92 protein-coding genes, 1 tRNA gene and 1 riboswitch (1 of these 94 running past the window's edge) are annotated in these 103,303 nt (G+C 35.1%); of the genes, 38 read left to right on the plus strand and 55 right to left on the minus strand.

Annotated elements, in window-relative coordinates; all coding sequences use genetic code 11:
- The 3 genes from H6W53_RS02140 to H6W53_RS02150 form a co-directional block, all read left to right on the plus strand.
- Nucleotides 1–87: the 3' portion of a TolC family protein gene (locus H6W53_RS02140; RefSeq protein WP_194304434.1), read on the plus strand. It extends 1,194 nt beyond the left edge of the window; only the last 87 of its 1,281 coding nucleotides appear in the window; its start codon lies beyond the left edge, outside the window; the stop codon is at nucleotides 85–87.
- A gap of 4 nt (nucleotides 88–91) precedes the next feature.
- Entirely contained in the window at nucleotides 92–1,138 is a 1,047-nt protein-coding gene (locus H6W53_RS02145) for an HlyD family secretion protein (protein WP_185204677.1), read from the plus strand.
- A 184-nt stretch (nucleotides 1,139–1,322) separates the two neighbouring features.
- Nucleotides 1,323–2,885: a hypothetical protein gene (locus tag H6W53_RS02150; protein ID WP_185204678.1), complete on the plus strand. Its 1,563-nt coding sequence runs from the start codon at nucleotides 1,323–1,325 to the stop codon at nucleotides 2,883–2,885.
- Nucleotides 2,886–3,134: 249 nt separating this feature from the next.
- Here the strand turns inward: H6W53_RS02150 and H6W53_RS02155 are convergent, their stop codons facing one another.
- Complete coding sequence (locus tag H6W53_RS02155) at nucleotides 3,135–3,713, minus strand: thioredoxin family protein (RefSeq protein ID WP_185204679.1); 579 nt, start codon at nucleotides 3,711–3,713, stop codon at nucleotides 3,135–3,137.
- A gap of 79 nt (nucleotides 3,714–3,792) precedes the next feature.
- On the opposite strand from H6W53_RS02155, the gene H6W53_RS02160 reads away from it, so the two are divergent.
- From H6W53_RS02160 to H6W53_RS02170, 3 genes are read left to right on the plus strand one after another with little or no spacing between them, the layout of a single operon-like run.
- On the plus strand, nucleotides 3,793–4,677 hold the full coding sequence (locus H6W53_RS02160; protein ID WP_108409177.1) for a lysophospholipid acyltransferase family protein: 885 nt from the start codon (nucleotides 3,793–3,795) through the stop codon (nucleotides 4,675–4,677).
- Nucleotides 4,678–4,683: 6 nt separating this feature from the next.
- On the plus strand, nucleotides 4,684–5,670 hold the full coding sequence (locus H6W53_RS02165; protein ID WP_185204680.1) for a glycosyltransferase family 2 protein: 987 nt from the start codon (nucleotides 4,684–4,686) through the stop codon (nucleotides 5,668–5,670).
- Nucleotides 5,671–5,700: 30 nt separating this feature from the next.
- Nucleotides 5,701–6,255: a 3'-5' exonuclease gene (locus H6W53_RS02170; RefSeq protein ID WP_185204681.1), complete on the plus strand. Its 555-nt coding sequence runs from the start codon at nucleotides 5,701–5,703 to the stop codon at nucleotides 6,253–6,255.
- A gap of 73 nt (nucleotides 6,256–6,328) precedes the next feature.
- Here the strand turns inward: H6W53_RS02170 and apaG are convergent, their stop codons facing one another.
- From apaG to glgB, 9 genes are all read right to left on the minus strand, one after another.
- Nucleotides 6,329–6,703 (minus strand): Co2+/Mg2+ efflux protein ApaG, encoded by a 375-nt coding sequence (gene apaG / locus H6W53_RS02175; protein ID WP_228457735.1) that lies wholly within the window; start codon nucleotides 6,701–6,703, stop codon nucleotides 6,329–6,331.
- 96 nt (nucleotides 6,704–6,799) lie between these two features.
- The gene (gene odhB, locus H6W53_RS02180) at nucleotides 6,800–8,068 is read right to left on the minus strand and encodes a 2-oxoglutarate dehydrogenase complex dihydrolipoyllysine-residue succinyltransferase (RefSeq protein WP_087710416.1); all 1,269 of its coding nucleotides are present in this window, start codon (nucleotides 8,066–8,068) and stop codon (nucleotides 6,800–6,802) included.
- 38 nt (nucleotides 8,069–8,106) lie between these two features.
- Nucleotides 8,107–10,920, minus strand: coding sequence for a 2-oxoglutarate dehydrogenase E1 component (locus H6W53_RS02185; protein WP_185204682.1), 2,814 nt, complete (start codon nucleotides 10,918–10,920; stop codon nucleotides 8,107–8,109).
- Nucleotides 10,921–11,044: 124 nt separating this feature from the next.
- On the minus strand, nucleotides 11,045–12,085 hold the full coding sequence (locus tag H6W53_RS02190; RefSeq protein ID WP_185204683.1) for an SRPBCC domain-containing protein: 1,041 nt from the start codon (nucleotides 12,083–12,085) through the stop codon (nucleotides 11,045–11,047).
- Nucleotides 12,086–12,253: 168 nt separating this feature from the next.
- On the minus strand, nucleotides 12,254–13,522 hold the full coding sequence (locus H6W53_RS02195; protein WP_087710421.1) for a glucose-1-phosphate adenylyltransferase: 1,269 nt from the start codon (nucleotides 13,520–13,522) through the stop codon (nucleotides 12,254–12,256).
- Nucleotides 13,523–13,686: 164 nt separating this feature from the next.
- Nucleotides 13,687–14,064: a hypothetical protein gene (locus H6W53_RS02200; protein ID WP_185204684.1), complete on the minus strand. Its 378-nt coding sequence runs from the start codon at nucleotides 14,062–14,064 to the stop codon at nucleotides 13,687–13,689.
- A 3-nt stretch (nucleotides 14,065–14,067) separates the two neighbouring features.
- The gene (locus H6W53_RS02205; RefSeq protein ID WP_185204685.1) at nucleotides 14,068–15,474 is read right to left on the minus strand and encodes a glycogen synthase; all 1,407 of its coding nucleotides are present in this window, start codon (nucleotides 15,472–15,474) and stop codon (nucleotides 14,068–14,070) included.
- Nucleotides 15,475–15,503: 29 nt separating this feature from the next.
- The gene (locus H6W53_RS02210) at nucleotides 15,504–16,058 is read right to left on the minus strand and encodes a hypothetical protein (protein WP_185204686.1); all 555 of its coding nucleotides are present in this window, start codon (nucleotides 16,056–16,058) and stop codon (nucleotides 15,504–15,506) included.
- Nucleotides 16,058–18,007, minus strand: coding sequence for a 1,4-alpha-glucan branching protein GlgB (gene glgB / locus H6W53_RS02215; RefSeq protein ID WP_185204687.1), 1,950 nt, complete (start codon nucleotides 18,005–18,007; stop codon nucleotides 16,058–16,060). The genes H6W53_RS02210 and glgB overlap by 1 nt, the downstream gene beginning before the upstream one ends.
- 215 nt (nucleotides 18,008–18,222) lie before the next feature.
- Here glgB and H6W53_RS02220 point away from each other — a divergent pair, with 215 nt between their 5' ends.
- From H6W53_RS02220 to H6W53_RS02260, 9 genes are all read left to right on the plus strand, one after another.
- Complete coding sequence (locus tag H6W53_RS02220; protein ID WP_185204688.1) at nucleotides 18,223–19,344, plus strand: alpha/beta hydrolase-fold protein; 1,122 nt, start codon at nucleotides 18,223–18,225, stop codon at nucleotides 19,342–19,344.
- Between the two features lie 4 nt (nucleotides 19,345–19,348).
- A complete protein-coding gene (locus tag H6W53_RS02225) occupies nucleotides 19,349–20,764 on the plus strand; it encodes a M17 family metallopeptidase (protein WP_185204689.1) in 1,416 nt (471 codons plus the stop codon).
- A gap of 140 nt (nucleotides 20,765–20,904) precedes the next feature.
- Nucleotides 20,905–22,116, plus strand: a complete 1,212-nt coding sequence (locus H6W53_RS02230) for an acetyl-CoA carboxylase biotin carboxylase subunit family protein (protein ID WP_185204690.1) — start codon at nucleotides 20,905–20,907, stop codon at nucleotides 22,114–22,116.
- A 160-nt stretch (nucleotides 22,117–22,276) separates the two neighbouring features.
- Nucleotides 22,277–22,990 (plus strand): alpha/beta hydrolase-fold protein, encoded by a 714-nt coding sequence (locus H6W53_RS02235; RefSeq protein ID WP_185204691.1) that lies wholly within the window; start codon nucleotides 22,277–22,279, stop codon nucleotides 22,988–22,990.
- Nucleotides 22,991–23,035: 45 nt separating this feature from the next.
- Nucleotides 23,036–23,989, plus strand: coding sequence for a RimK family alpha-L-glutamate ligase (locus H6W53_RS02240; protein WP_185204692.1), 954 nt, complete (start codon nucleotides 23,036–23,038; stop codon nucleotides 23,987–23,989).
- A gap of 27 nt (nucleotides 23,990–24,016) precedes the next feature.
- Entirely contained in the window at nucleotides 24,017–25,135 is a 1,119-nt protein-coding gene (locus H6W53_RS02245) for a carboxylate-amine ligase (protein WP_076390024.1), read from the plus strand.
- A gap of 34 nt (nucleotides 25,136–25,169) precedes the next feature.
- Nucleotides 25,170–26,006 carry a type 1 glutamine amidotransferase gene (locus tag H6W53_RS02250; RefSeq protein ID WP_185204693.1) on the plus strand — a complete coding sequence of 279 codons (837 nt, stop codon included), beginning with the start codon at nucleotides 25,170–25,172 and terminating at the stop codon, nucleotides 26,004–26,006.
- A gap of 83 nt (nucleotides 26,007–26,089) precedes the next feature.
- Nucleotides 26,090–27,274, plus strand: a complete 1,185-nt coding sequence (locus H6W53_RS02255) for a hypothetical protein (protein ID WP_185204694.1) — start codon at nucleotides 26,090–26,092, stop codon at nucleotides 27,272–27,274.
- A gap of 136 nt (nucleotides 27,275–27,410) precedes the next feature.
- Nucleotides 27,411–30,527: a leucine-rich repeat domain-containing protein gene (locus tag H6W53_RS02260; protein WP_185204695.1), complete on the plus strand. Its 3,117-nt coding sequence runs from the start codon at nucleotides 27,411–27,413 to the stop codon at nucleotides 30,525–30,527.
- 114 nt (nucleotides 30,528–30,641) lie between these two features.
- Here the strand turns inward: H6W53_RS02260 and cphA are convergent, their stop codons facing one another.
- From cphA to H6W53_RS02295, 7 genes are all read right to left on the minus strand, one after another.
- On the minus strand, nucleotides 30,642–33,269 hold the full coding sequence (gene cphA, locus H6W53_RS02265; protein ID WP_185204696.1) for a cyanophycin synthetase: 2,628 nt from the start codon (nucleotides 33,267–33,269) through the stop codon (nucleotides 30,642–30,644).
- A 165-nt stretch (nucleotides 33,270–33,434) separates the two neighbouring features.
- The gene (locus H6W53_RS02270) at nucleotides 33,435–33,938 is read right to left on the minus strand and encodes a hypothetical protein (RefSeq protein WP_185204697.1); all 504 of its coding nucleotides are present in this window, start codon (nucleotides 33,936–33,938) and stop codon (nucleotides 33,435–33,437) included.
- A complete protein-coding gene (locus H6W53_RS02275) occupies nucleotides 33,893–34,687 on the minus strand; it encodes a hypothetical protein (RefSeq protein WP_185204698.1) in 795 nt (264 codons plus the stop codon). The genes H6W53_RS02270 and H6W53_RS02275 overlap by 46 nt, the downstream gene beginning before the upstream one ends.
- Complete coding sequence (locus H6W53_RS02280) at nucleotides 34,684–36,147, minus strand: hypothetical protein (RefSeq protein ID WP_185204699.1); 1,464 nt, start codon at nucleotides 36,145–36,147, stop codon at nucleotides 34,684–34,686. The genes H6W53_RS02275 and H6W53_RS02280 overlap by 4 nt, the downstream gene beginning before the upstream one ends.
- Nucleotides 36,148–36,153: 6 nt before the next feature.
- Nucleotides 36,154–36,783, minus strand: a complete 630-nt coding sequence (locus H6W53_RS02285) for an alpha-ketoglutarate-dependent dioxygenase AlkB (protein ID WP_317169720.1) — start codon at nucleotides 36,781–36,783, stop codon at nucleotides 36,154–36,156.
- A gap of 105 nt (nucleotides 36,784–36,888) precedes the next feature.
- Nucleotides 36,889–37,569, minus strand: coding sequence for a hypothetical protein (locus H6W53_RS02290; protein WP_185204700.1), 681 nt, complete (start codon nucleotides 37,567–37,569; stop codon nucleotides 36,889–36,891).
- A gap of 627 nt (nucleotides 37,570–38,196) precedes the next feature.
- Nucleotides 38,197–39,036, minus strand: coding sequence for a GLPGLI family protein (locus tag H6W53_RS02295; protein ID WP_185204701.1), 840 nt, complete (start codon nucleotides 39,034–39,036; stop codon nucleotides 38,197–38,199).
- 390 nt (nucleotides 39,037–39,426) lie between these two features.
- On the opposite strand from H6W53_RS02295, the gene H6W53_RS02300 reads away from it, so the two are divergent.
- The 3 genes from H6W53_RS02300 to H6W53_RS02310 all read left to right on the plus strand — a co-directional run bounded on the left by H6W53_RS02300 (nucleotide 39,427) and on the right by H6W53_RS02310 (nucleotide 41,933).
- Nucleotides 39,427–40,314: a cyanophycinase gene (locus tag H6W53_RS02300; protein ID WP_076390530.1), complete on the plus strand. Its 888-nt coding sequence runs from the start codon at nucleotides 39,427–39,429 to the stop codon at nucleotides 40,312–40,314.
- A gap of 408 nt (nucleotides 40,315–40,722) precedes the next feature.
- Nucleotides 40,723–41,565, plus strand: a complete 843-nt coding sequence (locus H6W53_RS02305; RefSeq protein ID WP_185204702.1) for an isoaspartyl peptidase/L-asparaginase — start codon at nucleotides 40,723–40,725, stop codon at nucleotides 41,563–41,565.
- 98 nt (nucleotides 41,566–41,663) lie between these two features.
- Nucleotides 41,664–41,933: a YtxH domain-containing protein gene (locus H6W53_RS02310; protein WP_185204703.1), complete on the plus strand. Its 270-nt coding sequence runs from the start codon at nucleotides 41,664–41,666 to the stop codon at nucleotides 41,931–41,933.
- Nucleotides 41,934–41,989: 56 nt separating this feature from the next.
- On the opposite strand, the gene H6W53_RS02315 is transcribed toward H6W53_RS02310, so the two are convergent.
- The 7 genes from H6W53_RS02315 to H6W53_RS02345 form a co-directional block, all read right to left on the minus strand.
- A complete protein-coding gene (locus H6W53_RS02315; protein WP_185204704.1) occupies nucleotides 41,990–42,787 on the minus strand; it encodes a class I SAM-dependent methyltransferase in 798 nt (265 codons plus the stop codon).
- Nucleotides 42,788–43,042: 255 nt separating this feature from the next.
- A complete protein-coding gene (locus tag H6W53_RS02320) occupies nucleotides 43,043–43,774 on the minus strand; it encodes a hypothetical protein (RefSeq protein ID WP_185204705.1) in 732 nt (243 codons plus the stop codon).
- The gene (locus tag H6W53_RS02325) at nucleotides 43,771–44,601 is read right to left on the minus strand and encodes a PH domain-containing protein (RefSeq protein WP_185204706.1); all 831 of its coding nucleotides are present in this window, start codon (nucleotides 44,599–44,601) and stop codon (nucleotides 43,771–43,773) included. Before H6W53_RS02325 ends, H6W53_RS02320 begins: the two co-directional genes overlap by 4 nt.
- A 188-nt stretch (nucleotides 44,602–44,789) precedes the next feature.
- Complete coding sequence (locus H6W53_RS02330; protein ID WP_185204707.1) at nucleotides 44,790–45,731, minus strand: PH domain-containing protein; 942 nt, start codon at nucleotides 45,729–45,731, stop codon at nucleotides 44,790–44,792.
- Nucleotides 45,732–45,871: 140 nt separating this feature from the next.
- Nucleotides 45,872–47,221, minus strand: coding sequence for a histidine--tRNA ligase (gene hisS, locus H6W53_RS02335; RefSeq protein WP_185204708.1), 1,350 nt, complete (start codon nucleotides 47,219–47,221; stop codon nucleotides 45,872–45,874).
- A 165-nt stretch (nucleotides 47,222–47,386) separates the two neighbouring features.
- A complete protein-coding gene (locus tag H6W53_RS02340; RefSeq protein WP_185204709.1) occupies nucleotides 47,387–47,842 on the minus strand; it encodes an HRDC domain-containing protein in 456 nt (151 codons plus the stop codon).
- 17 nt (nucleotides 47,843–47,859) lie between these two features.
- Nucleotides 47,860–48,192, minus strand: coding sequence for a single-stranded DNA-binding protein (locus tag H6W53_RS02345; protein WP_116098901.1), 333 nt, complete (start codon nucleotides 48,190–48,192; stop codon nucleotides 47,860–47,862).
- A 160-nt stretch (nucleotides 48,193–48,352) separates the two neighbouring features.
- Here H6W53_RS02345 and H6W53_RS02350 point away from each other — a divergent pair, with 160 nt between their 5' ends.
- The 10 genes from H6W53_RS02350 to H6W53_RS02395 all read left to right on the plus strand — a co-directional run bounded on the left by H6W53_RS02350 (nucleotide 48,353) and on the right by H6W53_RS02395 (nucleotide 57,430).
- A complete protein-coding gene (locus tag H6W53_RS02350) occupies nucleotides 48,353–48,958 on the plus strand; it encodes an HPP family protein (protein ID WP_185204710.1) in 606 nt (201 codons plus the stop codon).
- Nucleotides 48,955–49,299: a hypothetical protein gene (locus tag H6W53_RS02355; protein ID WP_185204711.1), complete on the plus strand. Its 345-nt coding sequence runs from the start codon at nucleotides 48,955–48,957 to the stop codon at nucleotides 49,297–49,299. The genes H6W53_RS02350 and H6W53_RS02355 overlap by 4 nt, the downstream gene beginning before the upstream one ends.
- 21 nt (nucleotides 49,300–49,320) lie before the next feature.
- The gene (locus H6W53_RS02360) at nucleotides 49,321–50,223 is read left to right on the plus strand and encodes a TIGR01777 family oxidoreductase (RefSeq protein WP_185204712.1); all 903 of its coding nucleotides are present in this window, start codon (nucleotides 49,321–49,323) and stop codon (nucleotides 50,221–50,223) included.
- A gap of 239 nt (nucleotides 50,224–50,462) precedes the next feature.
- Complete coding sequence (locus H6W53_RS02365) at nucleotides 50,463–51,041, plus strand: hypothetical protein (RefSeq protein ID WP_185204713.1); 579 nt, start codon at nucleotides 50,463–50,465, stop codon at nucleotides 51,039–51,041.
- Nucleotides 51,042–51,046: 5 nt separating this feature from the next.
- A complete protein-coding gene (locus H6W53_RS02370; RefSeq protein WP_185204714.1) occupies nucleotides 51,047–51,613 on the plus strand; it encodes a hypothetical protein in 567 nt (188 codons plus the stop codon).
- Between the two features lie 13 nt (nucleotides 51,614–51,626).
- Entirely contained in the window at nucleotides 51,627–52,391 is a 765-nt protein-coding gene (locus H6W53_RS02375; protein ID WP_185204715.1) for a hypothetical protein, read from the plus strand.
- 16 nt (nucleotides 52,392–52,407) lie between these two features.
- Nucleotides 52,408–52,794: a VOC family protein gene (locus H6W53_RS02380; RefSeq protein WP_185204716.1), complete on the plus strand. Its 387-nt coding sequence runs from the start codon at nucleotides 52,408–52,410 to the stop codon at nucleotides 52,792–52,794.
- Nucleotides 52,795–52,905: 111 nt separating this feature from the next.
- Nucleotides 52,906–53,091: riboswitch (cobalamin riboswitch) on the plus strand.
- Between the two features lie 384 nt (nucleotides 53,092–53,475).
- A complete protein-coding gene (gene metE, locus H6W53_RS02385; RefSeq protein WP_185204717.1) occupies nucleotides 53,476–55,800 on the plus strand; it encodes a 5-methyltetrahydropteroyltriglutamate--homocysteine S-methyltransferase in 2,325 nt (774 codons plus the stop codon).
- A gap of 96 nt (nucleotides 55,801–55,896) precedes the next feature.
- Nucleotides 55,897–56,907 carry an HNH endonuclease gene (locus H6W53_RS02390; protein ID WP_185204718.1) on the plus strand — a complete coding sequence of 337 codons (1,011 nt, stop codon included), beginning with the start codon at nucleotides 55,897–55,899 and terminating at the stop codon, nucleotides 56,905–56,907.
- A 76-nt stretch (nucleotides 56,908–56,983) separates the two neighbouring features.
- The gene (locus H6W53_RS02395) at nucleotides 56,984–57,430 is read left to right on the plus strand and encodes a KTSC domain-containing protein (RefSeq protein ID WP_087710487.1); all 447 of its coding nucleotides are present in this window, start codon (nucleotides 56,984–56,986) and stop codon (nucleotides 57,428–57,430) included.
- Between the two features lie 494 nt (nucleotides 57,431–57,924).
- Here H6W53_RS02395 and H6W53_RS02400 read toward each other — a convergent pair whose 3' ends face one another.
- The 4 genes from H6W53_RS02400 to H6W53_RS02415 all read right to left on the minus strand — a co-directional run bounded on the left by H6W53_RS02400 (nucleotide 57,925) and on the right by H6W53_RS02415 (nucleotide 64,225).
- On the minus strand, nucleotides 57,925–61,110 hold the full coding sequence (locus tag H6W53_RS02400; protein WP_185204719.1) for an efflux RND transporter permease subunit: 3,186 nt from the start codon (nucleotides 61,108–61,110) through the stop codon (nucleotides 57,925–57,927).
- Nucleotides 61,111–61,117: 7 nt separating this feature from the next.
- On the minus strand, nucleotides 61,118–62,179 hold the full coding sequence (locus tag H6W53_RS02405; RefSeq protein WP_087710491.1) for an efflux RND transporter periplasmic adaptor subunit: 1,062 nt from the start codon (nucleotides 62,177–62,179) through the stop codon (nucleotides 61,118–61,120).
- Nucleotides 62,180–62,185: 6 nt separating this feature from the next.
- Nucleotides 62,186–63,538, minus strand: a complete 1,353-nt coding sequence (locus H6W53_RS02410; RefSeq protein ID WP_185204939.1) for a TolC family protein — start codon at nucleotides 63,536–63,538, stop codon at nucleotides 62,186–62,188.
- Between the two features lie 93 nt (nucleotides 63,539–63,631).
- Nucleotides 63,632–64,225 (minus strand): TetR/AcrR family transcriptional regulator, encoded by a 594-nt coding sequence (locus H6W53_RS02415; protein WP_185204720.1) that lies wholly within the window; start codon nucleotides 64,223–64,225, stop codon nucleotides 63,632–63,634.
- A gap of 189 nt (nucleotides 64,226–64,414) precedes the next feature.
- Between H6W53_RS02415 and H6W53_RS02420 the strand changes: the two genes are divergently transcribed.
- A complete protein-coding gene (locus tag H6W53_RS02420) occupies nucleotides 64,415–64,894 on the plus strand; it encodes a hypothetical protein (RefSeq protein ID WP_116547733.1) in 480 nt (159 codons plus the stop codon).
- 239 nt (nucleotides 64,895–65,133) lie between these two features.
- Here H6W53_RS02420 and H6W53_RS02425 read toward each other — a convergent pair whose 3' ends face one another.
- From H6W53_RS02425 to H6W53_RS02435, 3 genes are all read right to left on the minus strand, one after another.
- Nucleotides 65,134–67,704 (minus strand): hypothetical protein, encoded by a 2,571-nt coding sequence (locus tag H6W53_RS02425; protein WP_185204721.1) that lies wholly within the window; start codon nucleotides 67,702–67,704, stop codon nucleotides 65,134–65,136.
- Nucleotides 67,705–67,708: 4 nt separating this feature from the next.
- Entirely contained in the window at nucleotides 67,709–68,461 is a 753-nt protein-coding gene (locus H6W53_RS02430; protein WP_116548106.1) for a GLPGLI family protein, read from the minus strand.
- Nucleotides 68,462–68,524: 63 nt separating this feature from the next.
- Entirely contained in the window at nucleotides 68,525–68,839 is a 315-nt protein-coding gene (locus H6W53_RS02435) for a hypothetical protein (protein ID WP_185204722.1), read from the minus strand.
- Nucleotides 68,840–68,978: 139 nt separating this feature from the next.
- Between H6W53_RS02435 and H6W53_RS02440 the strand changes: the two genes are divergently transcribed.
- Entirely contained in the window at nucleotides 68,979–69,362 is a 384-nt protein-coding gene (locus tag H6W53_RS02440) for a helix-turn-helix domain-containing protein (RefSeq protein WP_228408235.1), read from the plus strand.
- A gap of 34 nt (nucleotides 69,363–69,396) precedes the next feature.
- On the opposite strand, the gene H6W53_RS02445 is transcribed toward H6W53_RS02440, so the two are convergent.
- The 7 genes from H6W53_RS02445 to recQ form a co-directional block, all read right to left on the minus strand.
- Nucleotides 69,397–70,221, minus strand: a complete 825-nt coding sequence (locus H6W53_RS02445; protein WP_108411391.1) for a S1 RNA-binding domain-containing protein — start codon at nucleotides 70,219–70,221, stop codon at nucleotides 69,397–69,399.
- 47 nt (nucleotides 70,222–70,268) lie between these two features.
- Nucleotides 70,269–70,754: a hypothetical protein gene (locus H6W53_RS02450; protein WP_185204723.1), complete on the minus strand. Its 486-nt coding sequence runs from the start codon at nucleotides 70,752–70,754 to the stop codon at nucleotides 70,269–70,271.
- 417 nt (nucleotides 70,755–71,171) lie between these two features.
- A complete protein-coding gene (locus H6W53_RS02455; protein ID WP_185204724.1) occupies nucleotides 71,172–72,038 on the minus strand; it encodes a DUF4476 domain-containing protein in 867 nt (288 codons plus the stop codon).
- 94 nt (nucleotides 72,039–72,132) lie between these two features.
- Nucleotides 72,133–73,536 carry a dihydrolipoyl dehydrogenase gene (gene lpdA / locus H6W53_RS02460; RefSeq protein WP_087710504.1) on the minus strand — a complete coding sequence of 468 codons (1,404 nt, stop codon included), beginning with the start codon at nucleotides 73,534–73,536 and terminating at the stop codon, nucleotides 72,133–72,135.
- A 222-nt stretch (nucleotides 73,537–73,758) separates the two neighbouring features.
- Complete coding sequence (locus H6W53_RS02465; protein WP_185204725.1) at nucleotides 73,759–74,109, minus strand: hypothetical protein; 351 nt, start codon at nucleotides 74,107–74,109, stop codon at nucleotides 73,759–73,761.
- A 64-nt stretch (nucleotides 74,110–74,173) separates the two neighbouring features.
- Nucleotides 74,174–75,253: a glycosyltransferase gene (locus tag H6W53_RS02470; protein WP_185204726.1), complete on the minus strand. Its 1,080-nt coding sequence runs from the start codon at nucleotides 75,251–75,253 to the stop codon at nucleotides 74,174–74,176.
- 591 nt (nucleotides 75,254–75,844) lie between these two features.
- The gene (gene recQ / locus H6W53_RS02475) at nucleotides 75,845–78,049 is read right to left on the minus strand and encodes a DNA helicase RecQ (protein ID WP_185204727.1); all 2,205 of its coding nucleotides are present in this window, start codon (nucleotides 78,047–78,049) and stop codon (nucleotides 75,845–75,847) included.
- Nucleotides 78,050–78,208: 159 nt separating this feature from the next.
- On the opposite strand from recQ, the gene H6W53_RS02480 reads away from it, so the two are divergent.
- From H6W53_RS02480 to H6W53_RS02495, 4 genes are all read left to right on the plus strand, one after another.
- Nucleotides 78,209–79,168 (plus strand): SIS domain-containing protein, encoded by a 960-nt coding sequence (locus H6W53_RS02480; RefSeq protein ID WP_185204728.1) that lies wholly within the window; start codon nucleotides 78,209–78,211, stop codon nucleotides 79,166–79,168.
- Between the two features lie 128 nt (nucleotides 79,169–79,296).
- Nucleotides 79,297–80,124: a twin-arginine translocase subunit TatC gene (gene tatC, locus H6W53_RS02485; RefSeq protein ID WP_185204729.1), complete on the plus strand. Its 828-nt coding sequence runs from the start codon at nucleotides 79,297–79,299 to the stop codon at nucleotides 80,122–80,124.
- Nucleotides 80,125–80,577: 453 nt separating this feature from the next.
- Entirely contained in the window at nucleotides 80,578–82,206 is a 1,629-nt protein-coding gene (locus H6W53_RS02490; protein ID WP_185204730.1) for a M1 family metallopeptidase, read from the plus strand.
- A 167-nt stretch (nucleotides 82,207–82,373) separates the two neighbouring features.
- Nucleotides 82,374–84,230: a PDZ domain-containing protein gene (locus H6W53_RS02495; RefSeq protein ID WP_185204731.1), complete on the plus strand. Its 1,857-nt coding sequence runs from the start codon at nucleotides 82,374–82,376 to the stop codon at nucleotides 84,228–84,230.
- Nucleotides 84,231–84,637: 407 nt separating this feature from the next.
- On the opposite strand, the gene H6W53_RS02500 is transcribed toward H6W53_RS02495, so the two are convergent.
- Genes H6W53_RS02500 through pepE form a run of 4 tightly spaced genes read right to left on the minus strand, consistent with a single transcriptional unit; the run spans nucleotide 84,638 to nucleotide 88,761 of the window.
- Complete coding sequence (locus H6W53_RS02500) at nucleotides 84,638–85,792, minus strand: sensor histidine kinase (protein WP_228457736.1); 1,155 nt, start codon at nucleotides 85,790–85,792, stop codon at nucleotides 84,638–84,640.
- 7 nt (nucleotides 85,793–85,799) lie between these two features.
- Nucleotides 85,800–87,170, minus strand: a complete 1,371-nt coding sequence (gene dacB / locus H6W53_RS02505) for a D-alanyl-D-alanine carboxypeptidase/D-alanyl-D-alanine-endopeptidase (protein ID WP_185204732.1) — start codon at nucleotides 87,168–87,170, stop codon at nucleotides 85,800–85,802.
- A gap of 47 nt (nucleotides 87,171–87,217) precedes the next feature.
- The gene (locus H6W53_RS02510) at nucleotides 87,218–88,069 is read right to left on the minus strand and encodes a hypothetical protein (protein WP_185204733.1); all 852 of its coding nucleotides are present in this window, start codon (nucleotides 88,067–88,069) and stop codon (nucleotides 87,218–87,220) included.
- On the minus strand, nucleotides 88,069–88,761 hold the full coding sequence (gene pepE / locus H6W53_RS02515) for a dipeptidase PepE (RefSeq protein WP_185204734.1): 693 nt from the start codon (nucleotides 88,759–88,761) through the stop codon (nucleotides 88,069–88,071). Before pepE ends, H6W53_RS02510 begins: the two co-directional genes overlap by 1 nt.
- Before the next feature lie 184 nt (nucleotides 88,762–88,945).
- Here pepE and H6W53_RS02520 point away from each other — a divergent pair, with 184 nt between their 5' ends.
- Nucleotides 88,946–89,509, plus strand: coding sequence for a hypothetical protein (locus H6W53_RS02520; RefSeq protein ID WP_076389929.1), 564 nt, complete (start codon nucleotides 88,946–88,948; stop codon nucleotides 89,507–89,509).
- Nucleotides 89,510–89,555: 46 nt separating this feature from the next.
- Here H6W53_RS02520 and H6W53_RS02525 read toward each other — a convergent pair whose 3' ends face one another.
- Nucleotides 89,556–90,038: a YdeI/OmpD-associated family protein gene (locus H6W53_RS02525; protein ID WP_185204735.1), complete on the minus strand. Its 483-nt coding sequence runs from the start codon at nucleotides 90,036–90,038 to the stop codon at nucleotides 89,556–89,558.
- Between the two features lie 34 nt (nucleotides 90,039–90,072).
- Entirely contained in the window at nucleotides 90,073–90,228 is a 156-nt protein-coding gene (locus H6W53_RS02530) for a hypothetical protein (protein WP_175608765.1), read from the minus strand.
- A gap of 42 nt (nucleotides 90,229–90,270) precedes the next feature.
- Between H6W53_RS02530 and fsa the strand changes: the two genes are divergently transcribed.
- Nucleotides 90,271–90,924: a fructose-6-phosphate aldolase gene (gene fsa, locus H6W53_RS02535; RefSeq protein WP_076389923.1), complete on the plus strand. Its 654-nt coding sequence runs from the start codon at nucleotides 90,271–90,273 to the stop codon at nucleotides 90,922–90,924.
- Nucleotides 90,925–90,984: 60 nt separating this feature from the next.
- On the opposite strand, the gene H6W53_RS02540 is transcribed toward fsa, so the two are convergent.
- The 9 genes from H6W53_RS02540 to H6W53_RS02580 all read right to left on the minus strand — a co-directional run bounded on the left by H6W53_RS02540 (nucleotide 90,985) and on the right by H6W53_RS02580 (nucleotide 100,732).
- Nucleotides 90,985–91,827: a GLPGLI family protein gene (locus tag H6W53_RS02540; protein WP_185204736.1), complete on the minus strand. Its 843-nt coding sequence runs from the start codon at nucleotides 91,825–91,827 to the stop codon at nucleotides 90,985–90,987.
- Between the two features lie 26 nt (nucleotides 91,828–91,853).
- Complete coding sequence (locus tag H6W53_RS02545) at nucleotides 91,854–92,414, minus strand: sugar O-acetyltransferase (RefSeq protein WP_185204737.1); 561 nt, start codon at nucleotides 92,412–92,414, stop codon at nucleotides 91,854–91,856.
- An 85-nt stretch (nucleotides 92,415–92,499) separates the two neighbouring features.
- A complete protein-coding gene (locus H6W53_RS02550; RefSeq protein ID WP_185204738.1) occupies nucleotides 92,500–93,402 on the minus strand; it encodes a GLPGLI family protein in 903 nt (300 codons plus the stop codon).
- A 70-nt stretch (nucleotides 93,403–93,472) separates the two neighbouring features.
- Complete coding sequence (locus H6W53_RS02555; protein WP_185204739.1) at nucleotides 93,473–95,338, minus strand: M56 family metallopeptidase; 1,866 nt, start codon at nucleotides 95,336–95,338, stop codon at nucleotides 93,473–93,475.
- A 2-nt stretch (nucleotides 95,339–95,340) separates the two neighbouring features.
- Entirely contained in the window at nucleotides 95,341–95,706 is a 366-nt protein-coding gene (locus H6W53_RS02560) for a BlaI/MecI/CopY family transcriptional regulator (RefSeq protein WP_076389915.1), read from the minus strand.
- A gap of 241 nt (nucleotides 95,707–95,947) precedes the next feature.
- Nucleotides 95,948–97,120, minus strand: coding sequence for an ABC transporter permease (locus tag H6W53_RS02565; protein ID WP_185204740.1), 1,173 nt, complete (start codon nucleotides 97,118–97,120; stop codon nucleotides 95,948–95,950).
- Nucleotides 97,117–98,283, minus strand: coding sequence for an ABC transporter permease (locus tag H6W53_RS02570; protein WP_185204741.1), 1,167 nt, complete (start codon nucleotides 98,281–98,283; stop codon nucleotides 97,117–97,119). Before H6W53_RS02570 ends, H6W53_RS02565 begins: the two co-directional genes overlap by 4 nt.
- 20 nt (nucleotides 98,284–98,303) lie before the next feature.
- Nucleotides 98,304–99,302 carry an HlyD family secretion protein gene (locus H6W53_RS02575; protein ID WP_185204742.1) on the minus strand — a complete coding sequence of 333 codons (999 nt, stop codon included), beginning with the start codon at nucleotides 99,300–99,302 and terminating at the stop codon, nucleotides 98,304–98,306.
- Nucleotides 99,303–99,307: 5 nt separating this feature from the next.
- Nucleotides 99,308–100,732 (minus strand): TolC family protein, encoded by a 1,425-nt coding sequence (locus H6W53_RS02580; RefSeq protein WP_185204743.1) that lies wholly within the window; start codon nucleotides 100,730–100,732, stop codon nucleotides 99,308–99,310.
- A gap of 232 nt (nucleotides 100,733–100,964) precedes the next feature.
- Between H6W53_RS02580 and H6W53_RS02585 the strand changes: the two genes are divergently transcribed.
- Together H6W53_RS02585 and H6W53_RS02590 are read left to right on the plus strand one after the other, a co-directional pair.
- Nucleotides 100,965–101,546 (plus strand): hypothetical protein, encoded by a 582-nt coding sequence (locus H6W53_RS02585; protein ID WP_185204744.1) that lies wholly within the window; start codon nucleotides 100,965–100,967, stop codon nucleotides 101,544–101,546.
- An 867-nt stretch (nucleotides 101,547–102,413) separates the two neighbouring features.
- Nucleotides 102,414–102,620, plus strand: a complete 207-nt coding sequence (locus H6W53_RS02590; protein WP_108409756.1) for a DUF2945 domain-containing protein — start codon at nucleotides 102,414–102,416, stop codon at nucleotides 102,618–102,620.
- Between the two features lie 74 nt (nucleotides 102,621–102,694).
- On the opposite strand, the gene H6W53_RS02595 is transcribed toward H6W53_RS02590, so the two are convergent.
- Nucleotides 102,695–103,105: a hypothetical protein gene (locus tag H6W53_RS02595; protein ID WP_185204745.1), complete on the minus strand. Its 411-nt coding sequence runs from the start codon at nucleotides 103,103–103,105 to the stop codon at nucleotides 102,695–102,697.
- Between the two features lie 123 nt (nucleotides 103,106–103,228).
- Nucleotides 103,229–103,301: transfer RNA gene (locus tag H6W53_RS02600), tRNA-Met, on the minus strand.
- Nucleotides 103,302–103,303: the final 2 nt, after the last annotated feature.

The raw sequence follows: 103,303 nt of genomic DNA on the forward strand, positions 1-103,303 counted from the left end.
CTGGAAGCGCAATCCAACCTTATTTCCGTAAAAATTAACCGACAACTTAAATATTATCAACTCCAGTACACGATTGGAAATTTATAAAACTATGGCGAAGAGACAATTAACACAAAAGGAAAAAAGAATCAATAAAATCATCAGCGTTTTGGCGTGGATTCTTATCATCAGCGGAATTGCAGGAATGCTGAGTTTCTACATTTTTTCGAGAAAAAATGTAACGACCAACGATGCACAGATCGAACAGTACATTACGCCGGTTTCCAGCAAAATTTCGGGGTTTATAAAGACAATAAAATTCAATGAAAACCAGTTTGTGCATAAAGGCGACATTTTACTTATCATCGACAACCGCGAATTTATCAATCAGGTAAAAATAGCGGAAGCCGGTCTCCATGCCAATTCAGATAACATCAATACCATCGAAAGCGGAGTGAATACGAAAGAAAGTGACACTAAAATTATTGATGCAAAAATTGCTTCTGCCAAAATCGACATCTGGAAAACCGAACAGGATTTTAAACGGTATAAAAATTTAGTGGATGAAGATGCAGCAACCGATCAGCAGTTTGAAAATGCAAAAGCTTTGTACGAACAGGCAAAAGCGAGTCTATTGGCTTTAGAACAGCAAAAAAACGCGGTAAAAGCAGGCGTTAGTGAGCAAAAAACGAAAATCGCTCCGGTAAAAAGTCAGGTACAGCAAAGTTCTGCCAATCTTAACAATGCTAAACTTTTTCTTTCTTATACCTATGTTACTGCTCCGTACGACGGTTGGGTAGGAAAGAAAACCATTCAGGAAGGACAGTTGATCAAAGAAGGTCAGGCTTTGGTTCAGATCGTAAGCAAAGAAAAATGGATCATTGCCAATTATAAAGAAACGCAGTTGGGACAAATCGACCAGCAAAAAGAAGTCATTATCACCGCAGATGCGTATCCTAATGTGAAATTTAAAGGAAAAATCGTTTCGGTTTCTCCTGCTTCAGGCTCCCAGTTTTCTTTGGTAAAGCCGGATAATGCAACAGGAAATTTTGTAAAAATAGAGCAGCGATTTCCAGTAAAAATCATTCTCCATAAAAATCAAAACAATGAAAAATTGCTTTCCGGAATGAACGTTCTGGTGAGTGCAAAAAAGATTTAGAGTTTGAGCGTTTCAGGGTTTGAGCGTTTGATAGTGAGAGGATTTGAGTTTTTTATTTTTCTTGGATTTTTAATTAACCAATCAATTATTTTTTAGCGAAAAGGCAGAATACAATTTTGCCATCTTATCTTTTTTTACAATTTTCTGTCTTTTCGCAATTTTTATTTTTTTTATTCAATTAATCATGCATCACAATTCAGTTTATCATCGATGGGTTCCGCAGTGGCTGAAACTTCCGCTTCTTATTCTAGCGCTTTTTCCGCATCTGATGCTGCTGTCGCTTTTGCATTCCAACAGTGCTTTTACCGCGTCTTTTATGGATGTAGATTCGGATGACATACAATATTTAATGATCCTGATGTACGGAACATTTGTGGTCACGCTTTTGGTGATACAGCGTTTTATGGCATATTTCAGCGTAAAATACTATACTTTGCTGATGTCTTCCGCTTCCGTTCTCATTCTCTACGGACTTTCAGTTACGCATGATTATCATATAATTCTTGTCATCCGTTTTCTGGAAGGAATTTTCGGAGTTTTGGAAGGCGCTATATTTCTCCCGCTTATTGTGGCTGAGTTAAAGACAAAACACGCCAAAGAAATTGCCTACCTTTTTATGTACACCATTATTCTTACAGGCGGAACATTAACCACTTCCCTGCTGAAATCAAGCATAGAAAACTACGACTTCCGCCACATGATTCTCATGATGGTCTATTTTCACGTTTTCGTTCTGGTAATGGCTTTTGCTATTTTCAATAAAAACAGATTTTTCCCGAAAAAACCTTTGTATCAGCTGGATATTGCAAGCTGGTTTTTGCTTTGGGGATGTCTTCAGGCAGGAGGTTACGCGCTGATCTATGGAAAAAGACTGATGTGGTTTGAATCTGATAGTATTGTATTCTGTTTTTTACTGTTCCTGATTTTTGGAGGATTATTTATGCTGAAACAGAGAAATCAGCCGCGCCCGTTTTTTCATTTTGAAGTTTTCAGCTCGAAAAATGTAATTGTAGGGGTTATTCTTTTCTTCATCTTTTATATTCTCAGAGCTTCCATCAATAATGTGTACAGCGTGATGGCTGTTGTCTGGAAATGGCAGTGGGATTATATTGTGGAAGTTCAGTACTGGAATGTTGCAGGAAGTCTTCTGGGCGTTTTCCTGTCTGCTTTGTGCATCACAAAAGGGGCATCTTCAAGGCTTGTATTTTTTACCGGATTTTTAATTTTAGCCATAGACAGCGCATGGTTTACCTATACTTTTTATCCGGATACAACGCTTCAGACGATTTGTCCGCCCTTGTTTCTTCAGGGAGTAGGACAAGGCTTGCTTTTTACTCCGCTTGTATTCTTCTTAATCGCAGGAATGCCGGAACAGTACGTTTCCAATGCGACCGCAGTAGGAACTGCCACAAGATTCTGGACCACAGCAATCGGCTATGCGTTGATGCAGAATCTGATGCTTTTTTTAACGCTAAAACATTCCGATTCTTTAAGCTCGGAATTTGTAAGCACAAACCCGATTTTCGCGTCGCAATGGAATCAGGTTTTTGGAAATAGCATTTCGAAACTTCCGGTTAATGACTCTTTGTCTGTCACTGCCGGAATTTTTAAGTCAAAAATAAATTCTCAGGCAATTCTGCTTTCCAATATGGAAATTTTTACAGGATTGTTCTGGCTGGCTTTAATTACCGCAGTGATTATTTTACTGTATCATCCGGTGAAAATTGTGGTAAGGAATATTATTTAAATAAGAAACCTGTTTAAACTAATTTCAGAATTAACCACAAAAGACACAAAAGGCAATGTTAAAGCAAATTTCAATACTATTCAAAGCGCTCAAAATAATAAAAATCAAAGATTTTTAAAAACTATTGTGAACTTTTTCATTTATAATGATCAGCTTTAAATAAAAGTTTAGTTCATCTTTTGTACCTTTTGCGGTTAAATAAAAAGTTTAAACAGACTCAAAGAAACCGGGAGAAATTCCCGGTTATGACTATGATTTTGGAGACCAGACGTTGAAAAACTCTTTTACTTTTTCAAGGCTGTATCCTTTTCCTTCCTCTAAAACGTCGCTTTGCTGAACGTGGATCATTTTACCATTCTGATCCAGAACGATGAAAACCGGATATCCGAATTTCGTTCCCGGATCGCCATATTTGGCAAATATCTTTTCGTTTTTATTTTCCGGAGAATAATTCAGGTGGTAATATAGATAATTGTCGTCCACTAATTTTTTCAGTTCCGGAGTAGTCTGTACATACTGGTTGAATCTTAAACACCAGATGCACCAGTTTCCTCCTGCCTGAATCATGATATTTTTCTTCTCATTTTTCGCTTTTGCAATAAGATTCTGTATATCTTTTTCTGCATCCGCTTTCGGATCATAAGGTTTTGGAAGCTTTGCCTTCTCTTCTGCCGCTTTTTTCTTGGCATCCAGTTCGGCATGATCTGTCTTTACCAATAACGATTTTTCTTCTGAACCACTTTTAACTTCCTGTCTTACGGTATTGGTATTCTGTGAGAAAGCAATGGAACTTAAACCCAGAAATGCGATTAATGATAATTTTTTCATACGTTAAAAATAAAAAAATAATACTATTTGTAAGCAAAAACAGAACCATAATTTTATTATGCGTAAATTTGCATGTTTTATGAATTTCCTTATCAAAATATTATATCTGATTTCCAAACTTCCGCTGAAAGTTTTGTATGTATTTTCAGACATTATTTTCTTTCTGAATCATTATATCGTCGGCTACAGAAAAAATGTAATTACCCAAAACCTGAAGAATTCTTTTCCAAAAAAAACGGATGAAGAAATTGCAGAGATCCGGAAGAAATTCTATCTCAACTTTTCCGATTATCTTGTAGAAACAGTAAAATCTTTCAGTATTTCCGAAACAGAATCTCGGGTAAGAATGCAGCACATCAATCAGGAAGTTTTTCATGAGGCAAAAGCGGAAGGAAAAAATGTGATTATGCTTGCGGGACATGTTTTCAACTGGGAATGGATCAATGCGCTTGCTAAAGTAATTCCGCAGGATCACTGTCATCCTGTTTACCGAAAAGTGAACAGTGATTTCTGGGAAAACCAGATGAAAAAAGTCCGTAATAAATTCGGGAATGAAGCACTGGAAGCGAATGAAGTGATCATGCACATTTTCAGATCTAAAAGCAAAGGCAGTTCTGCTTATATGTTTGTGGCAGACCAGACTCCCCACTTTTCCCACGTTAATTACGGTTTAGAATTTTTAAACCAGAGAACTCCGGTTTTCATTGGTTATGATAAATTGGCAACAAGAATGGATCTGGCGTTCATTTACTGTGAAATGAAGAAGGTAAAACGCGGTTATTATCAGGTTAATTATCACCGAATTTATCCGGACGGAGAAAAATTTGTGGAAAATGAAGTGGTGAAAAAATTCCATAGACTATTGGAAAACACTTTGAATAAAAGACCCGATAACTATCTTTGGTCGCACAGAAAATGGAAATATCAGGATTCTATAAAAACTTTTGATTCAGAAAAAATTTAATTTCTCATGTCGAAAAAATTAGCAGTCGTTATTTTAAACTGGAACGGGAAAAGCTGGCTGGAAAAATTTCTTCCCAATGTGGTTCAGTTTTCCCAAAATGCTGATATTTATGTAATTGATAATCTTTCCACCGATGATTCTGTCGATTTTCTTCAAAAGAATTTTCCTTCAGTACAGATTATTAAAAACAATAAAAATTACGGCTTTGCAGGAGGCTACAATGAAGGTTTAAAAGAAATTAAAAATGAATTGTACTGTCTTCTGAATTCCGATGTGGAGGTTACCGAAAACTGGATCGATCCTGTTTTGGAACTTTTTGAAAAAGATTCTTCCATTGCCGCGGTTCAGCCTAAGATTCTTTCCTACAACAATAAAAACTACTTCGAATTTGCGGGTGCAGGAGGCGGATTAATCGATAATTTAGGTTATCCGTATTGCAGAGGAAGAGTTTTTGATGATCTGGAAGAAGATAAAGGGCAGTATGATGATGAAACGGAAATTTTCTGGGCTTCCGGATGCTGTTTATTTATTCGAAGCAAAGATTTTTGGGAGCAGAAAGGTTTTGATGAACGGTTTTTTGCACATCAGGAAGAAATTGATCTTTGCTGGAGACTGATTAATTCGGGAAAGAAAGTTTTTTACACCGGAAAATCAAAAATATATCATGTTGGCGGAGGAACTTTAAACAAGCAGAGTGCACAGAAAACTTTTTTAAATATCCGAAATAACTTTTCGATGTTACTGAAGAATCTGCCTTTTCCAAAATTAATCTGGCTGATTTTTTTCAGATTGTGCCTTGACGGAGCTGCCTCATTTTATTTTGCCTATAAAAATGGAATTTCCCATTTTTGGGCAGTTTTAAGAGGACATTTCGGATTTTACGCACAGATTCCCGGAACTTTAAAACGCCGTCAGAAACATCAGAAAACAGATTATTACCAAGCCAAATGGCTTGTTTTCAAACATTTTTTAGGGGATAAAAAGAAAATTTAAACCCTTAACTTAAAACTATAAACTTTATTTATGGATTTCTGCGCAATAGATTTTGAAACGGCAACTCACGAGCGAAATTCCGCGTGTGAGCTTGGAATCTGTGTTGTGCAGGATTCAAAAATCATTGAGACCAAAACATGGCTCATCAAACCACCGAGTTTTCCTTATTTCAGTCCTTTTAATGTGGATGTTCACGGTATTCTTCCGGATGATGTAAAAGACGCTCCTACTTTCGATGAAATCTGGTATGAAGTGGAGGAAATGATGTACGGAACGTTAATGATTGCCCATAACGCAGGATTTGACACAGGTGTACTTCGCGGATGTCTGAATCATTATGGAATGTTTACTCCAAAACTCAACTACCTGTGCAGTATTCAATTAGCCAAAAAATCATGGAATTATCTTCCTAGATATGGATTAAAACATCTTGCTGAATACCACCAGATAAGTTTTAACCATCACAGAGCGGGTGACGATGCAGAGGTTTGTGCTAAAATATCTTTACTGGCTTTTGAAAAACTGTTTCTCACAAGCAATGAAGAGGTGAATGATCTGATGAAATTAAAAATAAAAAAACTTTAATCTTTTTGCTATTTTTTCGAATTAAAACAGCCAAATTCCAGAATACAGAATTTAATTTCCAGATTTTGGAATTTTAATTGCTTAAAACTTCTGATAAAAGATTGAATTTAGGAATATCAATTTCAAAGCTTTCCTGCGTTTCCATATTTTTTACAAGGTATTTTCCGCTCATATTTCCCACTCCGGAACGAAGCATCACATTGGAGAAATAAGCGAAATTTTCGCCTGTAGGAATCTCAGGAGTCAAGCCGATTACGCCATCCCCGATGATCTCTGTATATCCGAAGCCTACGTCGAAGATCAGCCATTTTCTTTTAAGAATTTTTATCGGAAAACTTCCTTCGTTTTCAATAACGATGTTGTATTTAAAAACGTGTCTGTTTTCGGACGGATAACTGTTTTTGCTATCATATTCAGGTATTACTGAAACTTTGATATTGGAGGTCATTTTAGAAAACATCATCTTAGTATTTATTACAAGAGATACAAAAATCTCGCCTTTTTGAGGCGAGATTTATATTTATACTATAATTTTTATCAATAATTATAATCCAAGACCCTTTCTTTCGTCTCCGTTCATTAAGATACCAACCGGATTGTCGATTGCTTCTTTTACTGCAACTAAGAATCCTACAGACTCTTTTCCGTCGATAATTCTGTGGTCATAAGACATCGCAACGTACATCATCGGACGAATTACCACCTGTCCGTCAACCGCAACCGGTCTTTGGATAATGTTGTGCATTCCTAAGATTGCAGATTGAGGAGGGTTAATGATAGGTGTAGACATCATAGATCCGAAAGTTCCACCGTTGGTAATGGTAAATGTTCCGCCTGTCATTTCGTCAACAGTGATCTTTCCGTCTCTTACTTTAGTAGCTAAATCTTTGATGTTGGCTTCAACGCTTGCAAAAGACATATTTTCAGCATTTCTCAATACAGGAACCATTAATCCTTTCGGACCTGAAACCGCAATTGAAATATCGCAGAAATCGTAGTTTACTTTGAAATCTCCGTCGATGGATGCGTTTACATCAGGATACATCTGTAAAGCTCTTGTTACCGCTTTTGTAAAGAAAGACATGAAACCAAGTCCTACTCCGTGTCTCTGAGCAAATTCTTCTTTATATAATTTTCTTAATCTGAAGATTTCAGACATGTCAACTTCATTGAAAGTCGTTAACATTGCCGTTTCATTCTTTACAGAAACTAATCTCTGAGCGATTTTTCTTCTAAGAACTGAAAGTTTAGTCGTAGTTGTAGATCTGGAACCTGTAGCAGTCACAGGGTTTCCTCCCAATGCAGGAACTGCAGCCAGTTCAGCGTCTGATTTAGTAATTCTTCCGTCTCTTCCGCTTCCTGAAACCTGTGAAGCATCCATTCCTTTTTCGTCAAGAATTTTTTTAGCCGCAGGAGAAGGAGCACCTGTTGCGTAAGTCTGCGTTGCAGCAGCTACCGGCTGAGCAGCAGGTTGTGGAGCCGGAGCTTCCTGTTTAGCAGGTTCAGCCGCTTTAGGAGCTTCTTCCTGTTTTGGAGCTTCAGCAGCAGGAGCAGCGCTTCCTGAAGGTTTTGCAGCATCCATATCGATTAAACAAACCACCTGTCCTACTTGTACAACGTCACCTTCTTCAGCTTTCAGAGTGATTACACCACTTTGTTCAGCAGGCAATTCAAGAGTAGCTTTATCTGAATCTACTTCAGCGATGGGTTGATCTTTTTCTACATAATCACCATCTTTTACAAGCCAAGTTGCGATTTCAACTTCTGTAATTGATTCGCCCGGTGAAGGAACTTTCATTTCTAAAACTGACATATCGTATTTTTTATTTTTTTATTGATTATTATTTTTTATTAAGCGGTTACAGGTCTTTTTACCGGAGCATCGTTTCTGTCGAATACTCTGTTGATTACTGCATTCTGGTTTTTCTCAAACATTTTGTGACTTCCCGGAGCCGGAGCACCACTTGGAACCGGAGCAATAACATTAATTCCTGTTTCTCTGAAGTTTCTTAGGATATAAGACCAAGCTCCCATATTTTCAGGTTCTTCCTGAGCCCAAACCAATTCTTTTCTGTTTGAATATTTTTCGAAGATTGCTTCTATAGCATCTGTCTGAAGCGGATATAACTGCTCGAATCTTACCAGTGCAATATTTTCAGCGTTTAATTCTTCTTTTTTAGCTAATAATTCGAAGTATAATTTACCTGAACAAAGTACTAATTTTTCTACTTTTTTAGGATCTGCAGAAGGATCGTCTAAAACCGGCTGGAAACCTCCGTTAGCGAAATCTTCAAGCGGAGAAACCACTTTCGGATGTCTTAACAATGATTTCGGACTCATTACAATTAATGGCTTTCTGAATGCCCATTTCAACTGCCTTCTTAACAGGTGGAAATAGTTAGCAGGAGAAGTAATGTTTGCAACCACCATGTTTTCATTCGCACAAAGGGTTAAAAATCTTTCCAGTCTTGCTGAAGAGTGTTCTGCTCCCTGTCCTTCTGAACCGTGAGGCAATAACATCACCAAACCGTCCTGAATTTTCCATTTTTCTTCTGCTGCAGCAAGATACTGGTCTACGATAATTTGCGCACCGTTCACGAAATCTCCGAACTGCGCTTCCCAAATCGTTAAAGTATTAGGAGAAGCCATGGCATAACCGTAATCAAAACCAAGAACTCCGTACTCGGAAAGGTGAGAGTTGAATACATCAAATCTGCTTTCAGAAACCTGTCTTAAAGGGATGTATTCTTCTTCCGTATCTTCCGTTTTTACCACTGCGTGTCTGTGAGAGAATGTTCCTCTTTCCACATCTTCTCCGGAGATTCTTACATTGTGACCTTCAACAAGAAGCGTTGCATAAGCCAGCCATTCTCCAAGAGCCCAGTCTAAAGAGTTTCCTTCAATTGCTTTTAATCTGTTTTCGAAAAGTCTTGTAATTTTATTTAAGAACTTTTTGTCTGCCGGAAGTGTAGACATTTTAACAGCCAGTTCTTTCAGCTTTTCAAGATCATATTTTGTATCAACAGGTTCCTGAACTGCTCCTCTTTTTCCAATCGGATAATTCGTCCAGTCATCTGCCATGAAAACATCCATTACGTTCTTTTCAATTTCTTTGGAGGCATCAAAGTCTTTATCTAAAAGTGCTTTGAATTCTGTTTCCATTTTAGCGATCACATCGTTGGATGTTACGTTATCTTTCAGTAATTTATCTTTATAAATTTCTCTCGGATTCGGGTGCTTTGAAATTGTTTTATACAAATTAGGCTGTGTAAATCTTGGTTCATCTCCTTCGTTATGACCATATTTTCTGTATCCTAACAAATCGATATACACATCTTTTCCAAACTTCGCTCTGAAATCAGCCGCAAAATGGATTGCATGAACCACTGCTTCTGCATCATCTGCATTTACGTGCATTACAGGAGATTCTGTAACTTTAGCAACGTCTGTACAGTATGTAGAAGATCTCGCATCCATATAGTTTGTTGTAAACGAAACCTGGTTGTTTACCACGATATGAACCGTACCTCCTGTTTTATAACCGTCTAGAGTCATCATCTGCGCAACTTCGTAAGCAATACCTTGCCCCGCAATCGCTCCGTCACCATGAATAATGATCGGTAAAACTTTAGAATAATCTTTGTATTTATCGTCCACTTTTGCACGGCAGATTCCTTCTACAAGGGCTGCAACCGTTTCAAGGTGAGACGGGTTTGGTGTTAGATTAATAGAAACTTCTTCTCCTGAAGCTGTTTTGATTTTTTTGGATGAACCTAAGTGATATTTTACGTCTCCTGAGAATACATCTTCTTCAAATTCTTTTCCTTCAAATTCTGAGAAAATCTGCTTGTAAGATTTACCGAAAATATTGGTTAAAACATTTAATCTTCCTCTGTGCGCCATTCCTAAAACCACTTCATCTACGCCCAACTGAGAAGATCTTGAGATCAACTGATCCAAAGCAGGAATTAAAGTTTCACCACCTTCCAATGAGAATCTTTTCTGCCCTACAAATTTGGTGTGAAGATAATTTTCAAACGCTACCGCCTGATTTAATTTTAATAAAATCTCCGTTTTTTCGTTGGCTGAAAGATTCGGGTGGTTTTCATTTACCTGAAGCCACTGCTTGATGAAATCTTTTTCTTCAACATTGTTGATGTGCATGTATTCTACACCGATAGAATCACAGTAAATGTTTTCTAAGTGGGTGATGAGATCCTGTAGTGTTGCAGGACCTTTCATTCCTGTTTCAACCGCACAGTTGAATTTTGTATTTAAATCTGACTTATCCAGACCGAAGTTTTCGATGTCCAAAGTCGGCGTATAATGTCTTCTTTCTCTTACAGGATTTGTTTTGGTAAACAAATGTCCTCTCGTCCTGTACGCCTCAATAAGGTTTACTACCTTGAATTCTTTTTTGATGTGTTCCGGAACTTCTCCGTTTGTTGCTGCCTGAGTTGCCTGCTGAACAACAGGTGCTGAAACTGCAGGAGCCTGAACATATTGAACGTTATCATCGTCTCCGTAGTTCTCCAAAGCAAAATCGAAACCCTGAAAGAAGGCTTTCCATGATGGTTCTAAAGAATCGGGATATTTTAAGTACTGTTGGTATAAATCCTCAATTAACTGAGAATGAGCTGCGTTTAGGAATGAAAATCTGTCCATTATTACAGTTTATCTGTTATTAAAATTTGTTTGTAGAATTAAGCTTCAAATTTAATAAAAAAAACCGATTCTGAACAGCCTTTAAAGTATTAAAAAAACTATAAAAGAAATAAATCTGCAGAATTTACTTAAATACTGATAATGAGAGCTTCATATTTACATCCTGATCTTCTAAAGGTCGTTCTATAAAAGTCTGACGAATATCATTAAAACGCATCTCGTCTTTCTTGGCTTTCTGGATTAATTGTTGTATAGCCTTTACTCTTCCGGCATAGTTTCCTTTGTAGTACATCACATAATTCTGGGTCGGACTAATCGTTCTGAAACTGAAGTTATTATCTGTAACCCCAAATTTTTTAGACAGAGGAATCCCCAGAAAATAGGATACTTCTTTGTCTTTGTAATTGTCTGCATCCGTAATGAGCATCGGGAAACCGAATTCATCTTCTTTTTTGCCCAGATCCATTGTGGTGTAATTGTAAATCTTGTTATAATTCATTACAATATTCTTGTAAAGCGCATCTTTTTTGTTGGAAGTACTTACGTTTATTCCCAGCAATAATTTTTCTTCTTCATTTTCAATCATCAGACTATCGTATTTTATTGAAGCCATCTGATTGTCTTTTTCCACTTTATTGCCTAAAACATTTTTAAGATTTGTCATACTTTTGTTGATGTTTTCGGCAAAGCGGTCTTCGGTCCAGAAATTTTCAACCCTTCTTAAAACAGAAAGTTTAGGCGTATGAACTACCCATGTAATTTTGGTTTTTTCAGCGGATAATGCTTTAAATTTAACGTCGACGACAGTCGGGCTTTCATTTTTTTCTTCAAAAAGCTGATACCTTAGAGATTTATTCGGGTTTTCGTAACGGATAAACATTTCGCCATCCGTATCGTTTTTAGGGTCTACATAGCTGATGGAACTTCCCTGTCCTTCATACGGCGTATAATAATCGATATCAATAGATTGGGAACTTGTAAAGAAATTGTTCCATCTTGTAAAATGCTGCAGGTTATTGAACTGCAAAAAGACTTTTTCCAAAGGATAATCGATCTCTTTTTCTATTTTGAAATCTTTGCTTTCGTCCACAAAATAATACATGGAGGCTGCATAAGCTCCAATTAACAAGACAATTACTACTGCTATGATCTTAAAAAAACGCATTGTACAAAAGTATAGAAAATAACAAGAGTGACCAATATGCTGATCACTCTGTTTTTAATTATTTTTTTAGCTGGAAGATACGAAGTAAGGAGGATGGAAGTTTATTATCTGACTGTTTTATTTTTTAAAATTTAATTGAATCAGACCTGCCCAACACTTCTTTGCTTTCTACCCTATGTGAGTTCCCGGTTTTATAACCGCTCCTTTTTTCACTACGATAATTCCGTCCTGTACAGAATGGGTTCCGTAATCTCCGTCCTGAATATGTTTTCCACCAATAATTCTCACATTATCCCCGATGTAGCAGTTTTTATCCAGAATGGCTTTTTCGATGTAGCAGTATTTCCCAATCCCCATATTTGGCTGTCCGTTTCTGTCGTTCTTCACAATTTCTGTGGTATCCTGATAAAAATCGGCTCCCATCACATAAGAATTTACAATGGTACTTCCTTTGTCTATTCTTGTTCTGTTTCCGATTACGGAATTTTCAATTTTATCTGCCATAATGATACATCCGTCTCCGAAAACAGCTTTGCTTACGTAAGAACCGTTTACTTTTGACGGCGGAAGCATTCTTGCGCGTGTAAAGACAGGCGAAGAGGAAAATAAATTGAACTTAGGGAAGTCCTGACAAAGATCGAGATTGGCTTCGTAGAAGGATTCAATGGTTCCGATATCTGTCCAGTAGCCTTCATACTGATAGCTTAATGTTGTGTATTTTCCGATGGAATTCGGAATGATATCCTTTCCGAAATCATCTCCTGCTCCTTCATCAAACATCTTTTTCAGGATGCTTTTCGTGAAGATATAAATTCCCATGGAAGCCAGATATTCTTTTCCGGCGTGTTTATTTTCTTCCGAAACTTCAGATTTTAATCCTTCTAAAAGATCATATCCCGGTTTTTCCACAAACGAAGTGATATTGCCTTCGTCATCGGAACTTAAAATTCCGAAACCTGTTGCGTCTTTTGCATTCACCGGAATGGTGGCAATGGTTACATCGCCGCCTTTTTCAATATGAAAATTCAGCATTTCCCTGAAATCCATCTGGTACAACTGGTCTCCGGAAAGAATCAGGATATAATCATAATCGTACTTTTCAAGGTGCTTCATCGACTGGCGAACTGCATCTGCGGTTCCCTGATACCAACTGTCGTTTTCAACGTTCTGTTCCGCAGCCAAAATATCTACAAAACCTTTGCTGAAAATATCAAAATGATAAGAATTTTTGATATGGGAATTTAATGAAGCTGAATTGAACTGCGTTAAAACCAGAATTTTATTTAATCCTGAATTTAAACAGTTGGAAATAGGAATATCCACCAATCTGTATTTTCCCGCGATGGGTACAGCCGGTTTGGATCTTGAATACGTAAGTGGGAACAATCTGGTTCCTCTACCTCCTCCTAAAACAATGGAAATTACATTGCGATTCATAGTTTATCTTGCGTTTTATTTTATTAGGTTTACTGTTCTGTTTTTTGTATCAACATTTACCGTGAAACATTCTTTATTTTCAGATTTTAATTTTTGATTATAAATTACAACTTTATATAAGTCATTCTTTAATTCTTTCACATCCTTATCCAGATCATGAATCTCTACAGGATATTTTTTGAGCTCGGCTCTGAATAATTTATTATTAAAACATCCATTACATCAACTTTTTTCATCATGAAGTCTTCGATATCCTTTTCATATTCTTTTTGCCAATTTTTACCATATCTTCTCGTTATTTCGGCATAAGTTTTCTTATTTAAAGCATCCGCCTTTTTCACAATATCGGAAGAAACCGTACAACCACCAACATCTGCATATTTTATCTTCCACTTTTCAGAAATCCCTTCTGTTGATTCTTCTCTCCTCATATCTTTTAATCCGTAATCATAAATCCAATAATAACCTCCAACACAAACTCCTTCTTCTTTCTTACAGGAGAAAATCAATAAAAATATAAATACAAAAGTCAGCTTTTTCACGATTTAATTCTTATATAAAGCTATGTATTTTTCGGCTGATTTTTCCCATGCAAAGTCAAAATTCATATTAGCACGGATTAAGTTTTCCATTTCACCTTTTTTATTGTAAACCAATAAAGCTCTGTTCATTGCATGGATAATATCGTCTACTCCCGGAAACGTAAAATTAATTCCCGCTCCACCTGTGGAAACATCTTCCACCGTGTCTCTTAACCCTCCTGTATACCGCACAATCGGAACGGTTCCGTATCTCATGGAGTACATCTGGTTAAGACCGCATGGTTCCACTCTCGACGGCATGAGCAAAAAGTCCGCCGAAGCGTATATTTTATGGGAAAGATGTTCCTTATATCCAAGATCCAGAGCGAAATTGCTGTAAACGTAATCGTACTCTTTCAGTTTATTTTCAATATAAGAATTTCCGGATCCCAAAATCATGATATTTAAAGCACCATAACTCTGCTTAATACTTTTCCAGACCACATCGGGAAGAAAATCGGCTCCTTTTTCGGTAGCAAACCTTCCGATGAATGCGAAAAGAGGAAGCTCCGGTTTCAGACCATATTCTTTACACAGTCTTTCTTTGTTCTTTTTCTTTTGGGCAATGGCATTTTTAACGTTAAAATTAAAATCCAGCATCGGATCGGTTTCCGGATTCCAGACTTCCGTATCAATTCCGTTAATGATTCCGTAGGCTTTCCCGAATTCATCACGAACAAGGCTTTCCAGACCTCTGAAACTTACAAAAAGTTCTTCAAGATACCCCTGCGAAACCGTTGTAAAAGCATTGGCACATTTAATCATACTTGCCAAAGGATTTATGACTCCGTTCCAGTCCAGCAATCCCCATTTATACTGATCGAATGACGGCATATAATTCGCCATTTCCCAGCTCATCATTCCCTGATATTCACCATTGTGAATGGTTCCGATGGTTTTTACGCCTTTTAAGAATGAAAATTCAGGACAATGCTCAATCATGAAAGGAACTAACCCTGTGTGATAATCGTGACAATGCAAAACATCCGGTCGAATTCCCATCGCACTCAGCCAATGAAGCGCTCCGTGCTGAAAAGCTAAAAACTGAAAACTTTCATCCGAATATCCGTAAGGATTATCTCGATCCAAAAGTCCCGGAATTCTTACCATAAAAAGCTCAAAGCCCAAAGCATTGGTTTTTTCCTTTAAAACCTGTACCTGAAGCATACTTGGACCCTGATGAATGAAGCCATCAAAAACTATGTCAAACTCATGATCATGCACGAAAGATTTGTTGTACCAAGGCATAACCACCTTCGCATCAATATCTTTAATTTTATTCTGATATTTTGGTAAAGCTCCCACCACATCTGCCAAACCGCCTACTTTTGCTACCGGATAACATTCCGTACTTAGATGATAAATGATCATTTTTTTCTCTCTCGTTTATTATTTATATCTTAATTAAAATCTTCGATATTCGGGGATTTATAAATCTCAAATACAAAAAAAGATCTGTTTTCTGTAAACTCTTCTTTGATTATAATGTTTACATAATCTGACCGAAAAGCCATAAAGCTGTATTTATCTATATTATTCGCATCAAATTGGGAAGAAGGATCAAAATCAAAACGCTTTCTCTTGAATTCCGTGAAACCCTCCTCTTCTGTATTGTCATCCATTATTTCCCATTCCGTTTCTTCAACTTGCTGTTTGCTGATAAACTTAAACTCAAAATCCTTTACTGTTCTAAGATAATCTATGATTTCCATAGTTTTATTTTTATCTCCAATGAAATCGATCTCACAAATCTTGTTTCTTAGAAATTCTATTTTATATTTTTCAATTTTAAAAGTAAAAAAATATAAATCTCCATTGAATTTTCCATCGCTTACAGGAGCATTAATTCTGGCTTTAGAAAACGACTCCAGAGTTTCACTGTCGAAATCTGTCCTTGTAATTATATCCTTGAGACTTTCATAGTCTTTTCCTAAAATTTCTAATAACTGAATCATTACTTTTTGTGTTGTTTGATTCTGTTATGCTTATTGTACTTTTTGTCTTTTCTTTTCAAAATAATTCCTGAAAGCGGAGGCAGACTTACGCTGATGGATTTCTGGTGATTCATGTATTCCTCATACTGTTCACTGAAAATTTCAGGCTTATAACCGCTTCCCGAATACCGTTCATCATCAGAATTGAAAACAATCTCCCAATGACTCGCTGCATTCACCCCAATTTTATAATCTAGAACTTCAGGCTTCAGATTGAGAATCACCATAAAAACATCATCTTTTTTCTTGCCTTTTCTCAAATAGACATACACGGAATTCTCCAGATCATCTGCTTCCACCCACTCAAAACCTTCCCTGCTGAACTGATTCTCAAAGAAAGCCGTTTCATATATGTAAAGATGATTAAGATCTTTCACCAATGTCTGCAAACCTTTATGAACAGGATATTCCAACAAATGCCAATCCAGACTCTGTTTGAAATTCCATTCGCTGGTCTGCCCGAATTCATCGCCCATAAAAAGCAGTTTTGCTCCCGGATGCGTAAACATATACACATACAGTGCGCGAAGATTGGCAAATTTCTGCCATTCATCGCCTTTCATTTTATAGATGAGACTCGCTTTTCCGTGTACTACTTCATCATGAGACAAAGGCATCATATAATTTTCATTATACATATACATGGAAGCGAAAGTTAATTTATGGTGATGAAACTTTCTGTTCTCGTGTTCTTCTTTAAAATAATCCAGCGTATCGTGCATCCATCCCATCATCCATTTCATTCCAAATCCTACTCCGCCGTCATGAACAGGCTTTGTAAGCATGGGGAAATCCGAACTTTCTTCTGCAATGGTGATAATATTGTCTCCAAACTCTTTATAAACAGCGGTATTAAAATCCTGCAAAAACGCTTTCGCTTCGAGATTTACATTTCCTCCGTAAATATTCGGTTCCCATTCTCCTTCATTTCGGGAATAGTCGAGGTGAAGCATCGAGGTTACTGCATCTACACGCAATCCGTCTGCATGATAGCGTTCCAGCCAAAACATCGCATTGGAAATCAGAAAAGATTTCACTTCATTTCTTCCGTAGTTGAAAATGTATGATTTCCAGTCGGGATGAAAGCCTTTTCTTGGATCTTCATGCTCGTAAAGATAAGAACCGTCAAATTTGTGCAAACCATTTGCATCACCCGGAAAATGCGAAGGAACCCAGTCTAAAATCACGCCGATTCCGTTTTGGTGAAGCTCATCAATCAAAGACATCAAATCCTGCGGAGAACCGAAACGTGAAGTCGCTGCGTAAAAACCTGTAATCTGATATCCCCAACTTGGATCGTAAGGATATTCCATCACCGGCATAAATTCTACGTGGGTAAAGCCCATTTCTTTAATGTAAGGAACGAGTTTTTTCCCGATATCGCGGTAATTCAGAAACTTTTTCGGATCATTTCCTTCTCTTACCCAGGATCCCAAATGGAGTTCATAAACCGACAAAGGAGCATTTAACGTATTTTTTTTCCAGCGGTTTTCCAGCCAGTCTTTATCTTTCCATTCATACCAAGTGGTAGAAACCAATGAGGCAGCCTGAATATTCTGTTCCCAGCTTAAAGCGTAAGGATCACTTTTTTCTAAAATTTCTCCGCGCGGCGTTTCTATAGCATATTTATACAAAGTTCCCCATGTTAAACCTGCAATGAAGCCTTCCCAGATTCCGGATTCGTCCCATCTCGGAAACAGAATATGATCTTTATGATTCCAGTTGTTGAAATTTCCGATTACCGAAACTTTCTTCGCGTTGGGAGCCCAGACAGAGAAATACACTCCTTTCATCCCATCTTTTTCAGCGGAATGTGCACCGAATTTATCGTACAGCTTGTAATGCTTACCTTCTTTAAAAAGGTAAACATCCTGATCCGTAAAAAGAGTATATGTTTTAACCGAATTCATCACGGTTTTGATTTAATTTTTATATTTTTCTTGAAACTACAAAAAATATCTGCAATAATCATTAATAAATTTTGAATAAATTATTATGTTAAACTCTTTGCAGTACTTGTTTCTATCAAATATACCGCTTTTTTATTCAGTGTTTATCGTTTTAAAATGATTTGTCATAAAAAGATTTTTTATAAATTTAGGCTTTAATTTTACGAAAAACACGGATGAAGTTTGAACTTTATACAGCAGAAAGTGATGAACGAACGGTTTACATCACAGGAAATTTTAACAATTGGAATCCGAAAGACTACAACTTTCAACTGATTCAAAAAGACTCTCAAAATTATTTTATCGAAATCGACGATCAGCTTTTGCCGGATGTTATTGAATACAAATTTACTAAGGGCGGTTGGGAAAATGTAGAACTTGACAAATACGGAAGTATCACCCCGAACAAAAAAGCTTTAAGATCCTCAGGAAAAACATCAGATACCGTTGAAAAATGGAGATTCAACTGGGGACCTTTCAAGGATGAATATTTTCCGATTGCAGAAATTATTTCGGAGGAATTCTACATTCCGCAGTTAGACCGCTACAGAAAAATCTGGGCACTTCTACCCTACGATTATTATGTTTCCGACAAAAAATATCCTGTTCTGTATCTTCAGGATGCACAGAATTTATTTAATGAAGGAAGCGGTTACGGAAACTGGGAAATCGATAAGAAACTTTCCATTCTCTCAGAATACGGTCGCGGAGATGTCATCATCATTGCAGTAGAACACGGAAGCGAAGAAAGGATTAAAGAGTATATTTTTGATAACGACAATGTCGCGAACGGATCGGAAGGTAAAAAATACATCCGCTTCATTACAGATACTTTGAAACCTTATGTCGACCAGACTTACCGCACGAAAAAAGACCGCGACAATACAGGAATCGGAGGAAGCTCTCTTGGCGCGTTGATCAGCATTTACAGCGGGTTTCTTTATCCTGAAGTCTACTCGAAATTGTTGATATTTTCACCTTCACTTTGGGTGGAACCGAACAACAATTTTCCGATGATGAATTTCAGAGTTCCTTTTAAAACGAAAATCTATCTTTACGGAGGCGGTCAGGAAGGCTCAAAAATGGTAAAGAGAATCCATATTTTCGAAGAATATTTAAAACGCTGGGAGAAGAAAAATCTATTTGATTTTGAATTCAGAACAAGCATCAACCCGGAAGGTACACACAGCGAATTTTACTGGTCGCAGGAATTCCCGAGAGCGATTGAATGGCTCTATTATAACAACACAGAAAATCCGGTGGAAGTAAAACCACATCAGGAAAGCATTAAAAATTAAAATTATGAAATTAATCAACAAAAAAAATAAAAATTATACGCAGGTTTTTCATCTTTTCACAGAAGAAGAATGGACGAAAACCAGCAAAAATTTCAATAACAACATTTCAACTTTCTTTACGGGTAAAAAGCATGAAGTTTTCGTGAATGCCCATGAAGAAGGAATAACATATTTTATAGGTATCGGAAAATCTACTTTGCAGAATTTTGAAATTCAGCAGGTTGCCGTGAAGTTTTCCCAGACGCAGAAAGGAAAAGTACAGCCTGTCCCGACATTAGTTATAGCCGACTGTTTGAACGAGAAGCAATTTGAAGAATTTGCAAAAGGTTTATTACTGGGAACCTACAACTATCCTTTCGAAAAAACGCATGCGTTCTGGAATGCTAAATTTGAGCTTCATTTTGAAAATTTAAGCCAGAAAAAACTAGACACCATCAGTAAAAAAGCTGAAGCACTGAGCAACGGACAAACCGCCTGTCAGGAATGGCTGAACAAGCCCGCCAATCTCAAGAAACCTGATACTTTCAGTTTATATTTAAAAAATTTAGCTAAAAAATATGATTTAAAATATACTTCTTTTAACAGGAAAAAGTGTGAGGAAATTGGTTTGGGAGCTTATCTTTCCGTTAATCAGGGAAGTGCTTATGATGCGGCGTTTACTATTATTGAATACAAAACCAATGTTAAAAATGCAGTCACTTTCGGCTTGGTCGGAAAATGTGTATTGTTTGACACAGGAGGAATTTCTCTGAAAAATCCGGACAATATGCATTATATGAAATCGGACATGGGCGGTGCAACAGCCGTTTTGGGAACGCTGATTTATGCCGCAGAAATGCAGCTTCCGGTTAATATTGTTGCTATTTTGCCTGTAACCGACAATGCTATTTCTGAAAATGCATTTCTTCCGAGTGATGTTATTACGGCTTACAACGGAAAAACAATTGAGGTTCTCAATACCGATGCGGAAGGCAGAATGATTCTCGCCGACGGACTTTCCTATATGGCGAAAAACTTCAAAACTGACTTTCTGATCGACCTTGCCACGCTTACCGGAAGTTCCGTAAGAATGTTTGGCGATACTTGCGGAGCTCTGTTTTCCAACAATGAAGAATTGAAAAATCTTTTGATAAAAACCGGCGATAAAACCAATCAGAGACTTTGGAATTTACCGCTTTGGGATGTCTGGAAAGACGATATTCAGTCGGATGTGGCAGATATTAAGAATATTTCGATGAAACCTATCGGAGATTGCATTATTGCGGCTAAATTTTTAGAACAATTCATTGAGAACCATCCTAAATGGGCGCATCTTGATATTGCCGGAGTGGCATTCGGAAACGTAGGATATGCCAAAGAAAAGGCTGCAACCGGATTTGGAGTGCAATTATTAGCCGATTTAATCGAAAATTATCACTAAAAATTAGTTTATTACAAAAATTCTCTGTATAATTGAAATAGAATTTTCAAAAGCGCATAATATTTTAATTTTTAACATTAAATAATTAATAAAAAAACGTTTTTATTTTTGAAAGTTCATCAAAAATTAAAAAACATTGTATGGAGGAGAAAACAATAGTATGTATTTCGTGCTATTACAAGGGTTATGATTTCATGGATGAAATGAAAAAACTCGGTAATAAAATTATTTTAGTAACATCCGAAAATCTTAAAGAAAAAAACTGGCCGTGGCACGCCATTGATGAGATATTCTATATGCCTGAGGTAAAGCCTTCTGTCTGGAATCTGGATCATCTCGTGCAGGGATTTTCCCATCTGATGCAGACCAGAAAAGTACACGCCGTTATTGCTCTGGACGATTATGATGTGGAAAAAGCGGCGCTTATCCGCGAAACATTCAGAATTCCGGGGATGGGACAGACTACGCACCGCTATTTCAGGGATAAACTTGCCATGCGACAAAAAGCAAAGGATTCCGGAATTAATGTTCCTGAATTTACGGCAGTTTTTAATAATGATGAGGTTAATCATTTTGTAGATCAGGTTCCTGCACCGTGGGTTTTAAAGCCACGTTCCGAAGCCTCTGCTTCAGGAATTAAAAAACTGAATTCCAAAGAAGATCTCTGGAAGGCGCTTGATAATTTAGGTGAAGAACGTCACCTGTTTCTTCTGGAAAGCTTCAAACCGGGAGATGTTTATCATGTAGACAGTCTTACTTTTAACAAAGAAATCGTTTTCACTTCCGCTTCAAAATATTTGGCACCTCCGATGGAGGTTTCCCATGAAGGAGGTGTTTTCAGAACAAAAACGCTCGGAAGATATTCTGATGAATTTAAGGCTCTTGAAGAGGTAAATTCGAAAGTTTTATCCAATTTCGGACTAATCAACGGAGCTACTCACACAGAATTTATCCGCAGCAAAGACGACGGAAAATATTATTTTCTTGAAACTTCTTCAAGAGTGGGTGGAGCGCATATTCCGGATCTCGTGGAAGCATCAAGCAACATTAACATCTGGAGAGAATGGGCGAAAATTGAAGATGCTTTATTAAGAGGAAAAAACTATGAGGTTTCTAAACCTACAGGATATTATTCGGGGCTTATTGTCGCCTTAATTAAAGACAAAGAGCCGGATTACAATCAGTTTGAATGTGAGGAGGCTGTAAAATTCCTGCCTATCGATTATCATGTCGGAATCGTTTACAAATCGAAAGACTCGGTAGTCGTACAGGAAAGATTAGATACGGCAGCAGAAAAAATTCATGCTGAATTACTGAATATTCTTCCGCCGAAAGACAAACCTATGTCATAATTTAAAAAGAGAAATTAACATCAAGAAATTATTGATTTTATAAGATTAAGTTTACCCTAAAATCCTTTTTTAATCCCTAATTTAGAAATCATTAAATCAGGAGAATGAAAAGGCAGACCTGATTATTAATTTACTGATTAAACCCAAATACGAAAAAAAAATGCCACAGATAGAGCATACAGATTATTATTCACATATACTAGGAACAAGCCTTAAAGTGGAGGTTACAGGACATTACGGTTATCCGATCATCATGTTTCCGACTTCACAGGGACAATATACCCAAAACCATGATTTTCATCTTAACGGAAGCATCAATTGGTTTATAGAGCAGGGAAAAGTTAAACTTTACAATGTTCAGACCATAGACGGATGGAGTTTTTATGACAACAATATTTCTCCTCAGCAAAGGATTAAAAATTATGAAAAATATGTTCAGTTTCTGATTCAGGAATTTGTTCCTTACGTTCAGAAAATTCATAAGACGCATCGCGTTGCGGTAGCGGGAGCGAGTTTCGGAGGTTATCATGCGGCTAATTTTGCTTTCCGTTTTCCGGATGTTGTCTCGCATCTGTTCTGCCTGTCCGGAGCATTCAGCATTAGAAATTTTATGGACGGCTATTCCGATGAGCTGGTTTATTTCAACTGTCCGCGTGAATTTGTAAGAAATGATGAAGCATGGAAATACAAACATATGCATATTGTTTTAAGCACTTCGGATGAAGATATCTGCAAAGATAAAAACGTGGAAATGGCAGAAATTTTAGCTTCAAAAGGTATTGATTTCTGGTATGATGAAAGAAAATGGATCAACCACGACTGGCCACTCTGGAGAATGGTTTTCCCAACTTTTATCGGAGCATTCTTTTCTTAAAAATTTAAAAATTAATATTAAGATACAACATTAAAAAATACATTTATGGCAAAAAAAGTAGGAATTCTATTCGGTATGGAAGATACGTTTCCTTGGGCGTTTATTGATAAAGTTAACGAATTGGGAGGTGGAGAAATCATCGCAGAACCTGTACATATTGATAAACTTGAACAGGGTGCAGATTACGGATATGCTGTAATTATCGACAGAATTTCGCAGGATGTTCCTTTTTACAGAGCGTACCTGAAAAATGCAGCATTGAACGGAACCTATGTCATCAACAATCCATTCTGGTGGAGCGCAGACGAAAAGTTTTTTAATAACGCTTTGATGACGAAACTGGGAATTCCGCTTCCGAAAACAGTTTTGCTTCCGTCTCACGAAAGACCGACAAATACTTCAGAAACCTCTTTCAGAAACCTGAAATTCCCTCACGACTGGGATTATATTTTCGATTATGTAGGTTTTCCTGCGTACATGAAACCGCATGACGGAGGTGGATGGAGAAACGTATACCGCGTGGAAAATCCAGAGGATCTTTGGTCGAAATTAAGCGAAACTGAGCAGTTGGTTATGATGGTTCAGGAAGAAATTATCTTTGACGATTATTACAGAGTATACTGCTTAGGTAAAAAATATGTTCATATCATGCCTTATGAGCCGAGAAATCCTCATCATCTGAGATATGCAACTACACATCAGACGCAGGGTGCAGAACTGGAGAAATTATTAAAAACAATTCACGATTACACCATCAAAATGAATGAAGCGCTTGGCTACGATTTCAACACGGTAGAATTCGCGGTAAAAGACGGAATTCCTTATGCAATCGACTTCTGTAATCCGGCTCCGGATGCAGACAAAAATTCTGTAGGAGAAGAAAATTTTGCATGGATCGTAGAACACGCAGCAAAATTAGCGATCGAAAAAGCAAAAGAATATGTTCCGGGAAAACCAAACATCTCTTGGGGAACTTTCGTAAAAGATTCTGTAAAATAAGAATATCAACAAAAAGCACGAAAAAAAATGCATCAATTTACTATTGGAATCGAAGAAGAATATCAGATTATTGATGTTGAGAGCCGGGATTTAGTCTCTCATGTTTCGAAAATTATTGAAGGCGGAAAAGCTGTTTTAAGTGAAAATTTAAAGCATGAAATGCATGAATCCATGATTGAAATGGAAACAGGCATCTGCCAGAATATTCAGGAGGCAAAAGCCGAATTAACGAATTTAAGAAGACATCTTATAAAAACCGCCCACGAACAGGGACTTCGGGTTTCCGGCGGCGGAACGCACCCTTTCTCCAATTGGGAACACAACACCATTACAAACGGAGAGCGTTACATTAAAATTGTAGACGACATGGGTGATGTGGCGAGAGGAAATTTAATTTTCGGGCTTCACGTCCATATCGGAATTCCGAACCGTGAAGAAGGCGTAAGAATACAGAATGTGATGAGGTATTTTCTTCCGCACGTTTATGCACTATCAACAAATTCTCCTTTCTGGATCGGAAGAAATACAGGTTTTAAGTCTTACCGACAGGAAATTTTTGTAAAATTCCCAAGAACAGGAATTCCGAGTTTTTTCAATTCTTTAGCTGAATTTGACAGTTATGTAGACCTTTTGGTAAAGACAGGAACCATTGATAATGCTAAAAAAATATGGTGGGATCTCAGAGTTCACCCGTTCTACCCCACGATCGAATTCAGAATCTGCGATATGCCGATGAGAATTGATGAAACCGTTTGTCTGGCTGCCATAATGCAGGCTTTGGTTGCAAAAATCTACAAACTTCATCAGCAGAATTTAAGTTTCAGAAGCTACAGAAGATTATTGCTAAATGAAAACAAATGGCGTGCTTCCAAGAGTGGAATTGAAGCTCATCTGATTGATTTCGGAAAAGAAGAATCTGTGCCTTATCCTGATCTCTTAAAGGAACTTCTTGAGTTTATTGATGATGTGGTGGACGAATTGGGATGCAGAAAAGAGGTGGAATACGCATGGACAATTCTTGAAAACGGAACCGGAGCAGACCGACAGCTTAAAGTCTTCAATGAAACCGGAGACCTTACCAAAGTTGTGGATTATATGATCTCAGAAACAGAGTACGGCATCACACACGGAGAAACCGCTTCATAATTTTTTGGTAACTTTGTAAAAAATATGAAGTCGTATGAATGATATTCGAATTGCTTTGCTGGACATGAACAACAATCATGTGAATCAGGGTTTTAAAAATATTAAAGAAATTTCTGAAGCATTTAAGCTAAGCTGTGCTCAGGAAAACGTAAGCATTGAAACATTCGATGTGAGATTTAAAAATGAAATGCCCAATGTTGAGGATTTCGATATTTTTATTTCTTCGGGAGGTCCGGGAGATCCGCACAGAGAAGGTCTTGAATGGGAAGATAAATTTGCTCAGTTTCTGGATAATGTTTTTGAACATAACCAATATAGTGACGACAAAAAATATCTGTTCCTCATCTGTCATTCTTTTCAGTTGGCAAGTATCCACTGGAAACTTGGAAATATCTGCAAAAGGAAATCGTATTCTTTCGGAGTAATGCCGGTTCATAAAACCGAGGAAGGAGAACAGGAATTTTTATTCAAAAACCTTCCCGATCCTTTCTATGCAGTAGATTCCAGAGCGTATCAGTTTATTGAGCCGGATCATGACCGTTTTGAGGAGCTGGGTATGAAAATCGTGGCTATTGAAAAATTCCGCCCACACATCAATCTGGAAAGAGCGGTGATGGCAATCCGTTTTTCGGAGGAAATATTCGGAACACAGTTTCATCCGGAAGCAAATCCTGCAGGCATGATTGAAAATCTGAAAGACGAAAAGAACAAGCAGGCGATGATTGAAAATTTCGGAATGGAAAAGTATCTTGAAACCGTGGACAGAATGGATGATGAAGATAAAATTATCCTTACTCAGTCTCAGATTCTGCCGAGATTCTTACAGTTTGCAAAAAAAAACGTTTTGAAGCAGGCAGAAGCAATGGCTTAAATTTTTAATAAAACGAAAATATCAATATAAAAATCGGACACAGAAACTGTCCGATTTTTTAAATCACAAAAAGAAAAAGAATTATGATTCCAAAATACAGAAAGCAATTTAATCAGGAATTTTCTCAGGAAAAATACAATCAGTTTAAAGAAATTTTAGAACAGAAAAGTGGTCTGGAAGCCGGATTCAGAATTTCCGAAAGTCCTTTATTTCTGACAAAAGAATTTGAATCTAAACTTATTGACGCCAGCGAAAGCATTATCAGCCAGATTAAGAATCTTCCTGAAGAAACTTTACAAAAAGCGATTCCTGGTAACTGCAGAGTTCCCAATGACACGAAACAACCTCACTTTTTCACCATAGATTTCGGGATCTGCAAGAGTGAAAACGGCGAGATTGAACCTCAGTTGATCGAACTTCAAGCTTTCCCTTCTTTGTATGCATTTCAGAAAGTTTTTGAGCAGACATTCTGTGATGTCTACCCTTTTCTTTCGGAGCTGCAAAATAAAATGCCTCATGATGATTTTAAAAATTACATGAAGGATTTACTTCTGGGTGATGAAAATCCTGAAAATGTAATTCTTCTTGAAATTTACCCTGAAAAACAGAAAACCGCCATCGATTTTGTTTTAACGGAAAAATTACTGGGAATAAAAACGGTATGTTTAACCAAAATAAAAAAAGACGGAAGAAAATTATTCTATGAAAACGATGGAAAATTAACGGAAATCAGAAGGATTTACAACCGTGTTATTTTCGACGAATTAGACCAGATTCCGGATCTGAAAACTGAATTTGATTTCCGTGAAGATGTTGATGTAACGTGGGTTACGCATCCGAACTGGTTTTTTAAAATTTCTAAATTCCTCCTTCCACTTTTACAGCATCAGTTTGTTCCGAAAAGTTATTTCCTGCATGAATTCCCGGAAAGCGAAAGCCTTGAAAATTTTGTTTTAAAACCTTTATTTTCTTTTGCAGGAAGCGGAGTCAATTTAAATCCGACTAAGGAAATTACTGATGCTATTGAGGATAAAGAAAACTATATTTTGCAGAGAAAAGTAACTTATGAGCCTATTTTCGAAGATATCAACGGTGAATTTTCAAAAGCAGAGATCAGATTATTATACATTTGGCGCGAAAACGATGAACGTCCTATTCTACTGGAAAATCTGGGCAGAATGACTAAAGCAGCCATGGTAAATGTGGATTTTAATAAAAAGGATGCGATCTGGATCGGAAGTTCAAATGCGTTTTTTGCAGAGGAATAGATTATTATTATAGATATGTGATTTATTTCAAAAAAATAACATAGTTTGCCAAAAGCACACTGCATCTTTTCAAAATTAAAGATTTTTTCAAAGTTATAGTGAATAATAATTTTTAGAGCAAAAATAAAAACGTACCATGAATAAACCACAAAACATCCTCGATTTTGAGAAAAAATATAAAATAGAGTTAAAAGAAAACAAAGAAAAACAAAAATTATCTTACTATAGATCAAATTATTACTTACTAAATGATAAAGATGAGGTAATAGGATTGGGTTTATCTAGAAATCGTATTACTGAAATTCCAAATTTAGAAGATTTCCATATGTTGGAAATCTTAGATTTAAGCTACAATCAGATTTCTAAAATAGAGGGTTTATCTATTTTAAAAAAACTGCATCATTTAAATTTAAAGAATAATCAAATCTCTACTATAGAAGGATTAGACAACTTGCAAAATCTTAACTATTTATATTTAAATAATAATCAAATCTCTAAAATTGAAGGATTAGACACCTTGAAAAACCTTCACCATTTATATTTAAATAATAATCGAATCTCTAAAATAGAAGGATTTAGAACTTTACAAAATCTTCAGCATTTAAATTTAAATAGTAATCAAATCTCTAAAATAGAAGGATTTAGTACTTTGCAAAATCTTCAGCATTTATATTTAAATCAAAATGAGATTTCCACTATAGAAGGATTTAGTAACTTGAAAAATCTTCGGGTGCTATATTTAAGTCAAAATCAAATTTCTACTATAAATGGATTAGGCAGCTTGCAAAATCTTCACCATTTAAATTTAAATAGTAATCAAATCTCTGAAATAGAAGGATTAACTACTCTACAAAATCTTCAAATATTATATTTAAGTCAAAATCAAATTTCTACTATAGGAGGATTAGAAACTTTACAAAATCTTCATAGATTATATTTAGGTAGTAATAAAATCTCTAAAATTGAAGGCTTAAAAAATTTATTAAAACTTATTGTACTATCAATCTATATAAATAAAATTGAAGTATTAGATGGTGCACAAATACCAATTTCAAATGGTCGTATTGATTTATCTTACAATGAAATTAAAGAAATAATTAATTTTGAAAATAGAAAAGATATTTGGCATTTGAATCTTTACAAAAATCAAATTTCTGATATTTTACCTCTGTTACCTCTTTTCAGAAATGATAGAAATATTTTTATAAAAGAAGGAAACTATAAATATGGTATTGGTGTTGGAGCAAACCCATTAGATGAAAGCGTCCTTTCTATTTTGAACATTAATTACAAAGAAGAAAGAAGACAAACCCTTTTAGACTATTTTGAAAATCTTTTAGCTAGGCAACAACCTTTAAGAGAAGCCAAACTCATGCTATTGGGTGAAGGTGAGGCTGGTAAAACTAATTTAAGAAATTATATATTAGGCGAACCTTTTAATGCCAACAAAAGTGCTACTACAGGCATCGTGGTAGATAGACATAATATCCGTATTGATAAAATTGACTACCGAATTAATATCTGGGATTTTGGTGGGCAGTGGATTCAGCAACAGGTACACAAATTTTTTATAACCAATGAGAGTTTATATCTTATTGTTCTTAATGGACGCAATGAAGAAAGACCCGAAAAATGGTTAGATTGGATAAAAAATTATACTGATGATTCCATGGCAATTGTAGTCATAAATAAAATGGATAATAATCATTCTTACAGGTTGGAAGAAAATATACTACGAAAAAATTATCCATTCATCATAGATTTTCATTACATCTCTTTGAAAGAAATTGATGAAGAGAAAAAAGATGCTTTATACAATGGTAACCAGCTAATGCGGACAATTTCAGAGCAAATTTTACATTTGAAAAACATCAATACACCAGTTGCCTCTAATTTTCATGATTTAAAACGAGATTTAGAAGACAATGTTTTAAAAGAAAGAACCCATATCAATTATGATGCTTTTGAAAATTTGTTTATTAAACATCAATTAAAAGGAAAGGTGGATTCTTTTTTAGAAATATTAAACAAGATAGGAACAATACGTTATTTTGAAATTCACGATCGTCTTATATTAAATCCTGAATGGCTTAGCGGAGGAGTCTATAAAGTATTGATGTCAGAATTTACAGCAAAGAATTTCGGTGTTTTTAAAGAAAATGATTTTGATACCATCTTGCAAAAAGCAGAAGAAGATAAGTATTCTTATACCAAAAGAGATTATCCGTTTATTAGCCAAATGATGGAAGAATTTGAAATTGCTTATGTAGAAAAGGGAGATTATTTTGTACCTTCTTTATTTAAAAATGATTTGCCTGAAGAATTTGTGAAAAGCAACATGTTTGATGAATCTATTGTTCATTTTATATTCGACTTCCATTCCGATTATCCTGAAACATTGATTAGTAAATTTATTGTTAGTTTTTTTAATAAAAGACATAATGGTATGTATTGGAAAAACGGTATTGTATTGATAGACAAAGACGATGAATTAAAAGAAGAAATCTATGCTTATATTGAATCTTCAAAAGAAGAAAAACGGATACATATAAAAATAAAAGGAAAAGAAACAAGGAAATTTTTTAAGGATATAAAAGCAAAAATTCATAATTTATTAGAAAAAACAAATTATCAATACAATCAGTTTATTGTTCACACTCCTACAAGTTTAGAGCTTAATTATAAGGATTATGTAGACTTATATATAGGTGGTGAAAGAAGCAGAAAAGAATCTACTAAAAATGGTTTGGTAGAAATAAATATAGCAGAAGTTTTAGGACTAGTAAACAACCACCAAGATTTAAATAGCATGAGCAAAAAAGAAAACAAAGACGTACATTATCATATTGAGACTTATAATGATATGCGAGAAAGTAAAATTAAAAATTCTGTCGTAGCAAGTAAAGATTTTAAACAAAACAATTATGTAAACCAATATGAAGGGAGCACAGATGTTACAGAACTAAAAGCATCTTTAGAAAAAATAGACTTAGCCTTGGCAAATGATCAAGCTTGGAAAGATAATCTTTTGATCTTGATGGATGATATATATAATTTAGAAAATGCCCAAACCAAAGAAGAAGAAGTTGAAGCAAAGAAAGGTGGTTCTAAATTTATTAATTGGTTAAAAGGAGCAAAAGATACAATAGTAATTACCACTGGATTAGCTAATGAAGTACCAAAACTAATAGATGCAGGGGAGAAAATATTTCAGGGAGGACAAGAAGTCTTTGATAATATTTCTAATATATAATTCAAAAAGAAAAAACATATTGAAAGACAGTTTTCTCAATAGCATAGTTCAATTTATTTTATAAATTTTCGGCGGCATCTTCGATGCCGCCGATACTTTTAAATCATAGTATGATTATATTTTATCATCTTCTAGCAATTCTCTTGCCTGATATTCCTGAACCAGATCAATCGCATTGGAAATTACATCACTTAAAGCGGTAATGAAGGTTCCTTCTTCTGCCATTCCCATGGCGTGTTTCAGAGCTTCAATTTCTTTTGGTATAATCTCATAGCTCACATCTCTTCCGGAAGACTGCATTCCTTCGATAATTAAACCGTTGATTTCATCCTCGGTTCTTCCGCGAAGGTGTTTTTCATTTCGGATGATAATATGATCGAACATTCTTCCTGCAATTTTTCCGCATTCTTTAATGTCGCTATCTCTTCTGTCTCCTACCCCGGAAATAATCCCTATTTTCTTCGTTGCTTCTACGTTTTTAAGATAATCTTCAATTGCTTCATATCCTGCAGGATTGTGTGCGAAATCGATTAATACTTTAAAGCTTTTGAATTTAAATACATTGAGTCTTCCCGGTGTAAGCTGCGCACTTGGAATAAATGTTCTTAAAGAATTCGAAATATCCTCGATCCCGAAACCATAAAGATAAGATGCCAGACTTGCTGCCAAGACATTTTCGATCATGAATTTAGCCTTTCCTTCCATCGTGATCGGGAAATCTTTTGCCTTTCCGATCCTGATCTTCCAGTCTCCTTTTTTAATCGTTACAAATCCTTCTTCATACACACAGGTAATCTTTCCTTCTTTTGCAAATTTCTTGATGTGCGGATTGTTCTCATCCATACTGAAAATAGCTACATTGGAATGAAGATCGTTCACGATTCTCATGGAATATTCGTCATCGGCATTCATCACACTCCATCCGTTTTTCTTTACGCTGTCCAGCACTACCCTTTTTACTCTGGTAAGATCTTTCAGGTTATGAATATCGTTCATTCCCAAATGATCTTCCTTGATATTGGTTAAAACACCGATATCGCACTGAGAAAATCCTAAACCGGAACGTAAAATTCCGCCTCTTGCTGTTTCCAGAACGGCAAATTCAACCGTAGGATCTTTCAGGATAAATTCGGCGGAAAGAGGTCCTGTTGTATCTCCTTTCGTTAACATCGTGTTTTGAATATAAATTCCGTCCGATGTGGTGAAACCTACTCTGTAACCGTTGCTTTTAACAATATGCGAAATTAGTCTTGTTGTGGTTGTTTTACCATTGGTTCCCGTTACCGCAATAATTGGGATCGTAAAAGGTTTTCCCTGTGGATACAGCATATCTACGACGGGAGCCGCAACGTTTCTCGGCAACCCTTCACTTGGAGCCAAGTGCATTCTGAATCCGGGAGCTGCATTTACTTCAATGATGGCACCTCCGCTTTCTTTTAAAGGCTGGGTTAAATTTTCAGCCATAATATCAATTCCGCAGACATCAAGACCAATGATTTTTGAAATCCTTTCCGCCATCGTTATGTTTTCCGGATGTACCATATCGGTAACATCTATAGAGGTTCCTCCCGTAGAGAGATTGGCTGTTGATTTCAGATAAACCACTTCTCCTTTCTGCGGAACGGTTTCCAGAGTATACTGAAGTTTTTCAAGAAGCTCGGTAGTATCTTTATCAATTAGGATTTCAGTTAACACATTTTCGTGTCCGTATCCTCTTCTCGGATCTTTATTTTCTTTATCAATTAATTGCTGAAGATTCAGTTCTCCGTCTCCTACAACGTGAGCCGGAACTCTTCTTGCAGCGGCAACCATTTTATTGTTGATGACCAAAACTCTGAAATCATATCCGGTGATGTATTTTTCAACAATAACTTTTCTTGAGTATTTCTGAGCGTGTTCAAGACCTATTTTTGCAGATTCCCAGTCGTTTACATTAATCGAAGAACCTTTTCCGTGGTTTCCGTCCAATGGTTTAATCACGACAGGATAACCAATTTTTCTTATCACACTTCCTAATCCTTCCTCATCCACAATCAGATCTCCGATAGGAACAGGAATTGCCGCATCGTGGAGCATTTTTTTTGTTAATTCTTTATTACAGGCAATATCTACCGCGATTGAACTTGTATTTCCTGTAATAGTCGCCTGAAATCTCTGCTGATTCACGCCATATCCCAACTGAACCAAAGAGTTGGTTCCCAGACGAATCCAAGGAATTCTTCGGGAAACGGCTTCTTCCACGATACTTCCTGTTGAAGGACCGAGACGCACTCTTTCCCTTATTTCTTTTAGTTTTTTTATACAGGCATTCAAGTCGTACTCTTCCCCTTTTATTAAAGCTTCAGCAATTTTCACCGACTCTTCGGCTGCGTAAATTCCTGCATTTTCTTCGATATAGTTGAATACGACATTATACACTCCCGGAGTTTTTGTTTCACGCGTTCTTCCGAAACCAACGTCCATTCCTGCTAAGGTCTGGATTTCCAAAGCGATATGCTCAATAACGTGTCCCATCCATGTTCCCGTTTCGATACGGTGAAAAAAACCGCCTTCTACTCCTTCTGAACATCTGTGAGAGAACAAAGAGGGAATCAGTTTTTCTATTCTTTCTCTGAAACCGTCAATTTTATTGGTTGGGAAATTTTCCATTTCTTCGAGATCCAATCTCATCTGTATCAGTTTCTTCCTTCTGATGCTCCAAATGTTTGGTCCCCGTAACGCCTGTATCTTCTCAATTTTCATAGTCTATTTGCATTTTTTTAATAGTTAACAATAACTCCATTTATTCAAAGATAATGTAAAACCCGAAACGAAACTATACCACAGTTAAACATTTATTAAAAAATGAATAAAAAATATTAAAATTTTTAAAATCTCACAATAATTTCAGATTTGTAGATATTATTTTTATTGTATTATTTTTTTAATTTTTACTTGTTGTTTTCTATATTCGTCACTTGTAATAAAAATTTCAAATAACACTTTTGTTCCAACTGCAATTTTGGAAATTAAATGATAGTTTGTACTTACTGAAAAATAATGCTCTTTTTCCTGGCTTTTTATGAAACCAACTTTTCCACGATTATTGTCGTGCAACAATCTTGTAATTTCGCCTTCAATGTAGTTATTTCTTACTGTTTTTGATCTATTGAATGTTTTCATCTTTATCTGCTGAGCTTTGAAACTGTCCCAATATTTTTTAAGTTCCTTTTTTAGTTTTTTCAAATCCGTTTGCGGGATCTCTGAAAATGAAAAAGTTTTCAATTCGTCAAAAAGCTTTTGGGGTAATTTCCATTCTTCTGATTGCCGGATAATTTTTGACAGCGAAAAATGATGAAAAGATAATTCTAATTTGTCTTGTTGCCTTAGTATTTTGCCAAGTAAATACAACAAATCCGCCTTAAAAACCATACATCATTTGAATAATGGAAATTTTCTATTTTTTCAAGCGCTTCCTTTGATAACTCAAAACATTCCTGCCATTCACATAACTTGCTCAGGGCTTTTGTTTTGTAAGCATACCAGTTTTCAAAATCGGAAGCTAATTCCATATCTTTTAATTGTCCTTTTCGCTCAACCTTTATAGTTGAAGTTGTTTTTGACAGTATTTCTCTGTCTATTTTATTACAAAATTCATTTATTAATTTCCAATTAGGTGCCGCTTTTTTCTTTTCCGATTTTAAAACAACAGAAAAAAGACTTGAAATAAGTGTTTTTGTAAAATCAGTATTAAACAAGTTTAGAATTGGAATTAAATATTCAATTTTTTCTAATAATTCGCTTTTATCGAAATCAAAACTTTCTATTTCGCTACCTTCATCTTCTCCTCCAAAATCTTCTTCTTCCACACTATGAACACTACTGTCATTTCCATTTTCGGCTTTATACTTCGCCCATAACAACCAGCCATAAGCACATAAAACACGTTCGCTTTGTTGATCGTTTATTTCAATTTCATAAATGCTTAAAAACCTAAAACCTTTATCCAAATGATTTGAATTACGCAAACTAGTAATCATATCAGAAATGATATATTCATTATTTGCAATTTGTTCTTTTGTAAAGTTTATTTTATGTTCTCTAAAGTAAGAAAGAGCTTCAGAAAACTTTTTATCATTCTTAAGTATAGCTAATTGCTGGCTGAATTCAAATAATGTCATAAACTCATCTTGTTTTTTAAAATCGCATTTATTTCTTCCGCAATTGTCTTGTCAGTTCTATTGGGAATAGATTCTGTTTTTGTGAATTTAAAATTTCGATCATACCAAAATTTAAATGTAGCTATAAACCCATTTTTCTTTATTTCATAAATTTCGTGAAAATTTTTATGCTCAATACTTGTGATTTGAAAATCATATACTTCTAATTGACTTTTTAAGATTTCATAAAGTTCTTTTTGGTCATCGTTTTCAAAATCAAATACTATATCAATTCTTTTACTTTCAGGAATTATAATTGTCTTGTTTTGAAGATTAACAAGTTTTATATAAATACTCTCGGCAAATTCTGTCGAATTAGTTGGTTTTTGTATGGTTGAGATTTTATTACTCGACTTATAATGTATTATGAAATTTGCATTATTTTGATCTTTTGAAAAAGTATAATGTTCTTTAAATTTATCGTGTCTAACATTTTTAATATCAATATTTTCATTCATCAAACACTCATAAACTGCTAAATAGACATATTTGATAAATAATGATTCATCTGCAAAATTATCTGGTAATTTAATTTCAAATAAATTTGTATTTAAAACAAGTAAATTTTCTCTTGACTTAACATTTTCAATATTAGGCATAGGAATAAAATAAACAGTATTGCGCTCAAATTTGAAAACTTTTAACTTTAAAGTGTAATTTTTTTCAATATCTCTTTCGTGTTCATCTTCTAATAATAAATCTAATTTATTATCACTTTTTTCAAGATTAGATAAAACATTTGGTGTATTGACGGAATTGAAAAAATTATAAAACTCGTCAATTCTATTATTATTGTTATTCAATGGTCCAACACAAAAGAAATAATGTTCGCCTTTAGATTTGTTTTCAAAAAGTTGAGCTAGTTTCATTAAATCTATTTGTGGAATGTCAAGAATATTTGAGAAAAAATGGAGAGTTACTGATTCTTTAGTTATTACATCTGATTTCTGAATATCATTCAAAAATTTGCATTTTGTTTCTATTTTATTTTCATCCTTAATATATAGATTTACGTGTTTTTTTGCACGATCTAAAGCTTGTTCAGAAGGTTCAATTAAAATCACTTTTTGAGTATTATTTGGAATATTAAGTTTATTCAAAAAATCAAAAAAACAAATTGTTGCCAATCCTTGTCCACATCCCCAATCAACTATCGCCAAGTTATTATTAAAAACTTCATTTGGATTTTGAACTGAAGAAAGAGCTTCATTTATTTTTGCTTCATGCATATTTCCATATGCAAAAATATACTGACATAATAGTTCATGGGAAGTCAATAAATCTACTCCATGATTTAATTGTTTTTGCAGATCATCTCTTTCAGTCCTCTTTAGATATGATAGAGAATTTCCGGCAATTTTTCTGATTTCCTGAAAAGTTGGATTTTCTAATTTAAGTATTTCATTATAATAATTATCCATAAAATACTAAAATTTTATTGTTCTAAAAGTTAAATTAATTCTTTCTGAAATATCCTTTTTTGTTTTCGGAATTTGATGGTGCCAAAAATGCTGTAGTTCCCCTTGCATTATTAAAAGACTACCATGTGTTAATTCAATTTCTAATTTTTCTTTTGTTTCTTTATGCCTAAGTTGAAATTTTCTAGTTGTCCCAAAACTTACAGAGGCAATTACAGGATTTTCTCCTAATTCTTGTTCTGCATCAGTGTGCCAGGAAATAGAATCGTTTCCACTTCTATATCGATTAAGCAAAACACTATTAAAATTTACTTTTGATATCGGTTCTATTTTTTCTTTTATTTCAAGAAGTTCTTTTGTCCAAATTCGAGGAGCTAATGTAATTCCAGAAAATGAATAAGGTTTATCATTATCGCCATACCAAGCTGTCAAACGTGGGAATAAAACTTGTTTTCCATACATATTCATTGATTCTTGGTTCCATTCAATTTCGGTTAAGAGTTTATGAAATAGCAAATCACTCTCTATTTTTGTAAAAAAGTTCGGGTAAAACAGATATTCTCCGTTTTTTATTTTGTTCAAACCTGTTGAGACTTTATAGGCAGGTTGAATTGGGTTTCCAAATAAATCTGTGTTCACTTTTAAAGTTTATTTATATTAGACTTTGGTAATTTTATAATTAATAGTAAAACCCAAGGCATTGTAAAAAACTTGAGAACTTATTAAAATCTAAAAATAGAATCATTAACCGCCCCTATTCTCCTTCCCCTCCCCGCTCTTCACCTTATCCACATGCAGCTTGGCGAGCATTCTTTTGATGATATATTCATCAGCTTTTTGCTGTCCTTCGAAGATTAATTTGCCATCTTCGCAGATCTCAGAAATATATTTGTATAAGCCGTCGTACAGTTCTTTTTGAGTACCGATAATTCCTGCTACCTTTTTCATTAACTGCGTCTGCTCATCGGCTTTTGCGGCAATAGCCCGTTGAAAATCCTGTAAATCCTGAGGTATCGTACTTTTCATTCCCTTATCCTGTAAAAGCGTAAGATGGGCATTGACTAATGAAATAAGGTCTGCAAGCTTACTGCCGACTCCTTCAAAATTACGTTTCTTAATATCCGTCAGAATCTGTGTGGTGAGGTTAGTGGGAATTCCTGCTCTTTCAATGCGTATTCTTAAACTTTTAAGAGGTTTTTTCAGATCTTCTCCCAAAAGGTAAAGTGCCTGAGTAGCCTGTTTCTGCTGTACCAGAGCCGTGTTACTGGCTTCTTTCTGCTCTACTTCTGTAATTTTCGACTGAAAAGCATTTTTATATGTCTGCGTATAATTGTGATCTTCCTCTGCAAAAAGCAAAAGGTCTCTGCTGAAACTGGCGATAAGGTCTTTTGCCAGCGGAAGATATTCTTCCTGTTTGATATACATGGTTATTGGTTTTTAATTTAATACTAATATAATAATTTTATTACAAATTCAATATATAGTTAAACATATTTTTCAATAACTATATTTATTTCACTTTTTCAGTATATCTCCAAATCATTGAAAAATAAACAATAATAGTATCTGACAAAGAGAATCATCCTTACTCATGGTAAGCAAATAAAAAATATGGATTAGAAAAAATCTGTTCTTCATGGGATTAAAAATTAGCAAGCGTTTTCTAACAGAGATCCTTCGCCAAGCTCAGGATGACACCTCGAATACCAACCGCAATATTTAACATCTTCAGCCTGAGTATGTCGAAGCGTTTATTAGTAAAAGAGATAAGTCAATATGTTAATTATTTATTGAATAACTTCTAAACTAGAGTGAATGAGATTTTTCATCAGGTCAAAACCTTTGGTTTGCAGGGTAATTATTTGGAGACTCCGGACAAAATGACTGCACACAAAGATCAACAGGGTTTTTCGTCCATCAAAATGCTGTTCTCTGTGGGATGAATTGCGTTTACCTTTAAGCTGAAATCTATTTCAGAAAGATCAATCTGTTTTTACGCTTGGAAAACTGCTGTTTTCTGTAGAGACAATGCCTTTTATCCTCCGCTGAAACTTATTCCAATTCGATGGGATTATACGGAAGAGGAGGAGATTTTACAGCGATCTGGCTGCCATCTTCGTTATACGCTTTTCCATGAAAAAAGCCGGGATTGTCATGATATGTTTGCAATGCTTTTCTAAACTGCTCTCGGGTTATATGAAGAATTCTTTTCTCATTTCTAAGATAGACTGCATTTATCTTTTTATCCATTGCAATGGCTGTAAAATGAAAATTATTGTCGCTGTCTTCCAATTCTAAAATTAAACCGGGAAGATTCTGAAAAATATAAGGACCGTTGTTAATAGGAATTTCTTTGCAATACCATGCTGTATATTTTCTTCCCCGATACTTCGTAGTGGCTTTATGGCATATATACCCAAGGATTTCTCTGGTCTCGTTTTCAAGTTTCCAGTCGAGAGCGGGCTGTTTTTCTTCATATTGGTACGTAATATTTGTTTTATCCTGTACCGTAATGTTATTTTCCTGAAAATTTTTAATTAAAATACTTCTCCATTTTTCCGCTAAATTAAGGGACTGACCTAATTCTTTAGCTCCTATTTTCTCCAAATGACTGTATTTTTCCATTAAAGAATCTTTGCGCAATACATTAAAATCTGAAAATTTAGAAAATTTCTTTCCTATCTGCAAAACACAGGTTGTTTCCAGCTTTTTCTTTTTGGGATCTTTAACAAATTCTGCTTTATAGTAAATATTCTGATAACTGCTGTCAATAACCATGGCTTCATAAGAATCAGGTTTCATAGAAAAATTTCCGCTTACGGAAATCTGGGCATGGGAGAAAAAACTTAAGAATAAAAACAGGGACTTTAATAAATGATGAGGGTGAAACATTGGTGATCTGGTTTAGAAATTTACTGTGTTAAATGCATATTGAATTTAAGATTCGGCTCAATGGCTGCAATTAACAATTCGTCATTGTTTTTATTTGATGGCATTAAAGACAGAAATTGGCTGAACTTTTATTAAAAAAATAACTCTATTCTTTTACACAACCACAAAAATAACAAAAAGATGAGTTAAACTTTTGTTCAAAATACTGATTATAAAAGAAAAAGATCACGATAGCTTAAAAAAAGGCTCCAATTTTAATTTTTGTAAAACTTAAATATTCTCACAATCACTTCTCATACCTGCTTTTTAAGTTTTATTTTCACTTATTGATTATCAATCCCTCTTAATCCTTTCTCAAATGTTAATTATTTTTTAAATTTGCACCCTATGATGAAACCTGTTGGAAAATTAATTGTTATCGGAGGTGCTGTAAACAAAGGAAGTTTTGCAGAAACCGATTTTGATCAAAGTGTAGAAAAAAACCTGAATTTTTTTGAGAGGGGAATTCTTCGAAAGATTATTAATGAATCTAAATTGAAAGAGAATTCCGTTATTGAGATTATCACCACTGCCTCTCAGATTCCGCAAATTGTAGGTTCCGAATATAAAAAAGCCTTCGAATTTTTAGGTGCTAAAAATGTAAACATCCTTGATATTCATAACCGTGAGGAAGCGAATTCTGATGCTATTGTTGCGAGAGCCAATGCTGCAGATGTGGTGATGTTTACAGGTGGAGATCAGCTGAGACTGACTTCAATTCTTGGCGGAACAAGGTTTCACGATACCATTTTACTGAAATATCAGGAACAGGATTTCATCTACTCAGGAACTTCTGCCGGAGCCGCTGCGGCATCGGAAAATATGATTTATCAGGGAAGCAGTTCCGAAGCTTTGCTGAAAGGAGAAATTAAAACCACTCAGGGTTTAGGACTGATCGATAACGTGATTATCGATACGCATTTCGTACAGAGAGGAAGAATCGGAAGACTTTTTCAGGCGGTGGTAAACAATCCGAGAACTCTGGGAATCGGTCTGGGAGAAGATACCGGATTGTTCATCCACAATGATGTGATGACGGCGGTAGGTTCTGGACTGGTGATTCTGGTGGACGGAAGGTTTATTAAAGACACGAATCTTACGAATATTAATCTTGGAGAACCTATTTCTATTGATAATTTAACGGTTCATGTAATGTCGATGAACGATCATTATGATCTTACGACTAAAGCGCTGACGATCGAGAATTCTCAGTTTAATCCGATCCCGCAGGAAAAATAGAAAGGGAATGGTAAATGGTGAATTGTTCCTGTGACAATTTTAGATATTTACAACGAACTTTTTTAAATAAAATATTCTTGTTGGAAAACGCAAAGACGCAAGATTTTTATTCGTCTCAAATCTTTAAGGCGCAGGAAAATCCAAGATTTTCAATAAGGATTGATGCTTAATTTTATCGTGGATAGAAAGAATCTCAGGATTGCAATATAAATGAGATTCGTGACCAGTGAAAAGCACAATGAACGATTAAAATATGCAGGAAAATCTTAGCCCCGATAGAAACGGCATCCTTTTGGGTTGCGGACGGAGCGAAGCGGAGTCCGTAACCCAAAAGATACAGTGGATAGCGGGAATAAGCTCCAAAAAAAATATAAGTACTACCTTTAAACAATCAACATCCATAATTATATGAAAATAATCATCCACGGCGGATTTTTCTCGGAAAGCGACCAGAGCCACGAAGTAAAAACAGCCAAACAGAATTCATTAAAAAGCATTGCTCAGAAAGCATTCAATTATTTAAAATCCAACTCTGCATTTGATACTGCTGCGTATGCTGTTTCTTTGCTGGAAGATGATGAGCTGTACAATGCAGGAATCGGTTCGCAGATCCAGAGTGATGGCGTGATCAGGATGAGTGCAGCGATTATGGATGGAGAAACCCAGAAATTAAGTGGTGTCATCAATATTCAGGAGGTGAAGAATCCTGTTTTTGTAGCGAAAGAACTGATGAAAGAAGACGACCGGGTTTTAGGAGGAAGCGGTGCAAAAAATTATGCAACAGAACACGGTTTCGAGAATTTTTCAACTGAAATTCCGCAAAGGAGAAAAGAATATGAAGCGAAACTTGAAAATGGCGGAAAAGGAACGGTAGGCTGTGTAGCGATTGATAAGGACGGAAAATTAGCCGTTGCCACTTCTACCGGAGGAAAAGGTTTTGAAATTCCGGGAAGGATATCCGATTCGGCTACTGTTGCCGGAAATTATGCGAATTCTTTCTGTGCGGTAAGCTGTACCGGAGTGGGTGAAGATATTGTAAGCAATGCCACCGCAACGAAAATTGTAACCCGGGTTACCGATGGCATGACGATAGAAGAAGCGTTTACAAAAACTTTCGACGAATTAAAAACCATCGATGGCTTTGCAGGTGCGATTGCTATTGATAAAAACGGAAATATATACCATCAGGATTCTTATCCCACTATGGTTTTTGCAAGTTTTGACGGAGAAAATTATGAAGTTTTCAATTAAATTTAACATTATTTTATAAGTCTGTTTATTTTTTTGGCACACATTTTACATGATTACTAATATCAAACTTTAATATTAACTTAAAAAAAATAGAAATCATGGGAAATAAGACAAAAGGCTTATTAGCGTTATTAGGATTAGGAGCACTTGCATACTGGAAATACAAAAATTCTTCTGAAGAAGATAAGCAAATAGTGAAAGATAAGATCAACACTGCAAAAGACAACCTAAACAAATGGGGAAATGATCTTAAAGATAAAGCCAACAATGTTGCTTCACAGGTAAAAGATAAAGCAAACGACGTAGCTTCTCAAGCTCAGGATAAAGAGGAAGATCTTAAAAATAAAGCTCAGGAAGCAGTAAGCTAGACTATAAATAGTTTATTTTAACATTCATATATACAGGAAAGTCATCGTAGTTTTTATTACGATGACTTTTTTTGTGCTTCAATGGCAAAAACCAAAGGAATTTTATTTCCGAACTGAGGAATTCTCCATTTTCCTTTTTCAAATTCTTCAACATGCCTGAAACATGGATACGGCGACCAGTCGAATTCCTGAAACTTTTTGATCTGAAGATTCTGATTAATTAAATTCTGAAGAACTTCCGCCAGAGAATGGTTCCACATCACATAATCCTGAACGATATCTGCGGACTGATCTGCATACGTTCCTTCATAGGTTTCCACAATCGGTTTTTCGTTGAAATAGTTGTATTGTACGCCTTTGAAATCGTCGTCGTACATCCAGACTACAGGATGAAATTCTGCCATTACAAATCTCCCTTCCGGTTTTAGAAAACGGGTAATGATTTTTGCCCACTCTCCTAAATCGGGAAGCCAGCCGATTGTTCCGTAACTTGTAAAAACAATGTCGAATTTATGATCGAGAACATCGGGAAGACTGTACAGATCTGTGCAGAGAAATTCTGTATCGGTTCCTGCTTTCTGAGCCAGATCTTTTGCTGCTGCAATGGCTTTATCCGATAAATCGATTCCCGTAACTTTTGCGCCCATTCTCGACAGCGAAATAGAATCCTGCCCGAAATGACACTGCAAATGAAGAATAGTTTTACCTTTTACATCTCCTAAAAGATCTAATTCAATTGAATTTAACGAAGTTCTTCCCTGCAAAAATTCATCTACAAAATAGAAATCGGATTTGAGATGAGGTTCTACTTTGGCATTCCATGAATTTTTATTGATTTCTAAATAATTTTCCATTGTTTTTTAGTTTTATTGATAAACCTGTTTAAATTTTTTACCGCAAAAGATGCGAAAGATTTAAATACTTGAGTTATTTAAGTTTAATACCTAAATAGAAAAAAGAGAACATAAGTTAAAAAAAATCAAAGATTTTTTTTCTTTGCAGACTTTTGAAATACTTTACATAAATCCACTAAAGTCTTTTGTCCCTTTTGCGGTTAATTCTGAAATTAGTTTAAAACAGTTTTCTTAATCAGCTTTAAAATATTAAAATTACCAACCCTGAATCACATAGTTTTTAACCAAAAGCTTTCTTTCAGGCTGTGAAGCATCTTCCGGCTTAAACCACACTTCTACTCTGCTTCCGTAATAATCTCCCCAATCTCCCTCCTGTACGTTAAACTGTTTACTCAGAGGGAATTCTTTCAGTTCATCACTAGGATTTTCCACTTTCACTTTAGTATCTTTTGCAATTTCTTTTTCAGATAAAATTCTGTTGGTGGTAAGATCAAACATTTTCAGATAAACAGTTCCTTTTTCAATTTTATTAAGGAAAACCTGATATTTATAGGTTCCGGGCTGATTATAATCATAAAGGATCACTTCAGGTTTATCGACTTTAAATAATGGCTTTTCGTCACTAAAAGATAGTTTTAAAGGCATATCTACTTTCACATTATTGGGGTTGTAAATATCTCCTTTGTATTCTTTGTAAGGACTTTTGGGAAGCAGAACCGTAAAGAAAACAGCCGTAATAAACAAAAAGACGACCGAAAGAACGACCTGTACAAGACCTTCTTTGAATCTTTTCTTAAAAATTTTTGATATTCCTAAAATAATATATCCCAAAGCAACCATAATCGGCGTTATGAAGCATAAATTCCAGATGATTTTATTTACCGGCAAAATAAGCATCCATATCCAGCAAAAAATACCGACAGATGAAATAAAAAACGGTGCAGACCATTTTCCGTTGAATATTTTGAAAAAAATTGCTTTTATCATAGTTTTTCTAATAGTTTTTTCTTTTGTGATGTAAATTCTTCCTCTGTTAAAATACCGTTTTCTCTCAGTTGTCCTAATTTTTCGAGCTGTTCCAGAACGCTTTCGGAAACAGTATTCTGCTCCGGAGATGAGGCTTTGGAAACTTCTTTATTATAAATTTTACTGATGAAATGGTAAAAATCTTCAGCATAATCTTTATTGAAGAACGATTCAAACTCAACCGTTTTTTCTTTTGTATGAATTCTGATGTTCGGCGACACAAAGTTTTTTACGAAGCTTACTTCAAGAATATTATCATTGAGAAATTCATTCACTTTTGCCGGAGAAAACATCGCTTTGGAAACCGAAATGATTCTTTTGGGCGTAACGAGCAAAATTCCCGCATCCGTAGTTTTGGCGAACTGAGCGTCTATAATCGCTAAAATTTTCTCATCCAGATCAAGAATATACGGAAGTTCTTTAATTTCTCCTTTTGTAAACAGAGAAAGATTGGCTCTTAAACTTTCCAGTTGCTTTTTTATCTCTTTCAGTCTTTTTTTATAAAGATCTTTTGACAACACATTATGCTCTGAATCTGCTATTGAAGGTAAATTTTCAGCAATATTTTCCTGAACTGTTTCCTCTTGAGCAATTTCTCCGTTTTGGAGGAGATTTTCAATATCTTTCAAACTGAAGCGATGCAGATCCGAAAGCAATTCTTCGTTCACTATACTCGCTTTTTCAAGGCATGAATTACAGATGATATTTCCGTCAGACAGTTTATTTTCGCCCAACATCGTGTCGATTGAAGTCAGTTTTTTTCCACACAATCCGCAATGATCGTTCATTGTAAATAATTATTTTTGATTTAATGCGTTTAGCTTTTTGATCTGATCATACATAAACAAAAGATATAAATGAATTTGAAAATCACATCATCTTAAAAAATCTTTGATCTCTATCTTTTAAAAACAATCTATCAATTTCTTTTGCTGTCAAACTTTAAAATCAGTCTTCTAAACGGACATTCTGAATATTAAAGTCGGTCTAATAATTTTTTCTTCTGTTCCGTAAATTCCTGATCCGTCAGAACGCCCATTTCTCTAAGTTTTCCAAGTTTTTCCAACTGTTCAAAAATCACTTCCGGAGCTTCTTTCTGCATATTAGAATTTTGCTGTACAGGATTCAATTCCGCAGGCTTTTGAAAAGGTTTCTCAGAAACCGGCATATTGTACAAATTATAAGACGAAGACTGAATTTGTTGTTGTTGTTGTTGTTGTTGTTGTGAAGCAGACTGACTGATCGTACCATTCAGATATTGATTAACCGCATTGCAGAAATTCTTTCCGTCATTTTTATTATGAAGCTTAAATTCTGCCACGGAACCGTTCTTTGAGAAAATTTTCAGGGTTGAATACAAAAGACTTTCCACATGATCTACAGAACGGATATTTTCGAAGAGATATTCGTCTTTCTGCACATTTCCAAAAAGTTTTTTATCAATAAAAACAACTCTTCTCTGCGTAGAAAATAAAAGACCTTCTACTTTTGCAGGTATGGTAAGACCTTCTGCAATAGCAGTTAACTTTTCATTATTTTCTAAAATATGAACGAGTTCCTTTACTTCACTGTTTACAAAAATGCTTAACCTCGCATTCAGGGCAACAATCTGATCCTGAATATCATCAAGTCTGGTCACTGTTCCTCCAAATCCAAAAGACGGTGTTTCGGGACTCTGAAAGTTTGAAGTCTGTGACGATCCAAAATTTTCAGTTTCGCCAATTTTTCCCTGCAAAATAATTCCCCTGATTTCGGGCAGGAAAAACAGCTGCAGATTATTGACAACATCCTTATTGATATTGGAAGCCTCATTCAGGCATTTGTTACACAGAATATGATTGTCCGCCAGTTTATTTTCGCCCAAAAGCGTATCCATAGATGTTAAAGGCGTTCCGCACAATCCACAAATATTGTTCATTTGATTTTCATGTTTAAAAGTTTAAAAAAGCATAAAACAATTTATGATTTTCTAAAATACAAATTTGTAATTAAATCGTACCAACTGAAAATAAAAAAGCATCAGGATTAATGATGCTTTTTAGTTTTCTGATTTTATTTTTATCCCAAAAACTCTTCCAGAGCAACCGTTTTCTGTTCTCCTGCTTCGAGATCTTTATAAGTTATCGTTCCGTTTTTAATTTCTTCTTCGCCTAGGAATACGAGATTTTTAATCCCTTTTTTCTCCGCATAGGTGAACTGTTTACCGATCTTTGCCGCTTCTGGATACATTTCTGCGGAAATTCCTTTTTCTCTCAATTGTCTTATCAGTTTTAGGGCTTCTACCGTTTCATTTCCTCCGAAATTGGCAAAAAGAAATTCTACTTTAGAGGTAGCTTCTTCAGGGAAAAGTCCGAGTTCTTCCATCACGAGATAAATTCTGTCCAGACCAAAAGAAATTCCGATTCCCGGAATATTTTTAACGCCGAAAACTTCTGTAAGATTGTCGTATCTTCCGCCGCCGCCGATGGAACCCATCTGAACTTCATCTGCTTTTACTTCGAAAATCGCTCCGGTGTAATAATCCAGACCTCTTGCTAATGTGATGTCAAAAACAAGATTCTGAATATCAACTCCAAGATTTAAAGATTGTGTAATAACAAACTCAAGCTCTTCTACTCCTTTCAGTCCAACTTCATTTCCGGCAAATTTTTCTTTTAACTGAAGAAGATTTTCCAGCGCATCATCCGACTGGTTGAAAAGGAAATCCAGTTTATCAATGGATTCCTGAGCAATTCCTCTTTCCAGTAATTCTTTTACAACACCGTCTTTTCCGATTTTGTCTAATTTATCCAAAGCTACCGTGAAATCTATTAATTTATCGGTAATTCCTGCAAATTCTGCCAATCCGGAAAGAATTTTACGGTTATTGATGTGGATGGTTACAGAAACTCCAAGCTCCGCGAAAGATTTCAGATACAACTGAACCAGATCTACTTCCTGCAAAAGACTTTCGCTTCCTACAACATCCGCATCGCACTGGTAAAACTCTCTGAATCTTCCTTTTTGAGGGCGATCCGCTCTCCAAACCGGTTGAATCTGATACCTTTTAAAAGGAAAAGTAAGCTGATTATGATTCATTGCCACAAATCTTGCAAAAGGTACCGTAAGGTCGTAACGAAGGGCTTTATCAGAAATTTGAGAAGTCAGTTTTTGATGATTCTTATTTTCCCAATCTTCCTGATTTACTTTAGAAGTGTAATCTCCCGAATTTAAAATTTTAAAAATCAAACGATCTCCTTCCTCCCCGTATTTTCCCGTTAATGTTGAAAGATTTTCAAAGCTCGGTGTTTCCAGTGGCTGGAATCCGAATAACTCGAAGTTCTTCTGTAAAGTATTGATGATGTATCTTCTTCTTGCAACTTCCAGTGCCGTAAAATCTCTCGTCCCTTTTGCTAAACTTGGTTTCATTTTATAACAGATAAATGATATTAATATGTATAAGCTGCAAAAATAAGGAATTGAAAGGACTTTTACTACACATAAACCCGTTTAAACTATATCAGAAAATAATACTAAACCTCACAGGTTTTAAAAAACCTGTGAGGTTTGAAAATACTTAAAAATACATGAAGATCATATACTTTCCAATATTTCCAGAATTTCTTCACCATAATTCTCTATTTTATGCTTCCCGAAACCTTTTATATCGCGCAACTCCTCTTTTTTAGCCGGTTTATATTTCGCTACAGACATCAGTTCTTTATTGGAAGCGATAAAATAGCTTGGTAGGTTCTGTTCTTTCGCTTTTTCGGAACGCCAGTATTTCAGGGCTTCCAGTATTTTTAATTCATCATTATTTAAGGCTTCATCTTCTGCGGAGTATTTTGCCGTTTTAGAATCTTTTACTACATTTTGCTGAACGATTTTCAGTTCATCAAAATACAGAACAACCGACCAGTATTTTTCGTCCTGAACGAAAGCGGTTTCAACTTTTATAATATCGTGCGATTCCAGAAAAGCTTCAAGTGTTCTTTGATCTTTCTCAAGATGTCTGTCGTCCAGTCCGATTTTAAAAACTTTTATTTTCATGACTTGTAATTTTTAGATTATTTTCCTCCCAACAAAAGAATTTCATCTACGCGTATTTCTGTAATATATCTTTTTACACCATCTTTATCATCATACGATCTGTAAGTAAGTTTTCCTTCCACAGCAATTTCTTTTCCTTTCGGAACGTATTTCTGGAATATTTCAGCCGTTTTTCCGAAAGCAACCAGATTGTGCCATTGCGTTTCCTCTACTTTTTCACCTTTCGCATTGGTGTAGTGATCTGATGTTGCAAGAGAAACGGCAGCTTTTACATTTCCGTTATCGAAGCTGATGATTTCTACTTCTTTTCCTGTAAATCCGATTAGGGTAACTTTGTTTCTTAGTGACATAACTTTATTTTTAAATTTAACGTTCAGATAAGAGACGTTCATGTTTTTCTCAAATCTCTGTGGCAAAGGTTGCTGAATTTAAGAACCGGAGTCGGTAGAAAACTATTTAAATTCGTTTGTAGTCGTTTGCAAACGGATAATTTCGTATCTTTGAAATCCTATGAAGAAGACAATAAAAAGAACGTTCCGTGTTTCTAAATATGTGATTTACAGAGAAACTCTGGTAGACTATAAAGAACATTTCTGGTCGTTTCTGGGAGCGTTTTTCGGAATCGGAATAATTGCTTTCATCCAGTCACACACTTTGTCGGCTACAGAAAATATCTTTTTAATTGGTTCTTTCGGAGCTTCAAGTGTTTTAATTTACGGAGCCATTCAAAGTCCTCTTGCGCAACCGAGAAATTTAATCGGAGGACACGTTCTGTCAGCTTTAGTGGGAGTTACAGTCTATAAAATCGTTCCGGATATTATCTGGCTTTCTGCACCTCTGGCTGTTGCTTTTTCCATCGTTTTGATGCAGTATACGAAAACGCTGCATCCGCCCGGCGGAGCAACTGCACTGATTGCGGTAAGTTCGACTGGGAAAATTCCGGAACTGGGATATTGGTATGTTCTTTCTCCTGTTCTTTCAGGATGCATTATTCTATTAATTATTGCTTTAATTTTCAATAATATCACTTCGAACAGAAGTTATCCGAATCATAAAAGGTTTACATATTTACTGAAGAAAAAACACAAACATCCACACAAAATGAAAAAAGTATGAATTGTCTCGAATGCGGCGAAAAAATTATCGGCAGATCCGACAAAAAATTCTGTAATGATGCCTGCCGAAACGCCTACAATAACAAACAGAATAAGGATTCCAGCAATCTGATGCGGAACATCAATAACAAACTCCGCAAAAACTACAGAATTCTGACGGAAGTAAATACCGACGGAAAAACAAAAGTTGCCAAATCCAAGCTCGATGGCTTAGGTTTTGATTTCGATTATTTCACAAATCTGAAAGTTTATAAAAACGGCTCCGAATATAAATTTATTTACGATTACGGCTATAAACTTCTGGAAGATGATTTTGTTCTGATCGTAAAAAATCAGGCATAAAAACTACAAAGATTTTTAAACATGAAAGAAATTGTTCTTATCACAGGTGCAAATGGATTGGTTGCCAAAGAATTATCTAAAAAACTTGAAAGAGATTATACGGTACGTTTTCTTACGCGAAAAAAACAGAACAGCAACGATTTTGAATGGGATATTAAAAAAGCGACGATCGACGAAAAAGCTTTTGAGAATGTTTCGCATATCATTCATCTTGCGGGAGCCAATATTTCGGAGAAAAGATGGACTGATGAAAGAAAAAAAGAACTGATTTCCAGTCGTGTAGATTCTGCAGGTTTGCTTTTAAAAACTCTGCAAAAAAATAATACCAAATTAAAATCCTTCATTTCTGCCTCAGGAATCAATTATTATGGAACCAAAACAACGGAAAGAATTTTTACTGAAAATGATGGTCCGGGAAATGATTTTTTAAGTGAAGTGGTAGTTCTGTGGGAAAAAGCTGCGGATGATTTTAAGGAACAAAATGTTGCTGAAAGAGTCGTGAAAATCCGTACTGCAGTGGTGCTTTCGGAAAAAGACGGCGCTTTAAAAAAAATGCTTCCACCTGTAAAAATGGGCATCGGCTCGCCTATCGGAACCGGAAAACAATATATGCCTTGGATTCATATTAATGATATTTGTTCGATTTACGAATTTGCTTTAAAAAATGCTGAACTGGATGGTGCATTCAATGCGAATTCACCGCAACATACAACGAATGAAAATCTGACAAAAAATATGGCGGAAGTGCTTCACAAGCCTTTATTTATGCCTAATGTTCCCGCTTTTGTGTTGAAACTGATGTTCGGAGAACTTTCTGAGGCTTTGCTGGAAGGTTCGAGAGCTTCATCGGAAAAAATTCAGAAAGCAGGTTTTCAGTTTGAATTTCCAGATCTGAAAAATGCTTTAAAAAATTTATTACAATAAGTCTGTTTAAACTTTTATTTAATCGCAAAAGTCACAAAAGATGAACTAAACTTTTATTTAAAGTTGATCATTACAAATCAAAAAGGGCACAATAGTTTTTAAAAATCTTTGATTTTTATTCTTTTTGAGCATTTTGGTTATTATAGAAATTAGCTTTAACATTGTCTTTTGTGCCTTTTGTGGTTAATTCTTAAATAGTTTAAACAAGTTTAATAGAAAATATCAGAAGTAAAAAAATTATGAAAACTATATTCTCACTAAGTCTTTCTTTGCTGCTGTCCATGAATGTTTTGGGGCAGAAAATTGAAAAGGCAGGACCGAAAGACAAAGCCGTAACCGAACATTTTAAAAACGATTACAAGAAAAAAAATTACAGAAAATTTGCCGGAACCATTGTTTTGAAGGATAATACAGCAAAATTCGACGATAAAACGATTTTCTTTGATCAATCTGATAAAATTACTGAAACGATGCTTAAAGAAGGATTGATTTATCCTCAGCTTTTGACAGAATTTCAGGTGGATAAATTTGAAAACGAAGACAGCGACAGAACGCAGAAAAGATTTGCAAAACTTCAGAAAAATTGGAAAGATTCTTTCGAAGTCAATAATATTAAGTTGAGTGGTGGTTCTGAACTGAGTTTTTTAAGTACCGATGAAAAGATTAAGCGTTTTAAAGTGGTCTGCAAAGATCCGAAGTTTCCGAATCTAATGATCTATTATTTTGAATTGACGGATAAAAATGCTACAAAAAATACTCCTATTGAGGATTTTATTAAAAATTCTAAACTGACACATATTTTCCAGAGAACGGAGTAAGAGTGATGACTAATAACCATAATATCAATGCAAAAGCTTTCTTCAGAAAATATTTTTTGGTAATTATTTTTATTATCATTCTTTTGTTGCAGGATTTTTTTCTCAAACCCTTTGTAAAAGATCTGTATTTAAACGACGATATAAAAAATTTCAAAGAGTTTTCATGGAAATACACAGTTTTTATTTTTACCATTCTTGCCGGAATCATTATTTTCATTTCAAGGAAAAGCATTACGCTTTCGGCTGTGCCTTTAATTTTATTGGGTTTAATGATATTCGGAAGCGGATTTTATTTCGGATTCCATTCTTTGGTGGATAATGCTTTGCTTTTAATCAATTCAAAAACGAAGAATACGGAAATCAATAAAACTTATGAAGTAATTCATGATAAAGAAAAGAAAGTCTTTTGGCTGAATAATGAAAATTCTATTCATGATAAAGAGGATCTTCAAAAAATTAACCGCTATAGAGTTTCAAAAGGTTTAAAATCTATTTTTGATCTTCAGAATAATGACACGGTAAAAGTAACTTTTAATAAAGGATGGTTTGATGTAAATTATCTCGAAAAATAATTACGCTCTGAAAATGTACAATGCGACCAGAAGAAACAGAAATATAGGAACCGAAAATCAAGGTTTCAGTCAAAATAATAAATTGAAAATTTCAACACCTAACGGAACATTAAAGTCTTTTTACGAAAGAATTGGTAAGCATGAAAAAGAATCTAAAATAATAAATGGACACGAATTTTTATTTATCATTGAAGAGCTTCGCGAAAACTGTTATCACTCCTGTTCTGTTTCTGATCTTGAAAAGATAATCGAAAATATTCCTAAAGAAGATTACGGAGATTTAAAGTTTATTGTTTTACGCCAACCGAAAAGAAAGGAGGAAATAATCTCTCCGGTTTGGGGAAGACTTGTTTACAGCTTTGAGTACGAAAACGAATATTTTCCGGCGATAATTTTAGACTCAATAGATTTAAACAAAAAGTTAATATGGTCTAAAAAACAAAGCATCGAAGATCAGAAAGAATTTGAAAGATTAAAAGGAGACGGACATATTTTTACACAAAATAAGAGAAGTTTTGTTTCTCAGTTAAATTTAGAGCCTTCAAGAAATACCCAATTGTACAGAACTTTACTGCATGAATTCGGGCATTATGTTCATTACTTAGAAGTTGTGGAAAGACCTTTTGAAAGTGATGAAGATTATGAGGCAAAAGAAATTCGCGATGATTACTACTCAGCTTTATCTAAAGTTGAAAAAGAAACTTTCGCGCACCAGTATGCTGATCGACTGAAGAAAAAATTAACTGAAGAAAAAATAATTCCTTTTAATAGTCTTTAATAATTTAAAATCAAACATGAAAATAAAAAATATAGATCACCTCGTTTTAACAGTTGCAGACATTGAAAAAACGGTAGATTTTTACACCTCTATTCTTGGGTTTGAAGTCTTAGTTTTTGGAGAAAATAGAAAAGCACTGACTTTTGGAAATCAGAAAATCAATCTTCATCAAAAAGGAAAAGAATTTGAACCGAAAGCTAAGCATCCGACTTGCGGTTCTGCGGATCTTTGTTTTATTTCCGAAACCAACATTCACGAAGTTTTACAGGAACTAAAGGAAAAGAATATTGAGATCATCGAAGGAATTGTTGAAAGAACCGGAGCTTTGGGAAAAATACAATCGGTTTATTTCAGAGATCCGGATTTAAATCTGATTGAGATAAGCAACTACAGTTCATTGTAAAATACATTCTCGAAAAAATCCAAATAATTGTTCATTCAGAATAATTTTCTGAATTACTTAAAAAATAAACAAATAATTCCTACATTTGTTTAGAAAACAGTTCTTTTACATACTTCATCAAACGGAAAAGGTTTTACGTAAAGTAGATTAATAGGGAATCGTGTGAAAATCACGAGCTGTCGCGCAACTGTAAGTAATACTTTAAAGGTTTTTATCCACGTATATCCACTGTGTAAACGGGAAGGATGATAAAAGCTGTTACAAGTCAGGAGACCTGCCTATTCCGAATTGACAATGCTCTCGCGGTTTGGAGTTTTTTGGTCAGACAGATGATACTTTTTTGAACGTAGCAATCTAAATTTTAATTTGATTTTAATTGCAAAGTTTTTAATATTAATTTCTTACTTTAAGAATGAAAAAATATTCGCCAACCATCAATACAGCAGTTGTTTTTTGCATCTGTTTCAGAAGATACGGTTAAAAAATTTTTCATCTTATTGATGAGAAAAAAGCTTTGTGCAAAACGATAAAATTTCAGAGCATTCTCTTATGTAAAGGGAAAATTGCGTCCTTACTGTATCTTTACCTCTCCATTCTATTTCCTTCTGCAAAAGCATTGCGAAGCATCAGAAGAACTTTTATACACATTAATTATTGTTTAATTTAAAAGTTTTAAAGAAAATGCAAACGCACATTCTTGGCTATCCGCGTATTGGTAGCAACCGAGAACTCAAAAAAGCCTGCGAGCAGTATTGGTCGGGCAAAATCACTTTAGACGAATTACTGGACGTCGGGAAAAATATCCGACAAAACAATTGGAAGCTTCAGCAGGAAGCAGGAATTGATCTTATTCCGTGTAATGATTTCTCTTTTTACGATCAGGTTTTGGATATGACGTTAACTTTAGGCGCTATTCCTGAACGTTATGAAGAGATTGCTCTTAAAAAATCTGAAACGGATCTCTATTTTGCCATGGCAAGAGGCTTTCAGAAAGAAGGTCTGGACATTACTGCAATGGAAATGACAAAATGGTTTGATACCAATTATCATTTCATTGTTCCGGAATTCCATAAAAATCAGGAATTTAAGCTGTTCTCCCGTAAAATTATCAACGAATTTTTGGATGCTAAACAAGTGGGAATAAATGCAAAACCGGTGATCATAGGTTTGTTAACCTATATTCTGCTTGGGAAAGAAAAGGAGGAAGGTTTCAATAAGCTGGAGCTGGCTCAGAAAATTCTTCCTGTTTATATTCAGATTCTTAAAGAGCTTGAAACTCACGGAGCAGAATACATCCAGTTTGATGAACCATTTTTAGCATTAGATCTGGATGAAAAATCAAAAGAAACTTACAGTCTGATTTATACCGAAATAAGAAAACAGTTTCCTCATCTGAAAATCATTGTAGCTACTTATTTTGAAGGTTTAAGAGATAATCTTTCTTTTGCTGTTTCTCTTCCTGTAAATGTGCTGCATCTCGATCTGGTTCGTAGTCCGGAACAGTTGGAGGAAGTTTTAAAAGTAATTCCGGAAACATTGCATCTTTCATTAGGTGTAATTGACGGAAGAAATATATGGAAAAATGATTTCGAAAAATCTCTACGCCTCATTAGACAGGCAACAGATAAAATAGGCTTGGAGAGAATTTTAATTGCTCCTTCCTGCTCATTGCTTCACAGCCCTTCTGATCTTGATCTGGAGAACAACGAAAGTGTTTTATCCTCCGAAATTAAACAATGGATGGCTTTTGCTAAACAGAAAGTCTCTGAAACGGTTACCCTGAAAAAATTAGCCGCAGAAAATCCGGATTATTCCACACTCCTGCTTTTAGCTGAAAATAAAAAAGCCATTGAAAGCCGCAAAACATCACCTCTCATTCATAACAGCGAAGTGAAGGATCGTGTAGATGTAACTACCGAGGAAGATGCTAAAAGAAACAAACCTTTCAGCATGCGAAAAATTTCTCAACAGGATATTCTCAACCTTCCTTTATTCCCTACAACTACAATTGGCTCATTTCCACAGACTAAAGAAGTTAGAAACTGGAGGGCAAAATTTAAAAAGGGTGAACTGAATGCCAAACAATACGATGATCTGCTGAAAAAAGAAACTGAAAGAACGATCCGTTGGCAGGAGGAAATAGGAATTGATGTTCTGGTTCACGGAGAGTTTGAAAGAAATGATATGGTAGAATATTTCGGAGAACAATTATCAGGATTTGTGTTTACGCAAAACGGCTGGGTTCAAAGCTACGGAAGCCGTTGTGTGAAACCTCCTGTTATTTTCGGAGATGTGTACAGACCGAATCCGATGACGGTTTACTGGTCTGAATATGCGCAATCTTTAACGAAAAAATGGGTGAAAGGAATGTTAACAGGACCAGTAACTATTCTTCAAAGGTCTTTTGTGCGTGATGATCAGCCGCGATCTTTAACGTGCAAACAAATTGCACTGGCTATTCGCGACGAAGTGAATGATTTGGAAAAAGCAGGAATCAGAATTATCCAGATTGATGAACCTGCAATTCGCGAAGGTCTTCCATTAAGAAAATCTGACTGGCAGCATTATCTTCAATGGGCAGTGGAAGCTTTCAGAATTTCAGCGAGCGGTGTGGAAGATGCGACGCAGATTCATACACATATGTGCTATTCAGAATTTAATGATATCATTCAGAATATTGCCGATATGGACGCGGATGTTATTACGATTGAATGTTCCAGAAGCCAGATGGAGCTGCTGAATGCTTTTGCTGATTTCAAATATCCGAACGAAATAGGACCGGGAGTTTATGATATTCATTCGCCGAGAGTTCCATCGAAAGATGAAATGGTAGAATTGCTGAAAAAAGCACAAGCAGTTATTCCAGCACAGCAACTTTGGGTAAATCCCGACTGTGGCTTGAAAACCCGTCATTGGGATGAAACGGAAAAAGCGTTGATTGCAATGGTGGAGGTTTCAAGGGAAGCGAGTGAAAGTTTTTTGAAGAAAGAAAAATTGAAATATTAGATGACGAGAGCCGAAAGGCTCTTGTATTTTTTGTTAATAATTTTAACTCAATTTGCTTTATTGATTAAAAAAATATAGTTTAGTTAAAAAAAATTAATGACTAATTATTTTAATCAAATCTGTGAGTTTAGACAAAAATATCCGGTATTTTCTGCCAAAGCAATCAAAACAAATAATCCTATTCTAAATGATGTTAAAAAAGCGCTGAATAATCTCAAATTACAACTTGAAAAAAAATATCTAAAATTCGAAGGTATCGATCTAAGAATCGAAGTTTCAAAAGGAGCCGCAAACTTTCCTAATATTTCACATATTTGTATTCTTCCTCCCAACCAAAAAGTTTCTAATGGGATTTATGTTGCTATATGCTTCGATAAATCTGGAAAAGGAGCTGTTATAGGATGCGCAGAATCAAAGACAAATCCTAAAGGATTAAATATAAAGATCAGAAAACAAGCTAGAAAAATTCCTGAAATTGATATTGATGGAGGAAGTTCTAATACTAAGTATAATAATGTTTATGAAAATCCTAAAGAATTTTATTATGCTTTGGCTAAAGATTCTGAAATAGAAAATCATATAAATAAATCCTTAAGCCTATGTCTTTATAATTTAAAATTAATTAATACTTCTCAATATTTACACCCCAACGACTATCTAAATTCTACAGTAAATGAAAGAGAAATTGATTATTTTGATATGAATAATGTAATTGATGATAGAAAAAAAATTGCTATACAAATTCATGCAAGAAGAGGACAAAAAAAATTCAGGAATAAACTTCTTAATATTTATAATTCCAAATGTGCTTTTACAGATTGCGAGATTACAGATATGCTAGAAGCTGCGCATATTTTTAGCTTTAAAGGCTCTGAAACAAATAAGATACAAAATGGAATTTTAATGCGTACTGATATTCATACACTATTTGATTTAGGACTTATAAGTGTAGATCCTGAAAATTATCTTATTCAAGTTAGTGATAAAATTTTAACAGACACTTATTATGCTCAAATGCACAATAAAATACTTAGTTTACCAAATATTTTGGAAGGTTATCCTGATAAAAATGCTCTTAAATATCATTTTGAAAACGTGTTTAATTAATTTATTTATAATCAAAAACTTACAGTTTTCGAAAATAAAACCTTAATTTTGCACCCCGAAATAAGGATCATCCATTATGAAAAAATTAGGCGAATACAGAAAGCTTCTGGAAGTTGATAAAAATGTAACACTGAAGGAATTAAAAACCATCTACAGGAATACGATGAAAGATACGCATCCAGATAAATTCATCAATGATGAAGCAGGAAAGCAGGAAGCAGAAGAAAAAAGCAAATCTGTGATTGAAGCCTATCATTTTCTGGTAAGCATCAATCCGGAAACGCAGGAAAAATACAAAGAAGAATATACTGAAACCATTACGAAATCTAATATTCAGGATTTTTATCTGGAAAAATCGGTTCTTAAAGTACAGCACCTGAACGGAAATATGTACGAATATCTTGGAGTTCCAAAAAATACCTACATCAAAATGGTGAATTCCGATTCTCCGAGCCGTTTTGCAAGAAGACATATTTACGGAAGTTTTGTGTACAGAAAAGCCGGTGAGGCAATGGCGGAATAATCCCCTATTTACAAATAAATAAGAGCTTTCAATTAATTTTGGAAGCTTTTTTATTTGAAACTTGTCTAAACTTTTTTATAGCAAAAGATGCAAAAGATTGTAACACTTTAGTTATTAAGTTTAATACTTAAATGTAAAAAGAGCACATAAGTTAAAAAATCAAAGATTTTTCTCTTTGCAGACTTTTGAAATACTTTAAATAAACTCAACAAAGTCTTTTGTCTCTTTTGCGGTTACATTTAAAATTAGTTTAAATAAACTTTTGATTAAATTTTAATTTTAACGCAAAAGGGTCGCTAGTCTTTTTTAAATTCTTGAACATACTTTTCGGTCGCAAAGGCGTTTTACTCAGCAAATGAGCAATCATGTTTCTTTTCTTTTTTAATATTGCTTCGTTTCTTCAGAACTAAGTTTGCAGGTCTTCAGTCTGTTCGCAATGACATAAAAAAACCGCATCATTGCTGATACGGTTTTCGGTTAATTAAGGTGTTATATTAGTCTAAATGTTTTGGAGTAAAACCGTCTTCACTTAGTTCTCTGTGCTCATAATCGGCTTTCATTTCAGCTTCATAATCTACTTTTTCATGTTTACCCATTCTTCTAAGAATTGAATCAAATAAAGAGTAAACTACCGGTACAATAATTAAGGTAAGGAATAGAGACGATGTTAAACCACCGATAACTACCCATGCCAAACCTTTGTTCATCTCCGCTCCTGCTCCTGTTGCCAATGCGATCGGCAACATCCCGAAGATCATCGCAATCGTTGTCATAAGGATCGGACGAAGACGGGCATGATTCGCCTGTACCAAAGCGTCGTGTGTATTAGATCCTGCTGCTTTTCTGGCATTGGCAAAGTCAACGATCAAAATCGCATTCTTCGCAACCAGACCAATCAACATAATCATCCCTAACATCGTAAAGATATTCAGTGAATTTGCTGTTAAGGCAAGAATTACCATTACCCCGATCATCGCCAGAGGAATTGAGAATAATACCACGAAAGGATACACAAAACTATCATACAATGAAACCATTACAAGGTAAACCAATACAATAGCCGCCAATAAAGCGATTCCCAACGTACCGAAACCTTCCTGCTGGTTTTCCATATCTCCACTCCAGATGTAATCTACTCCTACAGGTTTGCTCTTGCTGTCCATGAACTGTTTTGCCCATTCGTTGGCAACGTCTCCTACAGGTCTACCTACTGCTTTAGCTCTTACTTTTACAGAAGGTGATTTATCTCTACGCTCAAGCAAACTCGGTCCTGATCCCATTTTAACCTCAGCAAACTGACTAAGACGTACCTGCTGTCCCTGAGGATTTGTAAACATTAAGTTTTTAACATCATCAATAGACTGTCTGTTCGCATCTCCGAAACGGATGTTGATGTCATATTCATATTCTCCTGCTCTGAATTTTCCGTCTGTATTTCCGTTGAATGCCGTCTGCATCGTCTGTCCTACACTGGAAAGATTCAAGCCTAAAGAAGCCATTTTATCTCTGTCGATATTTACCTGAACTTCAGGGTTTCCTGAATCGGTAGATAATTCTGCATCTACTGCTCCCGGAACTTTTTTCAGCAATTCTAAGATTCTTGTTGCTTCTTTTACGGCTGTTGCATTATCCGGAGCGGTTACCACCATTTCAATCGGCGCATTTTCAGCACCCATGATTCCGATTGGGGCAGTTTTAAATTCTACTCCAGTAAATTTTTCTTCTAAAGCTCTTTTTATTTTCGCAGCTTTAATGTTCGTACTTTCAGAACGTTCGGATTTATCCGTTAGGTTTACCTGAACTTCCGACTGATAGGTTGTCGCCTGAGCTCCCCCAAAACCGGTTGACTGCTGTCCTACTGTTGTAATTAAATCTACAACATCTTTGTCATTTCTTAAAAATCGCTCAACATCTAAAGTCAGTTGATTGGTTTTTTCAACGGTTGCATCTTTCGGTAATTCCATCTGAACAAGGAACTGTCCTCTGTCGATCGGCGGGAAGAATTCTCCTCCGATGAATCCGAATGCCACCAACATGAAAGAAGAAATCAGAACGATAAATGTAATCACTACCGTAGAAATTCTTCTTAATGTCGTTTTTAAACACCATTCCAGAATTCCTGTGATCCAATGAGTGAATTTCTCGATTAAACCTTCAAACCAAAGGATGAATTTTTCGAACCAGTTTTTTCCTGTTAAATGCTCAAGCTTACCAAATCTTGAAGACAACCATGGAATAATGGTAAATGAAGCCAATAATGAAAGCAATGTCGCAATAACTACCGTGACACAGAACTGAGCCAGAATGTTGGCTACCAAACCTGAACTCATGGCAATTGGTAAGAATACTACCACAATTACCAAAGTAATCGCTGCAACGGTAAATCCGATCTCCGAAGCTCCGTCGTAGGCTGCCCTGATTTTGCTTTTTCCCATCTCCATATGACGGTAAATGTTTTCCAGTACAACGATCGCGTCATCCACAAGAATACCTACCACCAGAGAAAGCCCCAGTAAACTCATTAAGTTAAGCGTATATCCCATTAAGTTCATTCCGATGAACGTTGCCACCAATGAAGCCGGAATGGAAACCATTACGATGAAGGCATTTCTGATGCTGTGAAGGAATAATAACATTACAATTGCCACCAGAATAATCGCTAAGAATAAATCGAAAATTACGTGGTTCGCAGATTCAAGGGTAAAGTCGGTAGTATCGTTTACCACTTTCACTTTTATACCCTGAACTTTGTACGCTTCCTGAACGGTTTCAATGGTTTTCTGAACACTTTCAGATACTGCAACCGCATTGGCATCAGATTGTTTTTTAACCTGCATTAAGATGGTAGGAAACTGGTTGAATCTCGCTACTTTCTCCACATCTTTCTGAGAATCGAAAACCGTAGCAATATCAGACAAACGAACCTGTGCTCCGTTTTTATTGGAAACCACAAGATTGTTCATTTCTGCTACAGATTTATACTTTCCGGATAATCTGATGGTAGATTTTGAGGTTCTGGTTTTCAGACTACCTGTAGGGAAATCTAAGTTTGAAGAAAGAATTGCCTGCTGAACATCTCCGATGGAAAGTCCGTAACCCTGCAGTTTTTTCTCGTCAAGATTCACCTGAATTTCTCTTTCCTGTCCACCTACAAGGTCAACCTGAGCAACACCGTTTACACGGGAGAAAATCGGCTCAATTTTTTTATCTAAAAGGTCGTAAAGATCCTTATTATTTAATTTGTCTGATGAAATACTCATCGTGATGATCGGCAAATCATCCAGAGAGAATTTATTAAGAGACGGTGCATCTACATCATCCGGAAGGTCTGCCAGAATGGCGTTTACCTTTCTCTGGGCATCATTCAATGCATAATCTACATCGGCTCCGTCATTCAACTGAACCATAATTACGGATAAACTTTCATAGGAAGAAGATTCTACTTTCTTCACATTTTCCAAAGAACCAACGGCGTCTTCAATTTTTCGGGTAACAGATGTTTCCACCTCTGCAGGGGAAGCTCCCGGATATACCGTAGAAATGGTTACCATATTGGTTTCAAACTTCGGAATCAATTCGTATCCCATGAGTGTGTAACTCAGGATACCTCCCAACGTAAGAATCGTAAACAGTACGATTACCAACGAAGGTCTTTTTATCGATATTTCTGCTAACTTCATAAATCTTCTACTTTACGATATTTACTTTAGATCCGTTATCCAGATTGATCTGTCCGCTGGTAACCACCTGTTCTCCGCCATTCAGTCCGCTTAAAACCTGAACTTTATCGCCATATACTTTTCCAACGGTTACTTTGATGAGTTTTGCAACGCCATTCTGTACAACAAATAATTGTCCGGAACTTACTCCGTTTACAAATGCTTCTGCAGGAACCGTTAACATATTCTGTGTTTCTGCGCCGTTGTTTGTTTTAAATGTTGCTGTTGCATACATCCCGGCTTTCAGGTTTCCTCTGTTCTGAACTTCAATTTCAACAGGGAAATTTAAAGAAGCATCACTTTTAGGGGCGATAAATGTAATTCTTCCCACGAATGAATCTTCGGGTAGAACGTTTACTTTAATCGGAACTTCCTGTCCTAACTGAATTTTCCCGATCTGGCTTTCATCAACCAAAACTGAAAGTTTTAAGCTGTTGATGTTTACGATTTCGAAAAGTCCTGTCCCCGGAGCAACTACCATTCCCGGCTCTACCATTTTTTTATTGATGGTTCCGCTGATTCCTGCACGAATGCTTGTATCGTTTACTTTTACGCCTTGAGCTCTTAGCGCAGCCTGAGCGTTTTTAAGCTGTAATCTTGAATTATCAAGCTGTTGTTTGGTAACCCCTCCTGTTTTGAACGCATTTTCGTAACGCTGGTTGTCCGCAATAGCATTCTGCAAATTATTCTGAGCCTGAGTAACATCTACTTCAATGGCATCTCTTTTAATGGTTGCCAAAACCTGTCCTGCTCCCACTCTTGAACCTTCTTTTACCAGAACGCTTACCACGCGTCCTGAAATTTCAGAAGACTGGTTCATTTCCTGCTTCGGGATAAATGTTCCGTTTGCACTGTAATCTGTATCAATATTTTCTCTGGAAACCGTTACCACGTTTACATTGATCTTATCTACCTGCTTTGCAACTTCTTTTACTTCCTGCGTCTGCTTTTCTTTATTTCCGGCAATCTTGTAAGCTGCCAAACCAACCAGTACGGCTGCTACGATGATATATATTAAAGTTTTTTTCATAGTTTATTACGGGTTTTGTAGTGTATTTAATTCTCCTTTTGCTTTAATTAGCTTGATTTCAGCCTGTTTGTAATCCAACAAAGCATTAGCGTAATTCTGTTTTGCCTGCGTTAATGCATTTTCTGCATCCAGAACTTCTGTAAGTGTTGCTAAACCGTACTGGTAATTGGATTGTGTATTTTTCTGAACTCTTTCTGCCAATCCTACGTTGTCTTTCATGCTTTCAATATTAATTAAAGCATTTTCTATGTTGGTAATGGCATTTTTATAATCTAAATTCAGACTTAACTGTGTATTCTGTATATCCAGATCAAGATCCTGAATATCGATTTCTGCCTGATTGATCTTTGCTTTTGTAGCTCCTCCGGTGAAAATCGGGATATTAACATTTAATCCAATTGCAGAGTAATCGCTCCAAAGCACACCATTTTTAAGTCCGTTGGTTAATGGAAATTTTGCTCCGTTTGCACCCCAACCGTAATTGGCAACCAGACTTACTGTAGGATAAAGATACGCTTCCGTCGCTTTCTTGTTGAATACCAGAAGTTCTCTGTTTTTGTTTAAAACTTTGATTTCGGTACGGTTGTCAAGGTTTAAATTTCCTGAAACCAGTTCCGGTTTTGGCTCAATTGTTTTTTCTTCAAGTTCGATATCAGATTCAATCGGAACTCCCATGTAGAACTTCAGTGCGTTTTTAGCCAACTGCACAGAATTAATTAACGTCTGTTTGTTTGATCCGATGTTGGTAAGCTGAACATTGGTTCTGTCCAGATCAATAGATTTTGCCAAACCGTTATCTACCAGACTTTTAATTACATTTCTTACTTTTTCCGTATTCGCATAGCTTGCTTCTACGGTTTTAAGATTTTCTTCCTGAACAAAAACCTGATAATAAGCGGATGCTACGTTTTCAATGATCTGTTCGTTGGTAAGCTGTGCATTAAGCACATAAAATTCTCTGGTGGATTTTGCCGCTTTCAGTCCGGTGAAAACTCTCTGATCGAAAATTGCCTGCTGAAGCTGTACCGAAGCGGTAGAGTTCCACGGCTGACCGAACTGTGCTCTGATTTTTTCTCCTCCAAACTCAAGAAGGGACTCCTGAATGATGGGATTGTAGGTAAGACCTGCTGTTGCGGAAATCTGTGGTAAAGCTCCTGCTTTTGCCTCATCAATCTTATATTCGGCTTTTTTGATCTGTAAAGCTGCCTTTTTGGCTTCCGCTTTATTCTGAAGTGCCTGTTTAATAGCTTCCTGTAAGGAAACCTGTTGCTGTGCAGACACCCATGAAAAACCGAACATTATAAATGCAGCCGCTATTCCTACTTTTAGCTTGTTTGCAGTTACACGTTTTTTCATAATATTATACTTCGTTTATTTTTTTTAATGTAATTATTCTGGTAAATGATATTATTCCGAATGACGAATGAATTCTTAAAATACTTTAACTCTTTTTTAGTTTTTGAATAACATATTTAATATGATTTCTTTTCTTTCGGAAATAATTTTATCAAACTCTTTATCGCTGATCATTAAATTTTCCATAAAAAGAGGTCTTACTGCACTCGGAAAAACCAAAAGCGAAACCATATTTAAAACAAACTGTATGGGTTTCATTTTTTCAATATTTCCTAATTCCATTTCGGCTTCTATATCTCTGTACAAGCGATCAAGTTCATCTTTTTCAATATCTTTTTTATGACAGTTTCCTTTGTTGATCTGCGAAACGATGTAGGTTTCCAGATAAGGATACTGAAGACTTGTAGATAAACTTCCTTCTATGAACTGGCTGATCTTTTCTTTCAGAGGAAGATCAGAATTCATGATGATTTCAGATTTTTCTTTTTCCACTTTATGAGCTTCATCAAAAATAATCTGGATGAGGTTATCTCTTGAGCGGAAATAATAGTTGATAAGCGTTCTGTTGACACCGGCTTCATCTGCAATTTCCTGAGTAGTAGCGTCAAACTTACCTTTCACAAAGAATAAATTCTTTGCTGTGTCTTTAATTAATTCCTGTGTTTGGTCTTTTTTTGCTTGATTTGACATTTTTGTTAAACAAATTTGTGCAAATGTAAATCAAATTTTACTTTTGACAAAATTGTTAAACAAAATTATTAAACAATTTTGTATGATTTGCATCATATTTTAAATACAAAGAATTTAACATAAGATAAAAGAATATCAAATTTTACTGTACAATTAGTTTTATGATTATTTTAGAATAAAATTTTTAAAATGAGCACAAATAATCAAATCAGCGTAGAAATTCCTCAAAATGTATTAGACGATGTAAACCAAAAGCTTCAAGAATGTAAAACTTTATTAGCTCCTTTTCTTCAAGGTCTTACTAATGATGAAAGAAAAGCACTTTTTAAAATGGGCGATAAAACAATTGCAACGGTACAAAAAGTAAAAACCTACATCAATACGAATCCGGAATTTGCACCTTCCTATATGGATAAAGTTGAATTTCTGAAAGACGAAATGGTGGTTACAGGACTTAAACCTTTAGCAAATCTTGCCGAACAATTAGCTTCTGATCTAGATGATACCATTATGCTTGCCGGAAGTGAAGCACTTGTAGCTTCCATGATGTATTATGGTACAGTAAAAGAAGCTGCATCTAAAGGAGTAAACACCGCTAAACCTATATATGAGGATTTAAGCCAAAGGTTTAGCAAAAAAGGAAATAAAATTAATCCTAAAAAGGAATAGCCATTAATAAAAAATATGACAATTTGACTCTTTTAGTATCTGTTTTAATATTAAAAGAGTCTTTTTTTATATTTAAAAGGTGTTCGTTGTCACATTTTGTGACAACGAACACCTTTTAAATGTTTTTATTAATGCTTTTTGAATCTAATGAGTTTCTAAAGGAATGTAAACATTTGCTTAAAACATCAGTCTATATACTACGTGCATTAGAATAGTTAAAAACATTATAAAATAGTAAGTTAGAAATTATATTTCAAACCGCCTGTAATATAACCGTGTAGAGCTGTAATTGATGCTTCCTCTATTCCTAACTGGCTCGTATATCCATTTATATATTGAAAGGAATTAAGATTTAATATATTATTAAATTGCAAATTGTATTCAAAGTTTGAATTCTCTTTTCTATACGAAACTTGACCGCCAATTAAAAAATTGTGAAGAGTATTTTGTTCAGTTTTCTGTATGAGATATTCACTTAATATATTTCCAACCCACTCTTTTTTTACATTAGCCCTAATTCCTAAAAATAGTCTTATATTATTTTGACTGGAAGTAGTACTGTAAAAACTTTGTTTGAAAACACCTTCAGTAAAAGTGTATCCTAAATCAAATTGCATTGGTTTATTTCTAAAATTTGTAGATAATTTTTGAGTTAACTCGAAATTGTAAATCGTAGATGTGTTTATGTTACTGTTAATATAATTATCTGTCTTATTAAGTGATCCTGTAAATTTTGATTTAAGAGAAAGCTGTCTATGCAATTTATATTCGCTTGAAAGTATATAAAAAAGTCTTTCTCTATTTTTACCAATAACATTTTCTATTTTTGAGAATGCTTCAAAATTCGATACATTAGACGTAAATATTGGTTTTGCTTTTTCATACGATAGTAAAAGGAATAATAAATTACCCTTTTCCATATTAAATCTATTCCATGTAAATTTATAAGTATCTGTCTTGCATAACAATTCTGTTGTAATATCTCTATTTTGATAATACGTTAGCTCTTTTGTATAAATTGGTTCAGATTGAAGCAGCCTTAAATTTGGGAGTGTATATTTTGAATTGTATTCTAGACCAAATTCCGTATTGATAACAGATTTGGGATTAAATTTTATTCTTATATTTTTTTCAAAATAATGTTTATCAGTTTCATTTATATTTACAAAATGGGAACTTAACGAACCTGATATATCAAATTTCCCAAGTTCTTTATATAAATTCAGATCATTCAGATAATGATATACTTTCATTTTGTTTTCTACTGTTCTAAAAACAAAGTTTAGTAGTTCAGAATTATCTTTTCTAAATGAAAAACCTGAATGAATATTAAAATTAATAAACTTATTTTTATTTTTTAAATGAAAATCTAATGAGTATTTATTTGAAGTAACATCATATCTTTGAAATAGATTATTAGTATTAGATAAGAACAAATTATTGTTAGAAAGTAAATGCAAATCTCCTAAATATTTTTCATTAAACTGATTAAATGATAATATGATTTTTGATTTATCTAATTGTTTGTTCCAAGAAAAAAAATTACTAAAATTATCATTATTTACAGAGTTATCAATTCTATAAAAATTCCAATCAGTAGAATATCTATCTATGCTTTGATTAAAATGATCCTTTGTAGGATTATAACCAAAAGTATAATAAAAGAAACTCCCATCCGATAAACTTTTTTTCATTTTAATCTGCGTAGTTCCTAAAAAACCTTTATTATTTTCTATTCGCTGTTCTGAAAAGTTAAAAGCTTGTGATTCCCCTTCAAAAGAACTTCTTTTAGAAGTAGAAAATTTTTCTAATTGAGCATTATTAAAAATAGAAAAAGCAGTAATACTAAAATCTTTTTTTGATTTGGAATACTGTAATGCCCCAAATTGATTATTTTTTGATTTTACTTTACCATCATTATTGAGAAATGTAGGAATTTCTATTTCAACAGAATTATTTGGTGTGTCATCTAGACTTTCCTGAGAATTCATTTCATAAAAATCCATATAACTAATCGGATCTTTAGCTATATTATTGAAATCAGCGATAAGGGCTAAATTTCCGAGCTTTCCAAACCTGAATAAATTACCATGTGCCAAATATGAATTTTTTATACCAAAATTAGTTTCGATATTACCCGTTATTTTTCCCTTATATTCTTGCTTTAATTTTAAATTAAGAGCTGTTGAACGGTTTCCATTAATTGTATTATAATTTTGCCACAAATCAATCCCATCCAACATATTAGCCGAAATATTTTGAGTCGCAATTTTATGGTTTTTACCAAAAAACTCATTACCTTCTACTAGAACCTGTCCTATTGTAGTTCCTTTATATGTTACTTTTCCATTTTCAGTAATGTCTAAACCTGGTAATTTCTTTATAAGATCTTCTGTCGTACGCTCAGTTCCATCTCTTACCGCTTTTAGGTTAAAAACAATAGTATCTTCTTTTGCTGTAACTACTTTTGGACGAGATTTTATTTCTACTTCTTTTATTTCAGTAATTTGTGCTTCCAATTCTATTTCAAAACTAGATTGTTCTGAAGTATTGATTTCAACAGTTTTTGTTTTATAAAAAACAGAAGTAAATTTTAAAGAAAAAAAACCTTTTTCAGATACTTGAAAGGTGCATTGTCCTGTATAATCTGTTTTTTTAAAATCTATTATTTTATTATTCTCAAATAATTGTACATTAATATTTTCAGGTGGTTTATTTGTATTATCTTTTATTTTTACGTGAATAGTTTGAGCCTGTATGACTGAAAAATTTATTAGAAATATAATATATAAGTATAAAAACCTTTGCATTATATTAAAGCTTTATTTCTTCAAAAGTAGGTTTACTACTTTCTTCTCTGACCTCTCTCAATTTTTTATCATAATCTTCATTCTTAAATACTTTGAGCTTGTTGTTCATTGTTTCTACTTCCGATTCCTTTGCATCATTACTAATCTTAATTGCCGTTATCTTATAACTATCTGTTTCCACTCTTAAAACTAAACCTGGAAAATTATTAAAAGAAAAAGGTCCGGCAGAAATAGGAATAGCCTCGGTATACCAAACTTTAAAATTTGTTATAGAATCAAAGCTTACTTCAACTAATTTACAGACATAATTATCAATATTCATTATATCATCCTTATACTCGATTTTCGTAAATTTCGTGTCTTTATATCCATAAAATTCTTCATTAATATTTTGAAAATTATGATAACTATAATTTCCATTTTCATTTTTATTATGATAAATTTTTAATTCGACATCTTTGAAAACTTCTCTATTATGTAACGTTGTACTCTCATCTTTTTTTATATCACCTGCGTTATGAGTAAATGAATTGCGAGGAATAGATTTAAAAAAAGAATTTCCATCTTTATAATACAAAAAATATTTTTGGGGAGTTTTACGTATTTGTCTTACCTTCTCATTGAATTCGTTAGACATATTAATGTTACTACCATCTGTAAGGTCATATTTTTCATACTCAACTTGTAAACGTTGAGAATAAACTAATCCGTTAGAAAAAAGAACAGATAGTAAAATTAATTTAATTATAAATTTCATATTTAAGAATTCTATTTAAAATAGTGTGTATTAGCTTAATACACACTACTTAGATTAATAATATTATGGCTGTCCAGAAACAAATGTTGTTCTTGGGCTATTATCTCCACACCAATTGGTTGTTTGAGCTGTATGAAGATCCGTTACCGTTTGAGTAGTTCCGTCTAAACCTGTGACCTGATAACTTGTTGTCCAAGTCCAAATAGTTGTGCAGATTTTACGAGCTGAATCATCATTTTCTTCTTTTACCTCTTTTGTTTCTTTAACTTCAATTTTACTATCTTGAAGTTTTACATTAGTTTCAGGTTCTACATTATTTTTTGCAAATCCTAAAGTTGTTCCGGCAATCAATAAAGTTGCCAATAACGTCTTTCTCATAAAATGATTTTTTGTTTATTAATAATAATTTTAAAACACTAAAAAAACATTTGTGCACTTGTGTTTTTCATATGCTAAACTAAATATAAATCGTAAGCTAGGGAAATACTTTTGATAAAAATAAATATAAACAATGGAAATGGAGAAAATTATTGAGAAAATAGCCCAACAAAGAAGTAAAAAAGGCTATACTTTTGAAAATATGGCTTATGAATTAAATATAACTCCGGCTGCATATCGCAAAATAGAAACAGGAGAGACTAAACTAAGTGTAGAAAGACTAATGAAAATTTCTGAAATTCTTGATGAAGATTTATCCAATCTTCTGGATATTAATAATAAAAATACTATCCATAATCTTTCTAATGAAGGTAATGGCAACGGCTATGTAGAAGTAATTAATAACGACTATAAGGATATAATTAAAGATATTAAAGAAACATATGATAAGGTTATCCAAAGTAAAGATGAACAAATTAAGATGCTGAAAGAACAGATTAACTTTTTAAAAGACAAAAAATAAAACAAACGAGCGGAAAAATTTCCCGCTCGTTTGTTTACAATAATCGAATTTTATCGTCCAGAATATCGATAATTTTATCCTTATACAATCCTCCGATGGCTTTTTTAAAGTTCTTTTTACTCATCTGAACTTCGTCTTTAATTTCTTCGGGAGTTGATTTGTCTGAAAGATGAAGCAAACCGTAGTTTTCTTCAAGTCTGTCTAAAATTTTCTTTTTAAACTCATCGATATTTTCAAAACCTTGTGGCTGTAAGGAAACATCAATCTTTCCGTCTTCACGGATTTCTTTGATATAACCGGATTCTTCAGACAACGGATACAGCTTTTTGAATACATCCGAATTGTAGATGAGTCCGATATATTTTTTGTTGATTACTACATTCCAGCCCAATTCACTTTCATTCATCATAATTAAATCCACACGATCTCCTTTCTGGAAAGGCAGATCCTGATATTGAGGATTTCTTTTGAATTTCGTGGTTCCGGTAATCAGTTCCAGATCTTCATCAACATAAATATAGACTAGATATCTTTTTCCTTCAATGATCTTAGATTTCTGCTGCTTGTAAGGAATAAACAGATCTTTGATGATTCCCCAATCCATAAAAGCTCCACTTGGAAGGCTCTGAACACAGCTCATTACGGCAAACTCTCCTACTTCTGCCAAAGGAATTTCTGTGGTTGCCTTTAATTTTCCATCATCCTGATATACAAAAACTTCAATTTCGTCATCAATTTCCTTATCATCCTGAATGAAAATTTTAGGAAGAAAAGCCTTTTCTCCGGATTCGTCTGTTAAGATCCATCCCGAATTATTTTTATCTGAAATTTTTAAAGTCTGAGTTTTTCCGAATTGCATGTATGATAAAATTAGTCTGCAAAGGTAAGGAAAATCAAATCTTTAACCTATTTATATTCTTCCAAATCTCTTCTCAGGGTTTTAGACTCTTTCAAATAACTGTTTTCTACATCGGGATTTTGAGCAATACCTGTTATTTTTACAAGTTTTTCATCAGTATAATAATATCTTGATTCTGAAAGTAATTTAGAATTTTTTATATATCCATTCTCATCAATGATCTGATATTTTTTTGTCAAAACAAAGATCAGTCTATCATTTGCTGAAAAAAAATATTGTGTACTGATATTCCATGCCGAAAGCCCTACAAAATGGTCTATTTTCTTAAGTTTTCTATCTTTATAAAATCCTTTCAGCTCAATTCCGTTATCTGAAGTCTGGTTTTTTTCTAAGAAATAGGAATAAGGAACGGTTTTGATCTGATAATTTTTAGTACTATTGATTTCAGAAACCGTTTTACTGATTGACTTGATATTCTGACTAAAAGTGTAACCTGAAATAAAAATAAAAAAAGTTAACAAAAATGCTCTCATATTTTTTAAATAAGGCTGTTTAAACTAATTTTAAATTTAACCGCAAAAGAGACAAAAGACTTTATTCGATTCTTTTAAAGTATTTCAAAAGTCTGCAAAGAGAAAAAATCTTTGATTTTTTTAACTTATGTGCTCTTTCTTTCCATTTAAGTATTCAACTTAAACAACTAAAGTGTTATAATCTTTTGCATCTTTTACTATAAAAAAGTTTTGACAAGTTTAATATTTTGAATATCCGTTAAACAACCTATTATTATGCACTGATATTAAAATCAATTATTTATAACAGGCACTTCGACAAGCTCAGCGTGACACCTCTAATACTAAACGCTTGATTTGTAGCGATGTCAAGCTGAGCCTGTTGAAGTTTTAGGTTAATAAACGGACAATCAATTAATATTAATTTCAAACTATTTTTTATGAATTTTGTACAAATTCCATCACTTCCCGTTTGCTGCTCTCGAAATCTAAGGCATCATACACCAGAAAATATTTATGCTTATCTACACATTTTGAAAACATAGACTTTGCAAGGGAAATCTTATTTTTATCAAAACTTAAATCTTTTACCAAAATACGGATCTGGTTCGAGGTAAACAAGGCATGTTTTCCCTGTTGACTGATGAACATCATTTTTTTATCGTCAAACCAAGCCTTCTCCTTCATCATCGCCATAAATCCCTGAAACGTCTGATTATCCATCACATTAGGATAATTTACGTTATCATTCCATCCTCCCGAGTTTCCGTAAGGATTGTTCCAGACATCATTCCAGTCATTAAATCCGTAAGACTGGTTCTGAACAGGATATGAATCTAATAAAAACAATCCTTCATTGGTAAAGAAATCAAGAACCAATCTGCTGTTGTTTCTTACATTCAAAGTTGTTCTGTATAATAAATAACCGTTTTCATAAATTGAAACAGGAATTCTTCCCGAAGGAAGATCAAAAAATCTGAATCTTCCGGAATTATTGGAAATAAACTGATCTCCCAGTTCCACACTGAACATTCCCTGTTCAGGAATTCTCAGGAAAACTTCTGAATATCCGTACTGCTGATTCCATTGGTAATTTGGATTTTTACCTCTGAATCCATTGTTATTTCTGTTCTGATTTCTGAATCCGGAATTATTGCTGTTTCTGCTCTCCGTTCTTTTTGCGTTCGGAGATTCTATTTCTGTTTTTGAAGCCTCGTTTTTTAAAAGCTCACCTGCTTTTCCTGCTTCCTGCGCGAAAGAAAAACTTCCTACAAGAAACAAAACACTCATAAATATATTTTTCATAACACTTTTTTTAATCTCCAGCTCCACTTTCATGCCAAAAAAAAGAGAAACCAGTATCTGATTTCTCTTTATTATTTATATGATTGTTTATCAATTACATATGAATTGGTCTTTTTGCCGTAGCATCCAAAGCTGCTTCTTTGATTGCTTCTGCATACGTAGGGTGCGCGTGAGAACTTCTTGCGATATCTTCTGCACTTGCACGGAATTCCATAGCAATAACGCCTTCAGCAATCAAATCTGCTGCTCTTGCTCCTACGATGTGCATTCCAAGAACTTCATCTGTTTTTTCGTCTGCAATAATTTTTACCAAACCATCTACATCACCACTTGCACGGCTTCTTCCCAAAGCTCTCATCGGGAAAGAACCTACTTTATAAGCTACTCCTTCTTCTTTCAACTGCTCTTCAGTTTTTCCAACTCCTGCAACTTCCGGCCATGTGTAAACCACTCCCGGAATTAAATTATAGTTGATGTGAGGCTTCTGTCCTGCTAAAGTTTCAGCAACAAAAACACCTTCCTCTTCTGCTTTGTGAGCCAGCATTGCTCCTTTTACCACGTCTCCGATTGCGTAAATGTTGGCAACATTAGTTTGTAAATGGTCATTTACTTTTACTCTTCCTCTTTCGTCAAGCTCAACACCAGCTTTTTCAAGTCCAAGTCCGTCTGTGTAAGGCTTTCTTCCTACAGAAACCAGACAGTAATCTCCTTCTACTGTTACTTCTTCTCCTTTTTTGTCTTTCGCTGTAATTTTTACGGTATCTCCGTTTCTTTCCACTGCGGACACGGCTGTAGAAAGCATGAATTTCATTCCCTGCTTTTTAAGAACTTTCGTTAATTCTTTACTTAGCGCTCCGTCCATTGTCGGGATAATTTTATCCATAAACTCAACCACAGTAACCTGAGCTCCAAGTCTTAGGTAAACAGAACCTAATTCAAGACCGATTACTCCACCTCCAATTACCACTAAATGTTTAGGAATTTCTTTAAGATTTAAAGCTTCCGTAGAAGTAATCACTCTTTCTTTATCTAAGGTGATGAAAGGTAAAGAAGACGGTTTAGAACCTGTTGCGATGATGGTATATTTGGATTCGATGGTTTCTGTAGAACCGTCGTTTTTTGTTACTTTGATCTGAGTAGCGGATTCGAAGCTTCCAACACCTTCAAAAACAGTGATTTTGTTTTTGTTCATCAGATAGCTGATTCCGTCTGTATTTTGTTTAATTACCTCATTTTTACGCTCGATCATTCTTGCAATGTCGGCTTGAGGCTCGTTGATAATGATTCCGTGACCTGCAAAATTGTGTTTTGCGTTCTCAAAATGCTCAGAGCTGTCTAAAAGCGCTTTTGACGGAATACATCCCACGTTAAGACAAGTTCCTCCCAAAGTTGGATATTTTTCAATAATTGCTGTTGTGAAACCTAATTGTGCAGCACGGATTGCAGCAACATAACCACCAGGACCGGAACCGATTACGGTAACATCGAATTGACTCATGTTATTTTATGAATTTGTTTATTATTAACTTTCTTATGCTTACAAATTTAACGATTTATTACCACGTGAGAAAGTGAGATTTGTCAAATTTTTGAGAGGGATGATTGAGGATGGAAGATGGAAGTTTAAAGAACTGCAAATATCTTTTAAATTTAATCTCTTATTCACTAAATTAAGCATCCAGTAAGATCTTCCAGCTCCAGGCTTCATACTTCCAACCTGTTACAAATCCACCATCAGTTTCCCCTGTCCGAATTCTCCCGTGCTTTCAAAATACGAGCCTCCGTAAACATACCAATCAAGGCTTTCGAGATATTCTACAGCATTTTCAGGAGTAATTTGAGGACGGTCTTTTTTGGAGACAATTCCTTTGTACCATCTTCCGGATTTGGAAAAACTTTCATATTCCACAAAATAACGGATCCAGATTCTCTGGCAAAGTTTACACTGCTGAATGCTTACTTCGGCAAATTTTCCATTCGTTTTATCGATTCCCAATTCTGACGTTCTGAATTCCGTGTAAGTGGAAGTCGGTTTTTCGCAGGCGCATCCCAGTTTCTGGATTTTAATCATTACTAATTGTTTTCTGAAATTAAAAGTCCAAAATTAAAAAATATTAGCTGAATACTCAAGACGGTTATTTCATCAGATCCAGCAACACCTTTTCGTACTGATTTAAAATAATATTCTTGGAAAATCTGGATTTTATCGAATTTTTAATGGCTTCATTTTCGTGATTTCCATGAAGAATTTTCATAATTTTCTGTGAAAATTCTTCATAATTTTCAATATTCGCAATTTCACCATTGGTATCGTCCTGAATGATTTCGGTAATTCCTCCTGGACAATTATTGGCTAAAGAATACGTTCCGCAAGCTCCGGCTTCAAGTAACACATTCGGAAAGCCTTCATATCTTGACGAAAGAATAAACAAGTCTGCATATTTTAAAAACTGATAGGGATTTTCCTGTCTTCCGTGAAAGATCACGTTTTTTAAGCCTAAAAAATCTTTCATTTGATGCAAAACCTCACGATCCTGTCCGTCACCCAAAATATGAAGCAGGATATTTTCGTTTTTAAGCCTTGAGAAAACTTTCAGTAAGTTATCAAAACCTTTTCTTGCCGATAAATTTCCGATCGCGACAACATTTTTATAGCCGTATTTAAAACTTTCCGGTTTATGGGAAATTTTAATTTTTTCATCAATAAAATCAAAATCTACAGGATTGTTTATTTTAACGATTTTCGAAGGTTTAATCTTGAAATTTAGCATCAGATCATGCTTCATATCATCACTCTGCGCAATGATCGTATCGTAATTGTTATAGAAATTGTAGAAAAATTTAATTTCCTTTCTGATAACGTGCTGAGAAACAACATTGGTTTCTCTCGCAATAAATTTTGTTTTGGGAAAAACTTTGATGAATAAAGACAGATAAGCGTTTACTTCTCCAAATCCGGAAAATACAATATCCGGCTTTCTGCGGTAAATTTCCCTGAGAATAGGTTTTAAAGAGTGTCTTATTCTTTCCGTATTAACATCAATGATTTCAACGTCATCTTTCAAAATACTGAGATAACCTCCCTGTTTGCGAAGAAGCAAAATCTTAGGCTCAAAACAATCCCGTGAGAGATGATTTGCAATGGTGGTAACAATTCTTTCTGCGCCTCCGGTTTCCAGATCCGGCAGAATAAATATGACAGAAATCTTTTTCATCACTGTAAAATTAGTAAAAAGTTTTCTTAACCTTCAAACCAAACCTATAGAGTTTATTTAATCTTTTTTATAAATAAAAATATACTTATTGGAAAACGCAAAGACGCAAGATCTTTATTAGTCTTAAACTTTTAAGGCGTAAGAAAATCAAAGATTTCCAATAAGAATTGATGCCTAATTTTATCGTAGATAAAATATCTTTGCGCCTTAAGACAAGGCCGTATTTAATGAATGTTTTGCGTCTTTGCGACGATTATAGCTATTAAGTTTAAACATTCTGATTAATAATTTCAGTATGAAATTAAACTCTATTTAATTTTTTCATTTGTTCAGTTTGTCATTCCGTAGGAATCTCAACATAAAATTTTCTAGTACTACATTTAGATTCCTACGGAATGACAAACTTTACGAATACCACTTAAATGAGTACTTTTTCTTAAAATAAAAAAGAAACTCCTCGTGGGAAGAGCTTTTTTTTTATTTTTTTCCCTGAAGAAACCAGTCTATAAATCCCCCAAAAAGAAGTAAAAGGAAATAGCATCCTATCAAGAAAATTATAATATACAAAAGATATTTTAATACATCTTTCATTTAGTTGGCAACATCGCTGATGAATTTTATTCTCAACATTCTCACCTCTTCATCCGAAAGTTCGTCTCCGAATTCATCTAAAAGAACTTTCATGCTGTCGCTTTCAGACTCATTCATGAATTCCATGAAACCGTCAACAATATCTTCATCAAAATTATCTTCAATATAATAATCGATATTTAGTTTGGTTCCCTGATAAACAATACGTTCCATTTCCTTGAGCAATTCATCCATCGAAAGATTTTTGGCTCTTGCAATATCTTCAAGATCAATCTTTTTATCGGTACTCTGAATGATGAAAACTTTGTGACTGGATTTGTTTGCCACCTGTTTAAGAACCATATCCTGAGTTCGCTCGATATTGTTGTCTTCTACATATTTACTGATGAAATCTGCGAATTCTTTACCGTATTTCTTGGCTTTTCCTTCTCCGACTCCGTAGATTTTAGTAATTTCTTCCACCGTAATCGGATACTGAACCGTCATATCTTCCAAACTTGGGTCCATGAACACCGTGTAAGGCGGAATTCCGTGTTTTTTGGCAACTTTTTTTCTTAACTCTTTAAGCTGGTTGAATAAATTCTGATCCAGACCGCCTCCGGACTGCATCTGAACCTGATCGCTTTCCGCTTTTGTCTGTGTTAAATCAAATTCTCTGTCTTCCGCAATCATAAAAGAATGTTCCAGTTTGCCATCAAGAACCAGTCTTCCCTTTTCAGCAATTTTTAAAACGCCGTAAGTTTCAATATCTTTCTGTAAAAAATTCTGAACCGTTGCCTGTCTTAAAATTGTTTTCCAGTGGTTGTCTTTTTCTTCTTTTCCAAAACCGAAATAAGAAGTCTGTTCCAGTTTGTAAGACTTAGTAACCGCAGTTTCTTTTCCTGCGATGACCGAAATCAGATCTTTGGCTTTAAATTTTTCTCCGGTATCATTAATAAGCTCCAGAACTTTTTTAAGATCGTCTGTTGCATCTTTTAATTTGGGCGGATTCGATGAATTATCGCACATTTTTGCTCCGTCACCATTGATCGGATCAAAATTTTCCCCAAAATAATACAGAATATACTGTCTTCTGCTCATCGAAGTTTCGGCGTATCCTACCACTTCATTGAGAAGCTGCAATCCGATTTCTCTTTCAGAAACAGGCTTCTGAGCAAGAAATTTCTCCAGTTTTTCAATATCTTTCGGATCGTAGAACGCGAGACAATGACCTTCTCCTCCGTCACGACCTGCACGACCGGTTTCCTGATAATAACTTTCCAGAGATTTCGGAAAATCGTAATGTATTACAAAACGTACATCCGGCTTATCGATTCCCATTCCGAAAGCAATGGTTGCCACAATTACATCCACTTCCTCCATCAGAAATTTATCCTGATTCGCCACCCTTATTTTCTGGTCGAGACCTGCATGATAAGGCAGCGCATTTACGCCGTTTACCTGCAGAAGCTGTGCAAATTCTTCAACTTTTCTTCGGCTCAGACAGTAAACAATTCCGGATTTCCCTTTATTCTGACTAATGAACTTTACGATTTCCTTGTCTACATTTACCTTAGGCTGTACTTCATAGTAGAGATTCGGTCTGTTGAAGCTTTCTTTAAAAACCAGAGCATTCGTCATTCCCAAAGTTTTCTGGATATCATCCTGAACTTTTGGTGTAGCCGTTGCAGTTAGTGCAATTACCGGAACATCGGCAATTTTATCGATAATGGATTTCAGGTTTCGGTATTCCGGTCTGAAATCGTGTCCCCATTCTGAAATACAGTGTGCTTCATCAATGGCAAAGAAGGAAATTTTTACATCTTTCAGAAAATCCAGATAGTCTTCCTTAATTAATGATTCCGGGGCAACATATAAAAGTTTGGTTTTACCACTTTTAATATCGTCGAAAACCTGTTTGGTCTGCGTTTTGTTTAATGATGAATTTAAAACGTGTGCTACTCCATCGTCAGATGAAAGCCCGTTCACGGCATCTACCTGGTTTTTCATCAACGCTATAAGCGGAGAAACCACAATTGCCGTACCTTCCGAAATAAGAGCCGGAAGCTGATAACATAAGGATTTTCCTCCTCCTGTAGGCATCAGAACAAATATATCCTTCCCGTTCAAAAGGTTTTCTATAATCTGCTCCTGCTGTCCCTTAAAAGTAGAAAACCCGAAATATTTTTTCAATTCGCCTGATAAATTGGCTTTTTTTGCGCTCATCTAATTTTCTATTGCTAAATTTGCATCTAACCCAAAGATATGAATTTTTCGCTTAAAATAAAAGCGAACGAATTTATAAAAAATAAAATTTATATTAAATATCCTTTTAAAAATATAACGTTTTTTAAGAGATTTTTCGTATAGCCTGTAAAAGTAAAAATGGAAAGAGCCGACATTATTTCAATCGCAAAAAGTACGTTAGAAATAGAAATTTCAGAATTAGAAAAACTTAAATCCAGACTCAATGAAGATTTTGCGAAAGCCGTAGAAATTATTCATTCTGCCAAGGGAAAACTTATCGTGGTGGGAATCGGTAAATCGGCACATGTTGGAAATAAGATTGTTGCCACCCTGAATTCCACAGGAACCCCTTCTCAGTTTTTACACGCTTCGGAAGCCATCCACGGAGATCTGGGCGTTATCCAGAAGCAGGATGTTGTGTTGTGCATTTCAAATTCCGGAAATTCACCGGAGATTGTGAATCTGGTTCCTTACCTGAAAGATTATTCTTCTGCATTAATAGGAATGACGGGAAATAAATCCAGTAAACTTGCTGAATTTTCCGAAATTATTTTAGATACGTATGTAGAAAAGGAAGCGTGTCCGAATAAACTTGCGCCTACCAGTTCAACCACTCTGCAAATGGCTTTGGGAGATGCTTTGGCGATTGCTTTAATGGAAATGAATGATTTTAAGGCGAATGATTTTGCTAAATTTCATCCGGGAGGAAGTCTGGGTAAAAATTTAATTTCAAAAGTAGATGATTTTCTATCTTCCCAAAAACCTCAGGTTACAGAAAATGATACGGTAAAAGATGTCATCATCTCAATCAGCGGTTCCCGACACGGAATTACAGTTGTAACGAATAATGACGAAATTATCGGGGTGATTACCGACGGTGATTTAAGAAGAATGCTCTTAAAAGGTGATGATATTGCTAAAGTTCTGGCAAAAGACATCATGTCTGCGCATCCGAAAACCATCGAAAGAAGCGCTCTGGCTAAGGAAGCCATGAAAATTTTAAAGGATAATAATATCGGACAGCTTGTGGTAACTGAAAACGGAAAATATTTCGGGATTATCGATCTGCACAAATTGCTGGATGAAGGAATTAATTAATCAGAATGTATACGTAAAAAAAATTATTTTTTTTCATAATAAATAGGCATCTGCATTTAAAAAAATGAAACATCTCTTTTTACTGAAACTTTTTCCCTAAATTTGAAATCTTAAAAAAATATTATCCTGTGAGTGATGCTAAAGACATGTCTTTTTGGGGACATATTGGTGAACTGAGAGGTCATCTCATCCGTTCAATTCTTGCTATTATAGTTGCTGCAGTTATTATCGGTTTCAATATCAACTGGATTATGGATCACGTTTTCTTTGGTCCTACCCGAAATGATTTTGCCACCTTTGAGATTGTTAATCATTTTTCCAAAATGATTTTGGGCGAAGACAGCATTCACCTTCCGAAAGATTTTCCGGTTCGTGCAAGCAAGCTTTACCAGCAGTTTAATGTGATGATGGCAGTTTCCATTTTTGGAGGAATTGTTTTGGCTTTTCCTTATATTGTGTGGGAACTTTGGAGATTCATCAGTCCCGCTTTACATCCGAATGAAAGAAAAAATTCAATCTTTATCATCAATTCGGTTTGGATTTTATTCATGACGGGCGTTTTATGCGGATATTATTTAATCCTTCCTTTTGCCGTTAATTTTGGGGTTATTTTCAAAATTTCCGATATTATCATTCCGCTTTACGATTTAAGTGATTATACAACTCTGTTTTTACAGGTAGTTTTAGGAATGGGGGTAATTTTCCTTTTTCCGGTTCTCATCTATTTCCTTACCACCATCGGAATTCTTACACCAACCTTTATGAAAACATACCGTCGTCATGCGATTGTTTTAATCATGGTGGTTGCAGCAATTATCACTCCGGCAGACGTTTTAAGTATGTTGATGGCTGCATTCCCACTGCTTTTACTGTATGAATTCAGTATCATCATGTGTTCGTATACGTATAAGAAAGTTCAGAAAGCGACTGGAAATTTACCTACAGTTCAGAAATAATTTTTATCCATTCAAAATATAGTCCCGTAGATTTTCTGCGGGATTTTTCTTTTTCAGGAGCTTTATCGCGCTTTCCGCACTCGCTATTTTCAAGGTTCAGTTTTTGCGGCGGCTTTGCCGCCGCAAAAACTGAACCTTGAAAATGAGCTCAGACAATTGCTGCAATCGCGGCTAGGGTTTTTGTGTGGAAAAGAATTGTTTCTGAAAATATTGATAGCAAGTCTTTTGTGGATTGTGTTTTTTTTAACCACCCCGTCAAAAATTCTGAAGAATTTTTGACACCCCTCCAAAGGAGGGGAATTTTACTTGGAAACCATTGATTACGAAATGATAACAACAAAGAATGTAACAAACTTTTACTTCTTTCGTCTAATTAAAAAGATCGTAATAATTTAGATAAGCTGAATTTTACGTCTATTAAATTTCTATTTTAGCGATTATAATTTAATTCAGATGAAAAAACTTTCATATACGCTTTTGTTTGCAGCAAGTCTTTCTTTCGGACAGTTTTTCGAGAAAGATAAGGTTTTCACGAAACAGGATACCTTAAAAGGTTCCAATACACAATTCCGAAACTTTTGGGATGTCAAAAAATATGACCTTTCCGTAGAGCCGGATTTTGCCACGAAAAGTATTAAAGGAAACAACAAGATCAGTTTTGAGATCATTAAAGACGTTACAAATCCTACGTTTCAGATTGATCTGCAGCAGCCAATGAAAGCGGACAAAGTGGAAGCCAGCTTTCCGGTTGCAGAATATAAACAGGATGGCGATTTTATCTGGATCAAAACCAATAAAAGCTTTAAAAAGGGTGAAAAATATACTATTGACGTCACCTATTCCGGAAATCCAACCATTGCAAAACGAGCTCCTTGGGACGGAGGCTGGGTTTTCACCAAAGATGAAAACGGAAATCCGTGGATGAGCGTTGCCGATGAAGGAATCGGAGCTTCTATCTGGCTTCCTACCAAAGATATCTGGGACGATGAACCTGACAATGGCGTTGTGATGAAAATCATTACTCCCAAAGATTTAGTGGGGGTTGGAAACGGAAGATTAATAAGCAAAAAAGCAGAAGGTGATAAAATGGCTTACACATGGGAAGTTAAAAATCCGATTAACGCCTACTCTATCATTCCGAATATTGGAAAATATGTAACCTTCAAAGATACTTTTAACGGAGAAAAAGGGAAACTGGATCTGGATTACTGGGTAATCGATTATAATTTAGACAAAGCAAAAAAACAGTTTCAGCAGGTAAAACCGATGCTTTCAGCCTTTGAATACTGGTTTGGACCCTATCCTTTCTATGAAGATTCTTACAAGCTTGTAGATTCCCCTTATTTGGGAATGGAGCACCAAAGTAACGTTGCGTACGGAAATGCTTACCAAAACGGTTATCTGGGGCAGGATCTTTCCGGAACGGGAGTTGGATTAAACTGGGATTACATCATTGTTCATGAAAGCGGACATGAATGGTTTGCGAATAATATCACAGCAAAAGATCTGGCAGATATGTGGGTACACGAAGGTTTCACGATGTACTCCGAAGTCTTGTTCACCGAAAAATATATGGACAAAAAATCTGCGGATATTTATGCACAGGGAATCCGCAACGGTATTCAGAATGATGTTCCGATCATCGGGAAATACGGCGTAAGAAATGAAGGAAGCGGCGATATGTACCCGAAAGGCGCAAGTATGCTTCACACGATCCGTCAGGTCATCAATAACGATGCGAAATTCAGAGAAATTTTAAGAGGAATCAATAAAGATTTTTATCATCAGACGGTTACTACCGAACAAATCGAAAATTATATTTCAAAGAAATCCGGAATCGATTTTTCGAGTGTGTTCAATCAATATCTGAGAACCACAAAAATTCCGACACTGGAATATTCTCAGAAAGGCGAAGAACTGAAATTCCGCTACACCAACGTTGTAAAGAATTTAAAACTTCCTATTATTGTTGACGGAATCACCATTAATCCAACCGAGCAATGGCAGACTGTAAAACTTAAAAAAGGAAATCCGGTACAGTTTAACGAGAATTATTACATTGATTATAAAAAGGTACAGTAAAATCTTAATAATACAGGCAAAATCGTTTTTCGGTTTTGCTTTTTTGTTTCATTTATTTAGGAATCAGTATTAAATTAATTACTCTCTGTAAATTTTAACAAAAATTTAAAACTTTTAAAGTAACAAAATCAGTTTTTCATCAACTACTTAGATATAATTTGAACTCAATGAAAAAAATAGCACTAAGTTTAGGATTACTGGCTGCGTTTTTTGTAAATGCACAGTCTATAAAAACTACAATAGATCTGGTAAATGTAAAAGACGATAAGGTTGCCGTAACGATGGAATTTCCAAAAATGAAATCCGGTGACGTGAAGTTTCATTTTCCTAAAACAGTTCCCGGAACTTATTCTGTAGACGATTACGGAAGATTTGTGGAAGGAATTAAATTTTTAGATAACAAAGGAAAAGAGATTGCTTTCACAAAAGTAAATGACAACACTTACGCTCTGAAAAACGCTCAGAATTTAAGCAAAGTAACTTATCTTGTGAACGACAGTTTCGATGAAGAAATGGACGATTCCAAACACAAAGCGGTATTTTCACCTTCGGGAACAGATATTGAAACCGGAAAAGTTTATTTAATCAATACCCACGGTTTTATAGGTTACATCGATAATATGCAGGATGTTCCTTATCAGTTGGTTATCCAGAAACCGACAGATTTCTACGGCACAACCGCTTTGGTAGATCAGGATAAATCTGAATCTACAGACACCTATACTTTAGCGAATTATGCAAAAGTGACCGATTCTCCGTTAATGTATACAAAACCGGATTATGTGACGTTCAACGCGGGAGGAATGGATCTTGTATTGGGCGTTTATTCTCCGACAGGAAAATACAAAGCCGCAGATTTCAAAGAAAATCTTGAGAAAACGGTGATTGCACAGAAGAAATTCTTAGGTGATATGAACACCAACAAAAAATATGCGATCATGCTTTATCTTTCGGGGATGGAAGAACCGCACATTAAAGGTTTCGGAGCTTTGGAACACCACGAATCCACAAGTGTTGTCCTGCCTGAAATGATGCCAAAAGATGCGATTGACAAAACCATTACAGACGTTGTTTCTCATGAGTTTTTCCATACGGTAAATCCTTTGAAAACACATTCGGAAGAAATTCACTATTTCGATTATGCAGATCCGAAAATGTCTCAGCATTTATGGATGTATGAAGGCGGAACAGAATATTTTGCAAATTTATTCCAGATTCAGGAAGGTCTCATCACAAAAGATGAATTCCTTCAGAGAATGAGCGAAAAAATCGCCAACTCCAAGAACTATAACGATACCATGCCTTTCACGGTAATGAGTAAAAATGTTCTGAAGGACGAATATAAAGACCAGTATAGAAACGTTTATGAAAAAGGTGCGCTTCTTGCGATGTGTCTTGATATCGAATTGAGAAAGCTGTCCAACGGAGAAATGGGCTATCGTGACATGATCCGCAAACTGTCGCAGCGATTTGGGGAAAACAAACCGTTTAAAGACGATAAACTAATTGACGAACTAGTAACAGTTACAGGGTATCCTCAGGTAAAAGATTTCTATAATAAATACATTTCAGGAGATCAGCCGACGCCTTATGCACAATATCTGAGTCTTGTTGGTGTAGAAGCAAAAAAACAGGAAACTCCGCCAATTTTCTGGTTCATTAAAGATCCTCAACAGACCGGTTTTGATGATAAGGACAATGCATTTGTATTCGACGAAAGCTCTGCTCTGTCTCCTTTCTCAAAAAGCATCGGATTTAAAATCACTGATAAAATCGTTGCTCTGGACGGAAAAACCATCAATGTTCAGAATATCCAGTCGTTTGTAGAATATGCGAAATCTGTAAAGGAAGGACAAAATGTAACGGTAACAGTTCTTAGAAAGAATGGTGACAAAACAGAGAAAATCGATCTTAAAGGGAAAGCAATTCTGGATAAAATGACGATCGAAACGCTTCAGTTCAAATCTAATCCAACAGCCGCTGAACAAAAATTACAGGATCAGTGGTTAACCGGAAAAAAATAAATGCAGCTAAGATTAAAATTAGGACTTAGTAATCAAGCGGGGAATTTTCTCCGCTTTTTTTATTGTCAATGTGGGCAGCAAGAGTTTTTGAGCAAACGGATGTTTCTGCAAGTTCAGCATGACATTGCTAAATCCAACTGCTATTTTGAAATTTTGTCAGACTGAGCTTGTCGAAGTCTTTGTAAATGCTGTAAATAATGGATAATTTTTAGGAGCTTTTTCCTGCTTTCCGCAAACCCTAAATACACAAAATGAGCTCAGACAAAGCTTCAATCAGGGCTAAAATTCAGGTCACTCCTTATAAATATTCAATAAAAAATTGTCAGTTAACAAAAATCAAAATATAAATTTCACAGCTTAGATTCCTCCGGAATGACAAACTTTACGCAGCACATTCCTGAAACAATTTACCCTTTTTTAATTGTAATCCTAAAAGTCGTTCCCTTTCCTATTTCCGTCTGGGAAATTTTAATATCTCCGTTGTGATATTCCTGAATCACTCTTTTTGCAAGAGACAATCCCAATCCCCAACCTCGTTTTTTGGTGGAATAGCCCGGTTTAAAAGCATTTCTTGCCTGTTGTTTCGTCATTCCGCTTCCCGTATCCTGAACTTCAACAACAATATTTTTATTTCTTTCTAAAACAGACATAGAAATAGAGCCCTCTCCTTTCATCGCATCCACTGCATTTTTAACCAGATTTTCAATCACCCAGCTCATCAGGATTTTATTATGGGGAACCAAAATCGTGTAATTGGGAAGGTGAAGTCCGAAATTGATCTTTCTTGAAATTCTTGTTTTCAGATAATCGTAATTTTCCTGAATGGTGGAGTTAAAATCTTTATCATTCAGTTCCGGAACAGAACCAATCTTCGAAAACCTCTCGGAAATCGTTCTTAATCTCTCAATATCTTTTTCAATTTCATGAACGCCTTCGGAATCCGGAGTATCCAGCTTCATAATTTCCATCCAGCCGATCATGGAAGATAATGGAGTTCCGATCTGGTGTGCAGTTTCTTTAGCCAGACCTGCCCAAAGATAGCCTTCGTCCGTTTTTTTAATCGTCCGTAAAAACCAGAATGAAAAAAGAAAATAACACAGAATAAAAAACCCTAAAATGTAGGGAGAATACCGAAGATTATTCAGCAGTTCTGAATTATCATAGTATACAAACTGATTGTTTGCATTGGGAACTTTTATTTCGATCGGCGGATAATTTTTAGCCATTTTGTTAGCCAAAGCAACAATTTCAGCAGAATTATTTTCAATATCCTGCGGAATATTTTTATGCTCGATAATCTGTCCGTTCTTATCGAGAATAATCACCGGAATCGTGGTATTCGAACTGTAAATCTGCAGCAGCAAAGCCTGAATTTCCAGACTCGGAACCTTCACTTCCTGCTGAAATTTCAGCGCAGTGACTAAAATGTCTACCCTTTTTACTTCTTCTTTTCGGAGGAAATTAAAAAGTATCGTAGAAGCAATAACAATCGTTAAGACAACAATTGTCATCAGCGTAAAAATAATCCAGTTGTTAAGTCTTGCAAATATGGATTTCTTCAAGGCAAATTTATTTTAAAACATTCAGGATTTTCTGCAGTTCCGTGCTTCCGCTCCCTTCATAATTGTTAATGATAATGGAGAAAACATATTTTTTTCCGTCTTTTGAGGTGTGATATCCTGCATAAGATTTGGTATCGCTCATCGTTCCGCTTTTCATTTTCATGCCGTTATCATGCGTTGGAAAACCATCATAATAAGATTCAAACCAAGGCTGTTTTCTGGCGTACAGCAAAGCCTGAACTTCTGCTTTCGCAGCAACATAATTTTGCGGAGAAAGTCCGCTTCCGTCTGCAAAATTAATCATATTCGGATTGATCCCCTTTGATTTCCAGAATTCTTTAAGATAAGCCACTCCACTTTTAAAACTTGGATCGCCTTTTTTCTCTTTTCCTAACGTTTTTATTAAAGTTTCACCGTAAAAATTGATACTTTTTCTCAGAAACCAGTAAATAATTTTATCCAAAGTCGGCGATTCGTAAGTAAGAATAATATTATTTTTCGGAGCCTGCAATGCTTTTTTTCCTTCAATTTCCAGTTGGGAATTGGTAACCACTTTCCCCGAAAAATCAATTCCCGAATCTTTCAGCCATTGTTTCACTTCCGCTCCAAGCTGCAAAGGCGGATTGGGAACCGCACCGGAAACCGTAACCGTTTTGGCAGGTAAAGTTCCGTTAATCAGTGCAACGTCAGAATGCGGCGCCGTAAAAATCAGACTCTGATCTGAACTTCCGCCCACTTTAAGATCATTCAGCCAGTTAACTCCTTCAAGCGGATAAGAGAAGCTTTTGAATTCATTTCCGTTGATATTGATATCGAACTGATTTTCGCGCCAGTTGATCCCCCAAACTCCGGCTCCGTAGTAATTTCCAAGATCATTCCATGGCCATCCTCCCGGAATCGTCTGATGATCAAAGTAAGAATCGTCGATCACAAGATCTCCTGAAATTTTTTTAATCCCGGACTTTTTTATGGCATCAATTAATTTCTGCTTAAAAATCTCGGGTTTATAAGCTTCATACCTCCAGCTTCCCAATGTGGGATCTCCGGTTGAACTGATGAAAAGGTTTCCGTTCAGGTTTCCACCAGAAATATTTCCGGAATATGATGAAGTAGTCTTATAGGTGTAGTTCTTTCCTAAAATCTCCAAAGCTGCTCCGGCAGTAAATATTTTCTGCGTAGAAGCTGTGGAAAGTCCTTTATTTCCCTGATATTCGTAGATAAAATTTCCGTTTTCATCGGAAACATAAAATGATAAGTTAGACGAAATTGCCCCTGAAGAATTCATCAGGTTTTTGGTTGCTTCATCCAGTTTCTGAGTAATATTTTGGGCAAAAATAATCTGTGTTGAAAGTAAAAATATAGGTAGGGAATTTTTCATTAAGAATTATTTATTCAAATATAATTTAAATTACGGTACTTTTAGCCTTACCAGTATTTTTTAAACTCTTCAAATTCATCAATATTAAAAAGGATTCTATGATTTTCAGTCTTTTCAAAAGATTTATCACAGAATGTGAAAACTTCCTCATAACCATCTTCATCTATAAAAAGCAACATCTGACATTGCTTAATATATTCTGTCTTATTTTCATAATCTTCCAGAAAAGAGTTCTGCCACGGTTCTTCATTACACCTTAAACATCGGTCTTTCCATAAGGATAGGTGTCCGCAAATTTCACAATTATTCAAATTTTCAAACATCAATCTAACAGAATTCTGAATCTCTACAGATAAAACAGCGAGAGGGAGAGATTTTAACAACAGATAATAATTAGGAGTTCTTGCATCAAGCGTTATATACTTTTCATTCCCAGTTAAATAAACCCTCATCTCTCTAAAAGAATTGAGCATTTCTACTTTTTTGATCTGGTTCATTTTAAAAAGGAATGTATCATTAATCAAAATATTATCACCTTCAATATTGATAACAGATATCTCCTTTATATAATGATCGATACATAACGTGGTGTCCCAGCCTTTTACAAATCTTAATTTACCTTTCTTTCCACATTCTTCGCAGGTTTGAACTGATAACGTTCCATATTTTCTTATTATTTTCTGAATTTCTATATTCAGCTTTTCATCTTTAGAGAAGGAATAGCAACGCAGCTCACCAAATTTTTCTTTTCCTCCCACTTTCTCGTTTAAATCCCAACCAGCAAGACAAAACTCTTCAAGCATATTCCTGATCAGATTACGCCATCCTGAACCGTTAATTGAAAAATTGAGCAAATTATTTTCAATAAACCGATCTATTTCTTCTCTTGATAATTCCATTATAATTGGTAACCCGCTTCGATCTCGTAAGGTTCTTTATCTTTCTCAAAAATTCTAGTGAGTTCGGTTCCTTCAACAGTAATTTTATCGCCCATTCTTCTGATCCAGTTTCCTTCACGAAGTCCAACAACTTTTAAGTCATTCTGTGTTAAAAATTCTTTAATTCTGGTTTCTCTGGTTTCGCCATTATGTTTAAGTTCAGGATTCGGATCGAGATAATGCGGATTGATATTGAACGGAACCAGCCCCATACAATCAAAACTTGGAGGATATACAATCGGCATATCGTTCGTTGTTTTCATATTCTGTCCGCCGATATTGCTTCCTGCGCTGCATCCGAGATAAGGTTTTCCGCTTTCAACATTTTGCTTTAAAATATTCATCAAGCCTTCTTCATGTAAAGTTTTTACCAGTAAAAAAGTATTTCCACCCCCTGTAAAAAATGCTTTTGCACTGTTTATGGCTTGTATTTTATCCTCAAATTCATGAAGACCTTTCACTTTAATATTTATGGTTTCAAAAAAAGAACGTGCTTTTGCTGTATAATCGTCATGAGAAATTCCGCCCGGTCTTGCGAAAGGCACGAAAATGATTTCGTCGATTCCATCATATAATTTGATTAATTCTTCTCTCAGATATTCCAGATATGCTCCACCAAAAAGTGTGGACGTTGATGCCAAAATGATATTCATAACGGATGATTTGTCTTATAATCGTTGTTTTACAAAGATAACCGAATCTGCAGCGAATCAAAAATAATGATAAAAAAACATAGAATCCCGTTAATATTTTCCAAAAAAGTTTAAAGGTTCTAAAATTTAGACGTTTATGGAATTATAATTGAACTTTAGTTATCAACTTGAAAAATGTAAGATTATGAAAATGATTAAAAGTAATATTCAAAACCTGTTTTTAGGTTTGATGTTTATAGGAACCGCAAGTTTTGTAAATGCGCAGACGACACAGACAGACAGTACAGCTGCTGCAAAAACAACCACAACAACCGCTCAGTCGACAGGAAATCCAACGATTGACGGTCTAAAAAAACAGATCGAAGCCAACCCGAAAGATACCGAAGCTTTGGCAAAATTAGCCGGAGCGTATCAGGATGCTTCAGACTGGACAAACGCAATTGATACATGGAAAAAGATTTCGGCTTTAGTACCGGATTGGGCGCCATCTTATTATAGTCAGGCTTATGCCTATCAGTCTGCGAAAGACGATGCCAATGCAAAACTGGCTTATGAAAAGTATATTGCAACGGTAAAACCTGAAGAGGTGGAACAGAATAAGAAAAATCTGGCATATGCCTATTTTTACGTAGCGTTCTCCGAACAGCAGAGCAATCCTGATAAAGCAAAGGAGCATATTGCTAAATCCTTACAGTACGATCCTACAAATCAGGATGCTGTAAAGTTAAGCAAAGCTTTAAATTCATAGTTGTGAAAGATCCGAAGAAATTGTCTTCGGATCTTTTTTCTTTTTATTAAATTTTCCTGCCGAAAAAGTCTGTTTCTCCTTTCAGATGCTGAATGATTTTCTGAATATTTCTCTGGATGATTTTTTCAGTTTTCAGATGATTGATATATTTTATCAGCTCTGATTTTCTTGAAGGGGTTAATTTTTCAAAGTTTTTTAAGGCGACAGGATTCTCGTTGATGGCTTTCTCCAAGTCAGGATGCATAGAAATTTTTCTCTCGGAGTCATCATATTCAATAAAAATATCAACTGTTTCGCCAATTCTTTTTGGGGAATCTTTTAGCATGGTTACATTAATATACAACCGCCATTCTCCTTTGTATTTCATTAAATTCTGCTTAAATTCTTTGCCGTTCACTGTTCCTTTTACGGGAATCGGACTTTTACTTCTGCCTGAATTTTCAAATACAACGGTGAGAATTTCTTCAGGAAGAAAAACAAACGGATTAATTCCGATAATTTCAAGTTTCGCGATGAAATGGTTTTTCATTACTACTTTATTGTTAACTAAATTAGTGATTATTTTAAAACTGTAAATCTTTAACCACCCCGTCAAAAATTCTTTGATTTTTTGCCACCCCTCCGAAGGATGGGAATTGTAATTCTCTACTATTCACTTTTGTTTTAACAGAAACTCTTCCTGAATGCGGAATCTCATCTTTAATTAATTTTCCACTCAAAAAGGAATGATTATCTTTGTAAAAAATAAATCTGTAAAACAAATGAAATTTTTTATTGACACTGCTAATTTAGAGCAAATAAAAGAAGCGAAAGATCTTGGAATTCTTGATGGGGTAACAACCAACCCGTCTTTAATGGCTAAAGAAGGAATTCAGGGAGCTGAAGCGATTAAAAATCATTACAAAGCCATCTGCGAAATTGTAGACGGAGATATTTCTGCGGAAGTTCTTTCTACAACGTATGAAGAAATGATTAAAGAAGGAGACGAATTGGCAGCAATCCACCCGAATATCGTGGTGAAAATCCCGATGATCAAAGACGGAATCAAAGCGTTAAAATATTTTTCAGATAAAGGAATCAAAACGAACTGTACGCTGATTTTCTCTCCGGGACAGGCTCTTTTGGCTGCAAAAGCAGGTGCAACTTATGTTTCTCCTTTCCTGGGAAGACTGGATGATATTTCAACTGACGGATTGAATTTAATTCAGGAAATCAGATTGATTTTTGATAATTATATGTATGAAACTGAAATTTTAGCAGCTTCTATCCGTCATTCGATGCACATCATCGACTGTGCTAAAATCGGAGCAGATGTAATTACTTCACCGCTTCCTCCGATCTTGAGTTTACTGAAACACCCTTTAACAGATAGCGGATTGGCTCAGTTTGTTGCAGATTCTCAGAAATTATCTTAATATATCTTTATATTTCAGAATAAATTACGGCGCGGAAACGAAGTTTCCGCGCCGTAATTATTATTTCAGTAAATCCAGTTCCAGAAGATTATTGTCTTTTGCATTGTCTTCTTTCACTTTTCTCTCACGCTCTCGAATCATGTCTTCCACATCCAGCTTATTTCCTTTTTCGTCGGTCATCATGATTTTGGTTCCGCTGGAAAGCATCTGCCGTATTCCTTTTGTCGGATTGATCCGGTAATCCAGAAACTGTTTTTTATATTTTTCCTGATTTAAAGGAATCAATGCTCCGAATCTATGATTTTCTTCCTGACTTTTCCATTCCCGATCTTTTAAATCTATAATTTCCTTTAAAACATAAGAATGAGAGTTCGTCTGATCTTCCAGCTTTACAATTAATCCCGGTAATCCATGAAATTTATACGGTCCGTCCTGAATCGGAATATCGGCAACAAACCAAGCCGTCCATTTTCTTCCGGCGAAATCCGTGGTTGCTTTTTGTGCATTAAATTCACCCACTTTTTCTTTTTCCGGTAAAATTTTCCATTCCATTTTCCTGTCATCGGAAACTTTGTACTCATCCATATCCAGACGATTGAAAAACAAAATCTTATAGTCGGGATAAGATTTTTGAACAACATAAGGAACCATTCCGAAATTAATTTTAGAAAAATCTCCGTTCTGATGTTTCGACTGAGCCTCGATCAACGAATCTGAAATATATTTGTCTGTGCTGTAAAATTTCGAACCTTTTTTAGAAACATCAAGGTATATGGATTCTGTGATCGATACATCTTTTTTTGTAGAATCTGAAACAAATCTGTACTCATAAACAAAACGTTTATTCTGAGCATTAAACAGCATTCCCAATAGCAACGCAAACGCAATAATGATCTTCTTCATTAATATTTTTTATTTAGTTTAAATTTTTAATTCATTATATTCTTAATCACTTTACAGGGATTCCCCACTGCAACCACATTGTCCGGAATGTCTTTGGTTACGACACTTCCCGCTCCGATCACCGAGTTATTTCCGATAGAAATTCCGGGAAGAACCACTACATTTCCTCCGAACCAGACGTTATCTCCTACTGTAATGGGATGAGCAGATTCAAGACCTTCGTTTCTTTGTTTAAAATCTATGGGATGATTTGCCGTGTAAAAACTACAGTTGGGACCGATAAAAACATGATCTCCGAAAGTTACTTTTGCACAATCCAGAATTACCAGATTATGATTCGAATAGAAATTCTCTCCCACTTCAATATTATATCCGTAATCACACCAGAAACTGGGTTCTATGCAGATATTCTGTTTTGTTTTGCCTAAAATCTTTCTCAGCAGTGCCGCTCTTCCTTCAGCATCAGAATTTTTCAGGAGGTTGTATTCCTGACAAAGATCTTTTACTTTAATTCTTTCTTCAATAAGTTCCTGATCGTAATTGGCATTATACAAAAGTCCTTTCGCACATTTTTCCTTTTCCGTCATATTTTATGATTTGCAGTTCTAAAGATAATAAAAACAAAACAGGGCAGAAATTACTTTTGCCCTGTTTTAAGAAATATTTAATTTATTATTTTACCAGATCCGGCTCAATAGGATTGTTATTTTTTGCCAGAGATTCTTTTGTTCTCTTTTCCATTTCCCTGAAAACCTGATTAGGATCTGAGATTTCTTTTCCGTCTGAAGTTTTCACTTTAAAAGTCATCTTAGAATTATCGGTATTCCTCATCATCATTTCCCTCATGTTTTTAGCAGGATCATTTACATAATCTTTCCACGCTTTTCTGAACTGATCTTCCGTTACTTCAAGCTCTTTTCCGCCCATTCCGAAAACCCTGATGTTTTGCGGAAGTTCTGGTTCTTTTTCTGAAGCAGTAGATTGGGTAACCTTTTTATTTCCGACTAAAGTCATGATGTGGGAACCTGTAGTATCTTCAATTTTAACAATCAGTCCCGGTAAACCGTAGAATTTATAAGGTCCGTCCTGAAAAGGAATATCCGTAGAAAACCACGCAATCCATTCTCTTCCGCCAAAGCTTGTGGTTGCTTTCTGCGTATTGTATTCCCCGATTTTCTGCTTGTCGGATAAAATTTTCCATTCCGGTTTCTGATCTTCTCTGATTTTATACTGATCCGAAGAAACACTTCTGAAAAGATATGTTTTAAAATCGGGATAGCTTTTGGTTACTTTGAATGAAACCTGTCCCGGATTTTCTCTTCTGTTAACACTGATATTTCCGGAAAACGATTTGATCTGCTTTTCCAGTTCTGCTCTGGAAGTGGAATCGGCGACAAATTTTGTTCTGCTGTAATAATTCGAACCGTTTTTATCAATATCAAGGTACATCATTTCGCTTTTCACGTCTTCCTTATTATTGGAATCGGGAATGAATTTGTAATCATAGAAAAAACGGTTGATCTGTGCATTGGCAAGAATTCCTGCCAATAAAAAGAGGAGTAATTTATATTTCATAAACTGTATTTTTAAAAAAAACTCTGCTGTTATTTAGCTTTGAAATAATCAGCAGAGTTTAAGAACTTGATTATTTAGTCTGAATTCGGATTTCGCCCTGCATTTTTCCGTCTATGTTTCTTTTGTTTACATCCATTCTTTTAATGGTTTTAGAATCCAGAGCCTGCATTTCTTCATTGGTAGATTCTTTTCCGTTAATATAGATCTTCATATCTCCCGCTCCGTTCAGATTTTTGATGCCCGAAGCAACAACAGATTGATTTTTATTATCGATTTTAATATTGTCTGCATGGATTCTGAACACTTTTTCATCCGGAAAACCTCTGAAAGTATTGCCGTAAATGTACACTTTTCTGTTTCCGTCCAATGCTCTTCGTTCTGCTTCCAGTTTAGCTCTTTCGCCTTCTAATTTGGCTCTTTTTTCTTCCAGCTTTGCTCTTTCTTTCTCAAGTTTCGCTCTTCTCTTAGCGATTGCAGCGGATTCTTTTACTTTTGGTGTAGAAAAATTGAAGCTGTTTTCAGATTCCGGCGACCATTTCATATCTCTGGAATCACGGAAAGAATATACTTTTACTTTTGGCGCGTTTGGCGCTTTCGGTGCATTGGGCGGACTTGGAGGAGCATCGGAAAATTCAAAATTCATTTCTGGAATATCAGGAATTTCAATATTAAGTTCTTCCAGCTCTTTCATTTGATCTTTCCATTCTTTGGATTTAAAATAATCGTTGATATTAACATCCTTTCCGTCCATTCGGATCACCATTGCCGATTTCAGAAAATCTTTTGAGCTTGCAATTTTTCCAATTTCTCCGGATAATTTTCCGATTTCTTCGAGGTTTTTGTTGTACTCGTCACTTTCAGGCTTAAAATTCTTCAGATTCTGGCTTTTTTCCTGAATCTTTTTGCTTAAATCTGCTATTTTTTTGTCGTCTTCAGATTTTTTATACACTTTTGGAGTTACGACAATTCGATCTTTTGAATCTGGAGTAATGGTATCTTTTTTAATAACAATTTGATCTCCTTTTTTAATCTGAGAAACGGCTTTCTCAATTTCTATATTTGTTGCTTTAATTTCTTGGTTTTTGGCATTTACTAAATAGGCAAACGCAACAGAAAATACTACCGGCAATGCAAAAATTCTACGCGCATACCCGAATTTGGTTTTAGGTTTTTGTAACATTTTTAATCGTTTTTTTAGATTTGAACTAAGAAACGGACTGGTTGCAGGCAACTGGTTTCCGGAAAAGTGGCTTGCTAAAAGCATCTGCGCAAATGCTTTGGTGTCCGATTGTTTTACGGCTTTTTTATCAGCCAGATATTCGTGAATTAAACTAATTTCTTTTTTGATGAGATGAAAAAAAGGATTGAACCAGAAAACAGAGGTAATAATCTCAATAAAAATTTTATCGAAGGAGTGTTTCTGTTCAATATGCACCATTTCATGCTTCAAAATCTGTTTCCCGAGATCAGAATTCAGTGTTATGGAATTCTTCCAGAAAAGATTTTTAAAGTAAGAAAAAGGAGCCTCGGATAAGTTTGTATGGTAAAAATTAATACCGTCGAAACTTTCTTTCTGAAACTGACTTTTAAGCTTTTGGATTCTGAAAATCCCGTAGACAAATCTTCCTAAAAAATAGAAAGAAACAAGTCCCAAAGCCGAAAAAATAATTCTAAAATAAATGTAATCATTGTTTGAGTTTTTAATTGTATTAAAATTCTGTACCTGATCTATCAACTTATACAAGTCATTGCTTACTTCAATGGTAAAGTCTTCGACCTTTATTAAAGGAAGCAATAAAGAAATGAGCATCGCAGACAAAAGATAAAATCTGTTGTAGTGATGAAACGTCTTGTCTTTTAAAGACAACTGATAATACAGAAACGTTACACCGGAACATAAAATAACTTTTCCGAAATAGAGAAGTACAGTTTCCATGGCTAGTTTTTCTTTTTAAGTTCGTTTAACAGCATCTCAAGATCTTCCACCGTCATTTCATTTTTTTCAACCAGAAAAGAAACGGCACTTTTGTAAGATCCTTTGAAATAATTTTTCACCAGACTTTTAATGGTTTTTCCGGAATACTGCTCCTTGGAAACCAACGGAAAATACTCATGCTGTCTTCCGTATACATTATAGTCTACAAATTCTTTTTCTTTCAGCACTTTTAAAATGGTAGAAACGGTATTGGTGTGAGGCTTCGGTTCAGGGAAAAGATCAAGAACGTCTTTCAGAAATCCTTTTTCCAGTTTCCATAAATACTGCATCACCTGTTCTTCTGCTTTTGTTAAAGTCTGAATTTTCATATCCTTTTCATTTTTATCATTAAACGTGACATAAAAATATTCACGAAAATTTTATATCACTAAGAAATTAGTTATACAAATGTAGAAATAAAATCCATCCAAACAACTATTTTTTTAGTGATAAAAGACTAAAATACATAAATAATTGATAATCAAATAAATAAATTTTATTAAAATTTGTTAAAGAAATTTTGGTAGGATTATTTGCCTGGTTTTAAAAATCCTCAGACCATCATAAAGATTACTCCCGATTTTTATTTTCTGTTATTGATGAACTGACCAGATATTTTATTCTCAGAATCAGAAGACCTTCAAAAATGATCCATAAAATAATAAGATGAATGACGGAAGGAAGATTGTCTGACAGCGAACCTCCGGATTGTACAATAGAAATAAAGGTCTTTAAAAACGGCGATGTCGGCAAAGCATCAGACAAAAACTGAACAAATTTCGGCAGCGCCTGATACGGCATTGAATATCCCGTAATCAGAAATATCGGATAAGAGGAGAATACAAGAACCTGAAATGCAAACAGTTTCGTCTTAAAAAAACTGCCGATCAGCATTCCGAAAACGATAATTGTAGAAATAAATAACGCAAAAATTACCGCAAGATCAATGGCGTTTCCGCGAATTTCAACTCCGAAAACAGAGAAATTCACTACAGCGAAAAACAATCCGAAAATCATAAAAGCAAAAAAGTAAAGGATGCTTTTCCCAAAAATCATTTTAGAAATACTTTGTTTTGAAATTCCATAAAGATTCAGCAGTTTATTTTCTTCCCTTTCTGAAGTAAAAGCCGCCGCAACGCCAATCAGAAGTGTCTGCTGAAGAATAATCGCCAATAAACCGGGCAACAGGAATCCTCCATACGTCATACTTGCATTGTAAAGCGGACGGTAATCCATATTGATGGGATTCGTCATTTTCATGGATTCATCTTCTCCCATTCCCTTTTTGTTAAAGTACGTTTTCCTCACTCCTGCTCCAACCGTTAAACATACTTTGGTCGCAGTGCTGAGTAAATCGCTGGAAGGTAAAAAACGGGAAGCATTGAGAACCATATTCACATTTGCCTGCTTCTGCGATAAAATATTTCTCTCAAATCCCGACTGAATATAAAAATATCCCTGAACTTCACCCTGATACATTTTTTCCTGTCCTTCCGCAATATTTGAAGCCGGAACGATTTCAATCATGGAAGTGGAATTAAACTGCTGCGTCAATGTTCTGGAAATAGCAGTTCCGTCATCATCAATTAACGCCAGTTTTACCTTTTCTTCACCTTTGTTTAAATAAATACTTCCATACATGAACGCGTACAGAATCGGAGCGAGAAGCAAAATCAGAAACAGACTCGAATCTTTCGAAACATTCCGAAGCTCTATTTTAAATATTTCAATGATCTCCTTCATACGCTCTTTTCTTTAAGATAGTTATTAATTTTTTTCTGAAAAAACACAATGCTTAAAGGAAATGTTACTCCGGTAAAAATCAGCAGTTTAAAAATCTCAGGCATGGCATACGATAAAGGAAGTTCCATGAAATAAAGTTTAATAAAACCATCCAGAAAGTGCGTATAAGGCATAATGTCTGCATAAAACTGATCGTACCAAGGCATCGCCCATCGCGGAAATGTAAAACCGCTGAAAACAAAAGCCGGAGAAGTAAAAAACAAAGCCACATCGGTTACAAAAAGCAGATTATTGGATATTGCGGAAAGCATCATTCCGATGCCGATGCAGGCTAAAGACATTAAAGTATAGATCAGGAAAAAATTGAAATCGGTCTGCGGTTTTCCCAGTTCAAAAACTGGAAATACAATGTAAGCGACCAATACAAAAAGAATCCATGAAATGCAAAGATGAGCAAGTGTTTTTCCGACTACGATCTGTGAGGAAGAAGCGGAAATTTTTAACAGTTCATCAATTGTATTCCGTTTAAATTCAAGATTTAAAATTAAAACAGAAGCTACGACCAAAGCCATTTGAAGACCAACCGTAATCAGTCCGGGCGTTAAATACATCTGATAATTAAAATCCGGATTATAGAGCGTTGTAGTATTCAGTTTTATCGGCTGAACCAAAGCTGTTGCCTGTTCAGCGGGCATTCCCTGCTTTTCCGCTTTCTGGAGAACTACGGCAAGACCGCCTTTTATAATGACTTCTGCGGCTCCTTTATAAATCATTTTTGCAGGAACCAGATATGCTCCGTTGGTATACAAAGTAATGTTCGACTGATGATTTTTTTTAACATCCGACTCCAGATTTTTAGGAAAATGTACGGCTCCGAAAATCTTGCCTTCTTTCATTAATTTTTCTATTTCTGCATTGCTGGAAACCTTTTGTGTAATATCAATAAGATCGCTGTGATCCATCATATCCATAAGCTGTCTGGAAACAGAAGACTGGTCTTCATCCCAAACTGCCATCGGAAGTTCTTTTGCAAACTGCTTCTGGTAAATTAATCCGTAAAAAAGAAATATTATGGGCGGAATGACCAGTAAAACCACATAGAAATTCGGAATCGAAAAAATCCGTTTCCATTCCCGAATGATAATCTGGCTGATTGTTTTCAAGGTTCTTCTTGTGAATTAAATTATTGAAAAATAAGCTGAGCCGTCATTCCTGAACGAAGTCCTTTGATGGAACCTGCGTTTTCCGGTCTTACTTTGATCTGAAACGTTCTGAGTTCAAATTCTCCGTTCTGCTTTTCCGGAACCCAGTCTGCGTAGCCTAAAGCCGGAGCCAGTTCTGCCACCCTTCCCTGAACTTTTTCAGGCGTACAGCCGGGAATTTTCATGGTTACCAGACTTCCTTTATTTATTTTCGTCATCTGATTCTGACGGAGATTAAATTTGACAAAAAAAGACTGATCTTTCTGAATCGTCATCATCGGATACCCTGCATTTACCATTTCTCCTTTTTTGGCAATTACCGTAGAAATTATTCCGGAAGCAGGTGCTTTTATAGAAGCATTGTCTTTTATTTCCTGCGTAAGTTCATCCGCACTTTTTGCCTGATTTAAAACCGATTGTGCTGAGTTTTTAAGCTCTTCATTATTTCCTCTTTTCAAAAGCTGAACATTAAGATTGGCGGTTTCCAGTTCTTTCTGGGCTGCTTTGTATTTGAAATAAATTACGTCGCGTTCCTGTCCGGAAACCACTCCTTCTGCATAAAGATTCTGAAAACGGCTGTACGTTTTAGACATCAGATCCATCTGTTGTTTCGCAATCTGCTGTAAATTCTCTGCTGATTTCAATACTTCCGGTTCTACTCCGCGATTTACTTTATCCAGTTGATTCTGTGCAATTTTTACCGCTTCTGAAACCTGAGACTGTATGCTTTCGATCTCGGAGGTTTTCATCTGTGCAATAATCTGTCCTTCCTTTACATCATCGCCTTCCTTTACCAAAAGCTCCAAAACTCTACCCGGAAGTGAAGCCGAAACGTCCACAAATTCAGCATCTACCATTCCTATAACCGCATCTTTGCTGCTGCTTTCGGAAGATTTGTTCTGAAGAAGATAAATCAGCGCGATGACTAATACAACAATTGGAATACATACTGCCCAGTAATTTTTTATAAAATTTTTCATCTTGTTTAAGGAATGTAATTGGTAATATTTTCGACGTTTCCTGTAATATAAAAATAGGTTGCTACCACAGTCTGATAAGCCACCATAGATGTATAATACAATTTTTCTGCCTCATACTGAAGCTGCAGTGCATCGTTTACATCTTTCACGGAAGAAAGGCTGTTTTCCATTCTTTTTCTCACCATTTCTGTGGTATTATATGCCTGTTTTCTCGCAAGATCCAAGGTTTCTTTCTGCTCTTTGAAAGTGATGAGTTTATTTTCAGAAATTCTGACGGCAAGATCCACCGCTTTCTGTTTCTGATCTATTAACAGATCTGCTTCTTTTACCAAAGATTCAGAAGCCTGATTTCTGGATCTCCTTTCAGGATCAAAAAGAGTCCACTGAACTTCTACTCCCACTAACCACGGCGGCGTGATTAAAGGAAGATCATTTCTGAAAAACTGGTAATTTCCAATGGCAAAAATATTGGGTTTAGACAGAGATTTTGTAATATCGTTCGTGGTTTGTGCTTCTTTTTTCTTACTCTTCAATAATTTCAGATCGGTATTTTTATCTGAGGAACCAAAACTGTTGACTTCAATATTTTCATTTAATTCTTCGTTAATTTCCAAAGATTCATCAAGAGGAATTCCCATCAGATCTTTTAAAGTCAGTAACGTATTTTCCTTTTCAAGCCGTAAATTCTTAAGAGTAGTTTCGCCCTGAATTTTGGCAATATCTGACCAGTTTTTAAGGTAAGGCGGGATGATCTCAGCTTTCAGAAGATTTTGTGCATACTTTTCATTGCTTTCCAGAGCTTCCGCCATTTTCTCCTGCTTTTTGATCATGGAATTAAGGTACATGATCTGAATATAGTTCAGCGAAATATTGTAAGAATTAAGATTCTGAATAGATTCCAGATTGGCTTTCCCGCTTTCCACCTGCTGTTTCGAAAGTTCTCTCGAAGCATTCAGCTTTCCTCCGAGATAAATGGGCTGTCTTACAAGTATTCCGGCAAGAAAATAGCTCTGTTTGGCAATAGCCGGATTGTAATTGGGATAAACCGCGCTAATGATATCTTTTGAAGTCTGATAAATAACATTCTGAACCTGCTGCGGAAGCGGATTTCCTGTGATCTGCTGATAAGCCGCATTGGCAGAATAGGCACTCTGACTGGCTGAACCTTCCACAATTCCGTCTTTTACCTGCTGAAGATTTACTCTGATGGGTTCTCCGATGTAGTTGTATCCGCCAAGAAAATCGACTTTGGGAAGAATATTGTTTTTGCCGGACTGTGCTATTTTCTGCCTTGTTTCCAAAGACTGTTCCGCCAGTTTTACAGCAACATTATTCTGCTTTCCTTTTTCTATGCATTGCTGCAAAGTAAGCTCCTGACAGAACAATTTTGTGGTACATAATAAAGTAAAAGCAATAATCTTATGATTCATAGCCTTAAAATGTGATTTTAGTATCGTGTGTTGTTCCCTTAAAGATATTAAAAATATATAAGAATTTTGGGGAATTATCTTAAAAAATGACTTTCATAAAAACTTTAAAAACATCATTTTAACAATAATGAACCACTTACGTTATAAAATTGTTAATTTTTATTAAATAAATTTAAAATGTATTTGTCTAAACCGGGAAATTATATTTATTTTAGTGCTTTAAAAATTTCTCATGAAAAGATATAATTTATTAATTGTACTATTATTACTTATTTTTAACATTACTACCGCTCAAAAGAAAGGTTCTCCGGCAGCAGATTTCAGTGCGGTAGGTGAAGCTAAAACTAAAATCGAAAATACCGTTCCATTAGTGATCAAGCATTTAAAAGAGATCAGCGAAAAAGAAAGTGATCCTGCTATTCTTTCTAACGGTAAAACCGCTCTGGCAAAGGAATACGGAAAAGTAGAGCTTGAATGGAGACTGTACAGAGGAAATATGAATAACTGCATCCTGAACAATTCTTCCAAAAAAGCGAAGAAGTGTATGGAATATCACAATAATATGTTCAGAGGTACTCTGATTAACTATAACAACTACATCACTAATCTTACAAGAAAGAACGGATATCTTGGAGTGGACGGCGATACAAAATTTGAATTTAACCCTTCTGAAATCACCACAAAACTAAGCGAGTCTTTCTTTAACGGAAATGATGCAGCCAACAGAATGAAAGGAAATCAGAAGAAAGATTTTATCGGGCAGACAATGGCAGATGATAATGCACTTACGCCTTTCAATCAGTTAGCACAATAATTTATTTTTTTAATTAAATGATACGAAATCCTGCTTTTTTAAGCAGGATTTTTTATTTAATGATCAATCTGTAATTCAAAGTTTTATTTTCGGAGGTAAGTTTTAATTTAACACATAAGTCACATTAGTTTTATTTGATCGACATACAGCATTGAAGAACACATTTGTTTTCTGAAAATCTTTGATTTTCTCTTATGTGATAGGAAAACTTTTGATGAGTTCCAGTTTTATTCTATTTAACCTCATTTCAGGATAAGAAATAAATTTAATTAATTGATTTATCGCAAAGAAAAACAAGAGATTTTTTTTACTTATTGAAAGTTTGTAAGCTAAACAAAGGCACTTCGTTTCTTTAAAAAAGACAAAAATGGTATTACTTTGATAAGTTTTACGACTTTGTATATCTTAAAAGCTGAATTCTTAATAGTTAAATCTCCTTGTTTAACCTTGCGTTTAACAAGACTTATCCCGAACTCAGGTTAATTATAAATCTACAATCCAAAGTTTTATTTTCGGAGGTAAATTTTAATTTAAACACATAAGTCACATGAACTTTCATTTGATCGGCATGAAGCATAGAAAAACATATTAATTTTTAAAGCTCTGACTTTTATTATTTTGAAAATTTGAAATATTTAAATTTAACACATAAGTCACATGAGAACTTATTGATCGGCATACAGCATAGAAGAACACATTAGTTTTTGAAAATCTTTGATTTTCTCTTAAGTAATCTTTATTTTAAAATAACTCACAAAACTTATGTGACTTATCTGATTTAAATAAGCGCAGCCAAATCTTCCTCTTATAAACTTTAAAATATGGCATAATAAGTGAATTGTACATCACAACCAAATCCAAACAAAAATGAGCACATTAAAAAAAGGAGACATGGTGAGATGGAATTCCAGCAACGGAGAAACTCACGGAAAGATTACAAAAATTCATAAAAAAGACTTTGTATTTATGGATAAGCAAAGAAGAGCGACAGAGGATGAACCACAATACGAAGTCATGAGCGAAAAAACAGGAAAATCAGCCGTTCATAAAGCTTCTTCCCTGAAAAAAATGTAAAAAAATAAGCGGTTTCAAAAGTATAATTCAGCATTGCCTTAACTTTGAAACCGCCTTAAAATTTTTATAGTAGATTATTTGATTTTATCATAAATAAATTTGGTAACAATAGCTCCGAAAAGATAATAAGCCACCGTCATTACTTTCTTTTGGGTACTTTCAGCAACAGGATTTTCATCCAGACCCATCTTTTGTGGCAGTGTAATGGCTCCGATTCCCATTGCCAATCCGGAAGCGATATTAAAACCTGTGGTGGCGGTAGTTGCATAATACATTCCGTTGCCGATAATATCTCCGGCTAAGGTTGCAGCATACAGTTTATCGTGATCTGTAATTTCGGCATCAGCTTTCGCCAAAGTTTTATTTAATACTTCTTCTCCCACTTTATTGATTTCGGGAACATTGTCGAAGTTTTTCCTGATGGTTTCGTGCAGAAGGTTCAGCGCGATTGCTCCGCCCAAACCTGCGAGAATTTTTTTATACATGATATTATGATTTAATGGTGTATCATGATACCTGCATAAATTAAGCCATACCGGCATTTACTAATTCACGGTTTAAAGAAATAAAAAAGAGTATCACAAAAACTGCAATACTCTTTACAATAGTAGCGGGAACCGGACTCGAACCGATGACCTTCGGGTTATGAGCCCGACGAGCTACCTACTGCTCCATCCCGCGGT

It is taken from the genome of Chryseobacterium sp. C3 (genome assembly GCF_014218905.1).
In the GTDB taxonomy this organism is placed as follows: Bacteria; Bacteroidota; Bacteroidia; order Flavobacteriales; family Weeksellaceae; genus Chryseobacterium; species Chryseobacterium mucoviscidosis.

What these genes read in the sequence shown, in the direction of transcription:
- H6W53_RS02235 (WP_185204691.1), top strand. Translation starts at nt 22,277, where the DNA reads ATGCCACAGATAGAGCATACAGATTATTATTCACATATACTAGGAACA.
- H6W53_RS02520 (WP_076389929.1), top strand. Translation starts at nt 88,946, where the DNA reads ATGAAAATGATTAAAAGTAATATTCAAAACCTGTTTTTAGGTTTGATG.
- H6W53_RS02315 (WP_185204704.1), bottom strand. Translation starts at nt 42,787, where the DNA reads ATGGAAAATTATTTAGAAATCAATAAAAATTCATGGAATGCCAAAGTA.
- H6W53_RS02405 (WP_087710491.1), bottom strand. Translation starts at nt 62,179, where the DNA reads ATGAAAAAAACTTTAATATATATCATCGTAGCAGCCGTACTGGTTGGT.
- H6W53_RS02190 (WP_185204683.1), bottom strand. Translation starts at nt 12,085, where the DNA reads ATGCGTTTTTTTAAGATCATAGCAGTAGTAATTGTCTTGTTAATTGGA.
- odhB (WP_087710416.1), bottom strand. Translation starts at nt 8,068, where the DNA reads ATGTCAGTTTTAGAAATGAAAGTTCCTTCACCGGGCGAATCAATTACA.
- H6W53_RS02275 (WP_185204698.1), bottom strand. Translation starts at nt 34,687, where the DNA reads ATGACATTATTTGAATTCAGCCAGCAATTAGCTATACTTAAGAATGAT.
- H6W53_RS02230 (WP_185204690.1), top strand. Translation starts at nt 20,905, where the DNA reads ATGGAGGAGAAAACAATAGTATGTATTTCGTGCTATTACAAGGGTTAT.
- H6W53_RS02465 (WP_185204725.1), bottom strand. Translation starts at nt 74,109, where the DNA reads ATGATTAAAATCCAGAAACTGGGATGCGCCTGCGAAAAACCGACTTCC.
- H6W53_RS02540 (WP_185204736.1), bottom strand. Translation starts at nt 91,827, where the DNA reads ATGAAGAAGATCATTATTGCGTTTGCGTTGCTATTGGGAATGCTGTTT.
- H6W53_RS02590 (WP_108409756.1), top strand. Translation starts at nt 102,414, where the DNA reads ATGAGCACATTAAAAAAAGGAGACATGGTGAGATGGAATTCCAGCAAC.
- H6W53_RS02255 (WP_185204694.1), top strand. Translation starts at nt 26,090, where the DNA reads ATGATTCCAAAATACAGAAAGCAATTTAATCAGGAATTTTCTCAGGAA.
- H6W53_RS02575 (WP_185204742.1), bottom strand. Translation starts at nt 99,302, where the DNA reads ATGAAAAATTTTATAAAAAATTACTGGGCAGTATGTATTCCAATTGTT.
- H6W53_RS02160 (WP_108409177.1), top strand. Translation starts at nt 3,793, where the DNA reads ATGAATTTCCTTATCAAAATATTATATCTGATTTCCAAACTTCCGCTG.
- H6W53_RS02550 (WP_185204738.1), bottom strand. Translation starts at nt 93,402, where the DNA reads ATGAAATATAAATTACTCCTCTTTTTATTGGCAGGAATTCTTGCCAAT.
- H6W53_RS02325 (WP_185204706.1), bottom strand. Translation starts at nt 44,601, where the DNA reads ATGAACGATCATTGCGGATTGTGTGGAAAAAAACTGACTTCAATCGAC.
- H6W53_RS02560 (WP_076389915.1), bottom strand. Translation starts at nt 95,706, where the DNA reads ATGAAAATTCAGACTTTAACAAAAGCAGAAGAACAGGTGATGCAGTAT.
- H6W53_RS02375 (WP_185204715.1), top strand. Translation starts at nt 51,627, where the DNA reads ATGTACAATGCGACCAGAAGAAACAGAAATATAGGAACCGAAAATCAA.
- H6W53_RS02240 (WP_185204692.1), top strand. Translation starts at nt 23,036, where the DNA reads ATGGCAAAAAAAGTAGGAATTCTATTCGGTATGGAAGATACGTTTCCT.
- H6W53_RS02495 (WP_185204731.1), top strand. Translation starts at nt 82,374, where the DNA reads ATGAAAAAAATAGCACTAAGTTTAGGATTACTGGCTGCGTTTTTTGTA.
- dacB (WP_185204732.1), bottom strand. Translation starts at nt 87,170, where the DNA reads ATGAAAAATTCCCTACCTATATTTTTACTTTCAACACAGATTATTTTT.
- H6W53_RS02210 (WP_185204686.1), bottom strand. Translation starts at nt 16,058, where the DNA reads ATGATTCAGTTATTAGAAATTTTAGGAAAAGACTATGAAAGTCTCAAG.
- H6W53_RS02430 (WP_116548106.1), bottom strand. Translation starts at nt 68,461, where the DNA reads ATGAAATTTATAATTAAATTAATTTTACTATCTGTTCTTTTTTCTAAC.
- metE (WP_185204717.1), top strand. Translation starts at nt 53,476, where the DNA reads ATGCAAACGCACATTCTTGGCTATCCGCGTATTGGTAGCAACCGAGAA.
- H6W53_RS02445 (WP_108411391.1), bottom strand. Translation starts at nt 70,221, where the DNA reads ATGCAATTCGGAAAAACTCAGACTTTAAAAATTTCAGATAAAAATAAT.
- H6W53_RS02280 (WP_185204699.1), bottom strand. Translation starts at nt 36,147, where the DNA reads ATGGATAATTATTATAATGAAATACTTAAATTAGAAAATCCAACTTTT.
- H6W53_RS02420 (WP_116547733.1), top strand. Translation starts at nt 64,415, where the DNA reads ATGAGCACAAATAATCAAATCAGCGTAGAAATTCCTCAAAATGTATTA.
- H6W53_RS02395 (WP_087710487.1), top strand. Translation starts at nt 56,984, where the DNA reads ATGAAAAAATTAGGCGAATACAGAAAGCTTCTGGAAGTTGATAAAAAT.
- H6W53_RS02490 (WP_185204730.1), top strand. Translation starts at nt 80,578, where the DNA reads ATGAAAAAACTTTCATATACGCTTTTGTTTGCAGCAAGTCTTTCTTTC.
- H6W53_RS02455 (WP_185204724.1), bottom strand. Translation starts at nt 72,038, where the DNA reads ATGAAAAATATATTTATGAGTGTTTTGTTTCTTGTAGGAAGTTTTTCT.
- H6W53_RS02390 (WP_185204718.1), top strand. Translation starts at nt 55,897, where the DNA reads ATGACTAATTATTTTAATCAAATCTGTGAGTTTAGACAAAAATATCCG.
- H6W53_RS02415 (WP_185204720.1), bottom strand. Translation starts at nt 64,225, where the DNA reads ATGTCAAATCAAGCAAAAAAAGACCAAACACAGGAATTAATTAAAGAC.
- apaG (WP_228457735.1), bottom strand. Translation starts at nt 6,703, where the DNA reads ATGACCTCCAATATCAAAGTTTCAGTAATACCTGAATATGATAGCAAA.
- fsa (WP_076389923.1), top strand. Translation starts at nt 90,271, where the DNA reads ATGAAATTTTTTATTGACACTGCTAATTTAGAGCAAATAAAAGAAGCG.
- H6W53_RS02225 (WP_185204689.1), top strand. Translation starts at nt 19,349, where the DNA reads ATGAAATTAATCAACAAAAAAAATAAAAATTATACGCAGGTTTTTCAT.
- H6W53_RS02585 (WP_185204744.1), top strand. Translation starts at nt 100,965, where the DNA reads ATGAAAAGATATAATTTATTAATTGTACTATTATTACTTATTTTTAAC.
- H6W53_RS02320 (WP_185204705.1), bottom strand. Translation starts at nt 43,774, where the DNA reads ATGATAAAAGCAATTTTTTTCAAAATATTCAACGGAAAATGGTCTGCA.
- H6W53_RS02295 (WP_185204701.1), bottom strand. Translation starts at nt 39,036, where the DNA reads ATGTTTCACCCTCATCATTTATTAAAGTCCCTGTTTTTATTCTTAAGT.
- H6W53_RS02270 (WP_185204697.1), bottom strand. Translation starts at nt 33,938, where the DNA reads ATGGTTTTTAAGGCGGATTTGTTGTATTTACTTGGCAAAATACTAAGG.
- H6W53_RS02245 (WP_076390024.1), top strand. Translation starts at nt 24,017, where the DNA reads ATGCATCAATTTACTATTGGAATCGAAGAAGAATATCAGATTATTGAT.
- H6W53_RS02440 (WP_228408235.1), top strand. Translation starts at nt 68,979, where the DNA reads ATGGAGAAAATTATTGAGAAAATAGCCCAACAAAGAAGTAAAAAAGGC.
- H6W53_RS02545 (WP_185204737.1), bottom strand. Translation starts at nt 92,414, where the DNA reads ATGACGGAAAAGGAAAAATGTGCGAAAGGACTTTTGTATAATGCCAAT.
- H6W53_RS02155 (WP_185204679.1), bottom strand. Translation starts at nt 3,713, where the DNA reads ATGAAAAAATTATCATTAATCGCATTTCTGGGTTTAAGTTCCATTGCT.
- H6W53_RS02555 (WP_185204739.1), bottom strand. Translation starts at nt 95,338, where the DNA reads ATGGAAACTGTACTTCTCTATTTCGGAAAAGTTATTTTATGTTCCGGT.
- recQ (WP_185204727.1), bottom strand. Translation starts at nt 78,049, where the DNA reads ATGAGCGCAAAAAAAGCCAATTTATCAGGCGAATTGAAAAAATATTTC.
- H6W53_RS02350 (WP_185204710.1), top strand. Translation starts at nt 48,353, where the DNA reads ATGAAGAAGACAATAAAAAGAACGTTCCGTGTTTCTAAATATGTGATT.
- H6W53_RS02425 (WP_185204721.1), bottom strand. Translation starts at nt 67,704, where the DNA reads ATGCAAAGGTTTTTATACTTATATATTATATTTCTAATAAATTTTTCA.
- H6W53_RS02510 (WP_185204733.1), bottom strand. Translation starts at nt 88,069, where the DNA reads ATGGAATTATCAAGAGAAGAAATAGATCGGTTTATTGAAAATAATTTG.
- H6W53_RS02450 (WP_185204723.1), bottom strand. Translation starts at nt 70,754, where the DNA reads ATGAGAGCATTTTTGTTAACTTTTTTTATTTTTATTTCAGGTTACACT.
- H6W53_RS02290 (WP_185204700.1), bottom strand. Translation starts at nt 37,569, where the DNA reads ATGTATATCAAACAGGAAGAATATCTTCCGCTGGCAAAAGACCTTATC.
- H6W53_RS02380 (WP_185204716.1), top strand. Translation starts at nt 52,408, where the DNA reads ATGAAAATAAAAAATATAGATCACCTCGTTTTAACAGTTGCAGACATT.
- H6W53_RS02435 (WP_185204722.1), bottom strand. Translation starts at nt 68,839, where the DNA reads ATGAGAAAGACGTTATTGGCAACTTTATTGATTGCCGGAACAACTTTA.
- H6W53_RS02305 (WP_185204702.1), top strand. Translation starts at nt 40,723, where the DNA reads ATGAAAATAATCATCCACGGCGGATTTTTCTCGGAAAGCGACCAGAGC.
- H6W53_RS02310 (WP_185204703.1), top strand. Translation starts at nt 41,664, where the DNA reads ATGGGAAATAAGACAAAAGGCTTATTAGCGTTATTAGGATTAGGAGCA.
- lpdA (WP_087710504.1), bottom strand. Translation starts at nt 73,536, where the DNA reads ATGAGTCAATTCGATGTTACCGTAATCGGTTCCGGTCCTGGTGGTTAT.
- H6W53_RS02205 (WP_185204685.1), bottom strand. Translation starts at nt 15,474, where the DNA reads ATGATCATTTATCATCTAAGTACGGAATGTTATCCGGTAGCAAAAGTA.
- H6W53_RS02595 (WP_185204745.1), bottom strand. Translation starts at nt 103,105, where the DNA reads ATGTATAAAAAAATTCTCGCAGGTTTGGGCGGAGCAATCGCGCTGAAC.
- H6W53_RS02345 (WP_116098901.1), bottom strand. Translation starts at nt 48,192, where the DNA reads ATGTCACTAAGAAACAAAGTTACCCTAATCGGATTTACAGGAAAAGAA.
- pepE (WP_185204734.1), bottom strand. Translation starts at nt 88,761, where the DNA reads ATGAATATCATTTTGGCATCAACGTCCACACTTTTTGGTGGAGCATAT.
- hisS (WP_185204708.1), bottom strand. Translation starts at nt 47,221, where the DNA reads ATGAAACCAAGTTTAGCAAAAGGGACGAGAGATTTTACGGCACTGGAA.
- H6W53_RS02300 (WP_076390530.1), top strand. Translation starts at nt 39,427, where the DNA reads ATGAAACCTGTTGGAAAATTAATTGTTATCGGAGGTGCTGTAAACAAA.
- H6W53_RS02330 (WP_185204707.1), bottom strand. Translation starts at nt 45,731, where the DNA reads ATGAACAATATTTGTGGATTGTGCGGAACGCCTTTAACATCTATGGAT.
- H6W53_RS02480 (WP_185204728.1), top strand. Translation starts at nt 78,209, where the DNA reads ATGGAAAGAGCCGACATTATTTCAATCGCAAAAAGTACGTTAGAAATA.
- H6W53_RS02185 (WP_185204682.1), bottom strand. Translation starts at nt 10,920, where the DNA reads ATGGACAGATTTTCATTCCTAAACGCAGCTCATTCTCAGTTAATTGAG.
- H6W53_RS02150 (WP_185204678.1), top strand. Translation starts at nt 1,323, where the DNA reads ATGCATCACAATTCAGTTTATCATCGATGGGTTCCGCAGTGGCTGAAA.
- H6W53_RS02580 (WP_185204743.1), bottom strand. Translation starts at nt 100,732, where the DNA reads ATGAATCATAAGATTATTGCTTTTACTTTATTATGTACCACAAAATTG.
- H6W53_RS02525 (WP_185204735.1), bottom strand. Translation starts at nt 90,038, where the DNA reads ATGAAAAACCATTTCATCGCGAAACTTGAAATTATCGGAATTAATCCG.
- H6W53_RS02145 (WP_185204677.1), top strand. Translation starts at nt 92, where the DNA reads ATGGCGAAGAGACAATTAACACAAAAGGAAAAAAGAATCAATAAAATC.
- H6W53_RS02195 (WP_087710421.1), bottom strand. Translation starts at nt 13,522, where the DNA reads ATGAATCGCAATGTAATTTCCATTGTTTTAGGAGGAGGTAGAGGAACC.
- H6W53_RS02400 (WP_185204719.1), bottom strand. Translation starts at nt 61,110, where the DNA reads ATGAAGTTAGCAGAAATATCGATAAAAAGACCTTCGTTGGTAATCGTA.
- H6W53_RS02220 (WP_185204688.1), top strand. Translation starts at nt 18,223, where the DNA reads ATGAAGTTTGAACTTTATACAGCAGAAAGTGATGAACGAACGGTTTAC.
- H6W53_RS02170 (WP_185204681.1), top strand. Translation starts at nt 5,701, where the DNA reads ATGGATTTCTGCGCAATAGATTTTGAAACGGCAACTCACGAGCGAAAT.
- H6W53_RS02360 (WP_185204712.1), top strand. Translation starts at nt 49,321, where the DNA reads ATGAAAGAAATTGTTCTTATCACAGGTGCAAATGGATTGGTTGCCAAA.
- glgB (WP_185204687.1), bottom strand. Translation starts at nt 18,007, where the DNA reads ATGAATTCGGTTAAAACATATACTCTTTTTACGGATCAGGATGTTTAC.
- H6W53_RS02370 (WP_185204714.1), top strand. Translation starts at nt 51,047, where the DNA reads ATGACTAATAACCATAATATCAATGCAAAAGCTTTCTTCAGAAAATAT.
- H6W53_RS02470 (WP_185204726.1), bottom strand. Translation starts at nt 75,253, where the DNA reads ATGAAAAAGATTTCTGTCATATTTATTCTGCCGGATCTGGAAACCGGA.
- H6W53_RS02165 (WP_185204680.1), top strand. Translation starts at nt 4,684, where the DNA reads ATGTCGAAAAAATTAGCAGTCGTTATTTTAAACTGGAACGGGAAAAGC.
- H6W53_RS02250 (WP_185204693.1), top strand. Translation starts at nt 25,170, where the DNA reads ATGAATGATATTCGAATTGCTTTGCTGGACATGAACAACAATCATGTG.
- H6W53_RS02365 (WP_185204713.1), top strand. Translation starts at nt 50,463, where the DNA reads ATGAAAACTATATTCTCACTAAGTCTTTCTTTGCTGCTGTCCATGAAT.
- H6W53_RS02565 (WP_185204740.1), bottom strand. Translation starts at nt 97,120, where the DNA reads ATGAAGGAGATCATTGAAATATTTAAAATAGAGCTTCGGAATGTTTCG.
- cphA (WP_185204696.1), bottom strand. Translation starts at nt 33,269, where the DNA reads ATGAAAATTGAGAAGATACAGGCGTTACGGGGACCAAACATTTGGAGC.
- H6W53_RS02355 (WP_185204711.1), top strand. Translation starts at nt 48,955, where the DNA reads ATGAATTGTCTCGAATGCGGCGAAAAAATTATCGGCAGATCCGACAAA.
- H6W53_RS02260 (WP_185204695.1), top strand. Translation starts at nt 27,411, where the DNA reads ATGAATAAACCACAAAACATCCTCGATTTTGAGAAAAAATATAAAATA.
- H6W53_RS02340 (WP_185204709.1), bottom strand. Translation starts at nt 47,842, where the DNA reads ATGAAAATAAAAGTTTTTAAAATCGGACTGGACGACAGACATCTTGAG.